Raw genomic sequence first — 110084 nt, forward strand, 5'->3', positions numbered from 1 at the left:
GATCGGCGACCCCTTGGTGGTGACCATGCCGCGCACCGGCATGATGTCCTTGGGCGCCTGGGGAAAGCCATGCAGGGGGCCCAGGCTGGTGCCGCGCGCCAGCAGCGCGTCGCGCTCGGCGGCCTGCGCACGCAGCGCCTCGCGGTCCTGCGGCGCGACGATGGCATTGACGGTGGGATTGCAGCGGTCGATCTGGCCCAGGTACGCGTCCAGCACTTCCACGCACGACACCTGCCGGCCGTGGATGGCGGCGGACAGCGCCGTTGCATCCAGGGACACGATATCGGAGGACGGGCGGGCAGCGGAGGATGTCATGGCGGGCCTCGTGGCGCGTGGAAAGGCCCAGTATAGAGACAGACGGCCGGCGTTATGCGGCGGGGGGCTGGTGCAGTTGCCAGGACACGCCGTATTTGTCCTGCACCCAGGCAAAGCGCGGGCTGAACGGGTAGGCGTCGAGCGGCATCAGCACGGTGCCGCCCTCGGAGAAGGCGGCATAGAGGCGGTCGACTTCGGCGGCCGATTCGCAGTCGACGAACAGGGAGATGGCGGGCGTGAAGCCGAAGGCATGCTTGGCGGGGCTGTCGATGCACATGAATTCGCGGCCGTTCAACTCGAAGCGCGCCTGCACGATCGAACCCTCGCGGCCGGGACCTTCCGGCCCGTAACGCTGGATGTGGCGCATGGCCGAGCCGGGGAACAGCGACATGTACCAATTGACGGCCTCTTCGGCCTGGCCTTCGAACATCAGGAACGGGGTGACGGCGGGCAACGCGCCGGTCGGCGGGACGGTGGCTGGCATGACGGATCTCCAGGGTCGCGCCGCGCCTGTGCGCGGCGGTATCACGATACTCGATGCTTGTGTCGTGGGTGCGTAATTGGGGGTTTCAGTGGTGAGCTATTGCGACGGGGGGTGACGAGGCTCTTGGTGGGGGGCGTGCGCCGCGCCTGCCGGTGCGGTTGAACGGCCCGGGTTCGTGGGCCGCCCGCGCCTGCCGGTGGGGCCTGGTCGGCCACGTCGCTCGGCTCGGGCGCGCCACCAGGCGCCCTCGGCCCCCTGCGGGGGCTGCCCTCGCTCCAACTGGCCGCCCAGGCCCCACCGGCAGGCGCGGGCTCACAGCATCTCGGGTCGAGGCACCCGAGGCCTCATGTCGGCATGTCAGTGCCAGGGCATGGTGTCTCGTGTTGGTGTCAGACACCCCATGCACGCCGTCTCGACACGCAAGACGGTGCACAGGGGTGTCTGACACCTGCGTGCATCCAAACCACGGCGCCCTCACGTCGATGTCTGCCCCCCCATGCCCCACCCAGTGATTAGTGGACCGGCGCGTGCGGTTGGTGTGAGTCCAGGGCGGGGCTGGGGAGTGCGGGACGGCCAGTTGGAGCGAGGGCAGCCCCCGCAGGGGGCCGAGGGCGCCTGGGGGCGCGCCCGAGCCGAGCGACGTGGCCGGCCCGCACTCCCCAGCCCCGCCCTGGACGCCCTACGAAGCGAACCCACCCCGCCAAGACCTACAACACCGCCGCCCGCACCACCAACTCACTCCGCGGCAACGCCGGCAACCGCGCATAATCCAGCGCCATATCCCCCCCGGCAGTCACGCATTGCGTACGCCCCAGCAGGAAATCCAGCGACACCTTCATGATGGCCAGCGCAGCGTCCTCGCCGGGGCAGCGATGCCCGCGCGCCGCATCCGCCCCGCCCTGCGGAATGAACTCGAAAGCCGTCGGCATGCGCGCGCGGAAGCGGCCCGGGTCGAACCGGTCGGGGTCGTTCCAGGCGCGCGGGTCATGGTTGGTGCCGTACAGGTCCAGCACCGCGCGCCGCCCCTTCGGAAACCGGTAGCCGTTCCATTCGAAATCGCGCACCGTGGCCATCACCGCCGGAAAAAACGGGTAATAGCGGCGCACCTCGTTCAGGAAATCCATCCCCACGCCGCCCGGCTCATCGCGCCGCGAGCGCAGGACTTCCGGATGCGCCTGCGCCGCATGCAGGCAGAACACGATATACACCGACACCGCCACCACCGGCCGCAGCACATTCAACAACTCCGTGGCGGCCAGCCGCGCGTCCAGCGGCCTGCCCACCACATCACGGAACGCCGCCACCTGCTGCAACGGAGAATCGCCGGCGAGCGCCCCGCCCTGGCGCCGCGCCCGCTCGACCTGGCCCGCCAGCCATGCCTGCAGGCGCAGGCGCGACCAGCGCGCCCGTCCATGCGCCAGCAGCCCGCGCGCCGCGTCGTCGAACAGCGCCACCAACTGCCGGGTGCGCGCCGGCGCCTCGGCCTCCGGCAGGGACACCCCCGCCCACTCGCACACCGCGCGCGCCAGGACATCCTGCGCCGCGCCATAGAGCGCCACGCCGTCGCGCGGCCAGCGCGCCAGGGCCGTCTCCCAGTGGCGCCCGACATGGCCCGCCAGCGCCGCCACCGCCGGAGGGGCCAGGGTGTCCAGGAACAGCGCCTTGCGGCGCCAATGGTCCGGCCCATCCAGCGACTGCACCGCCCGCTTGCCGAACAGCGTGGCCTGCAGGGGCTCCGGCGCCGCGCCGCGGCGCTGGAAGCGCTCGCCGTCATAGAAGAGTTGCGCCGCGCGCGGCCCCGACAGGAAGATCGTCGGCGCGAGCAGCAGCCGCGCCTGGAACACGTCCGTATTCAGGGCGCGGCACTGGCCGCCGATGTACCGGTAGGGGTCCGAAAAAAATTCCCGCGTGCTGTCGAAAGCGCGCGGCCGCGGCATGGAAGTGGCGGACGGGGAACGATGGATGGCGGGCATGGCCCCGCGTCAGCACGACGCGTGCCAGGCGGCGCCGCTACGGCTTGGCGGGCGGCTCGCCGGCGGTGGCGGGCGGGGCGTCCAGCCCCCAGTCGCCCACCGTGTACCAGTCGTCCCCCAGCAATTCGGCGGGATGCATGGTGCGGCTCGAGCCATTGCCGCAGGCCAGCGCGCCGGTGGAACAGTACTTGTCGCAGCCCCAGCAAATGCGCTCGGGATGCTGCGGATGCAGGGGGAATTTCTTTGCCATGGAAGGCTGCCGTTGACAACAGTAGACGTCAAGATACTGCCGCCCCCGCCGCGCTCCTTTGACGTCGAGCAAGCTTCCGGTATGCTTACGCACATGGACAACGCTCCCCATACCCTGCATCGCGCCCCCGCGCGACGAACCACTCGACGCCGACGTTGAGTGGCTTTGCGTTGTCCGAACGCCGCACCCGCGGTGTTTGTCCCGAAGGCCACGGTACCTCGTGGCCTTTTTGCTGTTGCGCCCCTTCCCGCCCGAGGCATCCGCCGGCCTTCGTATCCCAGACCTCGAGGAACGAAGCATGAACCCACCCGCGCTTTCCATCCGGCAATTCCAACCCGCCGACGCCGACGCCGTCGTACAGCTATGGCGCGACTGCGGCCTGACGCGCCCCTGGAACGATCCCTACAAGGACATCGCCCGCAAGCTCACCGTCCAGCCGGAACTGTTCCTGGTCGGCACGGCCGGCGGCGCCCTGGTCGCGGCGGTCATGGCGGGCTACGACGGCCATCGCGGCTGGGTCAACTACCTGGCGGTGGCGCCGGGCTGCCAGCGGCGCGGCTACGCCACCGCGCTGATGCAGGCGGTGGAACGGCAGCTGCTGGCCATGGGCTGCCCCAAGATCAACCTGCTGGTGCGCGGCGGCAACGAGGCGGTGGTGGCGTTCTACCGCAAGCTGGCCTTCACGCAGGACGAAGTGATCAGCCTGGGCAAGCGGCTGATCCCCGACCTGGCGCCGGCCGCCACGCCGTAGCGCGGCCGGCGCGCGCCTACACCACCAGGCGGTCCCACGGCCCGTAGCGGCCCTCGATCCGGCCGCGCGGAAGCGCCAGGCCGATCAGCGCCAGGCCGGCCGCCATGTCCAGGCCGATCTGCAACATGCCGGCCCCGTACACCGGGGCCGCCACCAGCAGCCCCACGCCCAGCGGCACCAGCAGCAGGCGCGCCAGCCGCGCGACTTCCGCCGCCGCGACCGAGATCACGGTCAGCACCAGCGCGCCCACCAGGTGATCGATATTGGCCATGGTGCCCTCGGTGCCCAGGGTCAGGCGCGTGCACATCAGCCAGGCGCCGATGGCCGCCGCCAGCCACAGCGACGGCGGCATCGATACCCCGCCCGCCACGATGTCGCGCACGATGGCGCCAGGGCGCCGGTCGAACTCGTCGCGCGGCTCGGCGCGCGGCCCCTCGTCGGTATCGCCGAACAGGAACACCCGCAGCAGGCTCTTGCCGGCCTTGCGGCGGCGCTGCAGGAACTGGCAAGTGGCCAGCAGCTCGTCCAGCGAATACGGGATCTGCACCAGCATCGCCGCCGCGCCGACCAGCGCCAGCGTGCTCCAGGTTCCGATCACGATCGGCTGGATGATGACGAACGTAATGGAGACGATGCCCAGGGGCGCGATCATCAGGCCGAAGATCACCACCAGCCAGGGCATGGTGCGCCAGCGCGCGCGCGAGCCGACCACGCCGGTGAGTATCTCCAGCATGTACGTATAGGCGCCCACCGCCGCGTCCGGCACGGGCCAGGCGCGCGACACGCTCGAGGTGATGATCTCTTCCGTGCCGTTGCGCGGGTCGGCCGGGCTGCCGGCGAAGAACGGCTCCCACACATGGCCGATCTGCTCCATCTGGTAGGCGGCCAGGTAGCGCGACACATACAGGCCCACCAGCGCCAGCGCGATGATGGGCACGCGCTGGGTCCAGGCGGACGGGTTGTAGGTCCAGCCCGGCGGCGTCTCGGGGCCGGTCAGGCGGGCCAGCGGCGCGGGCCCGGGCTCGGGTTTCAGGCCCACCGCCAACCCGAACGCCAGCCCGCCCACCAGCGTGTCCGACAGATAGGCCGCCGCGTTGCCGGTCCACAGCACGAACGGCGCGGCCATGATCAGCGCGCCCAGCGCGGCGCAAACCCAGCGCGCGAAGGCCATCTGCCAGCCCAGCGACAGGAAGGCGAACACCACCAGCAGCGCGCCCAGCACGATCTCCGCGCCGCGCAGCAGCGGCTCGGTCAGCCCCACCAGCGGCGGCTGGCAAAGCAGCCAGGTGCCCAGGGCGATGTTGACGAAATGCGCCCAGCGGTGCTGGGCGTGCTCGGCGCGATACTGCGCGACGTGGCGGGCGCGGAACTGCTCGGGGTCGTCCACCTGCCCGGCGCTTTCGCGCAGGAATTGCGGCGGCGTCATGCCCTGCGCGCGGTACCAGCCCAGCGGGTCGCGCTTCAGGTTGGCGATGATCGCGGGCAAGGTGCGCTTGAGCCGGTGGCGCGGCCGCCAGCCCAGCAGCTCCTCGGCGCGCGCGGTGTCGAGGGCGTAGTGCGCGTCGGACATGGCCACCATGTAGGGCTTGATGAACGGCTTCTCGCCCTGGTCCAGCGCATCGGGCACCAGCGGCTCGAGTTTTTCGCGCATCCAGGTGCCGGTGGCGGCCACCGCCTTGGGCACGCGCAGCGTGGGCCAGTCCTCGGCGCCGTGGATCAGGTAGCCGATCTCGTCCTGCAGCGCGTCGTAGCCCAGCGCCTCGGTCTCGCCGATCAGCAGTTCGGTCTGCGGCGGCAGGTCGGCGCGGCGGGCCAGCGTCAGGCGCACGGCTTCGTGCAGGTCGTCCCGGTGCAGCATGGACTGGCCCACCTGGTTCGAGGCCGAATAGAAGTAGCTTTCCAGGTCGCGCTCGTAAATGCGGGCGATCTGCTGCGCCAGCGTCGGCACGACGGATTGTTCATCGTAGACCCCGGCCAGCCTCAGGATGGCGTAGGGCATGTCGCCATGCTCGCGCCGCAGCACTTCCTCGGCCTGCAGCTTCGATTGCGGGTACACATACTCGGGCCCGAACGGCTGGCTTTCGTCGATCAGTTCGCCCGGCTTGCCCGGCGCGTGGACCAGCATGGTGCTGGCATACACGAAGCGCTCCACTTCGAAGCCGTCGCGCAACATCCGCAGCAGCCGCGCGGTGCCGTCGACGTTGACAGTGCGGTACAGGGGGTTGTCGGCGCCGGTCGAATCGAAGTACGCCACCAGGTGGATCACGGCGGCCAGGCGGCCGCCGCACTCCTGGCGCACCTCCTGCAGCGCCCGGCGCACCGAGTCGTCCGAGGCCAGGTCCACTTCGAACATCGGGAACCCCGGGTCCGCGCCTTTGCGGTCCAGGCCGACGATGCGGTAGTCGGCTTCCAGATAGCGGGCCAGCGATCTTCCCAGGTTGCCGGACGCGCCCGTGATGAGGATCACGGGCAGGTCTGCGGTGACAGGCATGGCGACTCCCAAAATTACAAAATGCCGGGCCGGCAGGCGGGCGCCGCGCCGGCCTGCCGCGGTCACAGCAAGCCGCATGCCGGGCCGCCGCCAGGTTATTGACAAGTCAAACGAACTGACTCAGTGTTGATGCTCGCCTTCAACCCATGAGGAGAGACCACGATGTTGCAGGACGCTCGGCGTGTGGCAGTTGTGTTGGCGGTATCCATGGCGTGCGCGGCTGCGCCCGTCATCGGCAAGGAAGCAATCGAGTCCAGCGCGGCGCACGACCAGGCCATGCGCAAGGTGCTGGACTCCGGCGCCTACAAAAAGGCCCTGGCGCTGCTGGACGAACAGCACGGGCGCATCGTCGACGACGGCATCGCCCTGACGGAGATCCCCGCCCCGCCCTTCAAGGAAGCCAGGCGGGCCGAGGCATTCGCCCAGTTGCTGCGCGACAGCGGCCTGAAGGACGTGACGATCGACGAGGAAGGCAACGTGCTGGGCCTGCGCCCCGGCACGACCGGCGACGACAAGGTCGTGGTGGTGTCGGCTCACATGGACACGGTCTTCCCCGAAGGCACCGACGTCAAGGTCAAGCGCCAGGGCACGCGCCTGGCGGCGCCCGGCATCGGCGACGACACCATGAGCCTGGCGGTGCTGGCCGGCTACGTGCGGGCCATGGACGCCGCCGGCATCCAGACGCGCGACAACATCCTGTTCGTGGGCACCGTGGGCGAGGAAGGCCCCGGCGACCTGCGCGGCGTGCGCTACCTGTTCACCAAGGGCCAGTACCAGGGCAGGATCAAGGCGTTCTTCTCGGTCGAGTCGGGTTCGGTGGCGCGCGTCACGCACGGCGGCGTGGGTTCCAAGCGCTACCGCGCCACCTTCCAGGGGCCCGGCGGCCACAGCTTCGGCGCCTTCGGGCTGGTCAACCCCATGTATGCGCTGGGCCAGGCCGCCACGGCGTTCTCCACGATGGCGGTGCCGGCGCAGCCCAAGACCACCTACAGCATCGGCCGGCTGGGCGGCGGCACCTCGGTCAACTCCATTCCGGTCGAAGCCTGGATGGAGGTCGACATGCGTTCGGAAGACGTCGAGGCGCTCAAGCGCATCGAGCAGCGCTTCCTCACCATCGTCAAGGAGGCAGTCGCCACCGAGAACTTCGCGCGCTCCACCAAGGAAGGCGAGATCAAGCTCAAGCTCGATCCCATCGGCGACCGGCCGGCCGGCACCACGCCGGTCGATTCCGATATCGTGCAATACGCGATTTCCGCCATCAAGGCGGGCGGATACGAGCCCGAGCTGAACCGCAGCTCGACCGATTCGAACCTGCCCATGAGCCTGGGCGTGCCCGCCCTGACAGTCGGCCGGATGGCGCCGGGCAAGTTCGGCCGCGCGCACGCGCTGGACGAATGGATCGACGTCGAGAAGGCGCCCATGGTGAAGGCCATGGGCACGACGCTGGGAACCATCCTGGCGACTTCGGGCATGCAATAGCACGACCCCCGGGCGGAAGGCTCCGCGCAGCGGCCGCCGGCCCCTGCCGCGCAGCGCCGCGAAAAAAAGCCGCCCGCGGGCGGCCAAGGGGGTCGCCCCCCGGGAGGAACCGGCCCCGGCCCACGCTATGGGGAATCCAGGCCAGGACCGGTCTCGATCTCGGGCCGCACCGACATGCCCACGCGCAGGCGCGCGAGCGCCGGCTGGCCGGCGTCGAACTCGATGCGCACCGGAATGCGCTGCACGATCTTGGTGAAATTGCCGGTGGCGTTATGCGGCGCAATAGGCGCGTAGCTGACGCCGCTGGCCGGCCCCAGGCTGGCGACGCGGCCCGTCAGTTCGACGCCTGGCAAGGCGTCGACCGCCATGCGCACGCGCTGCCCGGGCCGCACCCGCGCCAATTGCGTCTCGCGGAAATTCGCTTCCACATAGGCGTGTTCCAACGGCACGATGGCCAGCAGCGGCTTGCCGGGCTGGACCTGCGCGCCGACCCGCAGTGTCCGGTGGCCCACCATGCCACCCACCGGCGCCGTAATCCGCGTATAGGAAAGCTGCAGTTGCGCGGCCGTATGCGCAGCCTCGGCCTGGGCCAGGCTGGCGCGGGCCCCGCGCAGCCGCGCATCGAGCACCTCGGCCTGGCGGCGCGCCGCCTCCAGGGCGGCCAGGTGCTGGGCGCGCCCGGCCTGCAGCACATCCAGCCGCGCTTGCGCCTGCTGACGCTGCTGCACCGTGCCCGACCCTTCGGCCGCCAGGCTGCGATAGCGCGCCAGCTCGGCGCGCGCCAGCGACAGCGAGGCGTCGTCGGCATCGATGGCGGCCGCGGCCTGGCGGATGGCGGCCTGCTGGCGCGCCTGCTCCGCCTGCAGGGCGTCGAGGGCGGCGCGCGCGCCGTCCACCCGGGCGCGCGCGCCGGCCAGCGCGGCCGCGAAATCGCGGTCATCCAGCGTGGCCAGCAGATCGCCCGGCGCGACTTGCTGGTGATCCTCGACCAGCACCTGGCTGATCGTGCCGGCCACGCGCGGCGCCACCACGGTGAAATCGGCGTGCACGTAGGCGTAGTCGGTGGCCTGGCGCGCGGCGGCGCTCTCCGGCCGGTCGAGCCACAGAGCGCCGCCCAGCAGGGCCGCGGCCGCCAGCAGCGCGCCGGCACGGGCGTTCCTGGAAAAAGCCATGATGCGATCTATCCGTGTTGTCGTTGAGAAGAATCCGGCGGCGCCTGGCGATGCAGGCTCAGCACCAGCGGGATCAGCAGCAGCGCCAGCAGGCCGGCCGCGCGATAGGCGTCGGCCGTGGCCAGCACGAAGGCCTGCTCGCGGAGCGGACCGGCCAGCGCGGCCACCCCGTCGGTGTCCGGCAGGGCGCCCTGCACCCGGCCCAGGCGGTCCAGCAGCGCGTCGGCATGCCAGCGCTCGCGTACCACCAGCGCCTGGCCGATCACCGTGCCGCCGAGCAGGGTGCCGAGCGCCCGCAGGGTATTGATGGTGCCCGTCACGTAGGGGCCTTCCGACGGCTGCACCACGCTGGTGGCCAGGAACAGCATCGACACCACCGCCATCGGCTGCCCCGCCGCATGCAATAGCTGCACCCAGGCGAACTGCTGCCAGACCCAGCTCGAGTCGAGCCGCGCGCTCAGCCAGCAGGCGCAGGCGATCAGCGCCAGGCCCAGGCTGAAGACCAGCCGCGCATCGACCCAGCGGCGATACAACAACGCCGCGACGGCCGGCGCCAGCACCAGTTGGGCCAGTGCGATGATCAGGCCGACGGGCGCGCTCTGCTGCGCGCGGTAGCCCCACACTCGCGCCAGGTAGCCGAGCGGCAGCAGCGAAGCGCACAACACCAGCGTCAGCATGCAGAAGAAGATGGTGAAGCCCAACCCCAGGTTGCGCCGCGACAGCATGCGCAGCCTCAGGAACGGATCCGGATGGCGCCATTCGGTGACCAGGTAGGCCGCCAGCAGCACCAGCCCCGCATACGCGCAGAACACCACCAGGCGCGAATGGATGGTGTCGAGGCGGACCGCCTGGTCCAGTGCCACCGCCAGCAGGCCCAGCGCAGCCGCGCCGCACGCCAGCCCGGGCCAGTTGCACTGGCGCCAGCGGGCGGCGCGCGCCGGCTCGCGCGGCAAGCCCCAGCCAGCCAGCGCCGCCGCCAGCGCCAGCAGCGGCACACATTGCCAATACACCAGCCGCCAGTCGGCGAAGCCGTCCGTCCATACGCCGACCAGCCAGACCGCGATGGTGGAAGCGAATGTGGCGGTCAGGGAATACAGCGCCAGCCCGTAAAGTTTGACGCGCGGCGGCAGGAACTTCAGCGCCACCATCATCAACAGGGGAATCAGCGCCCCGCCGGCCAGGCCCTGCAGCGCGCGCAGCGCCAGCATCAGTTCCAGGCTGCGCGCCAGCGGCAGGGCCAGCGCGGCCAGGCCCGACAGCCCGATGGCCCACAACACGAAGCGCCGCACCGACACGGTGATGGCGAACCAGGCGGCGAACGGCATGGCGATCAGCTCGGCGGCCGCATGCGCGGTGCCCAGCCAGGACGCGGCATCGAAACCGAACCCCAGGGCGCCGCGCAGGTCGGCCAGCGCCAGCGCGCCCATGCGGCTGGCCAGGCTGGCCGTCGTGGCGGCCACGAAAATGCCCAGCAGTCCGCAGACCGGGCGCAGGGGCGAACCGGCGGCGTCCATCACGGCCCGCCCACGCTAGAAGAAGCCCCGCGCGCCATGCGCGGCGCGGCCTGCGCAGGCGGTTGCCAGCCGCCGCCCAGCGCCTTGTACAAGGCCACCACGGCCAGGGCCGCGTCGGCATGGCCGGCATCCAGGGCCAGCCGCGCCGTCAGCAGCGCCTGCTCGGCCTCGGTCACGGCCAGCCGGTCGGCGGCCCCGGCGCGGTAGGCGCCGGCGACATGCCGCAGCGCCTGCTGCTGCTGCGCATGGGCATCCACCAGCGCGCGCTGGCGGCGCTGCTGCGCGGCCCAGGCATTGAGGGCGTCGTCGATCTCGTGCCAGGCCCGCAACACGGTGCTGCGGTAGGCAACGGCGGCTTCCTGCTGGCGCGCCTCGGTGAGCGCCAGCCGGGCCTTGAGCCGCCCGCCCTCGAAGATCGGCAAGTAGATCGCCGGCCCCAGGAAGAACTGCCGCGACGCCCAGTCGCCCAGGTCCTCGCCGTCGAAAGCCTCGCTGCCGAAGCGGCCGATCAAGTCGATGCGCGGATAGAAATCGGCCTTGGCCACGCCGATGGCGGCGGTAGCCGCATGCAGGCGGGCCTCCGCCTGGCGGATGTCGGGACGCCGCTGCGCCAGCTCCGACGGCAGGCCGACCGGCAGGACGGGCGGCGCCGGCGGCTGCGGCGCCGCGCGCGCCAGTTCGGCATCCAGTGCGCGCGGCGCCGCGCCGGTCAGCAGGGCCAGCGCATTGAGCAACGCGTCGCGGCGCTGCTCGAGTTCGGCGATGCGCGCCTGCAGGCCGTCCAGCCGCGACCGCGCCGCGGCGAGCTCCTGCTGGGTCGCGGCGCCATGGTCGCGGCGGCTGCGCAGCAGGGTCCAATGGCGCGCGGCCGCGTCATGCAGCTCGCGCGCGGTGGCCAGCGCGGCCTGGGCGCCGCGCAGCCGGAAATAGCCGGCCGCCGTTTCCGCCGCCAGCGCCACGCGCAGCGCTTCGCGCTCGTACGCGCTGGCGCGCGCCGCCGCGCCGGCGCCCTCGCGCAGGCGCCGCGCACGGCCCCACAGATCCAGTTCCCAGCTCGCATCGAACCCCGCCCGCCAATAGTCGAACGGGTCGGTGCTGGCGCCCATGGCCACGAACTTGCCATGCTCGCTGACGGCTTCGCGCGACACGCTGCCGCTCATCGCCAGCCGCGGCCAGGCGGCAGCCGCCGCAACGCCGGCGCGCGCCCGGCTTTGCGCGACACGGCTGGCGCCCGCCTGCAGGTCGAGGTTGCCGGCCGCCACGCGCGCCTGCAGCTGGTCCAGCACCGGGTCGCCGAACAGCCGCCACCACTGCTGCGGTACTTCGCCCGCGTGCAGCGCCGCCGCGTCGGCCGGCGGCTGGCGCGGCGCCAGCACGACATGCGCCAGGCCGTCCGGCGGCGGCGCGAAATCCGGCCCGACAGCGCAGCCGGCCAGCAACGCCGCCAGCGCAAGGCCGGCCAGGCGCGGCGGCACGGTATTCATTCCGGGGAAGTTCAGTGGGCTCATTGTCACTATACCGAACGGTTCGGTTCGATACATTAGGGATAGTTTGTGCTAATGTCAATGAAAATCGAACCGATAGGTACAGACATGAACCAGCCCCCTGCCGCCCTCGGCGAGAAGGCCCGGGCCGTCCTGGCGGGCGCGCGCCGGATCTTCCTGGAACACGGCTTCAGCGCCGCGTCGACCGACATGATCCAGCGCGCGGCCGGCGTATCGAAATCCACGGTCTATGCCCACTTCCCCACCAAGGAAGCCCTGTTCATCGCGGTCATCGAAGCCGAGTGCGCCTCCTTCATGGACACCGTGCGGCGCATCGACTTCCGCCCCGGCGCCCTGCCCGAAACGCTCAAGGCGCTGGCCGTGCGCTACCTGGAAGTGGTGTTGTCGCCCGCCGCGCTGGCGCTGTTCCGCGTCACCGTGGCGGACGCCCCGCGCTTCCCGCAACTGGCGCGCACCTTGTACCTGGCCGGCCCGCACGTCATGACCACGATGGTCGCCGAACACCTGGCGCGCGCCGCGCAGGCGGGCGAGATCGATCTCGCCGAGCCGGGCCGCGACGCCGCCGCCAGCCTGTTCGTCAGCATGGTGCGCGGCGAGCCCCACGTCGAATACCTGACCCACCCGGACGCCCGCCCCACCGAAGCGCAGCTCGACCAGTGGGCCACGCTGGCGGTCGGCACCTTCCTGCGGGCCTATGGGCGTACGCCCACCGGCAAGTAACATCGACAGGTCCGCTCAACCTCGCGTACCGCGCGCCAGAGCCGCCCATGCCCAGAATCCTCGAACCCGGCGATTATTTCGGCGCCACCCTGCCGCGCTACCACGACGACGGCATCGCCATCGCCGAAACGCGCTTCGCCGCCGATCTCGTCATTCCGCAGCACGAACACTTGAACCCGTTCTTCTGCTTCGTGCTGAACGGACGCGGCACCCGTTCATGGCCGGCGCGCGCCGGCGCCGACCGGCCCATGGCGCTGACCCTGTTCCCGGCCGGCGTGCCGCACGCCAACCGCTGGTACGGCGGCGGCGGCGAGGCATTGCACGTGGAATTCTCGCCCCTCTGGCTGGAACGGCTGGGCGGCCATGCAGGCGTGCTGCGCACGCCCAGCGACTTCGCCGCCGGCGCGCCGGTGTCATTGATGCGCCGGCTGGTGGCCGAGTGCCGCGAGCCCGATACGGCCACGCCCCTGGCGGTCGAGGGCCTGGTGCTCGAGCTGGTGGCCGCCTGCGCGCGCTCGGCCGCCCCGCGCGCCGCCGCCGGCGGGCGCCGCGCATGGCTGGATCGCGTCGAAGCCATGCTGCGCGAACGCTTCCATGAAAGCCTGGCGCTGGACGAGATCGCCGCCGCCAGCCATGTCTCCGCCGACCACCTGGCGCGCGAATTCCGCAAGCGCTTCGGCTGCAGCGTGGGCGAATACGTGCGCCAGCTGCGGCTGGAATTCGCCTGCCGGCAATTGGCCGCCGGGGGCGAACCGCTGGCGCGCATCGCGCAGGCCGCCGGCTTCGCCGACCAGAGCCATTTCACGCGGGTGTTCCGCCGCGCCATGGGCGCGACGCCGGCGGCCTATCGCGCCCAGCTCGCGCCGCATCGCTGCCGTTCCAGGAATTGACGCCGGCGTTCAAGACCGGCGCGCCGCGCCGGCATAGAGTCTGCCTGCATCGCCGCATTCCGCCGGCGCCCAGGAGAGCTCCCATGAATACCGCCCCGTTTCCCTATCTGACGCGACTCGACGTGCTGCACGGCGCCGGCGAGCGCATCGACGTGCCCGCGCTGGTCGCCGCCAATACCCATCCCTGGTACAACCAGACGCTCTGCCGCGTCAACGATTCAGTGGTCCGCCTGGGCGTGGTACAGGGCGAATATCACTGGCACAAGCACGATACCGAAGACGAGTTCTTCTATGTGGTCAGCGGCAATCTGCTGATCGACCTGGAGGACCGCACGGTCGACCTGCAGCCCGGCCAGGCCGTCGTCGTGCCCAAGGGCACCCGCCACCGCCCACGCGCGCCCGGCCAGACCGTGATGCTGATGGTCGAAGGCGCCGGCATCGTGCCCACCGGCGACGCCTGACGGCGGCGGGGCGCGGCCGCCGCCCTGTCAGTGCGGCGCCGCTGCCGCGCGCCCCGGCTTGTCGTGAGTGCCGTAGCGTTCGATCATGGTGCGGCTGGCGCGGTTCAGGCCGGTCACCTCCACCGCCACGCCGTGGCGCCGGAACTTGTGCACCACCCGGTCCAGCGCGTCGACCGCCGTGATGTCCCAGAAATGCGCATGGGCCAGGTCGATGCATACCGCCGGCACCGCTTCGTGGAAATCGAACGCCGCCACCATCGCCTCGGACGACGCGAAGAAGACCTGCCCGTGCACCGCATAGCGCCGCAGCGCCCCGCCCTCGGCCAGCGCCGACTCGACGCGCAGCACCATATGCACCTTGGAGGCAAAGAACACCGCGCTCAGCAGCACCCCCACCAGCACGCCGAGCGCCAGGTTGTGGGTCGCCACCACGACCGCCACGGTCGCCAGCATCACCGCCGACGAGCTCTTGGGATGAGTCGCCAGGTTGCGCAGCGAGGTCCAGCTGAAAGTGCTGATCGACACCATGATCATCACCGCCACCAGCGCGGCCATGGGAATCTGCCGCACCCAGGGGCCCAGGAACACCACCAGCACCAGCAGCACCACCCCCGCCGTGAAGGTGGACAGGCGGCCGCGCCCGCCGGATTTCACGTTGATGACGGACTGGCCGATCATGGCGCAGCCCGGCATGCCGCCGAGCAGGCCGGCCGCGATGTTGGCCAGGCCCTGGCCCTTGCATTCGCGGCTCTTGTCGCTGGGCGTGTCGGTGAAATCGTCGATGATGGAAGCGGTCATCAGCGATTCCAGCAGGCCCACCGCGGCCACCGTCACGGCATAGGGGAAGATGATCGACAAGGTCTGCCAGTCCAGCGGCACCGCGGGCAGCGCGAACGCGGGCAGATGCTCGGGGAAGGCGCCCATGTCGCCCACGGTACGGATCGGCAGCTCCAGCCACATGGCGATGGCGGTCAGCACCACGATGCACACCAGCGGCGACGGAATGGCGCGGCTCAGGCGCGGGAACAGATAGATGATGGCCAGCCCGCCCGCCGTCATGGCGTAGACCGTCCAATGCACGCCGGTCAGCTCGGGCAGCTGGGCCAGGAAGATCAGGATCGCCAGCGCATTGACGAAGCCGGTGATGACCGAGCGCGACACGAAGCGCATCAGCGCGCCCAGCCGCAGCAGCCCGGCGCCGATCTGCAGCAGGCCGGCCAGCACCGCGGTGGCGAACACATACTGCACGCCATGGTCGCGCACCAGCGAGGCGATCACCAGCGCCACGGCGCCGGTGGCGGCCGAGATCATGCCCGGCCGCCCGCCGGCGATCGCGCAGACCACCGCGATACTGAACGCGGCGTACAAGCCCACCTGGGGATCGACGCCGGCGATGATGGAAAACGCCAGGGCCTCGGGAATGAGGGCGAGCGCGACGACGATGCCGGCCAGCAGGTCGCCGCGGACATTGCCGAGCCAGTCCCGGCGCAATGTGGAAAACGTCATGGAGGATTCAAGCGAGGATGGTGCTGCAAGACAGCGGAGACCATCGGGGAAGTTTCGCGCGCATTGCGGGCGCGGCCGGTCGGCCGGCGCCCGGCACCGCATGCAAGCGCGGCGCGCGACAGCGCGCCCACCCGCGAATCTTCGTCCGAGGAGTTCAGGAGGAAGATTCGGCTGATGTCACATGGGTAGGCGCGGGCGAAATGACGGGATGAAGGCCGGGATTGTACACGTCCCGGTTGCCGCTCCCGCCGGCCGGAGGCATGAACGGAATGAGTCAGTCGGCGCCGATGCGCTGCCGTTCGATGATCTCGCGCCAGCGGGCTTCCTCTTCGCGGTTGAACTGCGCGAAGGCCGCCGGACCCTGCGGCGCGCCAATCAACCCCAGCCCCTTGATCTTGTCCTTTACCGCGGCCGTCTCGCTCACCGCCAGGATGGCCTCGGCCAGCCGCGCCCGCAGATCGCCCGGCGTCGCGGCCGGCAGGTAGAACCCGAACCAGCTGCTGGATACGACATCGGCGACACGGCCGCTCTCATTTACCGTGGGCAGGCCCGGCAGGTCGTCCAGCCGCTGCGGGGTCGCCACCGCCAGCGCGCGGATCTTGCCCTCGCGCGCGTAGGGCATCGACTGCATGGTGTCGAAATAGGCGTTGACCTGGCCGCCCAGGAAGTCTGTCATGGCGGCTCCCGTGCCCTTATAGGGCACCTGGATGACTTCTATGCCCGCCTTGGCGGCGAACAGCTCCGCCGCCAGGTGCGGGCTGGAGCCCACACCGGACGAGGCAAAACTGAGCCTGCCCGGATGCGCGCGGGCGAAGTCGACCAGCTCGCCGACATTGCGGGCCGGCACCGAGGGATGCACGTACAACACGTTCGGCGCCAGCGCCACGCGCGCCAGCGGCGCCAGGCTGGCCGGCTCATAAGGCATCTGCTTCAGCATGTACGGGTTGGTCACCATGCCGACGCTGCCCACCAACAGGGTATAGCCGTCGGCCGGCGCGCGGGCCACAGCGGCCGCGCCGATGGAGGCGCCGCCACCCGGCTTGTTCTCCACCACCACGGGCTGGCCCCAGCGCTGGCCCAGCGCATCGGCATACAGGCGCGCGATGTTGTCGGTCAGGCCGCCGGGCGAATATGGCACGACGATGGTCACGGGCCTGGCGGGAAAATCCGCCGCGGCGGCGGGCGCGGCGAAAGCCGTTAAACTGGCCAGCAGAAATAGAAAGCGGCGCATGGGGGTCTCCTCGTGGTCGTGGCGTATGGCCGTTGCATACGGCGCTGTTGGCAGTCTATTGGCGTCCCTGCCCGCATACGAGCGCCGCACCTGCAAACCAGAATTGCGACAAGTGATATGGCTACGCGTACGCCCCAATGGGATCTGCAACGACTATCGATCTTCATGAGCGTGGCCTCGGCCGGCAGCCTCAAGGGCGCGGCGAATGCGCTGGGCCTGCCGCAATCCGCGATCAGCAGGCAGATCACGCGCCTCGAAAGCCAGTGCAATGGCCGCCTGTTCAGCCGTACCGGCCGGGGAATGGTGTTGACCGAACTGGGCGAACGCCTGATGCCGCAGATCGACCGCCTGCTGGACCAGGCCGACGAGCTGTCCGGCGTCGTGGCGGAAAGCGCGGCCCAGCCCTTCGGCGAGGTGACGGTCGGCGCCCTGCCCTCGCTGTACCTGTCCGCCATCGTGCCGCTGTTCTTCGCGCTGCGCGACCAGCACCCCGGCATCAAGCTGCGCATCCTCGAAGGCTCGGGCGGCCAGATCGACCAATGGCTCGGCAATGGCGAGGTGGATATCGGCCTGCCCTATCGCTACGGGCCCTCGGCCGCCAATGATGCGGACCTGCTGTTCGACCTGGCTTCCTATCTGGTCGGCAGGCCCGGCGCGCCGCTGCTGGGACGCGACCATATCGCCTTCGCCGATCTCGACGGCGTGCCGCTCGTCCTGCCAGGGCGGCCCAGCGCCGTCAGGCTGCTGCTGGACCAGATCGCCCGGCGCGCCGGCATCTCGATCAACGTGGTGTTCGAGGCCGACTCTACTCAGTTGCAAAAAGCGCTGGCCGCGGGCGGCGGCGGCTACACGGTGCTTCCCATGCACGTGGTGCGCGACGAGATCGCGGCCGGCAAGATGCAGGCGGTGCGCATCGTCGAGCCGCAGTTGCGCCGCGGCCTGGTCCTGGCCGTGACGCGGGCCCGTCCGGCCTCGCTGGCCGTGCGCTCGGTAGTGGCGCTGCTGCGCCAGCACTTCGGCTCCGAGGCGGTGATGCGCAAGTTCCTGGACTAGGGCCTATTCCAGGCGCGCGCCCGAGACTTCGATCACCTGCTTCCATTTGGCCGCCTCGCGCTGCACGATGGCGGCCATTTCCTGCGGCGTGCTGCTCTCCGGCAGCAGGCCTACGTCGATCATGCGCCGCTGCAGGCCGGGCTGGGCAAGCACCTGCGCCACCGCGGCGTTCAGCTTGTCGATCACGGCGGCGGGCGTGCCGGCCGGCACCGTCAGGTAATTGACCGGCGACGCGTCGAAGCCGGCCAGATCGTCCGCGATGGGCGGCACGCCGGGCAGCATGGGCAGCGATTGGGGCGTCGTCACACCCAACGCCTTGACCGCGCCGGACTGGATGTGCGGCAAATAGACGGCGACACTGTCGATGGCGATCTCGACCGTGCCGCCCAGCACGTCGCGCAGCGCCGCGCCCGTGCCCGGATAAGGCACGTGGTCGATCTCGATGCCGGCCATGGCCTTGAACAGTTCGCCGGCCAGGTGGCTGGAGGCGCCGATTCCGGCGCTGGCAAAGCGCACCTCATGCGGGTGACCCTTGGCGTACGCCACCAGTTCCCGCACCGAGGCAACGGGCAGCGTCTTGCCCGCCACCAGCACGCTGGGCACGACCGCCAGCTTGGATACCGGCACGAGGTCCTTCTGCGGATCGTACGGCAGGCTTTTCATAAGATAGGGATTGGTGATCTGCGGACCCGGCGTCGTGTACAGCAGGGTATAGCCGTCCGGCGCCGCGCGCGCCACCTGTGTGGCGCCGATGGTGCCGCCCGCGCCCGGCTTATTTTCCACCACTACCGGTTGGCCGAGGATCTTGCCGAGCGGCTCGGCCACCAGGCGCGCCGTCAGGTCGGCGCCGCCGCCGGGCGCGAACGGCACGATCAGGCGCAGCGGACGGTCCGGATACTCCGCCTGGGCCGGCGCCATGGGAACCAGTGCGGCGAATAATGCGATAGCGTGCAAAAGACTGCGCGGCATGATGTTGTCTCCTGTTTGTAGGTTCTGTTCAAGATACCGGGCACGACGGCGCTTCAGGCCGGCAACCCGAGCACGTGCTTGGCGAGAATATTGCGCTGTATTTCATTGGTGCCGCCGTAGATCGTGGTGATCGCCGAGTTGTACAAGCGCCCGGCCGGCGTGATGCGCGTATCGCCCGCCACATGCGAACCGGCGTCGCCGCCATGCTCGGCGGCCGCCTCCACTACCTGCATGGCGATGCGCGAGTACACCTCGGTCGCCCATACCTTCAGCAGGGATACGCTGGGCGGCAGCTTCTCGCCGCGCTTGACCATGTCGGCGTATTCCGCGTACAGCGACTGCAGGTCGGCCACATCCAGCAGCGACGCCGCGTACATGGCCTGGAAGCGCTCGCTGGCGAACAGGCCGGCGGCCTCGCCAACCCGCCGCAACTGGTTCAGGGCGTAGCGGGCCTGTGCCGGGCTGCCGACAAAGATGCGCTCGAATTCGAGGAGCGCCTTGGCGATGGTCCAGCCCTGGTTGAGTTCGCCCACCAGGTTTTCCTTCGGCACCCGCACCGCATCGAAGAACACTTCGCAGAACTCTTCCTCGCCGCCGATATTGCGGATGGGGCGCACCGTGATGCCGGGCGTCTTGATATCGGCCAGCAGGAAGCTGATGCCGGCCTGCTTCTTGGCGGTCTTGTCGGTGCGCACCAGCATGAAAATATGCGTCGCATCCTGCGCCAGCGTGGTCCAGATCTTCTGCCCCGTCACCACGAAGTCGTCGCCGTCCGGCACGGCCTCGGTGCGCAGCGAAGCCAGGTCGGAGCCGGCATTGGGTTCGGAGTAGCCCTGGCACCAGATATGATCGCCGGCGATGATGCGCGGCAGGTACTTGCGGCGCTGCGCCTCGGTGCCATAGCGGATCAGGATGGGCCCGATATTGATAATGCCCTGGTCGGGCATGCGGGCTACCCCATGGGCTTCCATTTCCTCGACCATGGCGATGATGCGCTCCGGCCCGAGCGCCATGCCCCCGTGCTCCCGGGGCCAGGCGGGCGCCAGCCAGCCCTTGCGGGCGAGCGCCAGATACCAGGGGCGCATGTCGTTCCAGTGCAGCCGCTGCGGCGGATGGCGCAGATGCTCGGGATAGTATTGCCGGATGAATGACCGTACGCGCGCCCGGAACGCTTCCTCGGGGATCGCGTTCCAGTCGATGCCGGCGTCCGATTCCGGCGGTTCGGGCGGCAGGTCCGGCGCGCCCGCATCACCCGCACCGTCGTGCCGCCAGTAGCGCAGGGCCAGCGCGCGGTTTTCCTGGACCCCGCCCAGCCAGCTGCACAAATGCAGCGCACGCTTGAGATACAGGCCGACATCGCACTCATCGGTGTATCCGATGGCGCCATGCATCTGGATCGCTTCGCGCGTCATGTGCAGCGCGGCGTGCGCGCAGCGGCTCTTCAGCCGCGCTGCCCAGGCCTGGAAGTCCGCGCCGGCGACCTCGGCGGCACCGGCCGCATCCTGCAGCACCGCCTGCGCCAGCCGCACCTGGAGGTGGGCGTCCACCATCCGGTGCTGCAAGGCCTGGTTCGCGCCTATCGGGCGGTTGAACTGGACACGGGTCTTCAGATAGTCCAGCGTCAGGTCATGCGCCTGCAGCGCGATGCCCAGCAATTCGGCCGCCTGCGCCACGCGCGTCTGCCCATTGGCTGCGGCCACCGCCGCCTCGACTGCCGCGCCATGGGCCAGCAGCGCATCGCCATCGAGGGCGACGTCGTGGAACGACAAAGTCGCCGCCGGCGTCCCGTCGACGCGCTCGTGCATGCCGACCTCCAGCCCCGGCGTATCCGCGGCCAGCCAGCACAGCGCCGGCTCCTGGCCGCGACGGCATACCACCAGCCAGCCGTCCGCCCCGGCGGGATACACCCATTGCTTGCGGCCGTTCAACACATCGCCGTCCGGCCGCGCCGTCAGCGCGGCCGCCGGCGGTTCGTACTCCAACTGCCGGGCGCTTTCCTGCCAGGCCAACCCCACAACGCGGCGGCCGGCGGCGATATCGGCCAGCAGCGCATCGCGACGCCCGCCGGGCGGGAGGGCGTTCAACGCCGCGACCGCCTGCACGCCCACGGCAATGACGGGCTCCGGCAGGGGATGCCGGCCGATCTCGCACGCGATGGCGGCAAATTCCCGCAGGCCCAGCCCCAGGCCGCCATGCCGCTCGGCAACCAGCAGCCCGGGCCAGCCGGCCTGCGCAAGCTTGGACCAGGTCGCGCGTTCGAAGCCGGGCAGCGTGCCGCGCAGGGCTCGCAGCCGCGATAACGGACTTTCCTGGCGGAGCAGGTCCCTGGCGCTGTCCTGGAACGCGCGTATCACTTCGGCATCCGCGCCACTGCTCATCGCTCGACCTTCCTGCATCAGTCCTCCGTCCCTCGGGTTGATCTCCCGGCGAGTCTAGGAGCAAACCGCCACGGCGGGCGCACGCCGCCGGCAAACCAGAATTGACAGAATTGCAATGGGCGCGGATTGCACGCGGCCGCATAACAGCCTTGCCGATCGCGGCATCCTGCCATGACGCTATCCGCCTAGACTTGTCGCACCACACAGCCGTCAAGGAGAATGGCTTTGCAGCCGCTGTTATCGAACATCAAGGTGCTGGACCTGAGCCGGGTGCTGGCCGGCCCGTGGGCCAGCCAGATACTGGCCGACCTGGGCGCCGACGTCATCAAGGTCGAGCGCCCTGGGCGCGGCGACGATACTCGCGCCTGGGGTCCGCCCTTCCTCAAGGATCGCGACGGCGCCGACACCGCCGATGGCGGCTACTTCGTCGCCACCAATCGCGGCAAGCGCTCCATCACGATCGACCTGCAGACGCCCGAGGGGCAGGATCTGGTTCGCCAGCTATGCCGCGACGCCGATGTCGTGCTGGAGAACTACAAGGTCGGCACGCTGGCGCGCCTGGGCCTGGACTACGCCACGCTCTCGCGGCTCAATCCCCGGCTGGTGTATTGCTCGGTCACCGGCTTCGGCCAGAGTGGTCCGCGCGCGCCGGAACCGGCCTACGACTTCCTCATCCAGGCCATCGGCGGCCTGATGAGCTTCACCGGCGAACGCGACGACAAGCCCGGTGGCGGTCCGCAGAAAGTCGGGGTGCCCATCGTCGACCTGACCACCGGCGTGTATGCCGCGCTCGGCATCCTGGCGGCGCTGCTGCGCCGGGCCCAGGTCGGCGCCGGCGAGTACATCGACGTGGCCATGCTCGACGTACAGGTCGGGCTGCTGGCAAACCAGGCGATGAACTTCCTGCTCGGCAACCGGGTGCCGCGCCGCACCGGCAATGCCCATCCCAACATCCAGCCGCAACGCACGTTCGCCTGCGCGGATGGCGACATTGTGCTGGTTGTCGGCAACGACCAGCAGTTCGCCGCGCTGTGCCGCGCCATCGGACGGCCCGAGCTGGCCGGCGACGAACGCTACGCAACCAACGGCCAGCGCGTGCGCAACCAGTCCGCGCTCGATCCCATCCTGGACGCCGCGTTCGCCGCCCGGCCGCGCGCCTACTGGCTCGATGCGCTCAAGCAGGCGGGCGTGCCCGCCGGGTCGATCAACACGGTGCCGGAGGTCTTCGCCGATCCGCAAGTGCGGCATCGCGACATGCTGCGTCACCTGCCGCATCCGGTTGCAGGCAGCGTCCCGCAGGTCATGAACCCGTTGAAATTCGGCGCCTCCGGCCTGCGGGCCGACTTGGCGCCGCCCCCTGCTGGGGCAACACACCGAAGAGATCCTGGCGGAACTCGGCCTGGGCGCCGAACAGATCCAGGACTACCGCAACCGCAACATCATCTGAACCCGGAGACACCTCATGACCACCCCGACCGACCTCGCCGGCCCGTACACCGCCCTGGATGTCAGGATCGAGGACGGCATCGCCGTCGTGCTGCTCGCCAATCCGCCCGTCAACGCGCTGAGCACGGAGATGATGAATGAGCTCACGCTTCTACTGGATCGTATTTCGGAGGTCTCCGACGTGCGCGCGGTCGTGCTGTCCGGCCAGGGCAAGACCTTCTGCGCCGGCGCCGACCTGAAGAACCGCGCCACCACCATACGCGGTCCCGGCGACCTGCCGCAACACTCGCGGCGCACGCGCGAGTGCTTCCATGCCATCCGCGAATGCGCCAAACCCGTGGTCGGCGCGATCAACGGCGCGGCGCTCGGCGCCGGCCTGGCCATCGTCGCGTCCTGCGACATCCTGCTGGCGGCCTCTTCGGCGGTGGTGGGCCTGCCGGAGATCAATGTCGGCCTGCTGGGCGGCGGCCGGCACGGCATGCGCCTGTTCGGCCATTCGCGCCTGCGCCGCATGATGCTCACCGGACTGCGCATCGACGGCGACGAACTCTATCGCCTCGGCGTGGTGGAAGCCTCCGTGCCGGCCGAAGCGCTGATGGACCACGCCATGGAGCTGGCGCGCGAGCTTGCCTCCAAGAGCCCGCTGGCCACCGTATTGGCCAAGCAGACCCTCAATGCGATCGAGGACATGAGCCTGCGCGACGGCTACCGCTATGAACAGGACATGACCGCGGCCATCGCCAAGACGGAGGACGCGGCCGAGGCGCGGCGCGCGTTCCTGGAAAAGCGCGCGCCGGTATTCCAGGGCCGCTAGCGGCCGCGCGTCGAACCGCGGCGGCGCGCATAACAGCTATTACCGCGCAGCCGTAGGTCCGTCCCGGACACCTGCCTACACTGCCTTCCAACAATCAGGAGGCGATATGGCAGGTGCTCTGAGCGGCTTGAAGGTGCTGGACCTGAGCCGTGTATTCTCCGGGCCGTGGGCGGCCCAGATGCTGGCTGACTTCGGCGCCGACGTCATCAAGGTCGAACGGCCCGGCAGGGGCGACGACGTGCGCCACCAAGGCTATCCCATGCCGGACCGCGACGGACGGCCCAGCGGCCCGACGTCCTCGTTTGTCGCCATGAACCGCGGCAAGCGTTCCGTGACCATCGACATCTCCCGTCCGGCCGGCCAGGAGCTGGTGCGGGAGCTGGCGCGGCAGTCGGATGTGCTGATCGAGAACTTCAAGGCAGGCGACCTGCGCCGCTACGGCCTCGACTATGCGGCCCTGTCCGGGCTCAATCCGCGGCTGGTCTATTGCTCCATCACCGGCTTCGGCCAGGACGGCCCCTACAGCCACCTGCCCGGCTACGACCCCATCTTCCAGTCCATGAGCGGGCTGATGAGCCTGACCGGCATGCCCGACGGCGAACCGGGCGCGGGGCCGGTCAAGGCGGGGTATTCCGTGTCCGACCTCACGGCCGGGTTCTATGCAGTGGCGGCCATTCTCGCGGCGCTGCGGCACCGCGACCAGGTATCCGGCGCGGGGCAGCATATCGACCTGGCGTTGCTGGACGCACAGATCGCCGCCATCTCGCACATGGGCATGAATTATCTCGCTACCGGACGCCAGCCGGAGCGTGTGGGCAGCGCTTCGCAGATCACCGCCCCATTCCAGGCTTTCCCCTGCCGGGACGGACACATCATGATCGCGGTCGGCAACGACGCGCAGTTCCGCAGCTTCTGCCACGCCATCGACAGGCCGGAACTGGCATCGGATCCGCGTTTCGGGACCAATCCCCAGCGGGCCGCGCAGCGCGCGGAATTGGCGGCGCTGATCGAACCGGCCATGCGCACGCGCACGGTGCGGCAGTGGAACGATGCGCTGGCGGCGGCGAATGTTCCCTGCGGCCCCATCTACACCATGGAGCAGGTCTTCCAAGACCCGCAAGTCCGGCATCGCGGGCTGCTGGGCGAGGTGGCGCATCCGCAACTCGGCCGGCTGCCGGTCATAGGCAACCCGATTCATTTCTCGCAGACGCCCGTGCAGATCGGGGTGCCGCCGCCCATGCTGGGCGAACACACCGCCGCGGTGCTGGCGTCGGAGCTCGGCATGGGCGAGTTGGACATCGGCCGCCTGCGCGCGGAGGGCATCGTATGACGGCCATCGACCACCAACTGATCGAGGCGGTGCGCGACAGCGCGCGCGACTTCCTGCAGCGGCGCGACCAGCGGCGGCGCAAGCGTGCGCAGCCCGCCCGGGATGCCGGCTACTGGCGGGAGATTGCCGCCATGGGATGGCTGGCGATGACGGTGCCGGAGGCACAGGGCGGGCTGGGCATGGGATGGCACGCCATGGCGACGGTCGTGCAAGAAGCCGGCCGGGCCGCGCTGCCCGATCCGTTGGTGGCCGCGGGCATCATCCCTGCAGCGTTGCTGGCGCGCCTGCATCGGCAGGCCGGCCCGGACCGGTGCGAGCGCCTGCTGGCGGACGTGTGCGAAGGCGGGCGCGTGGTCTGCCTGGCCTGGCAGGAAAGCGAGGGACAGCTCGAAGCGAGCGAAGCCTCGGGCGCATTCGGCGTCAGCTTTGCGCCCCGCGACGGCGGTTATGTGCTGAACGGCGAAAAGCGCCACATAGTGCCCGGCGCGCACGTCGACGCCTGGCTCGTCACCGCGGACGGCCCGGATGGCACCGCGCTGTTCCTGGTTCCCGCCGGCACGCCCGGGGTCGGCGCGCATGCGCATGAACGCGCGGACGGCACACCCGCCTGCCACCTGTCCTTCGACTCCGTCTGCCTGCCGCCGGACGCGCTGCTGTCGGCGCACGCCATCGCGGATACTGTCGATGCGGCGCTCGACCATGGCCGCCTGATGCAGGCGGCCGAACTCATCGGCATGGCGCGCCAGGCGCTGGCCGACTCGGTGGCGTACCTGAACACCCGCCAGCAGTTCGGCCGGCCGCTGGCCTCATTCCAGGCCTTGCAGCATCGCCTGGTGGACGCCGCCATGCAAGTGGAGCTGGCCCAGAACAGCCTGACGGACGCGCTCGACACACTGGCGGACGCGCCCCGGGCCGGCGCCAATGCGCTCAAGAGCCTCGCCAGCCGGGTGAAGGCCCGCGCGGCGCATGCCAGCCTGCAGGCCTGCCGGCTAGCCATCCAATTGCATGGCGCCATCGGCTACACCGACGAATGCGACATCAGCCTGTATTTCCGCGCCACCTTGCACCAGGCCGCCTGGCTCGGCAATGCCGCCGCCCATCGCCAGCGCTATGCGGCCCTGGCCGCCGATGTCCCGGCCGAAGACGCTGCGCGCCCGCGCCAGGAATGGACCGAGTTCCCGCGCCAGGCCGACTGGAATGCCATGCCGGAGGCCGAATTCCGCGCCATGCTGCGGGAGTTCTTCCGCCGGCATTATCCCGACCGCCTGCGTCATGCCGCATGGCGCCTGCACTGGAACGACATCAAGGAATGGTATTTCACCCTGTCGCGCCAGGGCTGGATCGCGCCTTCCTGGCCGCGCGAACATGGCGGCATGGAGCTGTCGCCGGCGCGGCAGATCGCCTTCATCGAGGAAGCCGAACGCTACGGGGTGGCGCGCGCTCCCGACCAGGGGCTGGTGATGCTGGGCCCGATCCTGATCCGCTACGGCACGCCCGAGCAGCGGGCCCGCTTCCTGCCAGGCATCCTGTCCGGCCGGGACGTCTGGGCCCAGGGCTACTCGGAGCCCAACGCCGGCTCGGACCTCGCGGCGCTGCGCTGCGAAGCGGTGCCCGATGGCGACCACTTCGTGGTCACGGGCCAGAAGACCTGGTCGACGCTGGCGCAGGATGCCACTCACATGTTCATGCTGGTGCGTACCGACAAGACCGTCAAGAAGCAGGCGGGCATCAGCTTCCTGCTGGTCGACCTGGATAGCCCGGGCGTCAGCCGGCGGCCCATCAGGACCGTATCCGGCCACGAGGAGTTCTGCGAAGTGTTCTTCGACCAGGTCCGCGTGCCGCGCGCGAACCTGGTCGGCGATCTCAATGCGGGCTGGGGCATCGCCAAAGCGCTGTTGGGCTTCGAGCGGCTATTCAGCGGCAGCCCCAAGCACGCCAACCACGCGCTGCAGCAGATCCTGCAGATCGCCCGGCAGCGCGGCCTGCTGGCCGACCCTGCGTTCGGCGACCGGCTGGCGGAATTGCGCCTGGACACCGCCGACCTGACCGCCATGTACCGCGTATTCGCCGACATGGCCAGGGCCGGCCGCCCGCTGCCTCCCGAGCTCTCGCTATTGAAGATCTGGGCGACCGAAACGCACGAGCGCCTTGGCGCCCTGTTGATCCAGATCGCGGAGGAATACGGCGGCGCCGCCATGACGGACACCTACCCCAATAGCGGCGTCCACGTGCTGGCGCCCTACACCAACGCGCTGGCGGCCACCATCTTCAGCGGCACCAACGAAATCCAGAGAAACATCTACGCCAAGCAGGTCCTGGGCCTGCAAGGCGCCTGAGAAAACGGGTCACCCGCGACCGCGGGCCCCATCATTTTGGAGAGAGACAATGAAAAAGACGTGCGCGTCCATCGCGGCGGCGCTGCTGCTGGCCGCCAGCCTACTGCCGGCCGCGCGGGCCGGCGAGTCCTGGCCCAGCCAGCCGATCCGCCTCATCGTGCCCTATCCGCCCGGCGGCTCGGTGGACAACCTGGCCCGCCTGCTGGCGCCGGTGCTGGGCAAGCGACTGGGCCAGAGCATCGTGATCGAGAACCGGGCCGGCGCCAGCGGCACCATCGGGGTAGACGCGACGATCCGCGCGGCGCCGGACGGCTATACGTTCGGATTCGGCGTGCCGGGCGCCATCAGCGGCCTGCCGCATGTCATGAAAGTCCCCTATGACTTGGCGAAAATCCAGTACGTCTCGCTGGTGGCGCGGGTGCCCCAGGCGATCATGGTGAACCCGTCCAATCCGGCGCGGACCCTGCCGGATTTCGTAGCCGCGGCCAAGGCGGCGCCCGGCCGGTACAACTACGGCTCGGCTGGCAACGTCACCACTCCCCATCTGGGCGGCGAACTGCTCAAGCAGCAGACCGGCATCGACCTGGTCCACGTGCCCTACAAGGGCGCGTCGCCCGCGCTGACCGCCTTGATGGCCAATGAAGTGCAGATGTTTGCCGGCGACGTGTCGGCTGCGCTGGGCTTCATCAGGTCAGGCAAGGTGCGGCCGCTGGCGGTCAGCAGCCCCGAGCGCTTTGAAGGCCTGCCGGATGTCCCCACCACCGGAGAACTCGGCTATCCCGGCGTCATCGTCGAATCCAACTACGGGATCATCGCCCCCACCGGCACGCCGCCCGCCATCGTCGGGCAAATGGCCGAGGCGGTTGCCGCGGCGCTGGCCGAGCCGGCGCTGCACCGGCAGATCGTCGCCCAGGGAGCTGTCCCGCAGGCCACCACGCCGCAAGCATATCGGCAGCTGATGGAGGACGAGTCGCGCAAGTGGGGCGAGGTCATACGCAAGGGCAAGCTGGGCCTGCAATAGGCTGCCGCCCGGCCGGTGATTTATAGTGTCTGCGCTTCTTCACGACCTCCTGCCATGCCTTCCGCCAAAGCCACAGGCCTGAGCCTGGACATTACCGCCGACCTGCATAAGTGGCGCGCCTTCCTGGCCATCGCTGAACTGGGCAGCATCACACGTGCCGCCTTGTATCTGGACCAGGACCAGTCGGTGCTGAGCCGGCGCATCAATGCGCTGGAACGCGAATGCAATGCCCGCCTGTTCAACCGCACCGGCCGCGGCGTGCAGTTGTCGGAGGTGGGAACGCGCCTGTTCCCGCTGGTGCGCACGCTGCTGGGCGATGCCGAGCGGCTCGAGCTCGAGCTCAACGGCCAGGCCCGCGAGCCCGCCGGCGAAGTGACGCTCGGGCTGCTGCCGTCCACCGCGCATCCGCTCATCCGCCGGCTGTTCTCCCGCCTGCGCAAGGCCTTTCCCAAGGTGCACCTGAAGATCCTGGAGGGTTCGAGCGGGCAGATCGAGGAATGGCTCACCGACAACCGGGTCGACATCGCCATCCTGTATCGCTACGGCGAAAAATGCCCTCCCGGCGAACAGGCGCTGGCTTACGTGGACTCCTACCTGGTCGGCGCCGCCGACGATCCCCGCACGCGGGCCGACGATATCCCGTTCGCCGAACTGGACGGCCTGCCCTTCATCCTGCCGGGCGCGCCCAATGGCGTGCGCAATGCGCTCGACGGCCTGGCGCGCGCGCGCAAGATCACCATCGCGCCGCTCATCGAGGCGGATTCCCTGCCATTGATGAAATCCATCGTCGCCCAGGAACGGATGTACACCGTGCTGCCGCTGCACGCCGTCTGGCAGGAAGTACAGGAAGGCTGGCTGAGCGCCGCCCTGCTGCGCGACCCGTCGATGGGCCGCATCATCTCGATGGCCCTGTCGCGCACCAAGGGGCCGGGCCGCACGGTCATGGAAGTGGCCGCGCAGATCGAAGACCTGGTGCGCGAAATGGGCGACGAAGGCGTATGGCGGACGCGCCTGGAAAAAGCGACGGAATAGCGGGCGCGGTCAGCGGAATCCGTAGAGCCGCGCCGGGTTGTCCACCCATACTTTGCGCCGCAGCGTGTCGTCGCCCAGCCATTCGTACTCGAGGTCAACGAGCGCGTCGGCATAAGGCGCAGCCTGCCCCATCCGCACGAACGGCCAATCCGACCCCCACAATACCTGGTCCGCATTCGCGGCCACGAAGGCATCGTGCAGTCGCCGGGCATCCTCGTAGCCCGGCGCGCCGCCGACGCGGCACACGGTCAGCTTGATCCACACCAGGCCGTCGGCCAGCAGCCCGCGCAGCAGTGCGAACGCCGCATCGCCGGGGCCGCGCGCCGAGGCCAGGCTGCCCAGGTGATCGATCACCAGCGGCACCTGCAGCCTGGCGAGCGCGGGCAGGTGCCGCAGATAAGCCTCGGATGGCGCCCATAGCTGCGCATGCAAGCCGAACTGGCGCATGCGCGGCGCCAGCGCAGCCACTTGGTCAAAGCCGACGCTGCCCGGGAACAGGCGGCCGGCCGGATCGCGCGCCTCGACGAAGCGCAGCCCACGCACGCCGCCGTCATACAGATTCTGCAGTTGCGCGTCACTGATATCCGGATCGGCCACGGCGATGCCGCGCAGGCGTTCCCCGCCTGCGGCCAGTGCATCCAGCAGCGCCGCGGCCTCGGTGCCATAGGGTGCGGGCTGGACCAGCACGCCGCGTTGCGCGCCTAGCGTATCGAGCATGTGCAGGTAGCGTCCGACCGGCGCGTCCGGGGCGGCATACGACGAAGGATGTTGCAGTGGAAAGCGGTCATACGGGCCGAACACGTGACAGTGAGCGTCGCAGGCCAGCGGCGGCAACCGGTGACGCGGGCGTCCCGGCATGCGCGGGGCCTCGGTGCTGGCCGGAACGTACGGCTTGGTGGCATCGACAGGCATCGTCAGCGCTCCCGCCCAGGCGCCGCCGGCAATCGGCTCAGCGCGGCGCAGCCGTCCCGCAGCGGCGTATCCAGGGGCGCAGGCGCATTGTCCGGCATCGGAATTTCGTGCGCGTTCAGGGTCATCGATACCATGGTGTAGTAGCCCACCACGGCAGTCAGCTCCACGACGCCCACCACCTGCCAAGCTGCCAGCGCGCGCCCGTACAGCTCTTGGGCGACCTGGCCGGTTTCCTGCAATTGACGGCTGAACTCATAGGCGATCGCGTCGCCGGCTTGTTCGAAGACCGGCTCGCGCCGGGTGCGGATCGCCTCGATCACGACGGACGGCACGCCGGCGGCGGCCGCCGCTTGCGCATGAATATGCCATTCGATCTGGCTGTTCCAGCGCCGCGCCGTGACCAGGATGGCCAGCTCGCTGACGCGCGGCGGCAGGCTCGTGCCATAGCGCAGCAGGGCCCCGAGCGCCTGCCAGCGCTCGGCCAGGTCCGGATTGTGCAGCGCCGCGCGCAGCGGGCCGACCAGCCGGCCACGCGGCCCGGAGACGATCTGCTCGTAGACGCGTTTCTGGTCGGCGCTCATCGCGTCCGGGCTGGGCAAGGGAATTCGGCTCATGGACGAGGCTCGTTCAAGGGGTTTCAGTGGGCGCGCTGCGCAGCACGGAAGGCCGCTGCGCGAATCGCTCATGCCAGGCCGCGAGCTTGGGATGCCCGTCGCGCCAGGCAATATCAGGAAAGCGGTAATCCAGGTACGACAGCGCGCAGCCGATGGCGATACGGCCCAGGTCGAAGGGGCCCGCCTGCAGCTCGTGCGCCTCGGCCTCCAGTGCCGCCAGCACCGCCTCGACCTTCAGGGAAAAAGCGTCCAGCCAAGCCTCCGTCTGCCGCTGCGGCGGCTTGGCGCGCTCCTGGCGGTAAAGCAGCAGCACATCCAGCAAGCCGTCGCCAAGCGCCTGGCGCCGCTCGGCCAGCAGGCGCGCGCGCGGCTCGGCCGGCAGCAAGCCGCAACCGCCCAGCGTATCGAGGTAGGCGCAGATCACCCGCGAGTCGTACACGGACGTGCCGTCGTCGAGCACCAGGGTCGGCAGCTTGATCAGGGGATTGTCGGGCAGCAGATCCAGGTTGGGCTTGTCCATCGCCACCGGCGTGCGCACCAATTCCACCGTGTCCGCCAGGCCGGCTTCGTGCAGGACGATCATGACTTTGCGCACGAAAGGCGAACGCGGCGACCAGTGCAGTTTCATACCAACTCCTATGAGGACTTGGCGTATGGTAGCCAGCGGGGGCCGCCCGGGATATGCCGGACACCGCATATCAGCTATGTGCCGGCGCGGCCGGGCACGCTGCTTGCCGCCACGGCGGTTGCCCCATGACCCGCAAGGAGACCCTCATGCTCGACCACACCGGCATCACCGTCTCGGATTTCGAGGCCAGCAAGAAGTTCTACCTGACGGCCCTGGCGCCCCTGGGCTACGCCATTCGCAAGGAGCACCCCGGCGCGGCCGGCTTCGGGGCCGGCAACCCGCGCGACGGCGGCGACCCGGGCGGCGATTTCTGGCTGATGCAGGGCGAACCCTCGACGCCGCGCATCCACATCGCGTTCCGGGCGCAAAGCGTCGAGCAGGTGCAGGCCTTCCATCGGGCCGCCCTGGCGGCCGGCGGACGCGACAACGGCGCGCCCGGCCTGCGCCCCCAATACCACGCGCATTACTACGGCGCCTTCGTATACGACCCGGACGGCTACAACATCGAAGCCGTCTGCCACCGCGAAGCGTGACGCCACGGCGGTGGCGGGATGCGGATGACGGATGCGCCCGCCGGGTTGTATATTTCCATTAGAAATAAGCTAATTATTCCGATTTATTTATCAGCAGGCAGGAGTCCTCATGCCCGAACCCCACGCCGACCCGGCGCTCGCCCAGGCCATCGACATCGTGCGGGACGCGAGCCGGGGCGCGGCGCTGCGGCCTGAGGTCGCCTCGTTCTTCGATCCCGCCACCAACACGGTCAGCCACGTCGTGTGCGATCCCGGCAGCCGCGCCTGCGCGATCATCGACAGCGTGCTGGATTTCGACCCGGCCAGCGGCCGCACACAGCATGCCAGCGCCGACGCCCTGCTCCAGTTCATCCGCGCACGGGGCCTGCAGGTGCAGTGGGTACTGGAAACGCACGCCCACGCCGACCATTTTTCCGCCGCGCCGTGGCTGCAGGAACAAGTGGGCGGCCAGCTGGCGATCGGCGAGCGGATCACTGTCGTGCAGCACACGTTCGGCAAGCTGTTCAACGCGGGCACGCAATACGCGCGCGACGGCAGCCAGTTCGACCGGCTGTTCGCCGACGGCGACCGGTTCCGCATCGGCTCGCTCGATGCGGCGGTCCTGCAGGTGCCCGGCCATACGCCGGCCTGCATCGCCTATGTGATCGGCGATGCGGTCTTCGCCGGCGACACGCTGTTCATGCCCGACTACGGCACGGCGCGCTGCGACTTCCCCGGCGGCGACGCCGCCACGCTGTACCGGTCGATCCGGCGCCTGCTGCGCCTGCCCGGCAACACGCGCATGTTCCTGTGCCACGACTACAAGGCGCCAGGGCGCGACCACTATGCCTGGGAAACCAGCGTCGCCGCGCAGCGCAGCGGCAACATCCATGTGCGCGAAGACATCGGCGAGGCCGAGTTCGTCACGATGCGCCAGGCGCGCGACGCCACCCTGTCCATGCCGCGCCTGATCCTGCCGTCGATCCAGGTGAACATGCGCGGCGGCCGCTGGCCCGAACCCGAGGACAACGGCATCAGCTATCTGAAAATTCCGCTCAATGCGCTGTGAACAAGCGGGCCTGATGCACGGCCGCGAATGGCTCGGCAAGCCGCGGCGGCATGCGCCGGCCCGCGCGCGCTGACCCCCTGCGCGCGCATGGCGGCGTGATCGGCGCGCCGCGCGGCAAGGCACCGGGCGCGCGCCGCGCGGCAAGGCACCGGGCGCGCGCCGCGCGGCTGGACACGATGTGTCCATGTCTCTATACTTCGACATCTTTACCAGGCGGTCAACGGCCCATACAGCCGATCCGGCCGCCTGTCACAAGGTCGCGCACAGCGGCCCGGCATCCTGCCGAAACACCTACACCCGGCCGCTTTGGCCGCGGAACAACATAGCCGGCTCACCAGGCCGGTTCATCGCCAAACCACGGCGGGCCGTTACGACCTGACTCCAACCCGTTGTGGCAACGCGGCACCTTTGTGCTGTGTCTCGAAGCCGTTCGGCCAAGCGCCCGGAAGATCCCGGCCTGGCCGCGCGGGCTTGCGATCGCGCCTTTCTTCGATCGTCGGGTGTTTCGGTACGCCATGGGATGAACGCCGCCCATCGCATACCGCGGAAACGGCATTGGGGGCATGCACGATGCCGCGCGTCGTGCTGCAAAGGAGCAAGGACTACCAAGATGCAAGAGGCAGATTTTTTTCAGCTCTCGGGAACCACCGCCATTCTGCTGCTGGTCGGTTTCTACGGTGCCACCTTCCTGATGTCGCTGTTGATCAGCGAGAAGAACGAGAACGTCGACGGCTACATGGTGGCCAACAGCGCCGTGGGCTTCGGCCTGTCGGCGGCCAGCATGATCGCCACCTGGATCTGGGCCGCCTCGTTCTATGCCAGCGCGACCTCCGGCTTCAAGTACGGGCTTTCGGGCCCCATCCACTACGGGTTCTGGGGCGCCCTGATGATCCTGTTCATCTACCCCTTCGGCAAGCGGTTCCGCAAGCTGGCGCCGCAGGCCCATACGCTGGCGGAGGTCATCCACGCCCGCCACGGCGCATCCAGCCAGATGATCATGGCGGTGTCGAACATCGTCGGCAGTTGCATCAGTCTGATGGTGAATTTCACCGCGGCCGGCGCGCTGGTGTCCATCCTGAGCCCCTTGACGTTCATCCAGGGCGTGCTGATCGCCGGCCTGGGCGTGCTGTCCTACACGCTCTGGTCGGGCTTCCGCGCCTCGGTGATGACGGACTTCGCCCAGCTGGTGGCGATGATTCTGGCCGCAGTGGTGATCATCCCGCTGGTGTTCGTCAATGCCGGCGGGCCTGACCTGCTGGACGCGAACATGTGGCGCCTGAATGCCGAGCAGGCCGACTTCTATTCCACCAAGGCGATCCTCGAGCAGGGCGCGCCGTACTTTGTCGCCGTGCTGGCCTACGCCATCGGCAACCAGACCATCGCGCAGCGCCTCTTCGCGGTGCGCGAAGACCTGATCAAGCCGACTTTCCTGACCGCCACCATCGGCTACGGCGCCGTGGTGATCGGGCTCGGCATGCTGGGCCTGCTGGCGCTGTTCACCGGCCTGGAACCGGCCAACGGCGACATGAACAACATCATCCCGCAGATGGCCTCGACTTATCTGCCGCCCATCGGGATCGCGCTGTTCTTCATCCTGGTGATCGGCTCGCTGTCGTCGACGGCCGACTCCGACCTGGCCGCGCTGTCGGCCATCGTCATGACCGACGTCTACGCGAAAAACATTGCGGCCGGACGGCCCGATCCGCGCCGCATGCTGTGGTGGGGCCGCGCCACCATGATCGTCGCCACCATGATCGGCGTGATCTTCGCCAGCCTGCGCCTGGACATCCTGGTCATGCTGGTGTTCGTCGGGGCGCTGTGGGGTGCGATCGTGTTCCCCGTCATCGCCAGCTTCTACTGGGACCGGGTCGACAACCGCGCCTTCGTCTGGTCGGTGCTGTCGGCCGTGGCGCTGTTCACCATCGTGCGCTTCGAGCTGGTGCCCATCCAGGGCGCGGTCGCCGTGTTCTTCGAGATCTGCGCGGCGATCGGCGGCGGCGTCGTGCTCGGGCTGATGACTTTCGGCTTCTTCGGGCGGCCCGCCGCGCTGGCGGTGGGCGTGGTCGCGGCGACGGTCATGATGTTCGTGTTCGCCGGCACGCTGCGCGAGCACATCGTGCTGATGGGGTCGCTGACGGCCTATGGCGTCAGCACGGTGGTGTGCGTCGCGCTGAGCCTGCGCAACCGCGAGCGTTTCGATTTCAGCCTGCTGGCCGACCGCGTCACCTCGTTCCACCGCGAGCAGGCAGCCTTGCGCGCGGCCGCCGCGCCCGCGCCGGCCCAGCCGGCGCGCACCTGAACCGCACCCGAACCCTGCAACGGAGACTGATATGTGGCTGACCCTTTATGTCCTGATCTGGCCGGCGATCTCCGCCGTCATTCTCGCCATCCTGGTGGTGGCCCTGTGGCGCGACCTGCGCGCCGCCAAGGCGAGCGGCAAGTCGATGATCTAGCGCGTGTGCGCGCGGACACGCCGCGCCTGGGCGGGCCCTGGCGTTCGCCGGCCAGGCTGTGTACCCTGTATGGTGTTGCGTTCGCAAGAACGGCGGCCGCGCGCGGCCCGCGCGGCCGCCGGTTCTCTTCCAAGGAGGTAGCCATGAAGCGTCATCTGAAGATCACCTTGCTGGCCGGCGCGCTGAGCCTGGCGGGCATCGCCCAGGCCGACGTCAGCGTGCCCGTGCAGCTGGCCACCGAGAAAGGCCCGGGCGACGACGTCGGCACGGTGAGCCTGTCCGAAAGCAAGTACGGGCTGGTGCTGACCCCCAACCTGAAAGGCCTGCCGCCCGGCGTGCATGGTTTTCACGTGCACGAGAACGGCAATTGCGACGCCAAGCAGCAGGACGGCAAGGCGGTGCCCGCCGGCGCGGCCGGCGGCCACTACGATCCCGATGGCGCCAAGAACCACGGCGCCCCATGGGACGACAGCGCCCACCGCGGCGACCTGCCGGCGCTGTATGTGAATGCCGACGGCACCGCCACCAATCCGGTGCTGGCGCCGCGCCTGACGCTGGCCGAGGTGCAGGGCCGCGCGCTGATGGTGCACGCCGGCGGCGACAACCACAGCGACCATCCCAAGCCGCTGGGCGGCGGCGGCGGCCGCATCGCCTGCGGCGTCATCCCGAAGTAAGCGCGCCGCCGGTCGTCCGGCAAGGCGCCGGCGGCATCCGCCGGCGCCGGGCGGTTCGCCCGCCGCTCAAGCCTGCACGGCCGGCTCGGCGGCCAGCGGCGCTTCCTCGCCGTCGATCGCGCACCGGATGGCGTCCTCGGTGCGCTCCAGCAGCACGAACTTCAGCTTGCGGCGCGCCTCGGCGGGCACGTCGTCGAGGTCCTTCTCGTTGCGGCGCGGGATCATCACCGTGGTGATGCCGGCGCGCAGCGCCGCCAGCGTCTTTTCCTTGACGCCGCCGATCGGCAGCACCAGGCCGCGCAAGCTCACCTCGCCCGTCATGGCCACGTCGGAACGCACCGGGCGTCCCGACAGCAGCGACGCCAGCGCCAGGAACATGGCGACGCCGGCGCTCGGGCCGTCCTTGGGGGTGGCGCCGGCCGGCACGTGGATGTGCACGTCGGTCTTTTCCAGCGAATCGCCGCTCCAGATCTTGGCCAGGGTCAGGGCGGTCTGGGCCGACTCTTTCATGACGTCGCCCAATTGCCCGGTCAGGATCAGGCGCCCGCTGCCGGGCGTTTTGCTGGCCTCGATAAACAGGATGTCGCCGCCCACCGGCGTCCATGCCAGGCCGGTGGCCACGCCCGGCACGCCGGTGCGCAGCGCGACCTCGTTCTCGAAGCGCCGCGCCCCCAGGATGGGCGGCAAGTCCGGCGCGTCGATGGCCACGTGGCTGGCTTTGCCTTCGGCGATCTGCATGGCGGCGTGGCGCAGCGCCGCGCCGATCTCGCGCTCGAGCTGGCGCACGCCGGCCTCGCGCGTGTAGTCGGCCACGATGGACGACAGCGCGGCGTCGGTCAGCCCGGCCTGCTCGGCCGTCAGGCCATTGGCCTCGAGCTGGCGCCGCACCAGGTAGCGGCGCGCGATCTGGATCTTTTCCTCTTCGGTATAGCCCGGCAGCTGGATGATCTCCATGCGGTCGCGCAGCGGCCCCGGGATGGTGTCCAGCATGTTGGCCGTGCAGATGAACATCACGTGCGACAAGTCGAAATCCACGCCCAGATAGTTGTCGCGGAACTTGCTGTTCTGCTCCGGGTCGAGCACTTCGAGCAGCGCGCTGCCGGGGTCGCCGTGGAAGCCCCCGGCGCCGAGCTTGTCGATCTCGTCGAGCATCAGCACCGCATTGCTGGTGCCGGCGCGCCGCATGGCCTGGATGATATTGCCCGGCAGCGCGCCCAGGTAGGTGCGCCGGTGGCCGCGGATCTCGGCCTCGTCGTGCACGCCGCCCAGCGCCACGCGCTGGAATGCCCGGCCGGTGGCGCGCGCGATCGACTGGCCCAGCGAGGTCTTGCCTACCCCCGGCGGGCCGGCAAAGCAGAGGATCGGGCTGCGGCCCTGGGGATTGAGCTTGCGCACCGCCAGGTATTCCAGGATGCGCCGCTTGATCTTGTCCAGCCCGAAGTGATCTTCGTCCAACACCTTGCGCGCTTCGGCCAGGTCGATGGGCGGCTGCGGCTCCTGCTTCCAAGGCAGCTCGGTCAGCCATTCCAGGTAGGTGCGCAGCATGGCCGATTCGCCGCTGCCCTCGCCCATGCGCTGCAGGCGGCCCAGTTCCTTGCGGGCGTGGCTGAGCACCTCGTCGGGCATGCCGGCCGCCTCGATGGCGTCCTTCAGGCGCGCCACTTCGGCCGCGCTGTCGTCGATCTCGCCCAGCTCTTTCTGGATCTGCCGCAATTGCTCGCGCAGCACGGTCTCGCGCTGGCGCTCGTCGAACTGGGCGCGCGTGCGGTCGCCGATCTCCTTGGACAGCCGCAGCACCTCGACGCGGCCCGCCAGCAGCTCGATGGCTTTGTCCAGGCGCCGCGCCAGGTCGAACGTTTCCAGGATGTCCTGCTTCTGCTCGGGCTTGATGTCGATCATGTGCGTGACCATGTCGGCCAGCAAGCCGGGCGAGTCGATGCCGCGCACCACGCCGATCAGTTCATCCGGCACATTGGGCAGCAGGGTGATGGCGTCGATGGCCTGTTCCTTCAATTGCAGGAAGCGGGCCTCGGTCTGGCTGTCCTGGGCCTCGGCGGCCGGCACCTCGGCCACGCGCGCCACCATGTACGGCCAGCCGGTCAGGAATTCCAGCACGCGAAAACGCGACTGGCCCTGCACCAGCAGGTGATGCGCGCCTTCCTGGCCGGTGATGTAGCGGGCGATCGGCCCTTCGGTGCCAACCCAGTACAGGTCGTCGGGCTCGACCGTGCTCTTGGAGGGATCGCGCTGCAGCAGGAAGCCCACCGGGCGCTCGTTCTTGACGGCGTCCTGCGCGGCCGCGACGGACGACTCGCGCCGCACTGTCACTGGCGACAGTACGCCGGGAAACAGCACTGCGTCACGCAGCGGAATGATGATGCGCGCGTCTTCGGGCAGGGTGCGCGTGTCGGTCATGGGGCCTCCCTCAGTTTAGTCAGGGTCAAGACCAGGCAGCCGTCGGCCAGCGTGGACGATTCCGGCTCGAGCGCGTGCAACGGCAACGCGATGCGCCGGCGAAAGCGGCCATAGGGAATTTCGAAACGGTGAATGCGGGCGTTGGCCGCCACGGGCATCGGGCGCACGCCCGACACCGTGATGCCGCCCGGATCGAACGCCACCACCAGCGCGTCGGACGGCACGCCAGGCAGCGCCACGTACACCATGACGGCGGTGGCGGTCTCGATGACGTCGACCGGCGGTTCCCAGTGCGGCGCGTCGGCCGGGCCGGCACGCAGCAACTGGCGATGCAGGCGTTCGGCGTGTTCCAGCAGCGACAGCGCGTCGCCCCAGATCCAGGATGAAAAATCGCGCGATCTCATGAACTTGCCCTCTTGGCCATGGCTGGTATCTGGCGGCAAGTCGGCGGATTTCAAGCCGCCGGGCGGCGCTGCGGACCTGCCGCAGGCCGCCGGCGGCCGAGGCGCGGCGCCGGCTGGCCGCCCGGCCGGCGCGGGCGCGAACCCGGCAGGCCCGGTCCTGTCATGATGCGCGCTGTCGGCGCCCGGCGCAACCGCCCCCGAGCGGGCCGGGGGCATCATGGGCGCGGGCCGAGGGCCGGCGGGCTACGCCGCCGTCACCGGCCGGCCGTAGAACGGATAGCTGGGGTCGTTGTAGCCGGGCGTGGAAGCGTGGCCCGGCGTTACCCACGCGTTCACCATGGTTTCTTCCTCGGGCGTGATCTGCACGTCGAGCGCGGCGTAGTAGTCCTGCATCTGCGCCAGCGTGCGCGGCCCGGCGATCACCGCGCTCACCAGCGGGTTGGCCAGCACCCAGGCGGTGGCGAAGTGGCCGGGCCGGATGCCGCGCCCTTCGGCGTAGGCCGTGAGCTCGGCGGCGATGCGCAGCGATTCCTCGCGGAATTCGGTGTCCAGGATGCGCTTGTCGCCGCGGCCGGCGCGGGTGTCGGCCGCGGGCGGCTGGCCCGGCGCGTACTTGCCGGTCAGCACGCCGCGGGCGATCGGGCTGTAGGGCACCACGCCCAGGCCGTAGTGCGCGCAGGCCGGCAGGATCTCAACCTCCGGCCCGCGGTTGAGCATGTTGTAGTACGGCTGGCACACCACGGGCTGCGGCACGCCCAGCTCGCGGCACAGGCGGATCACTTCGGCGATGCGCCAGCCACGGAAGTTGGACAGGCCGAAGCTGCGCAGCTTGCCGGCGCGGATCAGGTCGCCCATGGCGCGCACGGGCTCTTCGAGGTTCTCTTCGTGGAAATCGCGGTGCAGGTACAGGATGTCGATGTAGTCCGTGGCCAGCCGGGCCAGGCTCGTGTCCACGCCCTGCATGATCCACTGCCGCGAATAATGCGACCGATTGGGCGCCTTGGCGACGGCATTGCCGATCTTGGTGGCGAGGATCCAGTCGTGGCGCTGGCCGGCCAGCAGCTTGCCGACCACTTCCTCCGAGCGCCCCTGGTTGTATACGTCGGCGGTGTCGATGAAATTGACGCCCGCCTCGCGCGCGGATGCGACGATGCGCCCGGCTTCGTCGAACGGCGTCTGTTCGCCGAACATCATGGTACCCAGGCACAACGGGGAAACGCGCAGGTTGCTGGCGCCGAGGCGGCGGTATTTCATGGCGGTAGTCCTAGTGGGGTGATGGAAACAAGCGGCGCGCGCGGGCGCGCCGCTACAGCGTACCGCTATCGGGCGCGGCTTGCAGCACCCCGCGGCGCTTCACAAAGCGTGAAGCCCTCTTTACGAATGCCGATCACCGGCGCGCCGCTATCGCTCTTACAGTAGATCATTCCCGATGCGGCCGGCCGCCGGCCTCATACAACTCATCGAATTCAAGGGGCGAGGCATGACCAACAATGGCGTTCTGCGGATTCCTTCCATGCGCGGCCGCTGCTCCGACGCGGAATGGCAGGCGCGCGTCGACCTGGCCGCCTGTTATCGCCTGGTCGAGCTGTACGGCATGGCCGACATGATGGCCAACCACATTTCCGTGCGGGTCCCGGACGAAGACAACGCGTTCCTCATCAATCCCTACGGCATGATGTATGAAGAGATCACGGCATCCTGCCTGATCAAGGTCGACCTGGCCGGCAACATCCTGGCCAAGCCGGACTTCGGCGCCCTGGACTATGGCATCAACAAGGCTGGCTATGTCATCCACAGCGCGGTGCACGAGGCCCGCCACGACGTCGACTGCGTCATTCATACGCACAGCTGGGCCTCGATGGCCGTCTCCTCGCTGGCCTGCGGCCTGCTGCCCCTGACGCAGACGGCGATGCGCTTCCTCAAGATCGGCTATCACGACTACCAGGGCGTGGTGCTGGACAACAAGGAAAAGGCGTCGCTGATCGAAGACCTGGGCCAGGGCGAAGCGCTGATCCTGCGCAACCATGGCGCCCTGACCGTCGGGCGCACCGTGGGCGAAGCGTTCAACTGGATGCACCGGCTGGAGCTGGCCTGCCGCTCGCAACTGGCCGCCCAGGCCACGCAGCAGCCGCTGCAGTCCGTGCCGCCGGAGATCCTGGAACAAACCTGGAACAACTACCAGCCCGGCACGCGCCGCCCCTACGGCGTCATGGAATGGCCGGCGCTGCTGCGCAAGCTGGACCGGCTCGACAGCAGCTACCGCGACTAGCGCCAAGGAGAGTCACATGAAGGCAAGCTGGAAATCCGCCATCGCGGCCGGCGCCCTGGGCCTGGCCGCGGCCCTGCCGGCGCAGGCCGCCTACCCGGAACGCCCGGTCAAGGTCGTGGTGGCGTTCACCGCGGGCGGCACCACGGACAAGCTCACGCGCAGCGTCAGCGAGCACCTGGCGCAGCAGCTGGCGCAACCGTTCGTAGTCGAGAACCGCCCCGGCGCCGGCGGCAATATCGGCACCGAATACGTGGTGCGCGCCGATCCGGACGGCTACACGCTGATCGTCAATTCGGTCGGCCCGATCGCGGTGAACCCGTCGCTGCACAAGCTGGCCTACGACCCGCTGGCCTACCTGGTGCCCATCGTGCAGATAGCCACCGTGCCGAACGTGCTGGTGGTGCCGCCCGCGCTGCCGATCAAGAACGTCGACGACTTCCTCGAGTACGCCAAGTCCGGGAAGAGCCTCAACTATGGCTCCACCGGCGTCGGCACTTCGTCGCACCTGTCCAGCTTCATGCTGATGCAGGCGCTGGGGGCCCGGGACGCCACCCATGTGCCCTACAAAGGGGCCGATGCCGTCAACGACCTGCTGGCCGGCCGGCTGGATTTCATGTTCGCCACGGCGCCGTCCGTCATGGGCCAGATCCGCGCCGGCAAGCTGCGCGCCATTGCCGTCAGCACCGACAAGCGGCTGGCCTCGCTGCCCGACGTGCCTACCGTCGCCGAATCGGGATTCAAGGACTTCGACGCCGGCTCGTGGTTCGGCTATTTCGCGCCGAAGAACACGCCGCCGGAGGTCATTGCAGCCATCAACAAGGGCGTCAACGACGCGCTGCCCAAGCTCAAGGACGAGATGCTGCGCGAAGGCGCGATCGCGGTGGGCGGCACGCCGGCGCAATTCGACCGCTTCACCCACATTGAATACGAGAAATGGCGAGCCATCGTCCGGCAACTCGACGCCAAGCCGCAATGAGCGCCGCCGGCCCGCTGCGCATTCTCTGTTCCGAACTGGAGGCCCGCGCGCTGGCGCCGCAACTGCGGGCCGGCGCGCGGGAGATCCGGCTGTGCCATCCGGGCGACCTGGATGCCGCGCACGCCGAAGTCGGATTCATCTCCCGCGACATCACCGGCCGCTCCACCAAGTTCGAGATCCTGCCCGACACCGAACGCTTCTACCGCGCGCTGCGGGCGGCGCGCGGCCTGCGCTGGCTGCACGTACACTCGGCCGGCCTGGACCGCGACATCTACCAGGAACTGCAACGGCGCGGGGTGCGCGTGACCGCCTCGCACGGCGCCTCCGACGCGGTGGTGGCGCAGACGGCGATCGCCGGCGTGCTGGCGCTGGCCCGCCACTTTCCGCATCTGATGCGGGCGCAGCGGCGGCACGCCTGGGAACCGTTGCTCGATGATCACCTGCCGCGCGACCTGGAAGGGCAGCGCGCCGTCATCGTCGGCTGGGGCGGCATCGGCCAGCGCATCGGCTTGCTGCTGCAGGCGCTGGGGCTGGAGATCGCGGTGGCGCGCCACAGCGGCGAACCGGCCGGCGCCGGCATCCCGACCGTGCGCTACGGCGGACTGCGCGGCATTCTGCCCGGCGCGTCGTGGCTGGTGCTGGCCTGCCCGCTCACCGACGCGACGCGCGGGCTGGTCAACGCCGCCGTGCTGGCGGCGCTGCCGCGCCACGCCTGCCTGGTCAACCTGGCGCGCGGACACGTGGTGGACGAACCGGCGCTGGTCCGCGCGCTGCAGACGGGCACGCTGGGCGGAGCGTTCCTGGATGTGTTCCACCATGAACCGCTGCCCGCCGCCTCGCCGCTGTGGGACCTCGACAATGTCATTGTCTCGCCGCACAGCGCCGCCTTTTCGGACGGCAATACGGCGCGGGTCCGGCAAATATTCCTGGACCGTCTGCGGCAATGGCTGCAGGACGGCGGGTAGCGGCCGCGCCGGCATGGCGGGCGACAGGCGTCGATTTTTTGGACAATGTATAATTTTCAACATTGCCCAAAAAACTGAGCGCTCGCATGCCGACCCCCGCCTCTTCCCCTGTCGTTGTGATCGGCGCCGGCCTGGCCGGGCTGGCCGCCAGCCTGCGCCTGGCGCGCGATGGCCATCCCGTGACGCTGCTGGAAGCGGGCGCGGCGCCGGGCGGCTGCTGCGCCAGCGTCGAGGTCGACGGTTTCCGCTTCAACACCGGCGCGGTCTACATGGCGGCGCCGTCGCTGCTGCGCGCCGGGTTCCAGCGCCTGGGGCTCGACCCCGAGCGTGAACTGACCTTGCTGCCGGTCCAGCGCCCGCACGAAACCCACCTGCAGGATGGCGCCGTCGTGCACCTGGCGGACGCCCGCACATCCCGGGTCGAGGGGCCGCGCGCCGCCGAACGGACGGCCATGCTGCGCGACGGCCTGGCGGCGCTGCAGCGCCACTGGGGTCCGGTCTACCGCACGCTGGTCGCCGAAGTGCTGCCGCATCCGCCCTCACCGTGGCGCGCGCTGTGGCGCCTGGGGCGCTACCTGCCGCGCATGGGCGGCCATGCCGACGCCCTGATCGCGCGCTTCTTCCCGGACGCCGGCTTGCAGGCGGCGGTGGCCTCGACGCTGCTCTACACCGGGCTGCCGCCCGAACGCCTGCCGGCCACGCAGATCATCGGGCTGATCGCCTTGCTGGAGGAAGGCTTCCACCTGCCGCGCGGCGGCATGGGCGCGGTCAGCGCGGCACTGGCGCGCCGCCTCGGCCAGGTCGGCGTCACGCTGCGCCTGGGCGCGCGGGTCGAGCATATCGAAACGGCCGACGGCGCCGTGCGCGGCGTCGTGCTGGCCGGCGGCGAGCGCCTGGCGGCGGGCCGGGTGGTGGCGACCTGCTCCGGCTTCGAACTGGCGCGCCGGCTGCTGCCGGCCGCCGCCGTGCCGCGCCGGGTCGCCCGGGCGGCGCGGCGCGCGCCGCTGTCGCATCGGGCGGTGTCGATCCAGCTGGGATGCTCCGGCGCCGTCATGCCCTCGTCGTTCGTGGTCAACCATGTCCCGGACATGGCGCACCAGGGCCTGCTGCACCAGGCCCAGCCGGACGTGCCGCGATGGCTGGCCTACACCGTGCTCACCCAGGTACAGCCGGACCTGGCGCCGGCCGGCAAGTCGATCATCGAGCTCTATGCCCCGGTCTCGGGCATCGCCCACGCGTCCGAATGGACGCCGGCCATGACCCGCCGGGCCGTGGATTTCCATATGGAAGCGTTGCGGCGCCGCTTGCCCGGCCTGCAGATCGAAACCTCGCGCGTGCTCGACCCCAACGATTTTGCCCGGCAGCGCCACCTGTACGAGGGCGCCCTGTATGGCGTCGCGCCCGGCACCGCCCCCGACCGGCTGTTCCCGCACCGGACCGGGCTGCGCGGCCTGTACCTGGCCGGCCAGAGCACCTTCCCGGGCTACGGCGCGCCGACGGCGATATGGTCGGGCATTCATGCGGCCGAAGCCATGCTGCGCCACGAGCCGGCCTGATCCCCCTCACCCACTTTCTACGGACCAAGCCCTTGCCGGATATCGCCACCGACGCCAGCCGCAGGACGCGCAAGCGCGTGCAGACCCGCGACCATATCGCCGCGACGGCCTTCGCGCTGTTCGATGCGCACGGCTATGAAGCGGTCACCATGGAGCAGATCGCCGCGGGCGCCGATGTGGCGCGCGGCACCTTGTACAACCATTTCCCGGTCAAGGAGGCCGTGCTGGCGCACGGCCTGCACGCGCAGCTCGCGCGCGACCTGGCACCGCTGATGCGCACGGTGCTGGCCCGCGATTCCCTGGCCGGGCGCCTGGCCGTCTTGCTGGCGGCATCGGCCGGCTGGTGGGAAGCGCATCGCCATTATGCGATGCCGTACATTCGCTATCGCTTCCAGCAGGCGCGCGCCGGCCACCCCGAGGATGCGGCGTCCGACATGGTGTCCGTCTATGCCGGCCTGATCGCGCAGGCTCAGGAACAGGGCGAACTGGACCCGCGCCAGGCGCCCGCCCGGCTGGCGCACTACCTGCACTACCTTTATCTCGGCGCGCTGATGGCCTGGCTGGCCGACGCGGACGTGTCGCTGGGCGACGAACTGGCGCGCGTGATCGACTTCTTCATGCGCGGCGCCGCGCCCGCGCCGCGCGCTCGATGACGGGATGAGCCGGGCGCCGCGTTGAGGCGGCTCGCCACGGCTTGCGGCCGCGCCGTCCATGGATTATTATTCAATAAATGTTGAATTATTGAACTATGACCGAAGACCACGCTGTCGCCGCGCTGTCTGCGCTGGCGCATCCGCACCGCCTGCGGCTGTTCCGCGCCCTGGTGGTCGCCGGCCTCGCCGGCCTGACCCCCAGCGTGCTGGCCGACCAATTAGAGGTGGCCCGCAATGCGCTGTCGTTCCACTTGAAGGAGCTGGCGCACGCCGGCCTGGTCAGCGTCGAACAACAAGGCCGCAATCTCATCTACCGCGCCGACTTCGGCCGGATGAACGCCCTGCTGGGCTACTTGACCGAGCATTGCTGCCAGGGCGGCGTCTGCGAAGTCACGCCCGGCTTCCTTCCAGGCAACCCACGCTGCTGAGGCAATCATGCCAAACAAGACCTACCACGCACTGTTCATCTGCACGGGCAATTCGGCCCGTTCGATCCTGGCCGAAGGCCTGCTCAATGGGCTGGGCCAGGGGCGCTTCCGCGCCTGGTCGGCCGGCAGCCAGCCCAAGGGCGAAGTCCACCCGCTGGCGCTGGCCACGCTCCAGCGGCTGGGCCTGCCGGCCGATGGCTACCGCAGCAAGAGCTGGGACGAGTTCGCCACGCCGGACGGGCCGCAGTTCGATTTCATCTTCACGGTGTGCGACAACGCCGCCGGCGAAGCTTGCCCCATCTGGCCGGGCAAGCCCATGACCGCGCACTGGGGCGTGCCCGACCCGGCCGCCGCCACGGGCACGCAGGAAGAACGCCTGAAGGCCTTCCAGGACGCCGCCCTGGCGCTCAAGCGTCGCATCGAACTGTTCCTCGCGCTGCCGTTCGACCGCCTCGACGGCATGTCGCTGCAGCAGCAGTTGCGCGACATCGGCAAGGCCTGAGGCGCGCCATGGCCGACGGCAGCCGCGCCATGGCGCGCCCGGCGGGCGCCATGAGCCTGTTCGAACGCTACCTGAGCCTCTGGGTCGTACTGTGCATCGTCGCCGGCGTGCTGCTCGGGCAGGCCGCGCCGGCGTTGTTCCAGTCCATCGCGCGGCTGGAAATCGCGCGCGTCAACTTGCCGGTGGGTTTGCTGATCTGGATCATGATCATCCCGATGCTGATGAAAGTGGACTTCGGCGCGCTTGGCCAGGTGCGCCGCCATTGGCGCGGCATCGGCGTGACCCTGTTCGTGAACTGGGCCGTCAAGCCGTTCTCCATGGCGTTGCTCGGTTGGCTGTTCATCCGCCACGTATTCGCGCCCTGGCTGCCGGCGGCGCAGCTCGACAGCTACATCGCCGGGCTGATCCTGCTCGCCGCCGCGCCGTGCACCGCCATGGTCTTCGTCTGGAGCCGCCTGACCGGCGGCGACCCCGCCTTCACGCTGTCCCAGGTAGCGCTCAACGACACCATCATGGTGTTCGCCTTCGCCCCCATCGTGGGCCTGCTGCTGGGCATATCCGCCATCGCCGTCCCGTGGGACACCCTGCTTGCCTCCGTGGCGCTGTACATCGTGATCCCGGTCGCCCTCGCGCAAGCGTGGCGACGCGCCCTGTTGCGCCGCGGCCCGGCCGCTTTCGAACGGATCATGGCGCGCATCGGCCCGGCCTCGATGGCCGCCCTGCTGCTGACCCTGGTGCTGCTGTTCGCGTTCCAGGGCCGGGCCATTCTGCAGCAACCGCTGGTGATCGCGATGCTGGCAGTGCCGATCCTGATCCAGGTGCTGTTCAATGCCGGCCTGGCGTATTGGCTGAACCGGCGGGCCGGCGAACAGCACAGTGTCGCCTGCCCGTCGGCGCTGATCGGTGCGTCGAATTTCTTCGAACTGTCGGTGGCCGCGGCCATCAGCTTGTTCGGCTTCGAGTCGGGCGCTGCGCTGGCCACCGTGGTCGGCGTCCTGATTGAAGTTCCCGTCATGCTGCTGGTCGTGCGCGTCGTCAACCGGACGCGCGGCTGGTACGAATCGGCCGCATCCTGAACACCCTGGAATCACCATGCTGAAAGACTTGCCCAACGTGCAGCCCGACTGCTTCGATCCCGCCGTCGGCACGCGCCTGGCCGGCGGCCGCATGACCCATCCGCCGCGCATCCTGCTGCTTTACGGGTCCCTGCGCGAACGCTCGTTCAGCCGCTTCGCCGCGGAAGAAGCCGCCCGCCTGCTGCGCGCCATGGGCGCGGAAACGCGGCTGTACGACCCGCGCGGCCTGCCGCTGGCCGACGGCGCGCCCGACGACCATCCGAAAGTGGTGGAACTGCGCGAATGGGTGCAGTGGGCCGAAGGCATGGTCTGGAGCTCGCCCGAACGCCACGGCGCCATGACGGGCCTGATGAAAACGCAGATCGACTGGATCCCGCTGTCGATCGGCGCGGTGCGGCCCACGCAGGGCAAGACGCTGGCCGTCATGCAGGTCAGCGGCGGCTCGCAATCGTTCAACGCCGTCAACCAGATGCGCGTGCTGGGCCGCTGGATGCGCATGATCACCATCCCCAACCAGTCGTCAGTGGCCAAGGCCTGGCAGGAATTCGACGACGCGGGCCGCATGAGGCCATCGCCCTACTACGACCGCATCGTCGACGTCATGGAAGAACTGGTGAAGTTCACCCTGCTGACGCGCGAAGTGGCGCCGTACCTGGTGGACCGCTACAGCGAACGCAAGGAAAGCGCCGAGGAACTGTCCCGGCGCGTCAACCAGCGGGCCGCCGTCTGAGGCGGCGGCCGGCGGCATGGCCGGCCGCCGCGCTGGCCTCAGTCGATACGGACGTTGCTCTGTTGCGCCACTTCGCGCCACTTGTCGATCTCGTCGCGCAGAAAGCGGTCGAAAGCGGCCGGCGTGGAAACCACCGGCGTCATGCCCAGGTCAGTCATGGCTTGCGCCACCTTGGGCGACTGAATGACTTGCGCGGCCGCGTCCCGGATCGCCTGCAGCTTGTCCGTGGGCGTTCCGGCCGGGGCCACCAGTCCGAACATGCTGCCGACCTCGAAACCGTCGAGCGTCTCGCCCACCGTCGGATAGTCGGGAAACGCCGGGTCCCGCTGCGGCGAAGCCAGGGCGATGATTTTCAGCCGGCCGCTGCGCACCATCGGCAATGCCGATTGCAGCAGGTCGAACATCAAGTCCACCTGGCCGCCTATCAAGTCCGTCTGGGCCGGGCTGCTGCCCTTGTAGGGCACATGCACGATGTCGACGCCGGCCGCATGCTTGAACAACTCCCCCGCCAGATGCGTGGACGTTCCCGCGCCCGGCGAAGCATAGGTCAGTTTGGCCGGTTGGCGGCGCGCCAGTTCGATCAGTTCGGGCACCGTGTCGAATGGCGCATCGGCCCGCGCAACCAGCGCCAGCTTTGATTCGGCCAGTTGCGTCACTCCCTGCAGATCACGCAACGTGTCGTAGGGCATCGAGCGGCGGACCGAGGGATTGATGGTGTACGCGCTGATCACCATGCCCATGGTCTGCCCGTCCGGCGCGGCCTTGGCCACGTAGTCCGCGCCGATCAACGTGCCGGCGCCCGGCTTATTCTCCACGATCACCGGCTGGCCCCATTGCGCCTGCAAGCCCTCGGCCAGCAGACGGGCCAGGGTATCGGTCGGGCCGCCGGCGGGGAACGGCACCACCAGGTGCACCGGTCCGGCAGGATAGGCGGGCGCCGCTGGCGCCGGCGCGACGCCAGCCAGCGCGGCCACGCAGACGGCCGCGGCGATGAGCGCTTGTTTCATGCTTGTCTCCTCCTCCGCATGACGCGGATCTTGTCGTAGTTGTGCGAGGCAGGGCGCCTCAGGCCGCGTCCACGGTCGTGGTGCGGCGCAATTCGCGCCGGGCCGACAAATCGAAGGCGCGACCGCGGTGCAGCGTGCTGCGGTTGTCCCACATCACCAGATCCGCCGGCTGCCAGACGTGGCGATAGACAAAACGAGGCTGGGTGGCATGTTCGAGCAAGTCCATCAGCAGCAGCCTGCCCTCGGCTACCGATAGTTCCGCAACATGGCTGGCGTGCGCCCCGATGAACAGCAGTTCCCGCCCGCTGCCGGGGTGACGGCGCACCAGCGGCCACACAACGGGGGGAATGGCCTGGCGCTGCTCTTCGGAATAGTCGGTATCGCCCAGCAGGAAGCGGGAATGCAGCGCGTAGTGCTGGGCATGCAGCCCCGCGAGCCGCTGTTTCTGCGCTTGCGGCAAGGCATCGTAAGCGGCCCGCATATCGGCGAACTCGGTTTCACCGCCCTGCTCCGGGACGACCACCGCGTGCAGCATGGAATAACGCGCTGGCGGATCCTGGAATGAACTGTCGCTGTGCCAGAGCTGGTTCGCCAGGTTGCCGACGATCTTGCGATGGTTGCGGTCGGCGACCCGGCCGGTTTCGTCCACGTTGGATATGTCCAGCAATTCTTCGCGAGCCAACCGATTGGGCGCCTTCGATGCTTTTTTGAAACCAAGGTCCAGTTTTCCGAAATTCTCGGCGAACTGCAGTTGTGCCTCCGGCGCCAGCGCCTGGCCGCGGAACACCAATACCGCATGCCGGTCCATGGCCGCCTCGATGGCCTGGATATCGGCCCTGTCGAGTGGCGCCGCGAGGTCCAGGCCGCTCGCTTCGGCAACAAAGCCAGGCTGGATCGGCGTCAAAACCAAAGGCATGATCTCCTCCTAATAATGGAATTTAATTTTATTATATGTGAGTTTGATCAATAAACAAGCCTTGTGGCGGGCCATTACAATCGACTCCTGGCCTTGCGTTTCAGAATTGGGCGACTCGTCCGCCACAGGAGACCTTTCACATGCACGATGTCCCGCACGGGGAACCCTTCGAAGGCGAAGTCAGCGCCCTGGCGCGCGGGCTGGCGGTGCTGCGCTGTGTCGCCGCCAGCGACGAGGCCACCACGCTCAAGGAGATTTCGGAAGGCACGGCCATTCCCAAGCCCACGGCATCGCGCCTGGTCGGCACCTTGCTGACGGCCGGACTGCTGCGTCGCATGCCGGGAACTGAGCGCTATGCCCTCGGGCCGGGCATCATGACGCTCAGCCATGCCTATTTGGCCAAGCTGGACATACGCGCCGAGGCGCGCGTACACATGCGCGCCTTCGCCGAAGCGTCCGGTGTCACCGTACACCTGGGCACCCGCGACCGGCTGGAAATAGTCTTGCTCGAAACGGTGCGGCCACTGTCCGCCGCGCTGGTCATGCGCATCGGCGTAGGCGACCGGCTGGGCCTGGCCACCTCGGCCTCGGGACGAGCCTATCTGGCGGCGCTGCCGGCCTGCGACCGAGACCGCTTGATCGAAACGCTGCGCATCAGCATGGAAAGCCGCTGGCCCGCAGTGGCGCCGCAACTGGAGCAGGCCATCGCCCAATACCGCGAGACCGGCTATGTGGCATCGCACGGCGAGTGGCACCCCGATGTGAACGCCATCGCCGCGCCGCTGATCATGCCCGACGGCGAAATCTATTCCGTCAACTGCGGCGGTCCGGCTTTCAAGTTGCCCCCCGAGACGCTGGCCAGCGAGGTCGCGCCACGCCTGCTGGCCTGCGTTCAAGCCATCGTGGCGGATACCGGCGCCACGCTGCCGGGCCGCTAACGCACGGCCGCTACTGCGCCACCGGCAAGGCCCGCCAGCGAAACACGGCAAACACGCACAGCGTCGCCGCCAGCAGCACCAGCCCGCTGCCCAGGAATACGCCGCGCGCGCCGCTGGCGTCGAACACCGCCCCGCCGGCGGCCGCCCCGGCGGCGATGGCGAACTGCACGGCCGCCACGATCAGGCCGCCGCCGCTTTCGGCCTCGTCCGGCACCACGCGGGTCAACCAGGTGCTCCACGCCACCGGCACCGCGCCGAACGCCATGCCCCACAAGGCCACCAGCCCCGCATCGGCCAGCGGCGCGCCGCCCAGGCCGGCCAGGACCAGGCCGATCGTGCCCATCAGCAGCGGCATCAGCATCAGCGTCGCCCGCAGGTTGCGCTCCAGCACGAAGCCGGCCAGCGACGTGCCAAGGAAATTGGCCACGCCGAAGCCCAGCAATATGCCGGACACGCCGACCACGCCCACGCCGGTCACGTTTTCCAGGAACGGCCGCAAGTAGGTGAAGAACGCGAAATGGCCGGCGAACACCAGCAGGCAGGCGAACATGCCGACCGCCACGCCCGGGCGGCGCAGGACTTCCACCATGGTGCCGAGCCGCGTCGCGCCGGCCGGCGCCATGCGCGGCAGGGCCAGCCATTGCCAGGCGAATGCCAGCAGCCCCAGCACAGTGGCCAGCAGGAAGACGTTGCGCCAGCCGATCAGGTCGCCAAAATAGCTGCCCAGGGGCGCCGCGGCGATGGTGGCGGCCGAGACGCCGGCGAAGATCATCGACAAGGCGCGCGGCACCAGGTCGGCCGGCACCAGGCGCATGGCGGTGGCGGCCGACATGGTCCAGAAGCCGCCGATCGCCACGCCCAGCAGCACGCGGGCCCCCAGCAGTATCTGCAGATTCGGCGCGAACGCCACCAGCAGGTTGGACACCATCAGCAAGGCCGAAAACGCCAGCAACACATAGCGCCGGTCGATGCCGCGGGTCATGGTCGGGATCAGCAGGCCCGCCATCAAGGCAATGACGGCCGTGACCGTGACGGCCTGCCCCGCCAGCCCTTCGCTCACGTCCAGGCTGGCGGCCATGGGCGTCAGCAGACTGGCGGGCAGGAACTCGGCCGTCACCAGCCCGAATACGCCCAGGGCCAGCGAGAACACCGCGTTCCAGGCGGGTTTCTCCGGCGCGGGAACCGGGCCCGCGGCGGCTTGCATACGTGCTTCCATCGAGTACTTCCTTAGGTAATTCAAGCGATATGGCAGCGTAAGCGCGCGAGCCCGGACGGTCTATGATATAAAATCCGATATTATTGACTGATCGTCCGATCCTGATGGCACCGAAAATCCCGGCCCCGACGCCCGGCCACGATCTGGCCAGCGAACTGCTGATGGGCATGCGCCTGGTGGGGGTGAAATACCGGCGCATCGAAATGGACGCGCCCTTCGGGCTGGCGTTCGGCAACGCCCCCGGGCGCGCGCAGTTTCATTTCATCGGCCGCGGGCCGGTGCTGCTGCGCACGGCCAGCGGCCAGGAATTCCCGCTCGCTACCGGCGACGCGCTGCTGCTGCCGCAGGGCGGCCAGCACGAACTGCTGTCGGCGCCGGATGTCGCCAGCCGGGACATCGACGTGTTCGCCTCCACCAACCTCTGCGCCACCGTGTGCGCCGTGACGCCGCCCGACGGCGCGGCCTGTCCCGTCAGCGGCGTGCTGATCTTCAGCGGCTGCATGGAGTTCGACCTGGGCGGCATGCAGCTTCTGGTGGCGTCCATGCCCGAGGTGATGTTCGTCGGCACGCTGCTGGAACGCAATCCGGAGCTGCGGCCCATGCTGGAAGCCATGGAACGCGAATCGCTGGCCCGGCGCGCCGGCTTCGCCGGCATCCTGGCGCGCCTGGCGGACGTGGTGTCCGCCTTCATCGTGCGGGCCTGGGCGGAATGCGGCTGCGGCGACGCCACCGGCTGGGTCCAGGCCCTGCGCGACCCGCGCCTGGGCAAGGTGTTCCTGGCCCTGCACCGCGACCCGGGCCGCAACTGGACCGTGGCCGAGCTGGCGGCGGAAATGGGCAGCTCGCGCTCGGTGTTCGCCGAGCGCTTCCTGGCCGTGACCGGCATGACGCCGGTGCGCTACCTGACCGAATTGCGCATGCGCCTGGCCATGCAATGGATCAGCCGCGACCGCGAGGCCATCGAGACGGTGGCCTACCGGCTCGGCTACGGCTCATTGGCGGCCTTCAGCCGGGCCTTCAAGCGCGTGCTGGGCCACCCTCCAGGCGAATTGCGGCGCGCCGCGCCGCTGCCCGCTCCGCCCAACTGACGGCGCCGGCGCGCTACAACGGCACGATGCGCCCGCCCGGCGGCGACAGTTCGTGCAGGAGGTCGTCCAGGTATGCCGGGATATCGGCGGCGTCCAGGTCCGGCGGCAGCACCAGGTCGTGTGCCGGCACTCGCTTGCCGGCCGTCTCGCGGTATACCTGCCAGCCGCCGGCGGTCCGCAGGATTTCCAGCCGGTAGCGTCCGTACACGTCGAATCGCATGGGATCTCCGTACAATGCCCTTGCCGCGCCGCATCCGCCGCCGCGGCATTCTCATGCCCTGGGCTAGAAATACCATGACGCTGCACACCTGGCTGCTGTATCTCGTCGCCGTGACCGGCCTGTCGTTCACCCCCGGGCCCAACACATTGCTGGCGCTCACGCACGGCGCGCTGCATGGCCACCGCAAGGCGGTATGCACCATCGCCGGCGGCACGCTGGGCTTCATCCTGGTGATCGCGCTTTCCATGCTCGGCATCAGCGCCTTGCTCAAGGCCTGGTCGCCCGCCCTGCTCCTGCTGAAATGGGTGGGCGGCGCCTACCTGGTCTACCTCGGCCTCCAGCTGTGGCGCGCGCCCGCGGTGCGGCTGCAGGCCGAACCCAGCGCGCCGACGGCGCGGCCGGCGCGGCTGTTCGGCCAGGGCCTGCTGTCGGCGGTATCGAATCCTAAGGCGCTGTTGTTCTTCGGCGCCTTCCTGCCGCAGTTCATCGATCCGGCGCGCAGCCTGGCGGTCCAGTTCGCGGTCATGGCGGCCACCTTCGCGGCCATGGAATTCGTCGTCGAGTATGGCCTGGCGCGCACCGCGCACCGTATCCGGCCGTGGCTGGAGCGCGTCGGCAGGCGCTTCAACAAGGTGTGCGGCGGCGCCTTCGCGGCGATGGGAATCGCGCTACCGACGACCTAAGCCGGTGCGCGCGCAACCGTCATGACGCCCTTTCGCGGCAAGCTCCGCATCCGCCACCTGGAGATCGTGCTGGCCGTGGCCGAGCTGGGCAACCTGTCCAAGGCCGCGGCGCAGCTGCACAGCACCCAGTCCGGCCTGTCGCGCGCCATCGCGGAAATCGAGGAGCTGGTCGGCGCCCGCCTGTTCGAGCGCACGCCGCGCGGCACTTCCTGTACGCCGCTGGGCGCGGCCATGTGCCGCCATGCGCGCCTGCTGCTGTCCGGCTTCCGCACCGCCGAGATCGACCTGGCGGCCGTGCTGCGCGGCGAAGAAGGCAGCCTGACGGTCGGCTGCTTCTCGATGTTCGCCGGCTGGCCGGTGGCCGAGGGCGCGCGCCTGTTCCGCGAGGCCTATCCGCGCATCATGCTCACGCTGGAGATCGGCACGCACGAAAAGCTGATCGAAGACCTCGATGCCGGCGCGCTCGACGTGCTGATCAGCCGGTTTTCGGCGACGGTCAACCCGCAGGTGTATCGCTCGGCCCCGCTGCTCAACGACCCGGTGGTACTGGCCTGCGCCCCCGCGCACCCGTTGGCGGCGCAGCCTGGCGCCACCCTGGCCGACTACGTGCGCTACCCGTGGATCACCGCGCTGCCGGGCAGCCGCATCCGCGGCGAGCTGGAGAACTCGCTGCGCCAGGCCGGCCTGGCCATTCCCGCCATGATCGGCGCGCTGTCGCCGGAATTCGGGCGCGAGATGCTGTTGGCCGGCGATTACCTGTGGATGCTGCCGGGCAGCGTGGCGGCGGTCGGCCGGGCGCGCGGCGATTTCCACGTATTGCCGTGCCGGCCGGCGCTGAAGCGCTCGCCGCTGGCCGCGATCTGGCGGCGCGACCGGCCCAGCACCCGCCAGGCGCGGGCCTTCGCCAGCCTGCTGGCCCAGGTCATCCAGGCCGAACAGCTCGACCTGGAAGCGTAGGGCGCGACCGGGCCATGCGCAGTCCGCATGGCTTGGTTCGAAATCCGCATGCCCGCGCACGCGGGTTCCTTCCTACCATAACAGCAAGGCCGCCCCATGACGCGGCCATGACAACACGCCGGGGAGGAACATGAGCACGACCGTTCGGGTTGAACTTGAACAGGGCCCGCTGACGGGCATACGCCAACACGGCGTATGCCGTTTCAGCGCCATCCCGTACGCCGAGGCGCCGGTCGGCGCGCTGCGGTTCGCGGCGCCGCGGCCGGCGGCGTGGCGCGGTCCGCGCGATGCCACCCGGCCCGGCCCGGTCGCGCCGCAGCTGCCGTCGCGCCTGCGCGATGCCATGGGCGACTTCGACGCCACGCAATCGGAAGACTGCCTGCACCTGACCGTCTGGACTCCTCGCCCCGATGCCGCGCGGCGGCCGGTGGTGGTCTGGCTGCACGGCGGCGCCTGGCAGAGCGGCGGCGGCGCGCTGGACTGGTACGACGGCGCGCGCCTGGCGGCGCTGGGCGACGTGGTGGTGGTCGCGGTCAACTACCGCCTGGCGGCGCTGGGCTGGCTGTATGTGCCGGGTGAGGCTGCCAACGCCGGCTTGCTGGACCAGGAGCTGGCCATCGACTGGGTGCTGGACCACATTGCCGCCTTCGGCGGCGACCCGGCCCGCCTGACCGTGATGGGCCAGTCGGCCGGCGCCTCGTCGATCTGCGCCATGCTGGCCCGCCGGCCGCGCTTCTCGCGGGCGATTCTGCAAAGCGCCGCGCTGGGCCGCGGCTTCCGCACCGCGGAGCAGGCCTGGCGGCTGAGCCAGGCGTTCCTGCGGGCCGCCGGCGCGGCCGACCTGGCGGCGGCGCGCGCCCTGCCGGTGGCCGCGCTGCTCGACGCCCAGCGCGCCCCCGCGGTGGTCGAGGCGCTGCAGGCCGAAGGCACGCAGCGCAGCCTGTTCTGCCCCGTGCTCGACGGCGCGATCCTGCCCCACGACATTGTTCCCGCGCTGGAGCAAGCGGCGGGCCGCGCCGACGTGCTGGTCAGCGTCACGCGCGACGAGATGGCGGCCTTTCCCGGCCATGGCGCCACTGCCGCCGACCGCGAGCTGGGCGAGCGGATATTCGGCCGCCCGTCGCGGCAATGGGCCGAACAGGCCGCCGCGCGCGGCCGGCAAGCCTGGCTGGCGCGCTTCGATGTCGCGCCCGCGCCGCGCTACGGCGCCTGCCACTGCATCGAACTGCCCTTCGTGTTCGGCACCCTGCCCGCCTTCGCCGCGGCGCCCATGCTGCACGGCCTGGACTCGCGGCATGCCGGACAACTGAGCCAGGCGGTGCAACAGGCCTGGATCGGCTTCATCCGGGGCGAGTCGCCCGGCTGGGAGCCCGCGCCCCACCAGCAAGTGCTGGCCTAGACGCGGCGCGCCCGGAACGCGCGCGCCGCCATACCGACAAGACAAACGCCAAGGGAAACCTCCATGCGCATCAAGCTCATTGCCGCCGCACTCGCCCTGTTGATCCCGCTCGCCGCCGCCGCGGCGTATCCGGAGCGGCCGGTCACGATCATCGTCTCCAACCCGCCGGGCGGCCCGGTGGACGTCATGCTGCGCGTGCTGGCCAAGCGGCTGGGCGAGACCTGGGGCCAGCCGGTGGTGGTGGAAAACCGCCCGGGCGCGTCGGGCATCATCAGCACGGGCGCGCTGGTCAAGGCCGAGCCGGACGGCTACACGCTGGGCATGGTGGTGGCCTCCGCCGTCACCATCGTGCCGTTCGCGGTCGACAAGCTGCCCTACGACACGCGGCGCGACCTGCAGCCCATTTCGCTGGTCGCGCGCACGCCATTCATTTTCATCGCGCCGGCCGACAGCCCGATCAAGACCTGGCAGGATTTCGTGCACGCCAGCAAGGCGCGCAACCTGACGGTCGGTTCGTTCTCCATCGGCACGGCGTTTCACCTGGTATGGGAACAGACCGCGCGCCGCGCCGGCATCACGGCGCTCTACGTGCCGTCGTCATCCTCCGGCAAGACGCAAAGCGACCTGATCGGCGGGCAACTCGATGTCGCGCTGGATGCGCCATCCAGCGCCAAGGGCCTGATCGACAGCGGCCGGGTGCGCGCGCTGGCGATCACCAGCCCGCAGCGCTTCGCCGGCTTGCCCGACACTCCCACGCTGGCGGAATCGGGGCTGCAAGGCTACGCGCCGCAGCCCTGGATCGGCCTGATGGGGCCAGCCGGCATGCCGGCCGAGCGCGTGGCGTTCATCCGCGAATCGGTGGCGGCCGTGCTCCAGGAATCGGCCATGCGGGCGCAGATGCAGACGCTGGGCATGATCCCGGTCGGCAGCAGTCCCCAGGAACTGGCCGCCACCATCGAATCCGACCGCGCCGACATGGAGCCGCTCATCAAGGAGCTGGGCATCCGCCTGCAATAGCGCCGCCCCCGGGGGTCAATGGATGATGTCGGCCAGGAACTTGCGGGCCCGCTCGTGGCGCGGGCGCGAGAAGAATTCGGCGGGCGGGGCGTCCTCGAGGATCTCCCCGCGGTCCATGAACCAGACGCGGTCGGCCACTTCGCGCGCGAAGTTCATTTCGTGCGTGACGCACACCATGGTCATGCCCTCGGCGGCCAGGTTCTTCATGACGCCCAGCACCTCGCCGACCATCTCCGGGTCCAGCGCGCTGGTGGGCTCGTCGAACAGGATCAGCGGCGGCTTCTGTGCCAGCGCCCGCGCGATCGCCACGCGCTGCTGCTGGCCGCCCGACAGGTTGGCCGGCATGGCGTCGAGCTTGTCGGCCAGGCCGACCTTCTGCAACAGTTCGCCGGCCAGTTCGTAGGCTTCCTTGCGGCCCATGCCGCCGACCTTGATGGGCGACAGGGCGATGTTGTCCTTCACCGACAGGTGCGGGAACAGGTTGAACTGCTGGAACACGAAACCGATGCGGGCGCGCAGGTGGTTGATGTCGACCCTGTCGCCGCTGATGCTCTGGCCCTGCACGCGGATGGTGCCGCTCTGGATCTCCTCCAGCTTGTTGATGGTGCGGATCATGGTGGACTTGCCCGAGCCGGAGGGGCCGCACACCACCAGCACCTCGCCGGTGCGCACCTCGCCGCAGATGTTGTTCAGGGCGTGGTACTTGCGGTACCACTTGTTCACGCTTTCGAACTGGATCATTTGTCTCTCCATGCGCGCCCGGCTAGATCGCCAGCCCCAGGCGCCGGTTCCGCAGGTGCTGCTCCAGCCGCTTGGCCAGCCGCGACAGCAGCGCGCACAACAAGAAATAAAACAGCGCCAGCACCAGGTAGGTGCGCAGCGCGCCCGTCAACTCGATGCTGTTGATCTGCTGGGCCGAGAACGCCGCTTCCTGGACGCCGATGATGTAGACGATGGAGGTCGCCTTGATGGTCGAGACGAACTGGTTCAGCAGCGACGGAATCATGTTGCTCAGTGCCTGCGGCAGCTGCACCGACCACATGGTCTGGAAGTAGCCCAGCCCAACCGCCCGCGCGGCTTCCACCTGGCCGGCCGGCAGCGACTGGATGCCGGCCCGCACGATCTCGGCGAGGAAGGCCGATTCATAGACGATGATCGCCGCCAGCGCGGTGGAAAACGGCGGCACCTCCATGCCGGTCAGCGCCGGCAGCAGGAAGTACGCCCAGAACACGATCATGATCAGCGGAATCGACCGGAAGGTATATACCCAGGCCATCGACGCCCATTGCACGGCGCGGTTCTCGCTGGTGCGCGCCACGCCGATCAGCAGCGCGAACGGGAAGGCCCCCGCCAGCCCGAGGGCGGCCAGGACCAGCGTGCCGGCGAAGCCGCCAATGGGGCCGTTGGGCCAGGACCCCACCAGGAACATCATGCCGTAGGTGTGCAGGAACTCGATCATGCTCGACTCTTGAAACTGGCCGGATACTTGCGCGCGAGGTGGGCGCCCAGCGCCGAGATCAGCAACGCCATGCACAAATAGATCAGGGTGGAGATCATGAAGACCTGGAACGTCTGGAAGGTCGCGTTCTCGATGCGCTTGGTCTGGTAGGTCAGGTCCGTGACGCCGATCACCATGGCCAGGCTGGTGTCCTTGAACAGGATGATGGACCGGTTGATGATGGGCGGCACCGCGTAGCGCACCGCCTGCGGCAGCACCACGTAGCACAGCGCCTGCACCGCGCTCAGCCCCACCGAGCGCGCGGCCTCGACCTGCGTCGCCGCGATGGCCCGTATGCCGGAGCGGATGTCCTCGTAGTAATAGGCGCTGACGTTCAGCGACAGCGCGATCAGGGCGAACGAGAATTCGGTGTTGCCCTGGTTGATCCAGTCGCGGATCGCGGCGGGCAGGATCTCCGGCATGCCGAAGTACCAGACCAGGATCTGCACCACCGTGGGCACGTTGCGGTGATATTCCACATAAAGCGCCACCAGCGCCCGCACGATGCGCGACGGCACCAGGTTGACGCCGGTCAGCGCCAGCGCCACCAGGAAGCCGCCGGCCAGCGCGCCGGCGAACAGGCGCAGCGTGATGCCGACGCCGGTCATGAGCATGCCCATGATTTCCGGGTCGGACAGCATAGAGAAAGAAAAATCCATGGGAATGGCGAGGGCGCCGCGGCGCCCCCCTGCTCCGGTTGCCTGGCTACTTCGCCGCGTCGGCCTGCGAGGCCGCCGCCACCGACTCCACCTTGAAGTCGCGCTTCATCTTGTAGATGGAGCCTTCGCCCATCCACTTGTCGTAGATGCGGGTCAGCTCGCCCGACTTGTCCAGCGCGGCGATCGCCTGGTTGATGGCCGCCAGCAGCTCCGGCTCGCCCTGCTTGACGATGATGCCGATATGCTCGGTGTGGGTGGGCTGCTCCAGCAAGGCGGTGGGCTTGCCCTCCTCGCGCGAGTCGTTCAGGAAGCGGCGCAGCACCAGCTCGCCCGCGGTCATGGCGGCCACCTTGCCGCTCTGCAGGCCGACGTAGCACTGCGAGATGTTCTGGAAGGTCAGCACCTGGGCGTCCGGCAGCACCTTCTGCGCGATCGCGGCCGAACTGGAGCCCGAGGACGCGCAGACCTTCTTGTCCTTCAGGTCGGCCAGCGTCTTGATGCCGGAATCCTCCTTGACCAGCACCTTGATGTAGCCCTGCAGGTACTGGTCGCTGAAATCGACCTGCTCGGCGCGCTTGGGCAGCCACGCCACCGCGCCGGCCATCATGTCGACCCGCCCCATCTTCACCTCCGGGATGCGGGCCTCGGTCGAGACCGGCTTGTGCTGGACCTTCAGCCCCATCTGGCCGGCCACGGCCTTGCACATGTCGACGTCGTAGCCGACGTACTCGCGGGTGGCCGGGTCCTGGTAGCCATAGGGCGCGCTGGCATTCTGGGTGCCGCACACGATGGTGCCACGCGCCTTGATGTCGTCCAGCTGGCTGGCCGCCGCCGGGCCGGCCCAGGCCGCCGCGGCGATGACGGCCCCCAGGGCCGCGTATTTGCTGATCGGGTGGTGCATGTCTTCTCTCCTCCTGTGTCAGGGCTAGGCGCCCACTGAGAACGTCCTGCGTTCCTGTTCGTCGATCTGCGATACCAGGTTGGTTTCCCATTCCAGGTACTTGCGCGCGGCCTCCTTGTTGCCGTCGTGGCGGTCGTGCACGAAGAACAGGTAATCGATGCAGGCCTCATCCGGCAGGTCGGCGTTGTCGGCCAGCGGCAGGCCGGACGCGCGCAGGGCCGCGTCGTCGAGCACGCACAGATGAATATCGCGCCGGCCGGCCTGTTCCAGGTCGTGGGCCAGCAGGCCCAGCCTGGCCCGGCTGTCGCCCAGCAGCAGCACCGGCCCGGCCGGCCGCCCGGCGAGCTGCCGCGGCAGCGTCGGGCGGATCGTCCACGCCGCGCCCCGCAGGCTGGCCTGGCGGAACCGGGCGCTGGGCCGGGCGTCCAGGATGGCCGCGTCGGGATGGGCCGCGACGAACGCGGCCAATTGCTCCGCCGGCACCTCGCGGGTATGCGCCAGCGCCGGGGCAGGCGCGGCGCCCGTCGGCAGCTCGCCCAGCTCTTGCGGGTCGGCGAGCAGGCTGACGTCCCAGCCGAGCTGCTTGAGCCAGCTCGCCACCACCGGCGCCCGGATGCCATCGGTGTCGCACAGCACGATGCGCGCCTTGCGCACGCCGATGTACTGGTCGGTGGCCTGGATCAACTGCCCGCCCGGCGTGTGCTGCGCCAGCGCCGGCAGATCGCCCTGTTGGTGTTCTTCTTCGGTGCGCACGTCGCACAGAAAGACATTGCGGCTCGCATCGGCCAGCCAGGCGCGCACCTGGGCGGCGTCCACCACGGGCAGCGCGAACTTGTCGCGCAGCCGGCCGGCGCGCTCGCGCAGCGCGTCCAGGCCATGCGCCGGGACCTGCGCCGGATACACCCGGCCGGACTGGTGTTCGAGCGGCAGGTCGGCCAGGTACCAGCCCTGGGTGCCGTTTTCCAGCGCGTAGACTTCGTTGGGAATGCCCAGGTTGATCAGCGTCTGCGCGCCGATGATGCTGCGCGTGCGGCCGGCGCAGTTGATCACGATCTTGGTGCGCGGGTCGGGCGCCAGTTCGCCGATGCGCAGCGCCAGTTCGCCGTTGGGGCAGCAGATGGCGCCCGGGATGTTCATCTTCCGGTACTCGGCGACCGGCCGGCCGTCCAGCACGATGAGATTCTCGGACGCATCGTTGAGCATCTCGTGCAGCTTGCCGGCCGACACGCTGGGCGTGTGATAGACGTGCTCGGCGATCTCGCCGAATGTCTTGCTGGGCAGGTTGACGCCCGCGAAGGTGGCGTAGCCGGCCTCGGCCCAGGCCTCGATGCCGCCCCGCAGCACGTGCACCTGGCTGTAGCCCAGGCCGTGCAGCACGCGCGCGGCCGCCAGCACCGCGGACTCGGTGCGGGCGTCGCCATAGATCGCCATGCGCGTGCCGGTGCGCGGCACCAGCCGCGCGATGTGCAGTTCCAGTTCGCTGTAGGGCAGCGGCACGGCGAAGAACAGGTGGTTCTCGCCAAACTGGCCATGCTCGCGCACGTCCAGCAGGGCCAGTTCGGCCTCGTCGTGGATCCAGGTTTTCAGGTCGCGGGCCTCGACGTACCGCGGGGTTGACTCATTCATCATGCAATCGCTTGTTGTTGTGATAGATCGGGCAGCGCGTCCAGCAGCGCGCCGAGGTCCTGGCGGAGGTCGGCCGGATCTTCCAGGCCGATGTGCAGGCGCAGCAGGTAGCCGGGCGGCGCGGCCTGGCCGGCCAGGCGGGTGCGCGCGACGTCTACCGGCAGCACTAGGCTTTCATAGCCGCCCCACGACGAGCCGATGCCGAACAATTGCAGCCGGCCGATGGCCGCCTCCACGGCGGCGGCGGGCAATGCCGGATCGAACTCGACGGTCAACAGGCCGTTGCTGCCTTGCGCATCGCGGCGCCATAGCGCATGGTTGGGGTCGCCGGGCAGCGCGGGGTGGAAGACCGTCCTGATGGCCGGCTGTCCGGCCAGCCAGGCGGCGATGTCGAGCGCACTTTGCGCATGCCGCTGCATCCGCAGCTCGAGCGTGCGCAGGCCGCGCAGCACCAGGAAGGCGTCCTCAGCCGCCACCGTCTGGCCCAGGTTGACGCTGACATTCTCGATCGCGTCGAAATGCGCGCCGGTGGTGGTCACCGAGCCCATCATCACGTCCGAATGGCCGCCCAGGTATTTGGTGGCCGCCACCACCGAGATGTCGCAGCCCAGCGCCAGGGGCCGGCAGGCCAGGCCCGAACCCCACGTGTTGTCGGCGCACAGCACGATGCCGCGGGCCCGGCAGGCCTGGGCGATCGCCGGCAGGTCGAGCATGTCGTACAGCAGCGAGCTGGGCGACTCGGCATAGACCATGCGCGTCTCGGGCCGCAGGTGGCGCTGCCAGCCGGCGTCGCGGGCGCTGAAGAAACTGTGGCTGATGCCGTAATGCACCAGTTGCGTGGCGCACAGGCGCCTGACCGGCTCGTACACGCCCTCGGAGATCAGCACGTGGTCGCCCGTCTTCAGGCAGGCCAGCAGCGTGGCGGCGATGGCCGCCAGCCCGGTCGGGAACAGCTTGCTGCGGTGCCCGCCTTCCAGTTCGGTGATCGCGTCTTCCAGCGCATATACCGTTTCGTTGCCGCGCGCGCCGTAGGACAGCACCCGCTGCGTCTCGCGCTGCCGGCGCGCGTCGCGCCATTGCTCCAGGCTGTCGAACAGGTAGGTGCTACCTTTCACGATGGGCGTGTTGGCCCAGCCGGAGGCTGGCCGGCCCATGTGCGCCAGCCGGGTCGCGCGGGCGCGCATCACGCGCTCCGGCGCGTCTGCACGCCCACCGACATGACCTTGCAGGTGTGGTTCTCGGTGTCGTAGGCCAGGCGCCGGTCGAGTTTCTCGAGCGCCAAGCCGTACATGTGCAGGTGGCGGATGCTGGCGTCCTCGATGCGCACCGCGTGGATGTCGTCCGCCAGCAGGGCGATGCCCTGGCCGGGCGAGACCAGCTGCACGCCCGTCTCGCGCAGCGTGGCGTGGCCGGGCCGGCTGCCGTCGTCGGTGCGCTCGTACAGGTAATTGCTTTCGGTGCCTTCCACGGCCGCGATGCAGGCCCAGGTCGTGTGATTGTGAGGCACGATCTTCTTGCCCGGCTTCATCACGTTCAGGTACAGCGCGTAGGTGCTGTCCGGCTCTTCGTGGATCAGGTAGCGGGCCTGCAGTTCATCGCCTTCCGGCGCGGGATAGTCCGCCTCGGACCACCACTGCGGGCGCGCGGCGATCTCCACCAGCGCGTCCAGCACGACGGCGAGGTTCTCGCGCGTGACGTGGCCGCCGGTCTGCTGTTTTGCGGTGTCGATGAAGCGGGCGATGGCCGCCTGCTTGTCGTGGGCTTGGGTCATGGGTCGTCTCCTGTAGCGAAGACGACTATAGGAGCGGGGTCCCCCGCCCACAAATTAATTGTTATAAGAAATATATAAGCACCCCTAATCCTTTATCTATGAAATCGCCGCTTGGCGAGATGGCGCGCTTAAGGGTAATCCCCATGAAAAATCTCGACCTCGACCTGCTGCGCACCCTGGTAACCGTAGAAAAAGCTAATACATTCTCGGGCGCCGCGCAGGCCCTGTACAAGACGCAGTCGGCCGTCACGCAGCAGATGCAGCGGCTGGAAAGCCAGATGGGCTGCCCGCTGTTCCAGAAGAAGGGGCGGCGCCGCATCCTGACCGCGCAGGGCCAGCAATTGGCCGACTACGGGCGGCGCCTGCTGGCCATCAACGACGAAGCCTTGCGCAGCATCGGGCGCAACCAGATGGAAGGCCAGATCAAGCTGGGCGCGCCGCTCGACGTGGCCGACACCATCCTGCCGCCGGTGCTGACGCACATCGCGCGCCATGCGCCCAAGGTGCGCATGGAGATCCGCGTGGACCGCAGCCCGTTCCTGATGGAAGCCCTGGAATCGGGCGACATCGACCTGACCATCTCGACCCGCGCCAGTCCCGACCTGGTCGGCTTTGCCCTGCGGACTTCGCCCACGGCCTGGATATGCGCCGCCGACTACGTCTACAACCGGCGCGCGCCCCTGCCCCTGATCCTGGCCGACGAGCCGAGCATCTTCCGCCGGCTGGCGCTCGACGCGCTGGCGCAGACGCGCCTGACCTGGCACATCAACTACCTGGCGCCCACGCTGGTGGGCATCAAGGCGGCGGTGCGCGCGGGACTGGGCGTGACCGCCCGCAGCGTGGAACTGCTGGGCGCCGACATGCGCGTGCTGGGCGAGGCCGACGGCCTGCCGCCGCTGCCGCCCATGACCTACATGCTGTGGACGCGCGGCGACACCATCAGCCCGCTGACCCTCGCCATCTATGAAATGCTCAAGGCCCACTTCGAACAGCAGGAGGCCGCCTAGGCCCCGGCCGCCACCATGGGCGCTTGTTTTCACATTTTGTTGCGTTTGCGCGCGTGCCCGTCCCGCACCCTGTAAACTGCCGGATTTTCGACTCTGGCGGTATGGTTCAAGTACCCCGGCGTACAGGCGTCAGCGGACCGGCCCTGGTCCGCTTGCTGACCCGCCTGGCACACGCCGATATCTCCGAATCCGGGCAATCGCTTGCGGACCGGCTGAGCCTGTGGCTCGGCTGGACGGACGCGATTGCCCTCTCGGCGGTGCTGGACAGCGGCGCCCAGGCGGCCCCGGCCGGCGCGCCGGCATCCGACAGCGCCGAGGAAGACGAATGCGCCCGCCTGCGGGCCGCGCTGACAGACGCCATCGACGACGACGGCACGCGCGCGCGTGCGCCGATCCTGCGGCGCGGCCAGCCGGTCGTGCGCGAGACGCCGCCCGACACCGGCACCGATTACGCGCCGCACCGGCAACGCTACCTGACCCTGCAGCAGACCATGGAGACCCGCATCGGCCAGTTGCGCAGCCGGCTGCGGGCGATCCTGGCCGGCATGCCGGGCATGGCCCGGCTGGCCATGATGGACGCGGTCATGGACCGCTCGCTCGGCGCCCACGAACGGCGCCTGCTGGCCACCGTGCCCGCTCTGCTGGAAAGCCACTTCGCGCGCTTGCGCCAGGCAGCACAGGACGCGCCGGACGAACCGGCGACGGCCGCGCCGGCCCAGTGGCTGGCCACTTTCCGGCAGGACATGCGCAGCGTCCTGCTCGCCGAACTGGACATTCGCCTGCAACCGGTCGAGGGGCTGCTGGCCGCCCTGCGCGACCGCCCGTAGGCTCTAGGACACCATGACCCGATATCTCGTTCATTCCGTTGTTTTCCTGGCCGGCCTGGCCGTCGTGTGCTGGATCGGCGCCGGCTATCTCGGCTCCAATCCGCTGGCCCTGGCCGTGACCGGCCTGATCGCCCTGTTCTACCTGGCGGGCGCGCTCGAACTGCTGCGCTACCGCCAGGGCACCGCCACGCTCACGCGCGCCCTGGCGGGGCTGTCGGAAGCGCCGGCCAGCCTCGGCCAATGGCTCGCCCAACTGCACCCCGGCCTGCGCAACGCCGCGCGCCTGCGCATCGAAGGCGAACGCGCCGCCCTGCCGGGGCCCGCGCTGGCGCCCTACCTGGCCGGGCTGCTGGTGCTGCTGGGCATGCTGGGCACGTTCCTGGGCATGGTGGCCACCCTGCGCGGCACCGGCCTGGCGCTGGAAAGCGCGGTCGATCTGCAGGCCATCCGCGCCTCGCTGGCGGCGCCGGTCAAGGGCCTGGGATTCGCGTTCGGCACCTCGGTGGCGGGCGTGGCCAGTTCCGCCGCCCTGGGGCTGCTGGCCGCGCTGTGCCGGCGCGAACGCATCCAGGCGGCGCAGGCGCTCGACGCGAGCATCGCGACCACGCTGCGGATCTATTCGCAAAGCCATCAGCGCGAGGAAAGCTTCAAGCTGCTGCAGCGGCAGGCCGAGGCCATGCCGGCCCTGGTCGACCGGCTGCAGGCCATGATGGAAGCGCTGGAACGGCAGACCCGGGCCATGAACGAGCGGCTGGCCGCCGGCCAGGACGACTTCCACGGCAAGACGGAGGCCGCCTACACGCGCCTGGCCGCTTCGGTCGAGCAATCGCTCAAGCAAAGCGCCGCCGACAGCGCGCGCGCCGCGGGCACGGCGATCCAGCCGGCCGTGGAGGCGGCGCTGGCGGGCCTGGCGAGCCAATCCGCCGCGCTGCAGGACCAGGTGGCCGATGCGGTGCAGCGGCATCTCGACGGCCTGGCCGGCCGCTTCGAAGCCACCACCGCCACCGTGGGCGACATCTGGAACCGCGCGCTGGACGGACAACAGCAAGCCAACGCCAGCCTCAACGCCAAGCTGGACGCGGCGCTGCAGCGCTTCGCCGACACCTTCGAGCAGCGTTCGGCCAGCCTGCTCGACGGCGTGGCCGGGCGCCTGGACACGGCGGCCAGCCAGGCCGCCGGCGCCTGGAGCGCCGCCCTGGCCGAGCAGGAGCGCGTCAATGCCAAGCTGGATGTGGCCCTGCAGCGCCACGCCGACACCTTCGAGCAACGCTCGGCCGGCCTGCTCGACGGCGTGGCCGGGCGCCTGGACGCCGCCGCCGCCCAGGCCGCCAGCGCCTGGAGCGAGTCTCTGGCGGGCCAGGAGCGCGTCAACGACAAGCTGGCCGCAGCCCTGCAGCACTACGCCGACACCTTCGAACAACGCTCGGCCGGCCTGCTCGACGGCGTATCCGCGCGCCTCGACGCGGCCGCCGGCCAGGCCGCCGGCGCCTGGACCACGGCGCTGGCCGAACAGGAACGCGTCAGCGAAAAACTGGCCGAGTCCCTGCAGCGCTTCACCGACACCTTCGAGCAGCGCTCGGCCAGCCTGATCGACGGCGTATCCGCCCGGCTGGACGCCGCGGCCGGCCAGGCCGCCGGCGCCTGGAGCGCCGCCCTGGCCGAACAGGAACGCGTCAACGGCAAGCTGGCCGATGACAGCCAGCGCGCCCTGGCGACGGCCGCCGCCGCATTCGAGCAGCATTCGGCCGAATTGCTGCGCACGCTGGGCCAGTCGCACGCCGAACTGCAAGCGCAACTGGTGTCCCAGGACCAGCAGCGGCTGACGGCCTGGAACGACAGCCTGGGCGCGATCGCCGCCACGCTGCGGCAGCAATGGGAACAGGCCGGCGCGCACGCCAGCAGCCGCCAGCAGGAGATCTGCGATGCGCTGGCCCGCGCGGCGCAGGACATCTCGACGCAGACCGGAGCGCAGGCGCGCGACACCATCGCCGAGATCGCGCGGCTGGTGCAGGCGGCGTCCGAAGCTCCCAAGGCGGCCGCCGAGGTCATCGGCGAGCTGCGCCAGAAGCTGTCCGAAGGCATGGCGCGCGACAACGCCATGCTGGAAGAGCGCAGCCGCCTGCTGGAAACGCTCGGCACGCTGCTCGACGCCGTCAACCATGCCGCCACCGAGCAGCGCACGGCGGTCGACGCGCTGGTCTCGAACTCCGCCGAGCTGCTGGACCGCGTCGGCAGCCAGTTCGTCGCCAAGGTCGAGGATGAAACCGGCAAGCTCGGCAGCGTCGCCGCGCAGGTGACCGGCAGCGCGGCCGAGGTCGCCAGCCTGGGCGAGGCCTTCGGCGCGGCGGTGCAGTTGTTCAGCCAGTCCAACGACAAGCTGGTCGAGCACCTGCAGCGCATCGAGACGGCCCTGGACAAATCCATGACCCGCAGCGACGAGCAGCTCGCCTACTACGTCGCGCAGGCGCGCGAAGTGGTCGACCTGAGCCTGATGTCGCAGAAGCAGATCGTCGAAGACCTGCAACAGCTCGCCGCGCAGCGGGCTCCGGCCGGCAGCGAGGCCGCATGAACGAGGAAATCGACGCCGGCGTGGAGCCGACGGCCCCGGCATGGGCCGTGTTTGGCGACCTGATGTCCGTCTTGCTGGGCGCCTTCGTGCTGGTGCTGGTGAGCGTCATCGGCGTGCAGCTGGAGCTGTCCGCCAGGCTGGCGGACGAAGTCAAGCAGCGCCAGCAGGAAACCGAGCGGCGCGAGGCGCTGGAACAGGCCCTGGCGGGGCCGCTGGCCGAAGGCCGGGTCACCTTCGTGGACGGGCGCATCGGCATCAGCGGCAGCGTGCTGTTCGCGCTGAACTCCGACCAGTTGCAGCCCGAGGGCCTGGACATCCTGCAGAGCCTGGTGGCGCCGCTGAGCGCCTACTTGCAGGCGCACGACGAAATCCTGATGGTCAGCGGCTTCACCGACGACCTGCCGGTGCATGGCACCAACCGCCGCTTCGCCGACAACTGGGACCTGTCCGCGCAGCGGGCGCTGACCGTGACGCGCGCCCTGATCGACGCCGGCATCGCGCCCTCCTCGGTCTTCGCGGCCGCGTTCGGCGCGCAGCAGCCGGTGGCCCCCAACGTCGACGCCGCCAGCCGCGCGAAGAATCGCCGCGTCGAGATCGCGCCGGTGCCCCGCCCCTCCACCGCCACGGTGGCCGCGCGTGAATAGCGCCGACCCGCGCGACGCCCAGGCGACGCTCGACGCGTGGCGCGAGCGCGGCGCCGACCGCCTGGACCCCGCCCGCTTTCATTTCATCGCGGCGCTGGCCCGCCGCGCCACCGCCCATGACGGCGAGGCGCGCCGCATCCTCGACGAGCGGCTGGCCGGGCTGCTGCAAGCGTACGGCGAGGCGGTGGAACGCGCAGCCGGCCGCGACGCCGCCGGCCGCGCGGCCGGGCCCGCCGCGCCGGCCGGACCGCTGGCCGAACTGCTGCGCCAGTTCGCCCGCGGCGGACAGGCGGGCGGCGCGGCGCCGGATGGCGCTTATCCGGAACTGGCGGCGCTCGATTATTTCCGCGAAACCTGGGCCCGCCTCAGCACCGACCGGCAACTGCGCCAATCGGAAGCACAGGTTCCGCACAACGCCGGACCGCTCAATTCGAATCACCTGGTGCACCGCGCACTGTCGCTGATGCACGAGCTGTCGCCGGCCTACGTGCGCCAGTTCCTGGCGTATCTCGACGCCCTGGCCTGGCTGGACCAGCTGCAGGCCGCCACGTCGGCGCCGGCCGCGCCCGCGGCGGCGCGGCCGCGCAAGACCGGCGGCCGCGGCCGCTCTCAGTAGCGCGCTATTGCTTGGCGGCCTCGTAGCGGGCCCGCTGTTCGGCATTCGGCGGATACAGCCCCGGCAGCGCCGCGCCGGCCCGCACCTCGTCCATGATCCAGCCTTCCAGGCGCTCCTGCTCGACCGCCAGCGCCACCACCTCGTCCAGCAGCGCGGCCGGGACGACCACCGCGCCATCCTGGTCGGCCACGATGACGTCGTCGGGAAACACCGCCACGCCGCCGCAACCGACCGGCTGCTGCCAGTCCACGAAGGTCAGGCCGGCCACCGAGGGCGGCGCGGCCGCGCCGCGCGCCCACACCGGCAGGCCGGTGGACAGCACGCCGGCCAAGTCGCGCACGGCGCCGTCGCTGACCAGCGCCGCCACGCCGCGACGCGCCATGCGCGCGCACAGGATGTCGCCCCAGAAGCCGGCGTCCGTGACGCCCTGCGCGTCGACCACGGCGATGCAGCCGGCCGGCATCTGCTCGATGGCGGCGCGGGTCGATTTGGGCGAACTCCACGACTCCGGCGTCGCCAGGTCCTCGCGCGCCGGGATGAAGCGCACCGTAAAAGCGCGGCCGACCATGCGCGGCAGCCCCGGCGCCAGCGGAAAGGCGCCGCGGATCCAGACATTGCGCAGGCCCTTCTTGAGCAGGATGGTGGTCAGGGTGGCGGTCGTCACGCCGGCCAGCGCCTCGAAGGCGGCGGCGTCTTTCGTAGCATCCACGGGCATCTCCAGGAAGAAGCGGCCTGCCTCGGCCGCACTGCCCGCAGTGTATCGCCCGGACCGGTTCGCGCTACAGGCGCGCGGGACGGCGCACGACCCTGACCTTGCCGCTGGCGCCGCCGCCGCAGAAGAAGCGTCCGGCGCCATCCGACTCCAGCCCCGACACGCCGGTGCCGGCGGGCATCTCCAGCACGTCCAGCACTTCGCCGCTGCGCGGGTCGAGGCGCCGCAGGTCGCTGGCGTCTTCTTCCCAGGTGCCGTGCCACAGTTCGCCGTCGACCCAGGTCACGCCGGTCACGTAGCGGTTCGATTCGATGGTGCGCAAGATGGCGCCCGTGGCGGGATCGACCTGCACGATCTTGCGTTCCGGATAGCGGCCCACCCATAGCCAGCCTTCGGCCCACGCCAGGCCGGAATTGCCCGCGCCCGCGGGGGCCGGGATGGTGCCGACCACCTCGCCGGTGCGCGGGTCGATTTTCTGGATGCGATCGCCCGCGATCTGGTACAGGTGGCGGCCGTCGAAGGCGGTGCCCGCATCGGCCGCCACATCGATGGCGCGCCCCAGGGTGCCGTTGTCGGGGTCCATGGCATGGAGCTGCCGCCCGGTGGCGACCCACACGTGCCGGCCGTCATAGCTGACCCCATGCACATCCTCGACTCCCGGGAAGGGTCCGTACTCGCCGATGATTTCGGCTGCCGATCGGTTCATGGTTCTCTCCTCGCTGGTAGCTGCATGGGGTTGACAGCTTCCATGCTAGCCCTCCGGCAGCGCCATGGGGAGTAACAAGCTTGGCGCGAATCCCGGCATTGGCGGCGCGATCCAGCGGCGCGCCCGGCCATGCCCGAGCGCCTGCGCCTTGCCGGCCGCCGCCAGCGCATCCAGCGCCCGCTGCACCGTGCGCTGGCTGGCGTCCAGCGCCAGGGCCAGGGCCGAACTGGACCAGGCTTCGCCGTCGGCCAGCAGCGCCAGCACCGCCGCGTGCGGCTCGTCGACGGGCCGGGCCAGGACGATCGGCGCGCCGTGCCGATGCGGCCGCAGCGCATAGCCGCCGGGCGTCGCCACGATGCCGGCCAGGCCCTGCAGCGCGCGGCGCAGGCGTCCGATCTCGACGCGCAGGCGCACGCGGTGCGAATCATCGGGGCGGCGCGCGCGGAACACGCGGGCGATCAGCTCGTCCCTGGGCACGTCGCGCGGCCATGCCTCGGCCAGCAGGCGCGCCAGCGCGAACAGCACCGGACGCCGCGCCAATGGCACCGCGGCATGCGCATCGCGCACCACATGGCGGCACGCGTCGACCACCAGCCCGGGCGACCCGAGCAATTCCTCGACCTGGTCGAGCGACAGCAACTGTTCGCCGCGCGGCCCGACGCGCCGCGCCGCGGGCGCCTGCAGCAAACGCGCCATGCCATCGACCTCGGCGGCGAGCGCCGGGATGCCCGCCTGGCCGGCCGCGCGCGCCGCCCGCGCCAGCGCCAGGCGGGCATCGCGCGCGCGCAGGCGCCGCATGGCGATACCGGCCAGCGCCAGCTCGTGGGTGGCCTTGAACGCCATCGGCAAGCGGGCCGGGTCCAGCCCGGCCAGCAAGCGCTCGGCTTCGTCCAGCCGGCCGATCAGCAGCAGGCGGCGCAGCTCCAGATAGCGCGCATGCGCGGCATTCACCTGGTCGCCGTGCGCTTCGAGGGTGGCCCGCGCGGCCTCGAGCGTCCTGGCCGGCCAATTGAGGTCGCGCGCCGCCAGCGCGATCTCGGCTTCGGCGATGACGCAGCGGGCGCGGGCCGCCGCGCTGGCGGCGCCGAATGCGCGCGCCGCGCCGCGCACCAGCGCGCGGGCGCGCGCGAACTCGCCCAGCTGCGCCATCGCGATGCCGCGCAGCGCCAGCGCCGCCGCGTCGTCGCGCAGCGCGACGCGGTTCAGCGCGGCGAGCGGATCACCGGCCGCCAGCGCGCGCGCCGCGGCCTGGATGAGCAAGTCCATCGGAATCCCGCCACACTTGTCACTCCCACCGTTCGATGTGGCGATCCTAACCTATCGCATCAGGACCAACCAGCGCGCCAGCACGGCCATCCCGGCCGGCGCGGCGCGGCATCCAACGGAGGACACCATGCAGGCAACCCACCCCACCGGCACCCGCCAGGCCTGGCTCGCGGCGCGGCTCGAACTGCTCGAGGCCGAAAAGGAACTGACACGGCGCAGCGACGAACTGGCGCGGCGCCGCCAGGAGCTGCCCTGGGTCCGCATCGACAAGCCATACCAGTTCGACACGGACGCCGGCCCGGCCACGCTGGCCGACCTGTTCCAGGGCCGCTCGCAGCTGCTGGTCTATCACTTCATGTTCGGCCCGGACTACCGCGCGGGCTGCCCCTCGTGCTCGGCCATCGCCGACGGCTTCGACGGCTGCGTCGCCCACCTGGCCAACCACGACGTGACGCTGATGGCGGTATCGCGCGCGCCACTGGCCAAACTGCAGGCATACAAGCAGCGCATGGGCTGGAGCTTCCCCTGGGCCTCGTCGGCCGGCAGCGATTTCAATGCGGATTTCAACATCTGGTTCACCGAGGCGCAGCAGCGCGCCGGCGACATCGAATACAACTACCACCGCGAGACGCGCTTCGAATGGCGTCCCGGCCAGGAAGGCGGCGGCGTCCAGGCGGAAAACCTGATGGCCGCCATGTGCGGCACCGACCGGGCCACCTACCACCGCGACCGGCCGGGCATGAGCGCGTTCGTGATGGAAGACGGCGTCATCTACCACACCTATTCGACCTACGCACGCGGGCTCGACGGGTTGTGGGGCATGTACCAGTGGCTGGACCGCGCCCCCAAAGGACGCAACGAATCCGGCATCTGGTGGCGCCGGCACGACGAGTACGCGCGGCCCGAATAGCCGCGCGCCGCGGACGATCGCCATGTTCGACGCGCTGCCGGTTTGCGGCGACCGCCTGGCCTGGACCATGTGGCTGCCGCTGCCCGGCCAGACCTGGCCGGGCGCCGCCCTGTCGTTCGCGGCCATGTGGCTCGCCATGATGGCGGCCATGATGCTGCCGGTCCTGCTGCCCGCGTTGTGGCGCCATCGCCTGGCCGCCGGGCCGGCGCGCCAGGCCTGGTGGATGGGGCAGGCAGGGCTGGCCTACCTGTCCGTGTGGGCGCTGGCGGGCCTCGCCGTCTATCCGCTCGGCGCGGCCTGGGCGACGGAGCAACTGGCGCGGCCGGCCCTGCTGCAGGCCACGCCGCTGCTGGGCGCGCTGGCCTTGCTGGCGGCCGGCGCGCTGCAATTCAGCGCCTGGAAGGCGCGCCATCTGGCGGGCTGCCGCCAGGCCCCGCGCCATGGCCGCGACGCCGGCTGGCGCCACGGCCTGCGCCTGGGCCGGCATTGCGCCGGCAGTTGCGCCGGACCGATGACGGCCCTGCTCGCCTTCGACATGATGGACCCCGCCGCGATGGCGGCGGTCACCGCCGCCGTCATGCTGGAACGGCTCGCGCCGGATTCCCTGCGCGCGGCGCGTGGCCTCGGCATCGCGGCCATCGGCGGCGGCCTTTACCTGCTGGCGCGGGCCGTCGCACCGGGCTGAAGCGCGACGCCCGCGCTCAACCCCATTTGGCGCAAAAGGCCTGCGCACCCGCCTGCTGGAAATCGGCCAGCCGCGCGGCGATGAGATCCTCCGGCCAGTTCCACCAGGCGATGGCCTGCAGGCGCCGCGCCGTGTCCCGGTCGAAGCGGTCGCGGATCTTGCGCGCCGGCACGCCGGCGACGATGGTGTATGGCGCCACGTCGCGGCTGACTACCGCCCCGGCGGCCAGCACGGCGCCGTCGCCCACCACCACGCCGGGCAGCACGATGACGCCGTGGCCGATCCAGACATCATTGCCGATGACGATCCGGTCGCCGCGCCGGTCGCCGAAAAATCCGGCATCGCGCTGTGCATCGGCAAAGTAATATTCCGGACAATACGTAAACCGGTGCTGCGACGCCCGGTCCATGGGATGGTTGGGCGCGCCGATGCGCACATGCGCCGCAATGGCGCAGAACCTGCCGATTTCCGCATCGGCGATCATGCAGCGCTCGCCCACATACGAATAATCGCCCAGCGCCGCGTATTCCACGACCGTGTCGTGGAGAATCTCGCAGCGCCGCCCTATGGCGGCTTCGCGCAGCCTGGCGGCGGGGCTGATGACGGTGTCGGCGATCTTCGGGGGCGGCGGGAAATCCGGCATGGGCGTGCGGCCTGCAGGTAACGGGAACAAGCCGCGCACTATAGGCGGCCATCATGACGCGCGCATTTCTTGATATATACGTCTAGACGAATATCACCCTGCGACAGTCGGTCACGAATAAGCGTTTTGGTCACCAATAAGCCATTTCGAAACGATTACAGGACCGAACTCGCCACTAAGCTCTGTGCCTAAATTGGCATGAGCGCGCGGCCCTCGCCGCGCCACCGATGGGAGTCGCCATCATGAGAACCTTCGTCGCGCTGCTGGCCGTCGCCGCCACCCTGGCCGGATGCGTGGTGGTGCCGGCCCGCCCGGCCCACTATCACCACCGCGGGGACGTGTATGTGCGGCCCGCGCCGCCGGTCTATTACTACCCGGCGCCGTACTACTACGGATATTGATTTCCCATCCGGGAGACGATCATGAACCTGTTCAAGAACCTGTCCGCCGGCGTGCTGATCGCGGGCGCCCTGGCGGCGACCGCGCTCGCGCCCCTGCCGGCCCGCGCGGACGTCGCCATCCGCATCGGCATCAACGCCTGGAATTCGCCGCCGCCGCCGCTGCCCGAGTACAGCCAGCCGATGCTCCCCGGTCCCGGCTACATCTGGACGCCCGGCTACTGGGCCATCAACCCGTCGGGCTACTACTGGGTGCCCGGCGCCTGGGTCATGCCGCCCTACGCCGGCGCCCTGTGGACCCCGGGGTACTGGGCCTACGCCGGCAACGTCTATCGCTGGCATCCCGGCTACTGGAGCCGCCGCGTGGGCTACTACGGCGGCATCAATTACGGCTACGGCTACATCGGCATCGGCTACGCGGGCGGCTACTGGGACCGCGACCGCTTCTACTACAACCGCGAAGTCAACCACATCAACGTCACCCGCGTCACCAACGTCTACAGCCGCAAGGTGGTGGTCAACCATGTCGACAACCGCCGCATCAGCTATAACGGCGGCCGCGACGGCATCCGGCATCGCCCCACGCGCGAGGAGCAGGAGGCGATGCGCCAGCGGCACGCGCCGCCGACCCGCGCGCAGCAGGAACATCGACGCGAGGCCGCGCGGGACCGCGGCCAGTTCGCCGATCACAACCAGGGCCGGCCGCCGCGCATGACGGTCGATGACGAGCGCCGCCGCGACCAGGCGGAGCGCCGCGAACGACAGCAGCGCGCCGAAGCCGGCCGGCGCGACGGCGCGCGCGAGCAGCGCCAGCAAGCCCAGCGCCGGCAACAGGAGCAGGCGCGCGAGCAACGCCAGGACGCCGAACGGCGCCAGCAGGCGGTCGATCGGCAGCAACGCCAACAACAGCAGCAGTTGCGCGACCGGCAGGCAGCCTCGCAGCGGCAGCAAGAGCGGGCGCAGCAACAGGCAGTCGAGCAGCGGCGGCAACAGCAGGCGCAGCAGCGGCAAGCGGTGGAACGCCAGCGCCAGCAGCAACAAGCGCAGCAACGGCAGTCCATGGAGCGCCAGCGCCAGCAGCAGGCGCAGCAGCGCCAGTCCATGGAACGGCAGCGCCAGCAGCAGCATGCCCAGCGCGCCGAGCGCGGCTCCCAGGGGCCGCGCCAGGATGGCGGCGGAGGCGGCCACGGCCGGGGCGGCGGGCGCGACCACTGACGGTACGCGCACGGCGCCACCTGTCTACGCCGCCCGGCGCGGCGCGGGTAATCGACGATAATCGCGACAGCAGTCAATCGGCGCGCTGGCGGACACACGGTCCGCCAGCGCGCGCCCTTCCCTGGCTGCGCCACGACCGAACCCGCACCGCAAGGACCACGCAGTGAACAAGGACGTAGACAGGCTACGGGACATGGCCCTGTTCGCCGAGATCGCCAAGGCCGGCACCTTCACCAAGGCGGCGGAAATCCTCGGCATGCCCACTTCCACGCTGTCGCGCCGCATTTCCGATTTCGAGGACAGCATCGGCGTGCGGCTGCTGCACCGGACCACCCGGCGCATCACCCTCACGGAAGTCGGCGCCCGCTACCTGCAGCAGATCGACGAGATCATCCAGCAGGCCCATGCCATCAACGAAGAACTCGACAGCGAGATGTCGAGCCCGGCCGGCCCGCTGCGGGTCAGCATGCCGGCCGACTTCGGCGCGTATTTCGCCGATGCGCATTTCCGGGAATTCCACGCCACCTACCCGGATATCCGCTTCGAGTTCTTCATGACCTCGGTGCTGCCCGACTTGATGGTCGAGCCCTACGACGCCAGCATCCTGTTGGGCGACCCGCCGGCGGAATCGCGCCTGATCGCCCGGCGGGTCGGCACGGTGCGGCAGAACCTCTACGCCTCGCCCGCCTATCTCGAGCGGCACCCGGCGCCCACGACGCCCAGCCAGCTGGCCGACCACCAGTGCCTGCTGATGCCGGGCGCCGACCCCGACGAAGGCTGGATGCTGCGCAACGGCGCCGAGACCGCGCGCATCCAGCCGCGCCCCCTGCTCAGCGCCAACAGCCAGCCGGTGCTCAAGCAACTGGTGGTGGAGGGCGTCGGCATCGGGCAGCTCAGCCGCACCTTTGCCGCCGCGCTGGCGGACGCCGGCAAGATTGTGCGCGTGCTGCCCGACTGGGAATTGCAGCCCCGGGCGCTGTACGTCCTGACCGCGACGCGCCTGCTGCCGGCCCGGGTGCGCGTGTTCGTCGAGTTCCTGCTGGAAAAAATCCGGCCGCTCGATTGAATCAGTTGACCGGCACGCCGGCTTGCTCGATCAGCGCGGCGAAGCGCGGCACGTCGCGCTCCAGCAGCGCCTGCAGGGCGGCCGAGCCCTGGTCCTGCGGCGCCGGCGCCTGGGCCGCCAGTTTTTCCAGCGACGCCTGCACGTCGGGATCGCGCAACGCCGCCGCCAGCGCCTGCTCCAGGCGCCGCACCGCGGGCGCCGGCGTGCCGGCCGGCACCGCGATCGCATTCCAGACATTCAGGTCGAAGTCGGGCACGCCGCCTTCCGCGAACGTGGGCACATCGGGCAGTTGCGGCAGGCGGGCCGGGCTGGCCACCGCCAGCGCGGATACCCGGCCGGCCCGGTGCAGGGGAATCATGGTGACGGTCTGGTCGATGACGGCGTCGACCGTGCCGGCCATCAGGTCCGCGATGGCCGGCCCCGCGCCGCGATAGGGTATCTGCGTGGCCTTCGTCTTGGTGACGTGCTCGAAGTACACCGCGGCGATATGGCTGGTGGAGCCCGATCCGGCATTGCCGAAGTTGACGGCGTCGCCTTGCTGGCGCAGGCGCTGCACGAAGTCCTCCAGCGTCGAGATGCCGCTGGCCTTGCTGGCCGACAGCACCATGGGCACCGTGGCCACCAGGCCGATGCCGATCATGTCGCGGCGCGGATCGAAATTGGCCTTGGGATAGAGCGACGGCGCGATCGCCAGCGAGCCCATGTTGCCGAAAGTCAGCGTGTAGCCGTCCGGCGCGGCGCGGATCACGCGCTGGTTGCCGATCATGGTGCCGCCGCCGCCCAGGTTCTCGACCACCACGGTCTGGCCCAGGTCCTTGCCCATGGCCTGCGCGACGATGCGCGCCAGGCCGTCGGTGGAGCCGCCGGCCGCGTACGGCACCACCATGGAAATCGGCCGCGACGGGAAAGTGTCGGCGCGCGCGCCGCCAGCGCCCAGGGCCAGGCAGGCGGCCAGCGCCGCCGCGATTGTCTTGTTCATGTCTGCTCCTCGTTTTGTCCGGGCGACAGCCCGCCCGCCGCGCCCTGCGGGCGGCGGATGATAGTGATGGAAACGGAGCCGCCGCGCGGGCGGCGGCCCGCATTGTCAGTCGCCGCGCGTAGCGGCCAGCTCGACCCCCGCCAGCTGCTCGCACAGGCGCGCCACCGCGGTGTGGTCCTGGCCCTGGCCCAGGCTCTTGCCGGCGGCCGCCCACAGTTCGTGGCACAGCGCGGCGAACGGCGTCGGCGTGCCGGTGTCGGCGGCGATGCCCAGCGCGATGCCCAGGTCCTTGACCATGAGGTCCAGGCCGAAGCCCGAATTGAACTGGCGCGACAACACGAACTGCTTGAACTTCTTCTGCGTCGAATTGTTCATGCCGGTGGACGCGTTGAGCACGTCGACGATCACTGCCGGATCCAGGCCGAACTGCTGGCCGATCAGCATCGCCTCCACGCCGATCAGGAACCCGCCGGCCGACACCAGGTTGTTGAGCGCCTTCATGGCGTGGGCGCTGCCGACCGCGCCGGTGTGCAGGATCGACGTGCCCATGGCCGCCAGCACCGGCCGCACGCGCTCCAGGGTGGCGGCCGGGCCGCCGAACATGATGGCCAGCTCGCCGGTGCGCGCGCGCGGCACGCCGCCCGAGACCGGCGCATCGGCCAGTTCGCCGCCGGCCGCGGCGACCGCCGCCGCCAGGCGCTGCGTATGCGCCGGCACGCCCGAACTCATCTCGATGACCACGCTGCCCGGGCGCAGCCCGGCCAGCACGCCGTCCTCGCCCTGCAGCACCTGTTCGACGATGGCGCTGGTCGGCAGCATGGTGATGATCAGCTCGCTGCCCTCGGCCAGCGCGCGGCAGGTGGCGGCCGCCTTGCCGCCGACCTCGGCGGCGAAGCGCGCCGCCTGGCCCGGCGCCGCGTCATAGACCTGCACCGCGTGGCCGGCCTGCGCCAGGCGCGCCGCCATGGGCCAGCCCATGCTGCCGACCCCGATCACGCCGACGCGCAGGGAACCCGGGCCCGCGCTCATTTGGCCGCCTCCTTGAACGCGCCCTCTTCTTCCAGCACCTGGTTGGCCACCTTGAAGGCGTCCAGGCCGGCCGGGATGCCGCAGTAGACGGTGGCCTGCAGCAGGATTTCCTTGATCTCCTCGACCGTGACGCCGTTGTTGAGCGCGCCCTTGACGTGCAGCCGGATTTCGGCCGGACGGTTCAGGGCGGTGAGCATGGCCAGGTTAAGCATGCTGCGGGTCTTCTTCTCCAGGCCCGGCCGGCCCCAGGCGTAGCCCCAGCACCATTCGGTGGTGATGCGCTGGAACGCCATCATGAAATCGTTGGCGCGCGCCAGCGAGCCGTCTACGTACTCGCCGCCCAGCACTTCGCGGCGCAGGGACAGGCCCTGGTCGAACAGGGCCTGGGTTTCGGATTGGACATCTGCCATGGGTTCCTCCGTGGGATAGGTGAATGCCGCCGGCAACGGCGGCGTGATGAATCGCTATTTCGTTAGATTGTCATACAATCATCTTGACAGTCAATAAGACGATCAGAATAATCTGTTCCCAGCACCGGCGCGCAACAGCCGGGCGCCCGCGAACAACACACGGAGACAAACCATGCAGAAATCTTCCCCAGCAGGCCTGCGCCCAGGGCGCAGGGAACTCGTCATGGCCATGGGCGCCGCCGCGCTCGGCGCGGCGCTGCCCGGGCGGGCCGGCGCCGCGGCAGAGGAGATCGCGGTCGGCGTGGTGCTGCCCCTCTCCGGCGCCAATGCGCAGTTCGGCATCAACTCGCGCCAGGGCCTGGAGCTGGCCGCCGACGAGATCAATGCCGCCGGCGGCATCAAGGCGCTGGGCGGCGCCCGGCTGAAGCTGATCGTCGCCGATTCCACCTCGCAGCCCACCAGCGCGGCCACGGTGGCGCAGCGCCTCATCACCCAGAACCGTTGCGTCGCGCTCATCGGCGCCTACGCGTCCTCGCTGACCCTGGCGGTGTCCGAGGTCACCGAACGGCGCGGCATCCCGCTGCTGACCATGTCGTTCTCCGACATGCTCACCGAGCGCGGCTTCAAGCACATCTACCAGGTGGTGTCCAAAGGGTCGGTGCTCGGCAAGGCCCAGTACGACTATGCCGCGGCGGTAGTGGCCGGCGCCGACCGGATCAAGAAAATCGCCATCCTGTACGAAGACACCGCCTACGGCACCTCACAGGCGGCCGGCATCCGCGACGCGGCGCGCGCGGCCGGGGCCGACGTGGTGCTGGACGAGGCCTACCCGCTGGGCATCACCGACGTCACCCCGCTCATCAACAAGCTGCGCGCCTCCGACGCGCAGATCGTGTTCCCCGTCTCGTACCTGAACGACAGCCTGCTCATCATCCGCGTGATGCGCCAGCAGAAGATCACGCTGCCGGTGGTGGGCGGCGCCGCCGGCTACGTGATCCCGGATTTCGCCAAGGCCCTGGGCCAGTACGCGCAGGCGGTGCTGTCGATCGCCCCGGCCAACTACGACCAGAAGCCGGAATACACCGAACGCTACCGCAAGCGCTTCGGCACCTTCATGCCGCACGAGGCGCTCGAGCACGCTGTCTGCCTGGGCGTGCTGGCCAGCGCGCTGGAAGCAGCCGGCTCGGGCAAGCAGGACGCGCTGTCGCAGGCGCTGCGTTCGCACACCTTCGACCAGGGGTGGGCGGGCGTCATGTCGGGCGGCGGCGTGAAATTCGACGCCAAGGGCCTGAACACGCTGGCCCAGCCGGTCATGGTGCAGTGGCAGGACAACGAGCTGGTATCGGTATGGCCCCAGGCGCTGGCCAAGGGCAAGCTCATCTAGGGAGCAGCCATGCAATTCCTGCAGGCCCTGGTGGACGGCATCCTGCTGGGCGGCGTGTACGCGGTCATATCGATCGGGCTCACGCTGGTCTTCGGCGTGATCTCCATCGTCAACTTCGCCCAGGGGGAATTCCTGATGCTGGGCATGTTCGTGGCTTTCTTCGCCTGGAAACTGCTCGGCCTGGACCCGCTGGCCGGCTCGCTGCTGTCGTTCGCGGCGGCCTTCGTGCTGGGCGTCGGCGTACAGCGCTGGCTGATCGAACGGGTGCTGAAAGCCCCGGCGGTGGCGCAGATCTTCCTCACGGTCGGCCTGCTGATCGTCATGGAAAACCTGGCGCTGATCCTGTTCAGTTCCGAGTTCCGCTCGGTGCAGACGCCCTACCAGATGACCGCGCTGGCGCTCGGGCCGCTGCTGTTCAGCGCGCCGTACCTGTTCGCCTTCGTGGTGGCCGCGGTGGCGGCGCTGGCGCTGTGGTGGGTGCTCAAGCACACCTGGTGGGGCATGGCGGTGCGCGCCACCGCGCAGGACCCCATGGCGGCCCGCCTGTCGGGCGTCTCCACGCGCCGCGTGCACCAGCTCGCGTTCGGGCTGGGGGTGGGGCTGACCGCCCTGGGCGGCGGCATCATCCTGCCGTACCTGACCGCCTCCACCACCATCGGCGCCCAGTTCAGCGTGCTGATGTTCACCGCGGTCGTGCTGGGCGGGCTCGGCAGCGTGCTGGGCGCCGTGGTCGGCGGCATCGCGGTGGGCGTGATCCAGTCGCTGTCCGCGCTGGTTCTGCCGGTGCAGCTGCAGAACCTGGTGCTGTTCGCGGTGTTCATCCTGGTGCTGGCCGTCAAGCCGGAAGGCCTGTTGAAGAGGGCAAGCTGATGCGCGCGAACCCGACCCGACACTCCCTGCCCTGGCTGGCGCTGCTGGCGCTGGCGCTGGCGCTGGCCGCGCCCTGGTGCTTCGAAGACCAGGGCTATGGCATCCGCGTGCTGACCCTGGTGCTGCTGTTCGCCGCGATGGCGCAGGCCTGGAACATCGTCGGCGGCCTGGCCAACCAGATCTCGCTCGGCCACGCCGCCTTCTTCGGCCTGGGCGCATACACCTCCACCCTGCTGCTGATGCGCCTGGGCATCTCGCCCTGGCTGGGCATGGTGGCCGCCATGGCGGTGGCGGCCGTCGCCGGCGCGCTGCTCAGCCTGCCCACCATGCGGCTGCGCGGCCACTACTTCGCGCTGGCCACGCTGGCATTCGGCGAAGTGATGCGCGCCATCGCCAACACCTGGGCCTCGCTCACCGGCGGCCCGGTCGGCATCTCGGTGCCGTATTCGGACGGCAGCTTCGTGCTGATGCAATTCAAGTCCAGCATTCCGTACTACTACCTGATGCTGGGCGCCGTGGTGGTCGCCACGCTAGTGTTCGCCGCCATCAGCCGCTCGCGCCTGGGCTACCGGCTGCGGGCGGTCAAGGCCAACCCGCAGGCGGCCGAAGTCATCGGCGTGGACACGGTGCGCACCCGCATCCTGGCGGCGGTGATCTCGGCGGCCCTGATGGGTGCCTGCGGCACCCTGTACGCGCAGTTCATTTTCTTCTTCGATCCGGACACGGTGTTCTCGCTGGCCGGCATCTCCGTGCGGGTGGCGCTCATCTGCATCGTCGGCGGCATCGGCACCGTGGCCGGTCCGCTGGTCGGCGCCCTGCTCATCATCCCGCTGGAAGAACTATTCAACGACTGGCTGTCCGGCCAGAGCGCCGGCGTCTCGCAACTGGCCTACGGCCTCATCCTGGTCGCCATCATCCTGCTCGAGCCGCGCGGGCTGATGGCGCTGTGGCAGCGCGTGCGGCAACCGGGCGGAGGCCGCCATGCCTGACATACTCACAGTCGAGGGCGCCAGCCGGCGCTTCGGCGGCCTGAAGGCGGTCGACGCCGTGTCGTTCCGCGTGGCCCAGGGCGACATCCTGGGCCTGATCGGCCCCAACGGCGCGGGCAAGACCACCCTCTTCAACCTGCTGGTGGGCCTGTACAAGCCCCACGCGGGCCGCATCATGCTGGCCGGGCAGGACATCACCGGCTGGCGGCCGAACCGCATCGCGGCCTGCGGCATGACCAAGACCTTCCAGAACGTGGCGCTGTTTCCCGAGATGACCGTGTTGGACAACGTGCTGGTGGGGGGCATCCTGCGCCACGGCGTGCCGCAGGCCCGCCGCCTGGCCGCCGACAACCTGGCCCGCGTCGGCTTGTCGGCCATCGCCGCCAAGCCCGCCGGCGAATTGTCGTTTCCCGAGCAGGCGCGCGTGGAGCTGGCGCGGGCGCTCTGCACCGCGCCCAAGGTGCTGCTGCTGGACGAAGTCATGGCCGCGCTCAACGACGCCGAAATGGATGCCCTGCTGGACCTGATCCGCGCGCTGCGCGACGAATCCGGCATCACCTTCGCGGTGGTCGAGCACCATATGCGCGCCATCATGCGCTTGTGCAACCGCATCCTGGTGCTGTCCTTCGGCCAGAAAATCGCCGAGGGCAGCCCGGCCGCGATCGCCGCCGACCCGGCTGTCATCGAGGCCTACCTGGGCAAATCGCTCGACCACCTGGAGGTCCCGGCATGAGCCTGCTGCAGATCGAGGGCCTGACCGCCCGCTACGACCGCAGCCCGGTGCTGCACGGCGTGGACCTGAGCGTGCCGGCCGGCGGCTTCGTCGCGGTGGTCGGCGCCAACACCGCCGGCAAGAGCACGCTGCTGCGCTGCATATCGGGCTTGCTGGACAAGGTCGAGGGGCGCATCCGCTTCGACGGCCAGGACCTGCTGCGGCGCGCGCCGCACCAGGTGCCGGAACTCGGCATCGCCCACGTGCCCGAAGGGCGCCACGTGTTCCCGGAAATGACGGTCGAGGAAAACCTGTACCTGGGCGGCTACGTGCGGCGCCGCCAGAAAGGCGCGCTGCAGGCCAGTTGCGAGCGCGTCTACGCGCTGTTCCCGCGCCTGCGCGAGCGCCGCCGCCAGGCCGCCGGCACCCTGTCCGGCGGCGAACAGCAGATGGTGGCGTTCGGCCGCGCGCTCATGCTGGAACCGCGCCTGCTGCTGCTGGACGAGCCCAGCCATGGCCTGGCGCCCAGGGTGGTGGAGGAACTGCACCAGGCCATGCTGGACATCCACGCCAGCGGGCTGGCCATCCTGCTGGTCGAGCAGAACACCCGCCTGGCCCTGTCGGTGGCGCGCGATGCCTACGTGCTGCAATCCGGCCGGGTGGTGCTGTCCGGCCCCAGCGCCGAGCTGCTCGACGACAGCCGGGTGCGCGCGGCCTATCTGGGAATCTAGAGCGGAACGAGCCATGGCGCGCCGACGGGATATATTTCGGCTTTACCTTCAGGCGCGGCCGCCCGGCGGCGGCACGGTCCGTATCCCGCCGCCGGCGGCGCCATCACGTTAAGTCGAGGATCCTATGGCCAACCCGTCCGGTGCCGTGTTCGAGAAACCCACCACCCTGCGCACGCGCGTGGAAGAATTCCTGCGCGCGGCCATCATGGACGGGCGGTACAAGGGCGGCGACCGGCTGCGCGAGCAGGAGCTGTGCGAGCAACTGGGCATCAGCCGCCCCACCTTGCGCGAGGCGCTGCGCACCCTGGAGGCCGAGCGCCTGATCTCCATCGAACCGCATCGCGGCCCCACGGTCGTGCGCATCACGGAAAAAGCCGCGCGCGACCTCTATGCCCTGCGCGCGCTGCTGGAGGGCTACGCCGCGCACGAATTCGCCCGGCTCGCCAGCGACGCCGCGGTCGAGCGGCTGCGCGCCTCGGTGCGCGCGCTGCACGGCCAGGCCGGCGGCCAGGACCGCACCGCCCTGCTGGCCGCCAAGCGCGATTTCTACGACGTGCTGCTATCCGGCTGCGACAACGATCTCATCAAGGACCTGCTGCCCGGCCTGCTGTCGCGCATCAACCTGCTGCGCGCCACCTCGTTCGCCAGCCCCGAGCGCCTGCCCCAGAGCCTGGCCGAGATCGACCGCCTGTTCGACCGCATCCAGGCGCGCGACCCGGAGGGCGCGCAAGCGGCCGCGCGCGCGCACATCGTCAACGCCGAACGCACCGCCCTCGAAGTGCTGCGGCGCCCACAACCGGAGACATCCGCCAGTGAACGAGATCCAGCAGCGCCTGCAGGCCGGGATCGCCCGGGCCCGGCAAGATAGCGAATTCATCGCCGCCGCGCGCGGCCTGTCCTGCGCCGTCTGGCTGCAGGCCGGCGCCTCCGGCGAGCGCCTGGCGGTCTGGAACGGCCAGCCCGCCACGCCGTCGCAAACCGTCGTCATCCGGGCCTCGCCCGCCACCTGGGACAAGCTGCTCAGTCCCCTCCCGCCGCCGGGCTACCAGTCCTTCTCCGCGGCCCTGCGCCAGGCGCAGGACTTCACCGTGAAGGCCGAGCCGCTCGCGCTGGCCCAGTCCCTCCATCTGCTGGAGCGCTGCTTCGAGATCCTGCGCGGCCAGGTCGAGGCCGATGCGCCCGCTCTCGACCGCGGCGCCATCCACGGACACTATGCCGCCGTCACGCTGGACGGCGCGGCCGGCTCGCTCTATGTGGAAAGCAGCGGCCTGGCGGCCGGGCCGACCCTGCTGATGCTGCACACCGCCGGCGCCGATTCGCGCCAGTTCCATGGCCTGATGACCGACGCGGCGCTGCGGGCGCAGTGGCGCATGCTGGCCTTCGACATGCCCGCCCACGGCCGCAGCATGCCCTGGCCGGGCCGCGCCTGGACGGCCGGCGGACTCACCCGCGAAGCCTATCTGGCCACCTGCCTGGCGGTGATCCGCCAGGTGGCGCGGCAGCCGGTCGTGCTGCTGGGCTGTTCCATGGGGGCCGCCATGGCCCTGTACATCGCCGCGCGCAGCCCGCGCGACGTGGCCGGCGTGGTCGCGCTGGAAGCGCCATGGAAGGCCGCCGGACGGCGCACGCCGCTGCTGTGCCACCCGGAAGTCAACCAGGCCGCCCACAACCCCGCGTATGTGCGCGGCCTGATGGCGCCGCACACCACGCTGGCGGCGCGCCGCGAAGCGGCCTGGATCTACGCCCAGGGCGGCTTCGGCGTGTACGCGGACGACCTGCACTTCTACAGCGAGGACTTCGACGCGCCGGTGCACCTGGCCGGCCTGGACGCCGCCTCGTTCGGCATATCGCTGCTGACCGGCGCCTACGACTATTCGGCCAGCCCGGAAGATTCGCGGCGCGTCGCCGCGTTGATCCCCGGCGCCCGCTTCACCCTCATGCCCGACCTGGGCCACTTCCCCATGGTCGAGGACCCGCAGCGCCTGCTGCGCTATCTGCGCCCCGAGCTGGCGCGCCTGCATCCATCACCCGAGGCCCGCCCATGACGCTGCCCTGCTACGAGATCTACGCCCTGCGCTATGCCACCGTGGCGCGCCGCCGCGCCGAGAACTTCATCACCCCGCCCGACCCGCACGACGGCCCCATGCCGATGGATTACTACGTCTGGGTGATCCGCCGCGACGCGCGCGTCTACCTGGTCGACACCGGGTTCAACGAAGCCGCCGCGCGCGCCCGCGGCCGCCGCTTCCTGCGCTGTCCCATCGAAGCGCTGCGCCAGCTCGGCATCGCCCCGGACGCCGTGCGGGACGTGATCGTCACCCACCTGCACTACGACCACGCGGGCAACATCCGCCTGCTGCCGCGCGCCCGCCTGCACCTGCAGGAAAGCGAGCTGCACTACGCCTGCGGCTGCAACATGCGCTTCGACATGCTGCGCCATGCCTATGCGGTCGAGGACATGGTCGACGTGGTGCGCGGCGTGTACGACGCGCGCGTGGACTTCTACCACGGCCACGACGAGCTCGCCGCCGGCCTGCAGCTGCTGCACATCGGCGGCCACACCCAGGGGCTGCAGGCGGTACGCGTGCACACCGCGCGCGGCTGGGTGGTGCTGGCCTCGGACGCCAGCCACTTCTACGACAACATGCAGGCCCAGGCGCCGTTCCCCATCGTCTACAACGTGGCGGACATGCTGGCCGGCTACGGCACCCTGCTGAAGTTCGCCGAATCGCCCGACCACATCGTGCCCGGGCATGATCCGGAGGTCATGCGGCGCTATCCGCGGGCCGGCGACGGCACGATCGAGGCCGTGGCGCTGCACCAGCCGCCGCGCGCCCCGGCGCCCGGCTGAACAGCACGGCTATGCGCGCGGCGGCGGCGCGCGGGGGGCTTGTTATCATCGATGCTTTTTTGCCACGGAAGACAGGGAACATCGATCAATGACCCATCGCATGCGCATCAACCGCATTCTGACCGCCGCCAGCCTGGTGCTGGGCACCGCACTCAGCGTCAACGCCCACGCGCAATCCCCCACCTGCGAACTGGACCGGCCCATGAAATTCGGTGGCATGAACTGGGAATCGAACCTGATGCTGGTGGGCGTGGAGCGCTACATCGTCGAGCATGGCTACGGATGCGACACGCAAGTGGAACAAGGCGACACCCTGCCGATGTTCGCGGCGCTGCAACGCGGCGACGTGGACGTCAACAGCGAGATCTGGATCACGCAGATGCAGCAGGCCTGGGACGAGGCGATCGCCTCGGGCAAGGTCCGGCAAGTGGGCACCGTCTTCACCGGCACCGACGGCTGGTACGTGCCGCGCCATACGGCCGAGAAATTCCCGCAATTGCGCGGCGCCGCCGACTTGGAGGGCCTGCACGAAGCCTTCATCGACGACGAGGACCCCGGCAAGGGCCGCATCTACGGTTGCGCGGTGGGCTGGACCTGCGGCACCATCAACGCCAACCTGCTGCGCGCCTTCGGGCTGCAGGATGAATACCTGGTGTACTCGCCGGGCAACGCGGCGGCGCAGCGCGCCGCCATCACTTCAGCCTACAAGCGCAAGAAGGACATCGTCTTTTACTACTGGACCCCCACCTCGCTGGTCGGCTCGCTGGACCTGGTCAAGCTGGACCTGCCGCCGGTCGACCGGCAAGCGCTGGCCTGCATCACCGATCCGCACTGCGAGACCCCCCGTCCCACCGGGCTGGCGGCGTATCCGGTGGTCACGGCGGTCAACAGCGAGTTCGCACGGCGCGCGCCGGGGCTGACGGCCTTCCTGGCCAAGGTCAGCGTGCCCGAGGCCGTACTGACCGCGACACTCGGCCACATGGAGCGCGAAAAACTCGAAATCGAGGAAGCCTCGCTATACTTCCTGCGGCAGCATCCGCGGATCTGGCGCGAATGGCTGCCCGCCGACGTCGCGCAACGAGTGCAACAGGCGCTCGACGGCTGATCCCGACCCACTCCCGCACGGAACCACGGCATGTCCAGCGGCATCAACCTGTACCTGATCCTGCTCGCGGCGCTGGTCGCCTCGGCCAGCCCCGGCCCCGCCACGCTCGCCATCGCCGGCACGTCCATGTCGCACGGCCGGCGCGCCGGCCTGGCGCTGGCATCGGGCGTCACGACGGGCTCGCTGTGCTGGTCGGCAATGGCGGCCTTCGGGCTGGGCGCGGTGATGCTGGCGCACGCCTGGCTGTTCGAGGCGGCGCGCTATCTGGGCGCGGGCTACCTGCTCTATCTGGCCTGGAAGTCGGCCCGGCATGCGCTGGCGCCGGCCCGGCCGGCCACCGTCGCGGCCGCCGGCGCCCCCTCGGGCAGCCGGGCGTTCCGGCGCGGCCTGGCGCTGCACCTGACCAACCCCAAGGCGGTGCTGTTCTTCGGCTCGCTGTATTCGATCGGCATACCCAGGGACGCCTCGGCCACCGACCTGCTGTGCATCATGGCGGCGGTCGGCGCGCAGGGCGCCGTGGTGTTCCACGGCTACGCGCTGCTGTTCTCAAGCCGCCGCATGACGGCCTGCTACCTGCGGCTGCGCCGGGTCTTCGAGGCGGTGTTCGCCGTGGCCTTCGCGGCGGCCGGGATCAAGATACTCACCACCCGGGTGTCCTGAAGGCGCGCCGCGCGCTACTTGTGGTGCCGCATGGCGTCGCGGTCCATGGCGTGCTCGACCTCTTCTTCCTGCAGCTTCTGCTGCTGCAGCATGCAGTTGTCGTAGCTCGGCGTATTGCGGGCGATGCCCAGCTTGTCGCATTCGCGCTGGTAGTTCTCCACTTCCATGCGGTCCAGCGTATCGCAGCCCGACAGGGCGGCGGTCGCGGCAATGGCGCACAGCACGAAAAAGCGTCCACGATGGCCATGGCGAAGCATAAGATTCCTCTCCCGGTTGTGTTGTCGTGCGGATGGTAACCACGTACCGGGTATGATTCTTTAACGGATCAACGAAATAATCAAGCCTTCTCCAGACGCCTCAAAGGACTGCCATGCGTACACTCCTGCTGTCTCTCGGTCTTGCGATGTTCGTTCCCGCCGCGCACGCAGCCGCGCCCGACTGCGCCAACGCCAGCGATCAAGCCGGCATGACCGCATGCGCGGCTGCGCAGTACAAGCAGGCCGATGCCGCGCTGAACGCCGCCTACAAGCAGGCGAGCGCCCGGCTCAAGGACGACAAGGACCAGCACCAGCGCCTGGTCGCCGCGCAGCGCGCGTGGATCGCCTTCCGCGATGCCGAATGCGCCTTCAAGACCGGCCTGGCCGAGGGCGGCTCGGCCTATCCCATGCTGCTGGCCCAGTGCCAGGCCGCGCTCACCCAACAGCGCACGGCCGCCCTGCAGGCGCACATGAAATGCGAGGAAGGCTCGCTGGACTGCGCGATCCCTAACGAGTGAACCGCTAGCGCGAGGCCAGCGTGGCCTTCCAGGACGCCTTGCCGTCCGTGGTGCCCTGCATCGCGTCGCCCGACACTTGCCCCGTGTAGCGCTGCGAGCCCACGGTGAAGCGGATCGTGCTGCCGTCCATCCGCGCATCGCTGATGGGCGTGACCTGTTCTCCCTCGCGCAGCGACCCGGACAGCACCTGGTAGGTCTGGTCCAGCACCAGCTCCTTGCCGTCCAGCCTCCAGGTGCCGGCGACCTTGGCCGGCACCACCCATTTGTAGGCGCTGCAGTACGCCGAGCAGTCGTCGGCGGCCTGCACCGATTCGTCGGGCTGCCAGTCCCCCATCGTGAACGAGTTGGAGACGATGCGGGTGCCCGGCTTCATGTCCAGCAGCGTCGGGCGCAGCTTGACGTTGAGGGAGGGCAGCAGGAACAGGGTGATGACCGTCGCCTCGGAGAAATCCGATTCGAAAATGTCCGCCTGTTCGAAGCGGGCGCGCTGGGTCACGCCTTCGGCCTCGGCCGCGCGGCGGGCCAGCGCCACCATGTCGGGGTTGAACTCGATGCCGCGCGCCGTGGCGCCGCGCTTGGCGGCGGTGATCACCGTGCGGCCGTCGCCCGAGCCCAGGTCGACCAGGCGGTCCTCGGGGGTGAGTTTCGCCATGTCCAGCATGCGGTCGACCAGCGCCTGGGGCGTGGGCACCCACACCACGTCCTTGCCCGACTGGCCGACCGTCGGCTCGTAGGTGGCGGCCGCGCCTGCGCTGGCCTGGGCCGCCGCGCCGCCATGCCAGGCCAGCGCGCAGATCACGGCGGAAACAATGGACTTTTGCAACGTCTGCATCACACTCTCCTATCGGGGGTAGTCATTGCCACGGGCAATATCGGTGTGCGGAGCCGCGGTCGCGGCGTCGTCTCCCGCCTTCCTCGTGAACAGCAGGATCGGCGTACCAAGGGCCAGCACCGCCAGCCCGGCCAGCGCCGCCACGCCGGTATGGGCGATGCTGGCATACAGCATGTAAGAACATGTCAGGCAGAACAGGATGGGCGTGAAGGGATACAGCGGCACGCGGTACGGCAGCTCGCGCCCCGGATAACGCCGGCGCAGCACGAACAGCGCCACGCCCACCAGCAGCAGGAAGCCCCAGAACACCGGCGCGGTGTAGTCGACCATCGCCTTGAAGCCGTCGCGCGTCACCGCGCCCATGGCGATCAGCGCCAGCGCAATCGCCGCCTGGGCGATCTGCCCATTGGCCGGGTTCTTGCCGCGGCCGTTCCAGATCGCCATCCAGCGCATCACCGACAGGTCCTGGGCCATGGCGTAGAACACCCTGGCGCCAGTGAAAATGGTGGCGTTCAGCGTCGAGACCGCCGCCACCACCACCGCCAGCGTGACGATGACTTCGCCGGCCGGCCCGGCGACCCGCCGCATCATGTCGGCGGCGACCGCCTCGGAGCCGCGCAGGCCGTCCAGCCCGAGGATCGACAGCAGCGCCAGGTTGGCGAGGGTGTAGAGCGTCACCAGGATCAATGTGCCCAGCGTCAGCACGCGCGCGATGTTGCGCGGCGCGTCCCGCAGCTCGCCGGTCAGGTAGGCCGCCTCGTTCCAGCCGCCGTAGGTCAGCAGGACGAAGATCATCGCCACCCCGAGCGCCGTGGTCTCCGGCGCCGCCGCCGGGACGGGCGCCGCGCCGCCGTCCGGCGCGCCGAACAGTCCGAACAGGATCACCGCGGCCAGCGCGGCGATCTCGATCAAGGTCACCGCCACTTGCAAGGACTTGCCCTCCGCCGTCCCCACGACGTTGATGCCGGTGAAAATGCATACCGCCAGCGCGGCGTAGATGGCCGCGCCGTATGGCCCCAGCGGAAACAGCTGCGCCACGTAGTCGCCCAGCATGAAGGCGACCCCGGCGATGGCGCCGGTCTGGATCACGGTGCAGCGGGCCCAGCCGAACAGCATGGCGACCGGCCGGCCATAGGCGCGCGACAGGAAATGGTATTCGCCGCCCGCATGCGGATGGGCGGCCGACAGTTCCGCATAGCACAGCGCGCCCACCAGCGTGACCAGGCCGCCGGCGACCCACACCAGGATGAAGGACCATTCCGAGCCGACATTGGCGGCCACGATCGACGGCGTCTTGAAGATGCCCACGCCGACCACCAGCCCGACCATGATGGTGACGGCGTCGAAGACCGACAGCACGCCATCCGGCTTGGCCGCGCCAGCCGCGGGCGCGCGCATGGGCCCCGCCGCACCGGCCAGCGCGCCGTCTGCCTGGATGATCAAGGACTGCTGCTTGCCGTGGGGACGCTGGTTCATGGGTTCACCGGTTCAGCTGGATCGGGACAGGGAAAAACCGAAGGTATTGACGCCGTCTGCGCTGCGCACGAACACGCGGCCGCCATGCATGGAGGCGATCGCGCGCACGATCGACAGGCCCAGCCCGTGATGCACGCCGCTGCGCGTGCGCGCCGCGTCGCCGCGATAAAAGCGTTCGAACAGGCGGGCTTGCTGCTCGGGCGGGATCGGCTCGCCCTGGTTCGACACGGATACCCAGACCTGGTCGCCCTGCGGCTCGATCGACACAACCACGGCGGTGCCGCCGCGGGCATAGCGCGCGCTGTTGGACAGCAGGTTGGCCAGCGCGCGGTGGAACAGCCGCTTGTCCACCCTGGCGGTGGTCTCGCCCTGCACGCGCAGCGCCACGCCCCGCTCCGCGAACGCGTCCTCGACATACTCGACCGTCTTGCACGCCTCCTCATGCAGCGACACCTCGCTCAGCTCGGCCGCGCGGTGCCCGTTCTCGGCGCAGGACAGGAACAGCATGTCGTTGACGATGCTGCTCATGCGCTCGAGTTCCTCCAGGTTGGATTCGAGCAGATCCTGCAAGGCGCCCAGGTCGCGCTCGCGGGCCAGCGCCACCTGCGTCTGGCCGATCAGGTTGGTCAGAGGCGTGCGCAGCTCGTGCGCGACGTCGGCATTGAAGCCTTCCAGCTGCAGCCACGCGGCCTCGCGGCGCTCCAGCGCGTTGTTGAACGACACGGCCAGCTCGCGGATCTCCGGCGGCAGGCCGGCCACGTCCAGCCGCTCGCGCGGGTTGCCGGGCGGCAGGCTGTTGGCCTGCTGGCCGAGGCGGCGCACCGGCGCCAGCCCGAGCTTGGCGATCCAGTAGCCCAGCACCGCCACCAGCAGAATGCCCAGGGCCGAGGCGATGCCCATGACGCGCGTGAATTTTTCCTTGGTATCGATATAGGCGGTAGCGTCCAGCGCCACCACGAACTCGATCGGCGGGCGTTCGCCGTAGGCGGGAATCGTGCGGCTCAGCACCGCCCATACCTTGGCCGGCTCGCGCACCTTGACGAACCCGAACGGGGTGTCGGGCATGCGCGAGCCTTCTTTCAGCAGGAACGGCCCGCCGTAGGAGAACCGCTCGTCCGGCGAGCGGATCCAGTAGCGGATGCGCGCGCCCTCCTGGGCCATGCCGTCGAGCTTGCGGCGCACCAGGTCCCATTCGCGGTCGGACCGGCGCGCCTCGATCACCGGATCCAGCAGCGTATGGTGGACCTCCAGTTCGCCGCGCACCTGCTCACGGACCGAATCGGACAAATAGCAGTAAAGGAAGAACGCCACGCCGGAAAACACCACGGCGGCGGTCGCGGCGAACATGGCCACCAGCCGCCAGGCGATGGGCAGGCCGCGGCTCATGCGGCAGGGGCGACGTGGTCGGCACGCCGGTCTTCGAGCACATAGCCCATGCCGCGCACGGTATGCAGCAGCTTGCGGGAATACGGCGCGTCCACCTTGGCGCGCAGGCGCTTGACCGCGACTTCGACCACGTTGATGTCGCTGTCGAAGTTCATGTCCCAGATCTGCTCGGCGATCATCAGCTTGGACAGCACCTCGCCCTGGTGGCGCGCCAGCAGGCTCAGCAAGGCGAACTCCTTGGCGGTCAGGTCGAGGCGCTGGCCGGCGCGCACCACCTTGCGGGCCAGGAAATCGATGCTCAGGTCGTCGATCTGCAGGGCGGTCGGCTCCTTGCCTTCCGAGGACCGGCGCGTCAGCGCCTGCAGGCGCGCCACCAGCTCGATGAACGAGAATGGCTTGGGCAGGTAGTCGTCGGCTCCCTTGCGCAGGCCGGTCACCCGGTCGTCCACCGCGCCGCGCGCCGACAGCATGATGACCGGCGTGGCCTTGCGGCGGCGCAGCTGCGCCAGCACACCGTAGCCGTCCAGCCCGGGCAGCATCAGGTCCAGCACGATGGCGTCGTAGTCGAACTCCAGGGCCAGGTGCAGGCCGTCGGTGCCCGTGTCCGCGACGTCGACGGTATAACCCTGCTCCGTCAAGCCGCGCAGAATGTAGGAAGACGTCTTGTCTTCGTCTTCGATGACCAGTACACGCATGGCGCTCTCTTGCGCAAGAATGAGTGGCTCGGGATGCAACGCGAGGCCAGTCTACGCCGCCGTATCGGTCGAAGCGCTGACCGTGCGCTGACATTTTCGTCAGGAAACCGGCGCGGCGCGCTCCTCGCGCCGGTTCATTCTACGCAACGCACATGAAGCCCGCAGGCGCGCAGCGGCGCGGGCCGCGAGGCCGGCGCCGCCGCGGCAAGGTCACTCGGCCGGCCTGGCGGCGCCGGCCAGCTTGGCGAAGTCGCCATCCAGCCGCGCCAGCGCGGCGTCGATGTGCTTGCGCCGCGCCTGGACCCACGCGTCCTGCTCGGTCAGCCTGGCGCGCGCCTGGGCCAGCATGCGCTCCATCTCGGTCGGCTGCGGGCCGCCGGCGGTGGCGCGGTTGTTCACGATGGCCACCGGGTCCAGGGTGGCGCGGAACTCCGCCTCGTCCATCGGCAGCACTTGCTGATACTGGGTGCCCTTGACGGTCTCGGCGTAGATGCGCTGCGCCTCGGCATAGGGAAAATCGAGCGGCTTGATGCCCTGGGCACGCGCATGGCTGACCACTTCGGAAGCGAAGTGATGGCCCTCGCGGAACGGCAGCCGGTACTTGCGCATCAGCACGTCGGCCAGCTCCTGCGATGCGGTCCAGTCGCTGTTGAGCTCCTCCAGCGCCCGCTCGGGGCTGATCACCAGCGCCTTCAGCACGCGGTCCCACTTGGCCAGCACCGTAATCGCGCTGTCGACCATGGCCGAATTCTGCTCCACGTCCTTCGGGTCGCTCATGCCCGGCGTGATGTTGTGGGTCTGGATCACCGGCCCCAGCGCCAGGGTGATGGCGGTCGACGCGTCGCTGCGGGTCGAATTGAGCAGGCCGGGGTTGCGCTTTTGCGGCATGGCGCTCGACACATAGGTATTGCCGCCGCCCTCCTGCAGCAGGATCCACGGACGCGGCTGCGCGTACTGCGTCATCAGGTCCTCGATGAAATTGCCGGCGTGCAGCGCAATGCCGGTGACGATGGCGCCGACTTCCACCGGCTGGTCCATGGAGGAAATCTGCGAAGCGTCGTAGGCGTTCTCGACCAGGCCGGCAAAGCCCAGGTAATCCGCCATGCGCTGGCGGTCGAGCGGCCAGCTGGTGCCGTTCAGCACCGTGGTGCCCATGGGCGAGCGGTCGATACGGGCGCAGGCCTCGCGGATGCGCTGGGCGTCGCGCTCCAGCCCGGCGGCGTGGCCCAGCAAATAGTGGCCGTAGCTATTCGGCTGCGCCGCCACGCCGTTGGTGTAGTTGGGCACCACGGTGCCGGCGTGCCGCGCGGCCAGCTCCACCAGCGTGACCGAGGTGGCGTTCAGGCGATCCGCCAGTTGCAGCAGCTTGTCGCGCAGGATGGCGGCGCGATAAGTGGCGTGCATGTCCTGGCTGGAACGGCCGGCGTGCAGCAGGGTCACGTCCATGCCGCCGGCCTTGATCAGCAGCGGCTCGAAAGTGATGACCGTGGCGGGACGCTTGGCGCCGGGCTGGTTGCCGTCCCGGATCACTTGCGCCACCGCGGCCGCCAGGCGCGGCGCCATGGCCCGGTCCAGCAGGCCTTGCTCGGCGTTGATGACGGCCGTGGCCTTGTTGATCTCGCCCAGCCAGAAAAATTCGTCGCGCGGCGGCGCCTCGACGGCCTGCCGCCCGGCCAGCGCGGCCGCCTTGCCGGACTGCGCGTAAGCCGGGGTGCCGCCCAGCGCAAGCGCGACGGCCAGGCACACGGGGGTAAGGATAGGTCTCATGGTCTCCTCTTCTTCCTTTTGGACGGTCTGGCGATTTTATCGGCGCCCGGCTGCCCTGGCGTCCTGCGTCTTGATGCCAAATTAGAAATGTTATAACGTTCTACGTTTTGCAAGAAAGCCGCCGGCACCGATGCGCCCCATGAAAGCCAGACCCCACGACAACTCCATCCGGCGGGATGTCGCTGCAAGCTGCCTGATGGCGCTCACGGCATTGAGCGGCCCGGCCTGGGCCGAAGAACCGGAAGCGCAGCGGCGCGCCCGCGCGACACCCGCGCCGCAGCATGCCGGCACCCTGCCGGCAGTGGTCGTGACCGCCACCGCCGCCGAACGCGAGGCCGCCGATGCCCCGGCCAGCGTCACCGTAATCGACGGGGCGGCGCTGCGCCGCCAGCCGGTGCTGGACCTGGCCGATGCCGTGCGCGACACGGTGGGCGTCGGCCTGGAGGACGCCGGCCTGGGCCGGCGCGGCATCTCGATCCGCGGCATGAGCGCCGCGCACACCCTCATGCTGGTCGACGGGCAGCGGGTCAATGCGTCCGCATCCGCCATCGCTCATTCCGACTTCGAGCTGGGCTGGGTGCCCACCGAGGCCATCGAGCGCGTGGAAGTGGTGCGCGGCCCCATGTCCTCGCTCTATGGATCGGAGGCGCTGGGCGGCGTGGTCAACGTGATCACGCGCAAGGCCACCGATGAATGGCAAGGGTCGTTCAGCGGCTACGCGCTGGTCAACGACCACGGCCTGGACGGCAACCAGTACAAGAGCGGCTTCTATATCGGCGGGCCGATCGTGCCGGGCCGCCTGGGGCTGAACGCCTGGGGCGAGTTCAACCGGCGCGCGCCGCTGCGCGACGCCGGCAATACCGCGCTGACGGCGCTCGACGAACGGCGCGCCACCACCGGCCACGTCGGCCTGACCTGGACGCCCGATGCGCGCCAGCGCATCGACCTGTCGGTGGACGCGGGCAATGAAGACCTGCAAGGCTACCGCGACAACAGCGACGCCACCCTCTATGAAGCGGAGAACGAAGTGCGGCGCCGCCGCTATGCCATCTCGCACAGCGGCGACTGGCAGTGGGGCCAGAGCCAGGTGCGGCTCTACCGGGCCACGCTGGACCGCCACGCGCGCCGCAGCGACGGCGGCGACGCGACCGGCCCCAACCGCTTCACCGACACCGTGCTGGACGGCCGCGTGGGCTTCGCCGCGGGCCGGGCGCACCGGCTCACGCTGGGCGCCGAGACCCGCCGCGAAACGCTCGAAGATCCCACCGTCAACCAGGCCGGCAAGCAATCGCTGACGCATTACGCGCTGTTCGCGCAGGACGAGATCCGGCTGGGCGAGCAATGGGAACTGGTGCTGGGCAGCCGCTTCGACCGCCACGAGGAATTCGGCTGGCAGACCAGCCCGCGCGCCTATCTGCTGTTCCACCCCACGCAGGCGCTGACCTTCAAGGCGGGCGCGGGCCGCGGTTTCAAGGCGCCGACGCTCAAGCAGCTGTCGCCCGAGTACGAGTCGCGCGCCGCCATGGGCGGGCGCGGCATCATCCGCGGCAATCCGGACCTGCGGCCCGAGACCAACCAGTCCTATGAGCTGGGCGTGGAATACCAACAGCGCGGCTGGTCGGCCGGCGCCACGCTGTTCCACAACGATGTCCGCAACCTGATCGAGACGGTGCGGCAACCGACCTGCTACGAGCCCCGCCGAGTCTGCCTGGAGTACGAGAACGTCGCCCGCGCGCGCCTCAAGGGCATGGAGCTGACGGCCGGCGCGAACCTGCTGCCCGATTGGCGCGTGGATGCCAACTACACCTACCTGGATGCCCGCGACCGCTCGACCGGCGAGCGCCTGCCGGATCGCTCGCGCCACCGCGCCAATGCCACGCTGACCTGGGCGGCGCTGCAGCAGTTGAGCACCCGCCTGCGGGTCGAGTACATCGGCTCGCAGTACCGTTCCGCCACCGAGAGCGAGCGCCCCGGCTACACCCTGCTGCACTGGTACGTCGATTACGACGTCAACAGCAACCTCAGCCTGCATGCCGGCATCGAGAACCTGACCGACAAGCGGCTGGCCAACGACGATGCCGATGTCTACGGCCGCGCCGACGAGGGGCGCCGCTACTTCGCCGGGCTGACCGCGAGGTTCTGATGGCCGCCCTGCATCTTGTCCGTCTGTGGCGCCGCGGCGCGCCGGCGCTGCTGGCGGCCCTGCTCGGCCTGGCCGGCGCCGCGCAGGCGCGGCCGGTCGTGCAGGTGCTGCACAATGGCTTCGTCTCCGCCGAGAAATTCCAGCGCCTGGAGCGGCTTGCCGCCCGCGAGGGCGTGGCACTGGCGCACACCGACGTCGAGCGCGCCACGCCCGCCGCGCTGCGCCAGGCCGTCGCCGGCGCGGCGCTGCTGGTGCTGGATACGCCCCGGCCGGGCGACCGCGCCATGGTGCAACAGCATCTGCGGCGGGTTCCCGGGCACGACGGGCCGCCATGGCTGGTCGTGGGCGGCGGCCGCCCCGCCTGGGAGCGGCTGCCGCCGCGCCCCGCCGCCACGCTGGCGGCACTGTATGCCGCCGGCGGCGCCGGCAATTTCGGCCGCTTCTTCGCGCTGGCCAGGACCGTGCAGCAAGGCGCCGAGCCGGCGCCGAGCCTGCTCGCCCCGCCCGCCGCGCTGCCGCCCAGCGGCTTCTACCACCCCGCCGCGCCGCGCCTGTTCGAGGACCTGGACACCTACCTGCAATGGCATGCGGCCCGCGCGCAGGCCGCCCCGGCGGCGGCGCCGCCGCGCGGCCGCGTGGCCTTCCTGGTGCATCGCGGCGTAGTGGCCGACATGCTGACCGGCGAAGTCGACGAGCTGATCGCGCGCAGCGAAGCGGCGGGCCTGCAGCCGGTGGTGTTCTGGTTCGATGCCGCCGCGCCGGGAGGCCTGCCCGGCGTGCTGGGCGCGGGCCGCATCGACGCGCTGGTCAACCTCACCCACATGCAGGACGGCGCGGCGCGCAGCCGCGATTTCCTGGCGCTGGACGTGCCTGTCATCCAGACGCTGCGCTTTCGCGACGGCGAAGCCGCCGACTGGCCCGCCGCGCCGAGCGGCGTCGCCGCGCGCACCGCCGCGCTGTTCCTGGCCGGGCCCGAAGGCTGGGGCATCAGCGATCCGCTGGTGCTGTCGGCCAGCACCGCCGGCCTGCACCACCTGCTGCCGGGCCAGGCCGACGCGCTGATCGCCAAACTGCAGCGGCTGGCGGCGCTGCGCCACACGCCGCCGCCCGACAAGAAACTGGCCCTGATGTTCTGGAACTACCCGGCCGGCGAAAAGAACCTGGGCGCCTCGCACCTGAACATCCCGCGCAGCATCGTATCCATGCAGGCCGCCCTGGCGGCCGCCGGCTACCAGGTGGGCGCGCCGGTCGCCGAACAGCAGGTGATCGAGCGGGCGCAGCGCATGCTCGGCGCGCTGTACGGCAGCGTGCCGCTGGACGCGCTGCTGGACGAGGGGCTGGCCGCGCGGTATCCGCTGGCCGACTACGAGCAATGGCTGGCCGGCCTGCCGCCGCGGCGCCAGGCCGAACTACGGCAGGCCGGCGACCCGGCGCGACACCGGGCCGTCCGCGAAATCGACGGCCGGCGGTATTTCGTCATCCCGCGCTGGCAGCTCGGGCGCCTGCTGATCATGCCGCAGATGCCGCGCGGCGCCGATGCGGCGGGCCACTACCACGACACCGCCAGCGCGCCCGACCATCTCTACATGGCGGCCTATCTGTACCTGCAACAGCAGTACGCCGCCCACGCCCTGATCCACCTGGGCACTCATGGCACGCAGGAATGGCTGCCCGGCAAGGACCGCGGCCTGGCCGCCGACGACTACCCCTGGCTGGCGGCCGGCGCCATGCCGGTCTTCTATCCATACATCCAGGACAATGTCGGCGAGGCCATCCAGGCCAAGCGGCGCGGCCGCGCGGTGACCATCAGCCACCAGACGCCGCCGTTCGCCCCCGCGGGCCTCTACGACCAGCTGCGCGATCTGCACCAGTTGATCCATGAATACCAGCAACTCGACGACGGCATGGTGCGCGCGCGCGCCGGCGCGCAGATCCGCGCCATGGCGGTCGCCGCGCAGCTGCACCAGGACCTCGGCTGGACCGAGCCACAAGCCGAGCAGGACTTCGACGGCTTCCTGCTGGCATTGCACGATCATCTGCACGAACTGGCGCGCACCGCCATGCCGCTCGGCCTGCATACTTTCGGCATGCCGGCCGAGCCGGCGCACCGTGTCAGCACCATCATGCAGCAACTGGGCCCGGCCTTTTACCAGGCGCTGGGCGTCGAACAGGAAGAGCTGTACGCCGCCGACCCGGCCGCGCTGCGCGACAGCGCGCCGTATCGGGCAGTCTCGCAGATGCTGGACCCCGGCGCGGCGCAGGCGCTGCCGCCCGATTGGTCGGCATTCGCCGCGCGGGCGCGCGAGCTCGACCAGCGCCTGCAAGACACGCAGGAACATGAGGCCCTGCTGGCAGGCCTGGCGGGCCGCTTCGTGGCGCCCGGCGCCGGCGGCGACCCGGTCCGCAATCCGGAAGCGCGCAGCGGCCGCAACTTGTACGCGTTCGAAGCCGACAAGATTCCGGCCAGGGCAGCCTACGAATCGGCCGCGACCGCCTACGCGCAAGTCGTGCAGGCCTTCCGCGCGGAGCACGAAGGCGCCTGGCCGCGCAAGCTGGCCTTCAGCCTGTGGGCCTCGGAAGCGATCCGGCACCTGGGCGTGACCGAAGCGCAGATCCTGCACGCGCTCGGCCTGCGCCCGGTCTGGGATGCCGGCGGGCGCGTCACCGCGCTGGAGATCATTCCCGCCGCCGAACTGGGCCGGCCGCGCGTCGATGTGGTGGTGCAGGTGACCGGCGTCTACCGCGACCAGTTCGACAGTTTCATGCGCCTGCTCGACGACGCGCTGGCCAAGCTGGCGGAACTGGACGAGCCGGGCAATCCGCTCGCCGCGAACAACCAGCGCATCGCCGGCGCGCTGCGGCAGCAGGGCATGTCCGACGCGCAAGCCGCCGCGGCGGCCCGCTACCGCATCTTCGGCAACGCCCCGGGCCAATACGGCACCGGCGTGCCGGGCCTGGCGCTGCGCTCCACCGAATGGAACGACGATGCCGAGCTGGCGCGGCAGTTCCTGGCCAGCAGCCGGCATGCATACGGACGCCACGACTGGGGCGCCGACCCGGCCGGCGCCAATTTGCTGGCCGAACAGTTGCGCGGCGCCCAGGCGGTGATCATGTCGCGCTCCTCCAACCTGCACGGCGTGCTGTCCACCGACCATCCGTTCGAATTCCTGGGCGGCCTGTCGGCGGCCATCCGGCATGTCGACGGCCGGGCGCCGCAGCTGCTGGTCTCGGACCTGCGCACCAGCCGGATCGCCACCACCGGGCTCGCCCGCTTCCTGGCCGACGAGCTGCGCACCCGCTATCTCAATCCGCAATGGATCGCCGCCATGCAGCAGGAGGGCTACGCGGGCACCCTGCAGGTGCTCAACGCCACCAACAACCTGTTCGGCTGGCAGGCGATGGATCCCTCCACCGTGCGTGACGACCAGTGGCAAGCGCTGTTCGACACCTACGTGGCCGACACCCGCGGCCTGGGCACGCGCGCCTGGTTCGAGGCGCACAATCCCACCGCCCAGGCGCAAGTACTGGAGCGCATGGCCGAAGCCATCCGCAAGGGTTACTGGGACGCGCCGGCGGCTACCCGGCAGGCCCTGGCGCAGCGCTGGCAGGAACTCGCGCAACAATTCGGGGTGGACAGCGGCGCGGCGCTCACGCGGCAATACATCGCCGACATGGCGCAGGGCTTCGGCCTGGCTCAGGCGCCCGCCGCCGACGCTGGCGCGGCCGGCGCGCACACGCCGCCGGATCCCGCCACCCCGCCGGCCGCCGAGCCGGTGCAGGGCCAGGTGCTGGAGCCCGTCGACGCCGCCCGGCCGCGCGACGACCCGGCGCTGCCCTGGCTGCTGGCGCTCATGCTGCTGCTGTTCTGCGGCGGGGCCTTGCGGCAGGCCATGCGCTACCGCTCGCCACCCCGCTCGACCACCACATATGGAACCGTCCGCCGATGACTGCCCTCGCCGATATCGAAATCCTGCTCTACACCTTGTCCCGCGTGTTCCTCGTGCCGGTCATGCTGCTGATCGCCGCGGCCCTGGCCTACGCCCTGGCCATGCTGGGCGCCTTCGCCGTGGAGGCGTGGCAGCGCCGCCGGCCATCGCATGCGCGCGCGCTGTTCCGCTTCGCCGGCCACGGCGCGCCGCGCGCGGCGGAGGGCCAACGGCCCGCCGCGCCGCCGGTCGCCAGCGACGACCTGGAATTGTGGATCATGAAACAGCTCGAATGGCTGCGCATCGTGTCGCGCTCGGCGCCCATGCTGGGCCTGATCGCCACCATGATCCCCATGGGCCCGGCGTTGCTGGCGCTGGGCGAAAACGACGCCGCCGCCGTGGGCAAGAACATGGTGGCGGCGTTTTCGTCGGTGATCCTGGCGCTGCTGGCGGCCAGCATCTGCTTCTTCATCCTGACCATCCGCCGGCGCTGGCTGCTGCAAGACCTGCGCGAACTGGAGCGCCAGCGGCAGGCGGGAGGGCAGGCCTGATGCGCTTCCTGGACGACGAAGACGGCCACGACCCGATGCTGTCGGTGGTCAACCTGATCGACCTGTTCCTCGTCATCATCGGCATGCTGATGGTGGCCATCGCGCAGAACCCGCTCAACCCGTTCTCCCGGGACAAGGTCGTGGTGGTGGAAAACCCCGGCGAGTCCGACATGCGCATCACCATCAAGGACGGCCAGGAACTGACCCGCTACGAAGCCAGCGGCGAGATGGGGCAGGGTCAAGGCTCGCGCGCGGGCATCACCTACCGGCTGGAAGATGGGCGCATGATCTACGTGCCGGAGGATTGACGGCGCGCCCTCCCCGCCGCCGCGCTCAAAGCGGCTTCGGGCCTGCGCGCCCCATCGAGCCCAGATGCTGCAACACCCCGCCCAGCGCAATCCACGCCAGGCCGCCCAGCAGCCCGATCCACCCGCTGGACACCAGCATCACCAGCGACATGGCGAAGGCCAGCGGCAGCAGCAGCGCCGGGCACGGCATGCGGAAGGCGGGCGGCGGCCCGCCGCGCTGGCGCAGCTTGAGCAGCACCAGCAGCGGCGGCAGGAAATGCGCCACGTACAGGAACCCGCCCACCGCCGTCGCCAGGCGCAGGCTGCCCAACGCGGCGACCAGGGCCAGTATGGCCGCGCACACCAGCACCGCCGCCCATGGCGCGCCGGTCGCCGGGCTGACGCGCGCCAGCGCGGCGGGCAGCAGGCCGTCGCGCGCCATGGCGAAGCTGATGCGCGAGGTCACCACCAGCACGGCATTGGCGGTCGCGGCAGTCGTGCACACCGCCACCGCGGCGATCAGCTTGCCGCCCGCCGGCCCGAGAAATTGCGTGGCGGCGGCGCTCAGGGGCGCGGCCGACGCCCCCAGTTCGCGCCAGCCCAGGGTGCCGAGCGCGACCAGCACCACCAGCAGATAAACGAACAGCACCAGCGCCAGCGTCGCCAGGATGGCCCGCGGCAAGTTGCGTTCCGGCTGCTCGACTTCTTCGCCGGCCGCCGCCACCATGTCGAAGCCGCCGAAGGCCAGGAACGCCGTCAGCGCAGCGGCGAGCAGGCCGCCCGGCCCGTTCGGCAGCCACGGCTCGAACCGCGCCGGGTCGACCGACGGCAGGCCGGCCAGGGCAAAGCCCAGCAGGCCGGCCAGCGCCAGCAGCATCACCGCCACTTGCACCTGCCCCGACAGCCTGACGCCGGCGACATTGACCAGCGCGCAGGCGATCACCAGGCCGACCGCGCCCCACAGCGCCGGGATACCGGTGAGCGCCTGCAAATAGCCGCCGAAGCCCAGCGTGACGTAGCCGCTGACGAACAAATAGGCGCCCCAGAAGACCCAGCCCATCATGAAGCCCCAGCCGCGCCCCAGCACCGCGCGCACGAAGGCATAGCCGCCGCCCGCTTCCGGATAGCGGCAGGCCAGTTCGGCGTAGGGCAAGGCGATCAGCAAGCCGGCCACGAAGGCCAGCGCGAAAGCCAGCAGCGCCGCCGGGCCGGCCACCGCGGCGGTGTGCCCCACCAGCACGAAGATGCCGCCGCCTATCGTGCCGCCCACGCCCAGCGCGACCGCGCTGCACAACCCCAGCGTGCGGCGCAGCCGGGCACGCGGCGCGGCGGCGAGTCCCGGTTGCATATGGCCCTGGCTCATGGGTTCACCAGCCCGATGCGCACCCGGCGGTTATGGCGGCCCTTGTTGTCGATCTTCAGGATCCGGAGCGGCCGCGAGGCGCCTGTCTCGCTCAGGTGCGTCCCGCCGCAGGCCTGGCGGTCCAGCCCGACGATGTCGACGATGCGGATCCGGCCATCGGCCGACGGCGGCGGCGCGACCGACTTGGAACGGATCAGGCCGTGTTCCCGCCGGGCCTCGTCCAGCGGTACGTAGACATCGCGCACCGGCAGGTTCTGCCTGATCGCGTCGTTGAGGGCGCCTTCGATGGCGCGGATGCGCTCGTTGTCCGCGCCGGGCAGGTCGAAATCCATCCGGGCGGTGCCGTCGTCGCTCATCTGCACCCCGGTCACCAGGGCGCCGTCGAAAGCCTGGAACACGAGAGCATTGAGGATGTGGGTGCCGGTGTGCAGCTCGCGCATCATCTGGCGCAGGTCCGGATCGACCTGGGCCTGCACCGCGCCGTCCAGCTCGGCGGCGGGATCGGCCAGCAGGATCCAGGTCTGCCCGTCGATGAGCTCGAAGCCGGCGACGGCCGCTTCGCCGCCACGCCAGCGCAGCAGGCCGCGGTCGGCCGGCTGGCCGCCGCCGCCGGGGTAGAACGGCGACTCGGCCAGCAGGACGCGGCCCGGCCGGGCGTCGACGACGCTGGATTCGAGCATCAGGGTAGCGGGGTTCTCGTGATAGAAAGCGCGTGCGGGCATGATGGCGTCCATGGCAATGACTCGCGGCAGTATGGCCCGGCGCGCGGCGCGCGTATTGGCGAAAATTGCGGCGGCCGCGCAGTCCGGCACGCGCCCCTCAGGCGGGCCGGCCGCCGTGCTGCGCGGCCCGCGCGAATTGCAGCGGGGTGATACCGTAGCAGCGCTTGAAATGCCGCGTCAGCGCGCTCTGGTCGTAGAAGCCGGTAGCGCCGGCGACTTGCGCGATGGGCATGCCGCGCCGCAAGTAATGGCACGCGCGCTTCAGGCGCGCCTGCACCAGGTAGGCGTGCGGCGTCATGCCGACGCCGCGCTTGAACAGGCCGATGAGCTGGAACGGCGTCAACCCGGCGGCCGCGCTCAGGTCCTCCAGCCGCAGGTCTTCGGCATGGCGCTGGTGGACCAGATCGGTGACCAGGCGCAGCAAGGCCCGGTCGCGCGGCGGCGCCTCGATGCGCCCGCCGCCGCTGCCATGGCGGCGATACAGGCGCCCGAAAGTGGACACCAGCAATTCCCGCTCGCGGAACAAGTCGCGGCCGTCTTCCAGCGCGCGGTGCAGCGCCAGGAAGCCGTCGACCAGGTCGGCGTCGCCGAACCTGTTGCGGGTGAAATACGGAACCTCGGCCACGCCCAGGCCGCGCGCCACCGCGTCGATCGCCGACTGGGTCAGATAGAACGAGCGGTAGCGCCAGCGCTCGCTGTGCCCCATCCAGCCGGCGTGCGCCTCGGCCGGGTTGAAGACGAACAATGTGGAGGAACGCGCTTCTTCCACCACGCCGCGGCTCTTTATCACCGAGCCGCCCGCTTCGGTGACGGCGATCACGAAGCCGTCATGAGTATGCGGCGGATATGCCTGGGTGGTGAAATCGGCGCACATCAGGCTCAGGCCCGGGGTGTGCCGATCCCACCAGTAGCGCGAGAGGTTGTGCGGGTCGGTACGGGCCATGGGCGGCTCCTCGGCGGCGCGCGGCGTACAAGGGGAATGGCCGATTTTATCGGCTCTCCGCCAGGCCGCCACGGGCCGGCGGCCGGCGTCAGCCCAGCCGCACGGACAATTCGATGTCCGCCGCGAACGGCACCGACAGGTAGCCGCGCGCCGGCGACCGCACCCGCGCCAGATAGTCGGGACTATGGTCGGCATTGTCGGCCACGATGAACGCGCCGGGCCGCAGGCGGCTCTCGACCCGCTCCAGCACGTCCGGATACAGCGCCTTGGCGCCGTCCAGCAGCAGCAGGTCGATGGTCTGCGGCAGGTCCTCGCGCAATGTCTCCAGCGCGTCGCCTTCGCGCAGCTCCACCAGGTCGGACAAGCCGCCGGCCGCCAGGTGCTCGCGCGCCCGCGCCGCCTTGGCCGGTTCGAATTCAGTGGTGATCAGGCGGCCGCCGCCGTTGTCCCGCAGCGCGGCGGCCAGGTGCAGGGTGGAAATCCCGAACGAAGCGCCGAACTCGACGATGCTGCGCGCGCCGCAGCCGCGCGCCAGCAGGTACAACAGCCGCCCCGCTTCGCGCGAAACGGGCAGCGGCACGTCCTTCAGGCGCCGGTAGAGGTCGAGGTAATCCGTCTTGCTGCGCATCAGGCGCGCCTGCTCGTCCTCGGACAGGTCGGCGAATGCCGCGCGGGTAGCCGGCAATGCCGCGTCCGCTTGGGCGAACAGGCGTTCCAGCAGCGGGGCGACAGGGGCAGTGGTCAGGGTGGTCATGCAGTTCTCCAACAGGGAATTGAGCGCATCCATGTGCCGGACTAGAATACGACTAATTATTCGCGTTTTACTATTCGCATTCCGCGCCCCCCATGACCGAACGCCGCAGCACCCGTATTTCCCCGCGCAAACAGCCCAAACAGGCCCGCTCGACGGAGCTGGTCGCGACGATCCTGCAGGCTGCTACTCAGGTTCTGGCCCGGGAAGGCGCGCAGCGCTTCACCACGGCGCGCGTGGCCGAGAAGGCGGGCGTCAGCATCGGCTCGCTTTACCAGTACTTCCCCAACAAAGCCGCTATTCTGTTCCGGCTGCAAAGCGACGAATGGCGGCAGACCACCGAGCTGCTGTGCGGCATCCTGGAAGATGTCCGGCAACCGCCGCTCGACCGGCTGCGCCGGCTGGTGCATGCTTTCATTCGCTCCGAATGCGACGAGGCCGCCATGCGGGTGGCGCTGAACGATGCCGCGCCGCTGTATCGCGACGCCCCGGAGGCACGCGCGGCCAGGGCGTCGGGCGCGCGCGCCGTGCAGGCCTTCATGCGGGAAGTCTTGCCCGACACGGCCGAAGCCGGCCGGACCCTGGCCGGCGACCTGGTGATGACGACGCTCGCCGCGGCCGGCAAGCAGTTCTCCGAAAGCCCGCGCACGCCGGCGCAGATCGCGGCCTACGCCGACGCCATGGCGGATATGTTGTGCGCATACCTGAGCGGCCCGGCGCGCCAGACCAAGGGTTTTCCCTAGCCGCGCGCATGTCGATATCGGCGCGGCCGGATCGTCGTAGCAATACATCCCCCACTCTGAGAGGCGAACCACCATGACTACCGGAACCGTTCAATTGCACCGCGTCCTGCGCGCCCCCCCGGAGCGCGTCTACCGCGCCTTCCTGGAACCCGACGCGCTCGCCAAGTGGCTGCCGCCCTATGGCTTCACCTGCCAGGTCCACCACATGGAGGCCAAGGTCGGCGGCAGCTTCAAGATGTCGTTCCGCAACTTCGGCACCGGCCACGGCCATTCGTTCGGCGGCGAATACCTGGAACTGGTCCCGTTCGAGAAGATCCGCTACACGGACCAGTTCGACGACCCGAACCTGCCCGGCGCCATGCACGTCACCATCTCGCTGCGCCCGGTCGCCTGCGGCACCGAACTCACCGCCGTGCAGGAAGGCATACCCGAGGTCATCCCCACGGAAATGTGCTACCTGGGCTGGCAGGAATCGCTGCTGCAACTGGCAAGGCTGGTCGAGCCGGAGATCCCCGACTGAACCACCCGGCCGGCGCTCATTTGGCGCCGAACTCCCAGCCGGGCAGTTGCGAGGCCTGCCGTATCCATGCCGCCACGGCCGGCTCGTCCAGCCCGGCATCTTCATGGATGTCGAGATAGCGCGTGTCCGGGTCCTTGGACGGCCCGGGCGGCATGGGCTGCAGCGCCGTGCCGCGAAAGAAGGTCACCTTGATGTACTTGGTGAAGCAGTGAAAGCTGAGGAACCAGCCGCGACCCTCGACGCCGTAGAACGGCGAGTTCCACCGCACCGCCTTGCGCACGCCGGGCACGGTGCGCACGATCAGGGCATCCAGGCGGCGCCCGATATCGCGCTTCCAGCCCGGCATGGCGGCGATGTAGGCCTGCACCGGCGCATCGCCGTCCGCCTTGGCGATCTGCGGGTTGCCGCCCGAGAGCAGGACTGGGCCGGCGTCCGCCTGCCGGGCCGAGCCGCGGTTGGCGGCCTTGGATGCCTTGACGGGTGTCTTGCTTGCCATGGGTTTGGTCCCCTGCGACCGCGTGGGTCAGTCCGTCGTGACCGCCTGCGCGAAGCAGCGCGCCAGACCTTCGGGCGCGCCGAGTTGCCTGGCCCACTTGACCAGGTCTGGCCGGTCGGAAGCATCGGCCATGCCGCCCCAGACTTCCTTGAAGCGCGGCGCGCCGTCGCGGTCCTGGAAGAAGAACACCCCCGACTCCTGCCCGGGTATGTCGAGCCACGCCGCGCTCCAGGCGCCATCGCGGTAGAGCTTCTCCATCTTGACCGAGGCCGGCCGCACCTGCACGGTAAGCCCGCGCGCGGCCGCCGTGGCATACGTCTTGTGGTTGTCCGCATGCATGGCAACCGCCAGCCCGTCGCAAGGATCCGCATGGCCGGCCCCGGCCCATGCCGCCATCGCAACGCCAAGCAACGCGGCGCCGCCGACGCGGCGCGCCATCCGATGATTCATCTCGCCCTCCAGTCATGCCGGCGCGGCGGCGTCGCCGCGCCACTTGCGCCCGATGTTACGGCAGCCGCGACACAATGAAAGAAGTTTCGTAATCGTGGTTGGGGTACTGTGCATTGACACGGCTGGCGAATTCCTGCTTGGAGATCCTGTGCCGGTAGGCGTCGTGCAGCCAGACCAGGAATTCGTTTTGCTGCGCCTCGGTGTCGATAGGAATGCGCTTGTATTTTGGATCCGCCTCGACCTGGCTCGTCAGTTTGTTGAACCAGTCATAGAAGGGCTTGTCCTCCACCGCGGCCTCGACGCGCGAATCGCTGCTGCTGGCCGCGCATCCGTGCATCAGCGGCATCCCCAGCGCCAACGCGGTCGCCACGGCAAGACTGACCTTCTTGAATCGGATATTCATGCACGCCTCCCTGATGAGAACCTCACACTCGGAACCGCTACTGTAAAAGAAGAGTCTTGCAGGAAGAATAACAGGGGGCCGCCACCCGACGGCGGGCCCGGCTTGCGGCTGCGCCTGTCACACAAAGCCGGGGTATCGTAGGGCCTGCGCTTTTTTTCCGGAAACCCGACTTCAATGAAAAAGATCATCTGGCTCGCTTTTGCCGTCCTGTCCGTGCTCTGGACCGGACTGGTCGCCCTCACCCTGCAGCTATCCGACTGGCTGCTCGACACCGTTGCCGCGTCCCGCCTGCCCGGCACGCTGGCGGAGCCGGGGCCGTGGACGCCGCCCGCCTGGGCCGAACCCTGGGTGGGAACCGGTCTGCTGGAATCGCTGCAGGCGGCCGCGGTGTGGCTGATGAACGGCGTCAACCAGATCCTGCCGGCGTTCGGCGGGCTGGGAACGGTGATCGCGGTGGTGGGCTGGATCATCTGGGGCATGGTGATGGCGCTCATGCTCGCGGTGGCGCTGGTCTTGCACTGGGCGGCGGGCCGCCGGCAATCCAGCGGCGGGGCGATCCGCGCCTGAGCCGGCGACGGCCCGGCGCCGATCAGGGCCCTATCCCGATCGGCACGGCGGCGCCCTCCACGCAGGCCACCGCCGCGCCGTCGGGCCCGGGGTCGACCAGGTGCCCGCCCGAGAAATCGGCAAACGCCGGCAGCACGGTCACCCCGGGCCTCAGCCAGAACGCCGGCCAGGTGCGCGGCACGCCCGGCAGGCGCACCTTGGGATGCACGTGGCCGGCGATCACATGGCGGCCGCGCGGATCGGCATGCGGCAGGTGGCGGAACAGGAACGGCCCGTCGTCCCAGGCCTCGCCCAACTGGCGCACGCCCAGCGCAGCGCCCCGCAGCGCGCGGTCGTGGTTGCCGTTCAGCACCGCCACGTCCAGCCCGGCATGCTCCTGGCGCCAGCGCGCCCAGCGGTCGCGCCAGCCGGCCTGCGAAGCCGGCCCGTGCAGCACGTCGCCGACGATCCA

The 110084-nt window shown here is 69.9% G+C and carries 109 protein-coding genes and 1 pseudogene (2 of these 110 only partly in view); 60 read left to right on the forward strand and 50 right to left on the reverse strand.

Annotated features, from left to right (window positions below; genetic code table 11):
• The 4 genes from CAL24_RS18065 to CAL24_RS18080 form a co-directional block, all read right to left on the reverse strand.
• A protein-coding gene (locus tag CAL24_RS18065) for an amidase (RefSeq protein WP_094807465.1) crosses the window boundary here: on the reverse strand, positions 1-315 show its 5' end (the start). Its footprint begins 1146 nt before the window's first position; only the first 315 of its 1461 coding nucleotides appear in the window; the start codon lies at positions 313-315; its stop codon lies off the left edge, out of view.
• A 52-nt stretch (positions 316-367) separates the two neighbouring features.
• Positions 368-799 (reverse strand): VOC family protein, encoded by a 432-nt coding sequence (locus CAL24_RS18070; protein ID WP_051439266.1) that lies wholly within the window; start codon positions 797-799, stop codon positions 368-370.
• Positions 800-1506: 707 nt separating this feature from the next.
• Entirely contained in the window at positions 1507-2772 is a 1266-nt protein-coding gene (locus CAL24_RS18075; RefSeq protein ID WP_249278574.1) for a cytochrome P450, read from the reverse strand.
• Positions 2773-2809: 37 nt separating this feature from the next.
• Positions 2810-3022 (reverse strand): DUF3079 domain-containing protein, encoded by a 213-nt coding sequence (locus CAL24_RS18080; RefSeq protein WP_028352438.1) that lies wholly within the window; start codon positions 3020-3022, stop codon positions 2810-2812.
• A 298-nt stretch (positions 3023-3320) separates the two neighbouring features.
• Here CAL24_RS18080 and CAL24_RS18085 point away from each other — a divergent pair, with 298 nt between their 5' ends.
• A complete protein-coding gene (locus tag CAL24_RS18085) occupies positions 3321-3773 on the forward strand; it encodes a GNAT family acetyltransferase (protein ID WP_094807466.1) in 453 nt (150 codons plus the stop codon).
• A 16-nt stretch (positions 3774-3789) separates the two neighbouring features.
• Here CAL24_RS18085 and CAL24_RS18090 read toward each other — a convergent pair whose 3' ends face one another.
• Positions 3790-6264, reverse strand: a complete 2475-nt coding sequence (locus CAL24_RS18090; RefSeq protein WP_094807467.1) for an NAD-dependent epimerase/dehydratase family protein — start codon at positions 6262-6264, stop codon at positions 3790-3792.
• Between the two features lie 207 nt (positions 6265-6471).
• Between CAL24_RS18090 and CAL24_RS18095 the strand changes: the two genes are divergently transcribed.
• The gene (locus CAL24_RS18095) at positions 6472-7743 is read left to right on the forward strand and encodes a M20/M25/M40 family metallo-hydrolase (protein ID WP_051439257.1); all 1272 of its coding nucleotides are present in this window, start codon (positions 6472-6474) and stop codon (positions 7741-7743) included.
• 125 nt (positions 7744-7868) lie between these two features.
• Here CAL24_RS18095 and CAL24_RS18100 read toward each other — a convergent pair whose 3' ends face one another.
• From CAL24_RS18100 to CAL24_RS18110, 3 genes are read right to left on the reverse strand one after another with little or no spacing between them, the layout of a single operon-like run.
• On the reverse strand, positions 7869-8915 hold the full coding sequence (locus CAL24_RS18100) for an HlyD family secretion protein (protein ID WP_094807468.1): 1047 nt from the start codon (positions 8913-8915) through the stop codon (positions 7869-7871).
• Positions 8916-8923: 8 nt separating this feature from the next.
• Entirely contained in the window at positions 8924-10429 is a 1506-nt protein-coding gene (locus CAL24_RS18105) for an MFS transporter (protein WP_094807469.1), read from the reverse strand.
• On the reverse strand, positions 10429-11937 hold the full coding sequence (locus tag CAL24_RS18110; RefSeq protein ID WP_249278575.1) for an efflux transporter outer membrane subunit: 1509 nt from the start codon (positions 11935-11937) through the stop codon (positions 10429-10431). Before CAL24_RS18110 ends, CAL24_RS18105 begins: the two co-directional genes overlap by 1 nt.
• Before the next feature lie 84 nt (positions 11938-12021).
• Here CAL24_RS18110 and CAL24_RS18115 point away from each other — a divergent pair, with 84 nt between their 5' ends.
• From CAL24_RS18115 to CAL24_RS18125, 3 genes are all read left to right on the forward strand, one after another.
• Positions 12022-12654: a TetR/AcrR family transcriptional regulator gene (locus CAL24_RS18115; protein ID WP_094807471.1), complete on the forward strand. Its 633-nt coding sequence runs from the start codon at positions 12022-12024 to the stop codon at positions 12652-12654.
• 47 nt (positions 12655-12701) lie between these two features.
• Positions 12702-13544 (forward strand): helix-turn-helix transcriptional regulator, encoded by an 843-nt coding sequence (locus CAL24_RS18120; RefSeq protein WP_028352445.1) that lies wholly within the window; start codon positions 12702-12704, stop codon positions 13542-13544.
• Between the two features lie 83 nt (positions 13545-13627).
• Positions 13628-14005 carry a cupin domain-containing protein gene (locus CAL24_RS18125; protein ID WP_094807472.1) on the forward strand — a complete coding sequence of 126 codons (378 nt, stop codon included), beginning with the start codon at positions 13628-13630 and terminating at the stop codon, positions 14003-14005.
• A gap of 27 nt (positions 14006-14032) precedes the next feature.
• Here the strand turns inward: CAL24_RS18125 and CAL24_RS18130 are convergent, their stop codons facing one another.
• A complete protein-coding gene (locus CAL24_RS18130; RefSeq protein ID WP_028352447.1) occupies positions 14033-15511 on the reverse strand; it encodes a SulP family inorganic anion transporter in 1479 nt (492 codons plus the stop codon).
• 274 nt (positions 15512-15785) lie between these two features.
• Positions 15786-16742, reverse strand: coding sequence for a Bug family tripartite tricarboxylate transporter substrate binding protein (locus CAL24_RS18135; protein ID WP_094807473.1), 957 nt, complete (start codon positions 16740-16742; stop codon positions 15786-15788).
• 117 nt (positions 16743-16859) lie between these two features.
• Here CAL24_RS18135 and CAL24_RS18140 point away from each other — a divergent pair, with 117 nt between their 5' ends.
• A complete protein-coding gene (locus CAL24_RS18140) occupies positions 16860-17795 on the forward strand; it encodes a LysR family transcriptional regulator (protein WP_094807474.1) in 936 nt (311 codons plus the stop codon).
• A gap of 3 nt (positions 17796-17798) precedes the next feature.
• Here CAL24_RS18140 and CAL24_RS18145 read toward each other — a convergent pair whose 3' ends face one another.
• Positions 17799-18764, reverse strand: coding sequence for a Bug family tripartite tricarboxylate transporter substrate binding protein (locus CAL24_RS18145; RefSeq protein ID WP_249278576.1), 966 nt, complete (start codon positions 18762-18764; stop codon positions 17799-17801).
• Positions 18765-18817: 53 nt separating this feature from the next.
• Positions 18818-21142 (reverse strand): acyl-CoA dehydrogenase, encoded by a 2325-nt coding sequence (locus CAL24_RS18150; RefSeq protein WP_170947121.1) that lies wholly within the window; start codon positions 21140-21142, stop codon positions 18818-18820.
• Positions 21143-21367: 225 nt separating this feature from the next.
• Between CAL24_RS18150 and CAL24_RS18155 the strand changes: the two are divergent.
• From CAL24_RS18155 to CAL24_RS18180, 6 genes and pseudogenes are all read left to right on the forward strand, one after another.
• Positions 21368-22589 (forward strand): annotated as a pseudogene (locus CAL24_RS18155) (CaiB/BaiF CoA transferase family protein).
• A gap of 15 nt (positions 22590-22604) precedes the next feature.
• The gene (locus CAL24_RS18160; RefSeq protein WP_094807477.1) at positions 22605-23402 is read left to right on the forward strand and encodes an enoyl-CoA hydratase/isomerase family protein; all 798 of its coding nucleotides are present in this window, start codon (positions 22605-22607) and stop codon (positions 23400-23402) included.
• A 106-nt stretch (positions 23403-23508) separates the two neighbouring features.
• A complete protein-coding gene (locus tag CAL24_RS18165) occupies positions 23509-24732 on the forward strand; it encodes a CaiB/BaiF CoA transferase family protein (RefSeq protein ID WP_094807478.1) in 1224 nt (407 codons plus the stop codon).
• Positions 24729-27068: an acyl-CoA dehydrogenase gene (locus CAL24_RS18170; protein WP_094807479.1), complete on the forward strand. Its 2340-nt coding sequence runs from the start codon at positions 24729-24731 to the stop codon at positions 27066-27068. Before CAL24_RS18165 ends, CAL24_RS18170 begins: the two co-directional genes overlap by 4 nt.
• A 49-nt stretch (positions 27069-27117) precedes the next feature.
• Positions 27118-28089 carry a Bug family tripartite tricarboxylate transporter substrate binding protein gene (locus CAL24_RS18175; RefSeq protein WP_094807480.1) on the forward strand — a complete coding sequence of 324 codons (972 nt, stop codon included), beginning with the start codon at positions 27118-27120 and terminating at the stop codon, positions 28087-28089.
• A 54-nt stretch (positions 28090-28143) separates the two neighbouring features.
• Positions 28144-29121: a LysR family transcriptional regulator gene (locus tag CAL24_RS18180; protein WP_094807481.1), complete on the forward strand. Its 978-nt coding sequence runs from the start codon at positions 28144-28146 to the stop codon at positions 29119-29121.
• Positions 29122-29130: 9 nt separating this feature from the next.
• On the opposite strand, the gene CAL24_RS18185 is transcribed toward CAL24_RS18180, so the two are convergent.
• From CAL24_RS18185 to CAL24_RS18195, 3 genes are read right to left on the reverse strand one after another with little or no spacing between them, the layout of a single operon-like run.
• Positions 29131-30033, reverse strand: a complete 903-nt coding sequence (locus CAL24_RS18185) for an amidohydrolase family protein (RefSeq protein WP_094807482.1) — start codon at positions 30031-30033, stop codon at positions 29131-29133.
• Positions 30034-30035: 2 nt separating this feature from the next.
• A complete protein-coding gene (locus CAL24_RS18190) occupies positions 30036-30647 on the reverse strand; it encodes a carboxymuconolactone decarboxylase family protein (protein WP_094807483.1) in 612 nt (203 codons plus the stop codon).
• 13 nt (positions 30648-30660) lie between these two features.
• Positions 30661-31275 carry a glutathione S-transferase family protein gene (locus CAL24_RS18195; RefSeq protein WP_094807484.1) on the reverse strand — a complete coding sequence of 205 codons (615 nt, stop codon included), beginning with the start codon at positions 31273-31275 and terminating at the stop codon, positions 30661-30663.
• A 146-nt stretch (positions 31276-31421) separates the two neighbouring features.
• Here CAL24_RS18195 and CAL24_RS18200 point away from each other — a divergent pair, with 146 nt between their 5' ends.
• The 5 genes from CAL24_RS18200 (at position 31422) to sodC (ending at position 35983) form a co-directional block, all read left to right on the forward strand.
• The gene (locus CAL24_RS18200) at positions 31422-31808 is read left to right on the forward strand and encodes a VOC family protein (RefSeq protein WP_028352448.1); all 387 of its coding nucleotides are present in this window, start codon (positions 31422-31424) and stop codon (positions 31806-31808) included.
• A gap of 109 nt (positions 31809-31917) precedes the next feature.
• A complete protein-coding gene (locus tag CAL24_RS18205; protein ID WP_028352449.1) occupies positions 31918-32856 on the forward strand; it encodes an MBL fold metallo-hydrolase in 939 nt (312 codons plus the stop codon).
• Between the two features lie 610 nt (positions 32857-33466).
• Positions 33467-35155 carry a sodium:solute symporter family protein gene (locus tag CAL24_RS18210; RefSeq protein ID WP_094807485.1) on the forward strand — a complete coding sequence of 563 codons (1689 nt, stop codon included), beginning with the start codon at positions 33467-33469 and terminating at the stop codon, positions 35153-35155.
• A 31-nt stretch (positions 35156-35186) separates the two neighbouring features.
• Positions 35187-35309 carry a putative transporter small subunit gene (locus CAL24_RS24235; protein WP_094807486.1) on the forward strand — a complete coding sequence of 41 codons (123 nt, stop codon included), beginning with the start codon at positions 35187-35189 and terminating at the stop codon, positions 35307-35309.
• A gap of 143 nt (positions 35310-35452) precedes the next feature.
• Positions 35453-35983, forward strand: coding sequence for a superoxide dismutase family protein (gene sodC / locus CAL24_RS18220; RefSeq protein WP_081760291.1), 531 nt, complete (start codon positions 35453-35455; stop codon positions 35981-35983).
• Between the two features lie 66 nt (positions 35984-36049).
• Here sodC and lon read toward each other — a convergent pair whose 3' ends face one another.
• From lon to CAL24_RS18235, 3 genes are all read right to left on the reverse strand, one after another.
• A complete protein-coding gene (lon, locus tag CAL24_RS18225) occupies positions 36050-38398 on the reverse strand; it encodes an endopeptidase La (protein WP_028352452.1) in 2349 nt (782 codons plus the stop codon).
• The gene (locus CAL24_RS18230) at positions 38395-38802 is read right to left on the reverse strand and encodes an Hsp20/alpha crystallin family protein (protein ID WP_028352453.1); all 408 of its coding nucleotides are present in this window, start codon (positions 38800-38802) and stop codon (positions 38395-38397) included. Before CAL24_RS18230 ends, lon begins: the two co-directional genes overlap by 4 nt.
• Before the next feature lie 243 nt (positions 38803-39045).
• Positions 39046-40056, reverse strand: coding sequence for an aldo/keto reductase (locus tag CAL24_RS18235; RefSeq protein WP_028352454.1), 1011 nt, complete (start codon positions 40054-40056; stop codon positions 39046-39048).
• 226 nt (positions 40057-40282) lie between these two features.
• Here CAL24_RS18235 and CAL24_RS18240 point away from each other — a divergent pair, with 226 nt between their 5' ends.
• The 9 genes from CAL24_RS18240 (at position 40283) to arsH (ending at position 47957) form a co-directional block, all read left to right on the forward strand.
• Complete coding sequence (locus CAL24_RS18240; RefSeq protein ID WP_028352455.1) at positions 40283-41071, forward strand: class II aldolase/adducin family protein; 789 nt, start codon at positions 40283-40285, stop codon at positions 41069-41071.
• Positions 41072-41087: 16 nt separating this feature from the next.
• Positions 41088-42047 (forward strand): Bug family tripartite tricarboxylate transporter substrate binding protein, encoded by a 960-nt coding sequence (locus tag CAL24_RS18245; protein WP_094807487.1) that lies wholly within the window; start codon positions 41088-41090, stop codon positions 42045-42047.
• Positions 42044-43012: a D-2-hydroxyacid dehydrogenase gene (locus CAL24_RS18250; RefSeq protein ID WP_094807488.1), complete on the forward strand. Its 969-nt coding sequence runs from the start codon at positions 42044-42046 to the stop codon at positions 43010-43012. Before CAL24_RS18245 ends, CAL24_RS18250 begins: the two co-directional genes overlap by 4 nt.
• An 86-nt stretch (positions 43013-43098) precedes the next feature.
• Complete coding sequence (locus CAL24_RS18255) at positions 43099-44568, forward strand: phytoene desaturase family protein (RefSeq protein ID WP_094807489.1); 1470 nt, start codon at positions 43099-43101, stop codon at positions 44566-44568.
• Between the two features lie 32 nt (positions 44569-44600).
• Complete coding sequence (locus CAL24_RS18260; RefSeq protein WP_249278577.1) at positions 44601-45221, forward strand: TetR/AcrR family transcriptional regulator; 621 nt, start codon at positions 44601-44603, stop codon at positions 45219-45221.
• A gap of 95 nt (positions 45222-45316) precedes the next feature.
• Positions 45317-45649 carry an ArsR/SmtB family transcription factor gene (locus tag CAL24_RS18265; protein ID WP_028352460.1) on the forward strand — a complete coding sequence of 111 codons (333 nt, stop codon included), beginning with the start codon at positions 45317-45319 and terminating at the stop codon, positions 45647-45649.
• 4 nt (positions 45650-45653) lie between these two features.
• Positions 45654-46151 (forward strand): arsenate reductase ArsC, encoded by a 498-nt coding sequence (locus tag CAL24_RS18270; RefSeq protein WP_249278587.1) that lies wholly within the window; start codon positions 45654-45656, stop codon positions 46149-46151.
• 8 nt (positions 46152-46159) lie between these two features.
• Entirely contained in the window at positions 46160-47227 is a 1068-nt protein-coding gene (arsB, locus tag CAL24_RS18275) for an ACR3 family arsenite efflux transporter (protein WP_094807492.1), read from the forward strand.
• 16 nt (positions 47228-47243) lie between these two features.
• Positions 47244-47957 (forward strand): arsenical resistance protein ArsH, encoded by a 714-nt coding sequence (gene arsH, locus CAL24_RS18280; RefSeq protein WP_094807493.1) that lies wholly within the window; start codon positions 47244-47246, stop codon positions 47955-47957.
• Between the two features lie 38 nt (positions 47958-47995).
• On the opposite strand, the gene CAL24_RS18285 is transcribed toward arsH, so the two are convergent.
• Together CAL24_RS18285 and CAL24_RS18290 are read right to left on the reverse strand one after the other, a co-directional pair.
• Entirely contained in the window at positions 47996-48964 is a 969-nt protein-coding gene (locus tag CAL24_RS18285; protein ID WP_028352464.1) for a tripartite tricarboxylate transporter substrate binding protein, read from the reverse strand.
• A 58-nt stretch (positions 48965-49022) separates the two neighbouring features.
• Entirely contained in the window at positions 49023-49880 is an 858-nt protein-coding gene (locus tag CAL24_RS18290; protein WP_028352465.1) for a TauD/TfdA dioxygenase family protein, read from the reverse strand.
• A 140-nt stretch (positions 49881-50020) separates the two neighbouring features.
• Between CAL24_RS18290 and CAL24_RS18295 the strand changes: the two genes are divergently transcribed.
• Positions 50021-50818, forward strand: a complete 798-nt coding sequence (locus CAL24_RS18295) for an IclR family transcriptional regulator (RefSeq protein ID WP_094807494.1) — start codon at positions 50021-50023, stop codon at positions 50816-50818.
• Between the two features lie 10 nt (positions 50819-50828).
• Here CAL24_RS18295 and CAL24_RS18300 read toward each other — a convergent pair whose 3' ends face one another.
• On the reverse strand, positions 50829-52034 hold the full coding sequence (locus CAL24_RS18300) for an MFS transporter (RefSeq protein ID WP_094807495.1): 1206 nt from the start codon (positions 52032-52034) through the stop codon (positions 50829-50831).
• 104 nt (positions 52035-52138) lie between these two features.
• On the opposite strand from CAL24_RS18300, the gene CAL24_RS18305 reads away from it, so the two are divergent.
• Positions 52139-53122, forward strand: a complete 984-nt coding sequence (locus CAL24_RS18305; protein ID WP_094807496.1) for an AraC family transcriptional regulator — start codon at positions 52139-52141, stop codon at positions 53120-53122.
• Positions 53123-53135: 13 nt separating this feature from the next.
• Here CAL24_RS18305 and CAL24_RS18310 read toward each other — a convergent pair whose 3' ends face one another.
• Positions 53136-53342 (reverse strand): DUF7661 family protein, encoded by a 207-nt coding sequence (locus tag CAL24_RS18310; RefSeq protein WP_094807497.1) that lies wholly within the window; start codon positions 53340-53342, stop codon positions 53136-53138.
• A gap of 74 nt (positions 53343-53416) precedes the next feature.
• Here CAL24_RS18310 and CAL24_RS18315 point away from each other — a divergent pair, with 74 nt between their 5' ends.
• The 4 genes from CAL24_RS18315 to CAL24_RS18330 all read left to right on the forward strand — a co-directional run bounded on the left by CAL24_RS18315 (position 53417) and on the right by CAL24_RS18330 (position 57398).
• A complete protein-coding gene (locus CAL24_RS18315) occupies positions 53417-54025 on the forward strand; it encodes a LysE family translocator (protein ID WP_094807498.1) in 609 nt (202 codons plus the stop codon).
• Between the two features lie 21 nt (positions 54026-54046).
• A complete protein-coding gene (locus tag CAL24_RS18320; RefSeq protein ID WP_094807499.1) occupies positions 54047-54982 on the forward strand; it encodes a LysR family transcriptional regulator in 936 nt (311 codons plus the stop codon).
• A 130-nt stretch (positions 54983-55112) separates the two neighbouring features.
• Positions 55113-56381 carry a carboxylesterase family protein gene (locus CAL24_RS18325; RefSeq protein ID WP_094807500.1) on the forward strand — a complete coding sequence of 423 codons (1269 nt, stop codon included), beginning with the start codon at positions 55113-55115 and terminating at the stop codon, positions 56379-56381.
• 63 nt (positions 56382-56444) lie between these two features.
• On the forward strand, positions 56445-57398 hold the full coding sequence (locus tag CAL24_RS18330; protein ID WP_094807501.1) for a Bug family tripartite tricarboxylate transporter substrate binding protein: 954 nt from the start codon (positions 56445-56447) through the stop codon (positions 57396-57398).
• A gap of 15 nt (positions 57399-57413) precedes the next feature.
• Here CAL24_RS18330 and CAL24_RS18335 read toward each other — a convergent pair whose 3' ends face one another.
• From CAL24_RS18335 to CAL24_RS18365, 7 genes are read right to left on the reverse strand one after another with little or no spacing between them, the layout of a single operon-like run.
• On the reverse strand, positions 57414-58139 hold the full coding sequence (locus tag CAL24_RS18335; protein ID WP_028352473.1) for an amino acid ABC transporter ATP-binding protein: 726 nt from the start codon (positions 58137-58139) through the stop codon (positions 57414-57416).
• A gap of 22 nt (positions 58140-58161) precedes the next feature.
• Positions 58162-58857, reverse strand: a complete 696-nt coding sequence (locus CAL24_RS18340; RefSeq protein ID WP_094807502.1) for an amino acid ABC transporter permease — start codon at positions 58855-58857, stop codon at positions 58162-58164.
• Entirely contained in the window at positions 58854-59555 is a 702-nt protein-coding gene (locus CAL24_RS18345; protein WP_051439208.1) for an amino acid ABC transporter permease, read from the reverse strand. Before CAL24_RS18345 ends, CAL24_RS18340 begins: the two co-directional genes overlap by 4 nt.
• Positions 59556-59601: 46 nt before the next feature.
• Positions 59602-60456, reverse strand: a complete 855-nt coding sequence (locus CAL24_RS18350) for an ABC transporter substrate-binding protein (protein WP_094807503.1) — start codon at positions 60454-60456, stop codon at positions 59602-59604.
• Between the two features lie 24 nt (positions 60457-60480).
• A complete protein-coding gene (locus tag CAL24_RS18355; protein ID WP_094807504.1) occupies positions 60481-62085 on the reverse strand; it encodes a rhodanese-like domain-containing protein in 1605 nt (534 codons plus the stop codon).
• The gene (gene metC, locus CAL24_RS18360; protein WP_094807505.1) at positions 62082-63266 is read right to left on the reverse strand and encodes a cystathionine beta-lyase; all 1185 of its coding nucleotides are present in this window, start codon (positions 63264-63266) and stop codon (positions 62082-62084) included. Before metC ends, CAL24_RS18355 begins: the two co-directional genes overlap by 4 nt.
• On the reverse strand, positions 63266-63853 hold the full coding sequence (locus CAL24_RS18365) for a hypothetical protein (protein WP_028352479.1): 588 nt from the start codon (positions 63851-63853) through the stop codon (positions 63266-63268). Before CAL24_RS18365 ends, metC begins: the two co-directional genes overlap by 1 nt.
• A gap of 143 nt (positions 63854-63996) precedes the next feature.
• Here CAL24_RS18365 and CAL24_RS18370 point away from each other — a divergent pair, with 143 nt between their 5' ends.
• The 5 genes from CAL24_RS18370 to CAL24_RS18390 all read left to right on the forward strand — a co-directional run bounded on the left by CAL24_RS18370 (position 63997) and on the right by CAL24_RS18390 (position 69516).
• Positions 63997-64860 carry a LysR substrate-binding domain-containing protein gene (locus CAL24_RS18370; RefSeq protein WP_028352480.1) on the forward strand — a complete coding sequence of 288 codons (864 nt, stop codon included), beginning with the start codon at positions 63997-63999 and terminating at the stop codon, positions 64858-64860.
• A 101-nt stretch (positions 64861-64961) separates the two neighbouring features.
• Positions 64962-65687 carry a DUF3348 domain-containing protein gene (locus CAL24_RS18375; RefSeq protein WP_094807506.1) on the forward strand — a complete coding sequence of 242 codons (726 nt, stop codon included), beginning with the start codon at positions 64962-64964 and terminating at the stop codon, positions 65685-65687.
• 13 nt (positions 65688-65700) lie between these two features.
• Entirely contained in the window at positions 65701-68256 is a 2556-nt protein-coding gene (locus CAL24_RS18380) for a DUF802 domain-containing protein (protein ID WP_094807507.1), read from the forward strand.
• Complete coding sequence (locus CAL24_RS18385) at positions 68253-68900, forward strand: OmpA family protein (RefSeq protein ID WP_094807508.1); 648 nt, start codon at positions 68253-68255, stop codon at positions 68898-68900. Before CAL24_RS18380 ends, CAL24_RS18385 begins: the two co-directional genes overlap by 4 nt.
• A complete protein-coding gene (locus CAL24_RS18390) occupies positions 68893-69516 on the forward strand; it encodes a DUF2894 domain-containing protein (protein ID WP_094807509.1) in 624 nt (207 codons plus the stop codon). Before CAL24_RS18385 ends, CAL24_RS18390 begins: the two co-directional genes overlap by 8 nt.
• Before the next feature lie 4 nt (positions 69517-69520).
• Here CAL24_RS18390 and CAL24_RS18395 read toward each other — a convergent pair whose 3' ends face one another.
• From CAL24_RS18395 to CAL24_RS18405, 3 genes are all read right to left on the reverse strand, one after another.
• Positions 69521-70225: a ribonuclease activity regulator RraA gene (locus tag CAL24_RS18395; protein WP_028352485.1), complete on the reverse strand. Its 705-nt coding sequence runs from the start codon at positions 70223-70225 to the stop codon at positions 69521-69523.
• A 70-nt stretch (positions 70226-70295) separates the two neighbouring features.
• Complete coding sequence (locus CAL24_RS18400; RefSeq protein ID WP_094807510.1) at positions 70296-70934, reverse strand: Vgb family protein; 639 nt, start codon at positions 70932-70934, stop codon at positions 70296-70298.
• 45 nt (positions 70935-70979) lie between these two features.
• Positions 70980-72200 carry a helix-turn-helix domain-containing protein gene (locus tag CAL24_RS18405; protein WP_094807511.1) on the reverse strand — a complete coding sequence of 407 codons (1221 nt, stop codon included), beginning with the start codon at positions 72198-72200 and terminating at the stop codon, positions 70980-70982.
• 127 nt (positions 72201-72327) lie between these two features.
• Here CAL24_RS18405 and CAL24_RS18410 point away from each other — a divergent pair, with 127 nt between their 5' ends.
• Positions 72328-73110: a DUF899 domain-containing protein gene (locus CAL24_RS18410; protein ID WP_094807579.1), complete on the forward strand. Its 783-nt coding sequence runs from the start codon at positions 72328-72330 to the stop codon at positions 73108-73110.
• Positions 73111-73132: 22 nt separating this feature from the next.
• Positions 73133-73795, forward strand: a complete 663-nt coding sequence (locus tag CAL24_RS18415; protein ID WP_094807512.1) for a DUF2182 domain-containing protein — start codon at positions 73133-73135, stop codon at positions 73793-73795.
• Between the two features lie 16 nt (positions 73796-73811).
• On the opposite strand, the gene CAL24_RS18420 is transcribed toward CAL24_RS18415, so the two are convergent.
• Positions 73812-74438, reverse strand: a complete 627-nt coding sequence (locus tag CAL24_RS18420; protein ID WP_094807513.1) for an acetyltransferase — start codon at positions 74436-74438, stop codon at positions 73812-73814.
• A gap of 242 nt (positions 74439-74680) precedes the next feature.
• On the opposite strand from CAL24_RS18420, the gene CAL24_RS24175 reads away from it, so the two are divergent.
• The 3 genes from CAL24_RS24175 to CAL24_RS18430 all read left to right on the forward strand — a co-directional run bounded on the left by CAL24_RS24175 (position 74681) and on the right by CAL24_RS18430 (position 77117).
• Positions 74681-74839, forward strand: a complete 159-nt coding sequence (locus CAL24_RS24175; protein ID WP_170947115.1) for a hypothetical protein — start codon at positions 74681-74683, stop codon at positions 74837-74839.
• Positions 74840-74860: 21 nt separating this feature from the next.
• Positions 74861-76051 (forward strand): YXWGXW repeat-containing protein, encoded by a 1191-nt coding sequence (locus CAL24_RS18425; protein WP_094807514.1) that lies wholly within the window; start codon positions 74861-74863, stop codon positions 76049-76051.
• A gap of 163 nt (positions 76052-76214) precedes the next feature.
• A complete protein-coding gene (locus CAL24_RS18430) occupies positions 76215-77117 on the forward strand; it encodes a LysR family transcriptional regulator (RefSeq protein ID WP_028352490.1) in 903 nt (300 codons plus the stop codon).
• Between the two features lies 1 nt (position 77118).
• On the opposite strand, the gene CAL24_RS18435 is transcribed toward CAL24_RS18430, so the two are convergent.
• From CAL24_RS18435 to CAL24_RS18445, 3 genes are all read right to left on the reverse strand, one after another.
• Positions 77119-78096: a Bug family tripartite tricarboxylate transporter substrate binding protein gene (locus CAL24_RS18435; RefSeq protein ID WP_028352491.1), complete on the reverse strand. Its 978-nt coding sequence runs from the start codon at positions 78094-78096 to the stop codon at positions 77119-77121.
• Between the two features lie 105 nt (positions 78097-78201).
• A complete protein-coding gene (locus CAL24_RS18440) occupies positions 78202-79125 on the reverse strand; it encodes an NAD(P)-dependent oxidoreductase (protein WP_094807515.1) in 924 nt (307 codons plus the stop codon).
• Entirely contained in the window at positions 79122-79535 is a 414-nt protein-coding gene (locus CAL24_RS18445; protein ID WP_028352493.1) for a carboxymuconolactone decarboxylase family protein, read from the reverse strand. The genes CAL24_RS18440 and CAL24_RS18445 overlap by 4 nt, the downstream gene beginning before the upstream one ends.
• A gap of 172 nt (positions 79536-79707) precedes the next feature.
• On the opposite strand from CAL24_RS18445, the gene CAL24_RS18450 reads away from it, so the two are divergent.
• The 10 genes from CAL24_RS18450 to CAL24_RS18495 all read left to right on the forward strand — a co-directional run bounded on the left by CAL24_RS18450 (position 79708) and on the right by CAL24_RS18495 (position 88837).
• Positions 79708-80919: an ABC transporter substrate-binding protein gene (locus tag CAL24_RS18450; protein WP_094807516.1), complete on the forward strand. Its 1212-nt coding sequence runs from the start codon at positions 79708-79710 to the stop codon at positions 80917-80919.
• Between the two features lie 9 nt (positions 80920-80928).
• On the forward strand, positions 80929-81789 hold the full coding sequence (locus tag CAL24_RS18455; protein WP_094807517.1) for a branched-chain amino acid ABC transporter permease: 861 nt from the start codon (positions 80929-80931) through the stop codon (positions 81787-81789).
• Positions 81789-82778 carry a branched-chain amino acid ABC transporter permease gene (locus tag CAL24_RS18460; protein WP_094807518.1) on the forward strand — a complete coding sequence of 330 codons (990 nt, stop codon included), beginning with the start codon at positions 81789-81791 and terminating at the stop codon, positions 82776-82778. Before CAL24_RS18455 ends, CAL24_RS18460 begins: the two co-directional genes overlap by 1 nt.
• Complete coding sequence (locus CAL24_RS18465) at positions 82771-83511, forward strand: ABC transporter ATP-binding protein (RefSeq protein ID WP_094807519.1); 741 nt, start codon at positions 82771-82773, stop codon at positions 83509-83511. Before CAL24_RS18460 ends, CAL24_RS18465 begins: the two co-directional genes overlap by 8 nt.
• Positions 83508-84221 (forward strand): ABC transporter ATP-binding protein, encoded by a 714-nt coding sequence (locus tag CAL24_RS18470; protein WP_028352498.1) that lies wholly within the window; start codon positions 83508-83510, stop codon positions 84219-84221. Before CAL24_RS18465 ends, CAL24_RS18470 begins: the two co-directional genes overlap by 4 nt.
• Before the next feature lie 124 nt (positions 84222-84345).
• A complete protein-coding gene (locus tag CAL24_RS18475; protein ID WP_094807520.1) occupies positions 84346-85089 on the forward strand; it encodes a GntR family transcriptional regulator in 744 nt (247 codons plus the stop codon).
• On the forward strand, positions 85034-86266 hold the full coding sequence (locus tag CAL24_RS18480; RefSeq protein WP_094807521.1) for an alpha/beta fold hydrolase: 1233 nt from the start codon (positions 85034-85036) through the stop codon (positions 86264-86266). The genes CAL24_RS18475 and CAL24_RS18480 overlap by 56 nt, the downstream gene beginning before the upstream one ends.
• Positions 86263-87072 (forward strand): N-acyl homoserine lactonase family protein, encoded by an 810-nt coding sequence (locus CAL24_RS18485; RefSeq protein WP_094807522.1) that lies wholly within the window; start codon positions 86263-86265, stop codon positions 87070-87072. Before CAL24_RS18480 ends, CAL24_RS18485 begins: the two co-directional genes overlap by 4 nt.
• A gap of 100 nt (positions 87073-87172) precedes the next feature.
• Positions 87173-88177 (forward strand): ABC transporter substrate-binding protein, encoded by a 1005-nt coding sequence (locus tag CAL24_RS18490; protein WP_094807580.1) that lies wholly within the window; start codon positions 87173-87175, stop codon positions 88175-88177.
• 30 nt (positions 88178-88207) lie between these two features.
• The gene (locus CAL24_RS18495; protein ID WP_028352502.1) at positions 88208-88837 is read left to right on the forward strand and encodes a LysE family translocator; all 630 of its coding nucleotides are present in this window, start codon (positions 88208-88210) and stop codon (positions 88835-88837) included.
• A gap of 14 nt (positions 88838-88851) precedes the next feature.
• Here CAL24_RS18495 and CAL24_RS18500 read toward each other — a convergent pair whose 3' ends face one another.
• Positions 88852-89094 (reverse strand): hypothetical protein, encoded by a 243-nt coding sequence (locus tag CAL24_RS18500; RefSeq protein ID WP_028352503.1) that lies wholly within the window; start codon positions 89092-89094, stop codon positions 88852-88854.
• 113 nt (positions 89095-89207) lie between these two features.
• On the opposite strand from CAL24_RS18500, the gene CAL24_RS18505 reads away from it, so the two are divergent.
• Entirely contained in the window at positions 89208-89612 is a 405-nt protein-coding gene (locus tag CAL24_RS18505; protein ID WP_094807523.1) for a lysozyme inhibitor LprI family protein, read from the forward strand.
• A gap of 4 nt (positions 89613-89616) precedes the next feature.
• On the opposite strand, the gene CAL24_RS18510 is transcribed toward CAL24_RS18505, so the two are convergent.
• From CAL24_RS18510 to CAL24_RS18530, 5 genes are all read right to left on the reverse strand, one after another.
• Complete coding sequence (locus tag CAL24_RS18510) at positions 89617-90444, reverse strand: SAM-dependent methyltransferase (protein WP_094807524.1); 828 nt, start codon at positions 90442-90444, stop codon at positions 89617-89619.
• A 9-nt stretch (positions 90445-90453) separates the two neighbouring features.
• Positions 90454-91842, reverse strand: coding sequence for an APC family permease (locus CAL24_RS18515; protein WP_051439259.1), 1389 nt, complete (start codon positions 91840-91842; stop codon positions 90454-90456).
• Between the two features lie 90 nt (positions 91843-91932).
• A complete protein-coding gene (locus tag CAL24_RS18520; RefSeq protein WP_028352507.1) occupies positions 91933-93306 on the reverse strand; it encodes a heavy metal sensor histidine kinase in 1374 nt (457 codons plus the stop codon).
• Positions 93303-94001, reverse strand: a complete 699-nt coding sequence (locus CAL24_RS18525) for a heavy metal response regulator transcription factor (protein ID WP_028352508.1) — start codon at positions 93999-94001, stop codon at positions 93303-93305. The genes CAL24_RS18520 and CAL24_RS18525 overlap by 4 nt, the downstream gene beginning before the upstream one ends.
• A gap of 210 nt (positions 94002-94211) precedes the next feature.
• Positions 94212-95768, reverse strand: coding sequence for an argininosuccinate lyase (locus CAL24_RS18530; RefSeq protein ID WP_094807525.1), 1557 nt, complete (start codon positions 95766-95768; stop codon positions 94212-94214).
• Between the two features lie 139 nt (positions 95769-95907).
• Between CAL24_RS18530 and CAL24_RS18535 the strand changes: the two genes are divergently transcribed.
• Genes CAL24_RS18535 through CAL24_RS18550 form a run of 4 tightly spaced genes read left to right on the forward strand, consistent with a single transcriptional unit; the run spans position 95908 to position 102696 of the window.
• Positions 95908-97911 (forward strand): TonB-dependent receptor domain-containing protein, encoded by a 2004-nt coding sequence (locus tag CAL24_RS18535; protein WP_094807526.1) that lies wholly within the window; start codon positions 95908-95910, stop codon positions 97909-97911.
• Positions 97911-101858, forward strand: a complete 3948-nt coding sequence (cobN, locus tag CAL24_RS18540; RefSeq protein ID WP_094807527.1) for a cobaltochelatase subunit CobN — start codon at positions 97911-97913, stop codon at positions 101856-101858. Before CAL24_RS18535 ends, cobN begins: the two co-directional genes overlap by 1 nt.
• The gene (locus tag CAL24_RS18545) at positions 101855-102388 is read left to right on the forward strand and encodes a MotA/TolQ/ExbB proton channel family protein (RefSeq protein WP_028352512.1); all 534 of its coding nucleotides are present in this window, start codon (positions 101855-101857) and stop codon (positions 102386-102388) included. The genes cobN and CAL24_RS18545 overlap by 4 nt, the downstream gene beginning before the upstream one ends.
• The gene (locus CAL24_RS18550) at positions 102388-102696 is read left to right on the forward strand and encodes a DUF2149 domain-containing protein (protein WP_028352513.1); all 309 of its coding nucleotides are present in this window, start codon (positions 102388-102390) and stop codon (positions 102694-102696) included. Before CAL24_RS18545 ends, CAL24_RS18550 begins: the two co-directional genes overlap by 1 nt.
• A gap of 25 nt (positions 102697-102721) precedes the next feature.
• On the opposite strand, the gene CAL24_RS18555 is transcribed toward CAL24_RS18550, so the two are convergent.
• From CAL24_RS18555 to CAL24_RS18570, 4 genes are all read right to left on the reverse strand, one after another.
• Entirely contained in the window at positions 102722-104023 is a 1302-nt protein-coding gene (locus tag CAL24_RS18555; protein ID WP_094807528.1) for an APC family permease, read from the reverse strand.
• 11 nt (positions 104024-104034) lie between these two features.
• Positions 104035-104760 carry an alanyl-tRNA editing protein gene (locus CAL24_RS18560; RefSeq protein WP_212591739.1) on the reverse strand — a complete coding sequence of 242 codons (726 nt, stop codon included), beginning with the start codon at positions 104758-104760 and terminating at the stop codon, positions 104035-104037.
• Between the two features lie 97 nt (positions 104761-104857).
• Positions 104858-105703, reverse strand: a complete 846-nt coding sequence (locus CAL24_RS18565) for a helix-turn-helix domain-containing protein (RefSeq protein ID WP_094807529.1) — start codon at positions 105701-105703, stop codon at positions 104858-104860.
• Between the two features lie 88 nt (positions 105704-105791).
• A complete protein-coding gene (locus tag CAL24_RS18570; RefSeq protein WP_094807530.1) occupies positions 105792-106457 on the reverse strand; it encodes an O-methyltransferase in 666 nt (221 codons plus the stop codon).
• 92 nt (positions 106458-106549) lie between these two features.
• Between CAL24_RS18570 and CAL24_RS18575 the strand changes: the two genes are divergently transcribed.
• Both CAL24_RS18575 and CAL24_RS18580 read left to right on the forward strand, forming a co-directional pair.
• Positions 106550-107197, forward strand: a complete 648-nt coding sequence (locus CAL24_RS18575) for a TetR family transcriptional regulator (RefSeq protein WP_094807531.1) — start codon at positions 106550-106552, stop codon at positions 107195-107197.
• A 73-nt stretch (positions 107198-107270) separates the two neighbouring features.
• Positions 107271-107717: an SRPBCC family protein gene (locus tag CAL24_RS18580; RefSeq protein WP_028352518.1), complete on the forward strand. Its 447-nt coding sequence runs from the start codon at positions 107271-107273 to the stop codon at positions 107715-107717.
• A 16-nt stretch (positions 107718-107733) separates the two neighbouring features.
• On the opposite strand, the gene CAL24_RS18585 is transcribed toward CAL24_RS18580, so the two are convergent.
• Genes CAL24_RS18585 through CAL24_RS18595 form a run of 3 tightly spaced genes read right to left on the reverse strand, consistent with a single transcriptional unit; the run spans position 107734 to position 109066 of the window.
• Positions 107734-108213: a DUF1801 domain-containing protein gene (locus tag CAL24_RS18585; RefSeq protein WP_094807532.1), complete on the reverse strand. Its 480-nt coding sequence runs from the start codon at positions 108211-108213 to the stop codon at positions 107734-107736.
• Positions 108214-108240: 27 nt separating this feature from the next.
• Positions 108241-108663 (reverse strand): hypothetical protein, encoded by a 423-nt coding sequence (locus tag CAL24_RS18590; RefSeq protein ID WP_141218098.1) that lies wholly within the window; start codon positions 108661-108663, stop codon positions 108241-108243.
• 55 nt (positions 108664-108718) lie between these two features.
• Entirely contained in the window at positions 108719-109066 is a 348-nt protein-coding gene (locus tag CAL24_RS18595) for a hypothetical protein (RefSeq protein ID WP_028352521.1), read from the reverse strand.
• 174 nt (positions 109067-109240) lie between these two features.
• Here CAL24_RS18595 and CAL24_RS18600 point away from each other — a divergent pair, with 174 nt between their 5' ends.
• Positions 109241-109633 carry a hypothetical protein gene (locus CAL24_RS18600; RefSeq protein WP_094807534.1) on the forward strand — a complete coding sequence of 131 codons (393 nt, stop codon included), beginning with the start codon at positions 109241-109243 and terminating at the stop codon, positions 109631-109633.
• 22 nt (positions 109634-109655) lie between these two features.
• Here CAL24_RS18600 and pdeM read toward each other — a convergent pair whose 3' ends face one another.
• Positions 109656-110084 carry the 3' portion of a ligase-associated DNA damage response endonuclease PdeM gene (gene pdeM / locus CAL24_RS18605; protein WP_094807535.1) on the reverse strand. Its footprint extends 234 nt past the window's final position, so only the last 429 of its 663 coding nucleotides appear in the window; the start codon falls outside the window, past its right edge; its stop codon occupies positions 109656-109658.

It is taken from the genome of Bordetella genomosp. 2, from assembly GCF_002261345.1.
Classification (GTDB): Bacteria; Pseudomonadota; Gammaproteobacteria; order Burkholderiales; family Burkholderiaceae_B; genus Bordetella_A.

What these genes read in the sequence shown, in the direction of transcription:
- CAL24_RS18070 (WP_051439266.1), bottom strand. Translation starts at nt 799, where the DNA reads ATGCCAGCCACCGTCCCGCCGACCGGCGCGTTGCCCGCCGTCACCCCG.
- CAL24_RS18075 (WP_249278574.1), bottom strand. Translation starts at nt 2,772, where the DNA reads ATGCCCGCCATCCATCGTTCCCCGTCCGCCACTTCCATGCCGCGGCCG.
- CAL24_RS18080 (WP_028352438.1), bottom strand. Translation starts at nt 3,022, where the DNA reads ATGGCAAAGAAATTCCCCCTGCATCCGCAGCATCCCGAGCGCATTTGC.
- CAL24_RS18085 (WP_094807466.1), top strand. Translation starts at nt 3,321, where the DNA reads ATGAACCCACCCGCGCTTTCCATCCGGCAATTCCAACCCGCCGACGCC.
- CAL24_RS18090 (WP_094807467.1), bottom strand. Translation starts at nt 6,264, where the DNA reads ATGCCTGTCACCGCAGACCTGCCCGTGATCCTCATCACGGGCGCGTCC.
- CAL24_RS18095 (WP_051439257.1), top strand. Translation starts at nt 6,472, where the DNA reads ATGGCGTGCGCGGCTGCGCCCGTCATCGGCAAGGAAGCAATCGAGTCC.
- CAL24_RS18100 (WP_094807468.1), bottom strand. Translation starts at nt 8,915, where the DNA reads ATGGCTTTTTCCAGGAACGCCCGTGCCGGCGCGCTGCTGGCGGCCGCG.
- CAL24_RS18105 (WP_094807469.1), bottom strand. Translation starts at nt 10,429, where the DNA reads ATGGACGCCGCCGGTTCGCCCCTGCGCCCGGTCTGCGGACTGCTGGGC.
- CAL24_RS18110 (WP_249278575.1), bottom strand. Translation starts at nt 11,937, where the DNA reads ATGAGCCCACTGAACTTCCCCGGAATGAATACCGTGCCGCCGCGCCTG.
- CAL24_RS18115 (WP_094807471.1), top strand. Translation starts at nt 12,022, where the DNA reads ATGAACCAGCCCCCTGCCGCCCTCGGCGAGAAGGCCCGGGCCGTCCTG.
- CAL24_RS18120 (WP_028352445.1), top strand. Translation starts at nt 12,702, where the DNA reads ATGCCCAGAATCCTCGAACCCGGCGATTATTTCGGCGCCACCCTGCCG.
- CAL24_RS18125 (WP_094807472.1), top strand. Translation starts at nt 13,628, where the DNA reads ATGAATACCGCCCCGTTTCCCTATCTGACGCGACTCGACGTGCTGCAC.
- CAL24_RS18130 (WP_028352447.1), bottom strand. Translation starts at nt 15,511, where the DNA reads ATGACGTTTTCCACATTGCGCCGGGACTGGCTCGGCAATGTCCGCGGC.
- CAL24_RS18135 (WP_094807473.1), bottom strand. Translation starts at nt 16,742, where the DNA reads ATGCGCCGCTTTCTATTTCTGCTGGCCAGTTTAACGGCTTTCGCCGCG.
- CAL24_RS18140 (WP_094807474.1), top strand. Translation starts at nt 16,860, where the DNA reads ATGGCTACGCGTACGCCCCAATGGGATCTGCAACGACTATCGATCTTC.
- CAL24_RS18145 (WP_249278576.1), bottom strand. Translation starts at nt 18,764, where the DNA reads ATGCCGCGCAGTCTTTTGCACGCTATCGCATTATTCGCCGCACTGGTT.
- CAL24_RS18150 (WP_170947121.1), bottom strand. Translation starts at nt 21,142, where the DNA reads ATGAGCAGTGGCGCGGATGCCGAAGTGATACGCGCGTTCCAGGACAGC.
- CAL24_RS18160 (WP_094807477.1), top strand. Translation starts at nt 22,605, where the DNA reads ATGACCACCCCGACCGACCTCGCCGGCCCGTACACCGCCCTGGATGTC.
- CAL24_RS18165 (WP_094807478.1), top strand. Translation starts at nt 23,509, where the DNA reads ATGGCAGGTGCTCTGAGCGGCTTGAAGGTGCTGGACCTGAGCCGTGTA.
- CAL24_RS18170 (WP_094807479.1), top strand. Translation starts at nt 24,729, where the DNA reads ATGACGGCCATCGACCACCAACTGATCGAGGCGGTGCGCGACAGCGCG.
- CAL24_RS18175 (WP_094807480.1), top strand. Translation starts at nt 27,118, where the DNA reads ATGAAAAAGACGTGCGCGTCCATCGCGGCGGCGCTGCTGCTGGCCGCC.
- CAL24_RS18180 (WP_094807481.1), top strand. Translation starts at nt 28,144, where the DNA reads ATGCCTTCCGCCAAAGCCACAGGCCTGAGCCTGGACATTACCGCCGAC.
- CAL24_RS18185 (WP_094807482.1), bottom strand. Translation starts at nt 30,033, where the DNA reads ATGCCTGTCGATGCCACCAAGCCGTACGTTCCGGCCAGCACCGAGGCC.
- CAL24_RS18190 (WP_094807483.1), bottom strand. Translation starts at nt 30,647, where the DNA reads ATGAGCCGAATTCCCTTGCCCAGCCCGGACGCGATGAGCGCCGACCAG.
- CAL24_RS18195 (WP_094807484.1), bottom strand. Translation starts at nt 31,275, where the DNA reads ATGAAACTGCACTGGTCGCCGCGTTCGCCTTTCGTGCGCAAAGTCATG.
- CAL24_RS18200 (WP_028352448.1), top strand. Translation starts at nt 31,422, where the DNA reads ATGCTCGACCACACCGGCATCACCGTCTCGGATTTCGAGGCCAGCAAG.
- CAL24_RS18205 (WP_028352449.1), top strand. Translation starts at nt 31,918, where the DNA reads ATGCCCGAACCCCACGCCGACCCGGCGCTCGCCCAGGCCATCGACATC.
- CAL24_RS18210 (WP_094807485.1), top strand. Translation starts at nt 33,467, where the DNA reads ATGCAAGAGGCAGATTTTTTTCAGCTCTCGGGAACCACCGCCATTCTG.
- CAL24_RS24235 (WP_094807486.1), top strand. Translation starts at nt 35,187, where the DNA reads ATGTGGCTGACCCTTTATGTCCTGATCTGGCCGGCGATCTCCGCCGTC.
- sodC (WP_081760291.1), top strand. Translation starts at nt 35,453, where the DNA reads ATGAAGCGTCATCTGAAGATCACCTTGCTGGCCGGCGCGCTGAGCCTG.
- lon (WP_028352452.1), bottom strand. Translation starts at nt 38,398, where the DNA reads ATGACCGACACGCGCACCCTGCCCGAAGACGCGCGCATCATCATTCCG.
- CAL24_RS18230 (WP_028352453.1), bottom strand. Translation starts at nt 38,802, where the DNA reads ATGAGATCGCGCGATTTTTCATCCTGGATCTGGGGCGACGCGCTGTCG.
- CAL24_RS18235 (WP_028352454.1), bottom strand. Translation starts at nt 40,056, where the DNA reads ATGAAATACCGCCGCCTCGGCGCCAGCAACCTGCGCGTTTCCCCGTTG.
- CAL24_RS18240 (WP_028352455.1), top strand. Translation starts at nt 40,283, where the DNA reads ATGACCAACAATGGCGTTCTGCGGATTCCTTCCATGCGCGGCCGCTGC.
- CAL24_RS18245 (WP_094807487.1), top strand. Translation starts at nt 41,088, where the DNA reads ATGAAGGCAAGCTGGAAATCCGCCATCGCGGCCGGCGCCCTGGGCCTG.
- CAL24_RS18250 (WP_094807488.1), top strand. Translation starts at nt 42,044, where the DNA reads ATGAGCGCCGCCGGCCCGCTGCGCATTCTCTGTTCCGAACTGGAGGCC.
- CAL24_RS18255 (WP_094807489.1), top strand. Translation starts at nt 43,099, where the DNA reads ATGCCGACCCCCGCCTCTTCCCCTGTCGTTGTGATCGGCGCCGGCCTG.
- CAL24_RS18265 (WP_028352460.1), top strand. Translation starts at nt 45,317, where the DNA reads ATGACCGAAGACCACGCTGTCGCCGCGCTGTCTGCGCTGGCGCATCCG.
- arsB (WP_094807492.1), top strand. Translation starts at nt 46,160, where the DNA reads ATGGCCGACGGCAGCCGCGCCATGGCGCGCCCGGCGGGCGCCATGAGC.
- arsH (WP_094807493.1), top strand. Translation starts at nt 47,244, where the DNA reads ATGCTGAAAGACTTGCCCAACGTGCAGCCCGACTGCTTCGATCCCGCC.
- CAL24_RS18285 (WP_028352464.1), bottom strand. Translation starts at nt 48,964, where the DNA reads ATGAAACAAGCGCTCATCGCCGCGGCCGTCTGCGTGGCCGCGCTGGCT.
- CAL24_RS18290 (WP_028352465.1), bottom strand. Translation starts at nt 49,880, where the DNA reads ATGCCTTTGGTTTTGACGCCGATCCAGCCTGGCTTTGTTGCCGAAGCG.
- CAL24_RS18295 (WP_094807494.1), top strand. Translation starts at nt 50,021, where the DNA reads ATGCACGATGTCCCGCACGGGGAACCCTTCGAAGGCGAAGTCAGCGCC.
- CAL24_RS18300 (WP_094807495.1), bottom strand. Translation starts at nt 52,034, where the DNA reads ATGGAAGCACGTATGCAAGCCGCCGCGGGCCCGGTTCCCGCGCCGGAG.
- CAL24_RS18305 (WP_094807496.1), top strand. Translation starts at nt 52,139, where the DNA reads ATGGCACCGAAAATCCCGGCCCCGACGCCCGGCCACGATCTGGCCAGC.
- CAL24_RS18310 (WP_094807497.1), bottom strand. Translation starts at nt 53,342, where the DNA reads ATGCGATTCGACGTGTACGGACGCTACCGGCTGGAAATCCTGCGGACC.
- CAL24_RS18315 (WP_094807498.1), top strand. Translation starts at nt 53,417, where the DNA reads ATGACGCTGCACACCTGGCTGCTGTATCTCGTCGCCGTGACCGGCCTG.
- CAL24_RS18320 (WP_094807499.1), top strand. Translation starts at nt 54,047, where the DNA reads ATGACGCCCTTTCGCGGCAAGCTCCGCATCCGCCACCTGGAGATCGTG.
- CAL24_RS18325 (WP_094807500.1), top strand. Translation starts at nt 55,113, where the DNA reads ATGAGCACGACCGTTCGGGTTGAACTTGAACAGGGCCCGCTGACGGGC.
- CAL24_RS18330 (WP_094807501.1), top strand. Translation starts at nt 56,445, where the DNA reads ATGCGCATCAAGCTCATTGCCGCCGCACTCGCCCTGTTGATCCCGCTC.
- CAL24_RS18335 (WP_028352473.1), bottom strand. Translation starts at nt 58,139, where the DNA reads ATGATCCAGTTCGAAAGCGTGAACAAGTGGTACCGCAAGTACCACGCC.
- CAL24_RS18340 (WP_094807502.1), bottom strand. Translation starts at nt 58,857, where the DNA reads ATGATCGAGTTCCTGCACACCTACGGCATGATGTTCCTGGTGGGGTCC.
- CAL24_RS18345 (WP_051439208.1), bottom strand. Translation starts at nt 59,555, where the DNA reads ATGGATTTTTCTTTCTCTATGCTGTCCGACCCGGAAATCATGGGCATG.
- CAL24_RS18350 (WP_094807503.1), bottom strand. Translation starts at nt 60,456, where the DNA reads ATGCACCACCCGATCAGCAAATACGCGGCCCTGGGGGCCGTCATCGCC.
- CAL24_RS18355 (WP_094807504.1), bottom strand. Translation starts at nt 62,085, where the DNA reads ATGATGAATGAGTCAACCCCGCGGTACGTCGAGGCCCGCGACCTGAAA.
- metC (WP_094807505.1), bottom strand. Translation starts at nt 63,266, where the DNA reads ATGCGCGCCCGCGCGACCCGGCTGGCGCACATGGGCCGGCCAGCCTCC.
- CAL24_RS18365 (WP_028352479.1), bottom strand. Translation starts at nt 63,853, where the DNA reads ATGACCCAAGCCCACGACAAGCAGGCGGCCATCGCCCGCTTCATCGAC.
- CAL24_RS18370 (WP_028352480.1), top strand. Translation starts at nt 63,997, where the DNA reads ATGAAAAATCTCGACCTCGACCTGCTGCGCACCCTGGTAACCGTAGAA.
- CAL24_RS18375 (WP_094807506.1), top strand. Translation starts at nt 64,962, where the DNA reads ATGGTTCAAGTACCCCGGCGTACAGGCGTCAGCGGACCGGCCCTGGTC.
- CAL24_RS18380 (WP_094807507.1), top strand. Translation starts at nt 65,701, where the DNA reads ATGACCCGATATCTCGTTCATTCCGTTGTTTTCCTGGCCGGCCTGGCC.
- CAL24_RS18385 (WP_094807508.1), top strand. Translation starts at nt 68,253, where the DNA reads ATGAACGAGGAAATCGACGCCGGCGTGGAGCCGACGGCCCCGGCATGG.
- CAL24_RS18400 (WP_094807510.1), bottom strand. Translation starts at nt 70,934, where the DNA reads ATGAACCGATCGGCAGCCGAAATCATCGGCGAGTACGGACCCTTCCCG.
- CAL24_RS18405 (WP_094807511.1), bottom strand. Translation starts at nt 72,200, where the DNA reads ATGGACTTGCTCATCCAGGCCGCGGCGCGCGCGCTGGCGGCCGGTGAT.
- CAL24_RS18410 (WP_094807579.1), top strand. Translation starts at nt 72,328, where the DNA reads ATGCAGGCAACCCACCCCACCGGCACCCGCCAGGCCTGGCTCGCGGCG.
- CAL24_RS18415 (WP_094807512.1), top strand. Translation starts at nt 73,133, where the DNA reads ATGTTCGACGCGCTGCCGGTTTGCGGCGACCGCCTGGCCTGGACCATG.
- CAL24_RS18420 (WP_094807513.1), bottom strand. Translation starts at nt 74,438, where the DNA reads ATGCCGGATTTCCCGCCGCCCCCGAAGATCGCCGACACCGTCATCAGC.
- CAL24_RS24175 (WP_170947115.1), top strand. Translation starts at nt 74,681, where the DNA reads ATGAGAACCTTCGTCGCGCTGCTGGCCGTCGCCGCCACCCTGGCCGGA.
- CAL24_RS18425 (WP_094807514.1), top strand. Translation starts at nt 74,861, where the DNA reads ATGAACCTGTTCAAGAACCTGTCCGCCGGCGTGCTGATCGCGGGCGCC.
- CAL24_RS18435 (WP_028352491.1), bottom strand. Translation starts at nt 78,096, where the DNA reads ATGAACAAGACAATCGCGGCGGCGCTGGCCGCCTGCCTGGCCCTGGGC.
- CAL24_RS18440 (WP_094807515.1), bottom strand. Translation starts at nt 79,125, where the DNA reads ATGAGCGCGGGCCCGGGTTCCCTGCGCGTCGGCGTGATCGGGGTCGGC.
- CAL24_RS18445 (WP_028352493.1), bottom strand. Translation starts at nt 79,535, where the DNA reads ATGGCAGATGTCCAATCCGAAACCCAGGCCCTGTTCGACCAGGGCCTG.
- CAL24_RS18450 (WP_094807516.1), top strand. Translation starts at nt 79,708, where the DNA reads ATGCAGAAATCTTCCCCAGCAGGCCTGCGCCCAGGGCGCAGGGAACTC.
- CAL24_RS18455 (WP_094807517.1), top strand. Translation starts at nt 80,929, where the DNA reads ATGCAATTCCTGCAGGCCCTGGTGGACGGCATCCTGCTGGGCGGCGTG.
- CAL24_RS18460 (WP_094807518.1), top strand. Translation starts at nt 81,789, where the DNA reads ATGCGCGCGAACCCGACCCGACACTCCCTGCCCTGGCTGGCGCTGCTG.
- CAL24_RS18465 (WP_094807519.1), top strand. Translation starts at nt 82,771, where the DNA reads ATGCCTGACATACTCACAGTCGAGGGCGCCAGCCGGCGCTTCGGCGGC.
- CAL24_RS18470 (WP_028352498.1), top strand. Translation starts at nt 83,508, where the DNA reads ATGAGCCTGCTGCAGATCGAGGGCCTGACCGCCCGCTACGACCGCAGC.
- CAL24_RS18475 (WP_094807520.1), top strand. Translation starts at nt 84,346, where the DNA reads ATGGCCAACCCGTCCGGTGCCGTGTTCGAGAAACCCACCACCCTGCGC.
- CAL24_RS18485 (WP_094807522.1), top strand. Translation starts at nt 86,263, where the DNA reads ATGACGCTGCCCTGCTACGAGATCTACGCCCTGCGCTATGCCACCGTG.
- CAL24_RS18490 (WP_094807580.1), top strand. Translation starts at nt 87,173, where the DNA reads ATGCGCATCAACCGCATTCTGACCGCCGCCAGCCTGGTGCTGGGCACC.
- CAL24_RS18495 (WP_028352502.1), top strand. Translation starts at nt 88,208, where the DNA reads ATGTCCAGCGGCATCAACCTGTACCTGATCCTGCTCGCGGCGCTGGTC.
- CAL24_RS18500 (WP_028352503.1), bottom strand. Translation starts at nt 89,094, where the DNA reads ATGCTTCGCCATGGCCATCGTGGACGCTTTTTCGTGCTGTGCGCCATT.
- CAL24_RS18505 (WP_094807523.1), top strand. Translation starts at nt 89,208, where the DNA reads ATGCGTACACTCCTGCTGTCTCTCGGTCTTGCGATGTTCGTTCCCGCC.
- CAL24_RS18510 (WP_094807524.1), bottom strand. Translation starts at nt 90,444, where the DNA reads ATGCAGACGTTGCAAAAGTCCATTGTTTCCGCCGTGATCTGCGCGCTG.
- CAL24_RS18515 (WP_051439259.1), bottom strand. Translation starts at nt 91,842, where the DNA reads ATGCGCGCGCCCGCGGCTGGCGCGGCCAAGCCGGATGGCGTGCTGTCG.
- CAL24_RS18520 (WP_028352507.1), bottom strand. Translation starts at nt 93,306, where the DNA reads ATGAGCCGCGGCCTGCCCATCGCCTGGCGGCTGGTGGCCATGTTCGCC.
- CAL24_RS18525 (WP_028352508.1), bottom strand. Translation starts at nt 94,001, where the DNA reads ATGCGTGTACTGGTCATCGAAGACGAAGACAAGACGTCTTCCTACATT.
- CAL24_RS18530 (WP_094807525.1), bottom strand. Translation starts at nt 95,768, where the DNA reads ATGAGACCTATCCTTACCCCCGTGTGCCTGGCCGTCGCGCTTGCGCTG.
- CAL24_RS18535 (WP_094807526.1), top strand. Translation starts at nt 95,908, where the DNA reads ATGAAAGCCAGACCCCACGACAACTCCATCCGGCGGGATGTCGCTGCA.
- cobN (WP_094807527.1), top strand. Translation starts at nt 97,911, where the DNA reads ATGGCCGCCCTGCATCTTGTCCGTCTGTGGCGCCGCGGCGCGCCGGCG.
- CAL24_RS18545 (WP_028352512.1), top strand. Translation starts at nt 101,855, where the DNA reads ATGACTGCCCTCGCCGATATCGAAATCCTGCTCTACACCTTGTCCCGC.
- CAL24_RS18550 (WP_028352513.1), top strand. Translation starts at nt 102,388, where the DNA reads ATGCGCTTCCTGGACGACGAAGACGGCCACGACCCGATGCTGTCGGTG.
- CAL24_RS18555 (WP_094807528.1), bottom strand. Translation starts at nt 104,023, where the DNA reads ATGCAACCGGGACTCGCCGCCGCGCCGCGTGCCCGGCTGCGCCGCACG.
- CAL24_RS18560 (WP_212591739.1), bottom strand. Translation starts at nt 104,760, where the DNA reads ATGCCCGCACGCGCTTTCTATCACGAGAACCCCGCTACCCTGATGCTC.
- CAL24_RS18565 (WP_094807529.1), bottom strand. Translation starts at nt 105,703, where the DNA reads ATGGCCCGTACCGACCCGCACAACCTCTCGCGCTACTGGTGGGATCGG.
- CAL24_RS18570 (WP_094807530.1), bottom strand. Translation starts at nt 106,457, where the DNA reads ATGACCACCCTGACCACTGCCCCTGTCGCCCCGCTGCTGGAACGCCTG.
- CAL24_RS18575 (WP_094807531.1), top strand. Translation starts at nt 106,550, where the DNA reads ATGACCGAACGCCGCAGCACCCGTATTTCCCCGCGCAAACAGCCCAAA.
- CAL24_RS18580 (WP_028352518.1), top strand. Translation starts at nt 107,271, where the DNA reads ATGACTACCGGAACCGTTCAATTGCACCGCGTCCTGCGCGCCCCCCCG.
- CAL24_RS18585 (WP_094807532.1), bottom strand. Translation starts at nt 108,213, where the DNA reads ATGGCAAGCAAGACACCCGTCAAGGCATCCAAGGCCGCCAACCGCGGC.
- CAL24_RS18590 (WP_141218098.1), bottom strand. Translation starts at nt 108,663, where the DNA reads ATGAATCATCGGATGGCGCGCCGCGTCGGCGGCGCCGCGTTGCTTGGC.
- CAL24_RS18595 (WP_028352521.1), bottom strand. Translation starts at nt 109,066, where the DNA reads ATGAATATCCGATTCAAGAAGGTCAGTCTTGCCGTGGCGACCGCGTTG.
- CAL24_RS18600 (WP_094807534.1), top strand. Translation starts at nt 109,241, where the DNA reads ATGAAAAAGATCATCTGGCTCGCTTTTGCCGTCCTGTCCGTGCTCTGG.